Source organism: Microbacterium sp. NPDC056569, assembly GCF_042793475.1.
Taxonomy (GTDB): Bacteria; Actinomycetota; Actinomycetes; order Actinomycetales; family Microbacteriaceae; genus Microbacterium.
This window is the reverse complement of the sequence record NZ_JBHTUV010000002.1, coordinates 283,583-393,701: the sequence shown is the minus strand read 5'-3', so window position 1 is coordinate 393,701 and position 110,119 is coordinate 283,583. Positions and strand designations below refer to the sequence as shown.

112 protein-coding genes and 1 tRNA gene (2 of these 113 cut by a window edge) are annotated in these 110,119 nt (G+C 71.5%); 42 read left to right on the top strand and 71 right to left on the bottom strand.

Annotated features, from left to right (window positions below; translation table 11 throughout):
* The 6 genes from ACFQ7C_RS04200 to ACFQ7C_RS04175 form a co-directional block, all read right to left on the bottom strand.
* A protein-coding gene (locus ACFQ7C_RS04200; protein WP_378898230.1) for a MarP family serine protease crosses the window boundary here: on the bottom strand, window positions 1-803 show its 5' portion. 370 nt of this gene lie to the left of the window's left edge; the window shows 803 of its 1,173 coding nt (coding positions 1-803); the start codon lies at window positions 801-803; its stop codon lies off the left edge, out of view.
* 136 nt (window positions 804-939) lie between these two features.
* Window positions 940-1,806 carry an ABC transporter ATP-binding protein gene (locus ACFQ7C_RS04195; RefSeq protein ID WP_378898228.1) on the bottom strand — a complete coding sequence of 289 codons (867 nt, stop codon included), beginning with the start codon at window positions 1,804-1,806 and terminating at the stop codon, window positions 940-942.
* On the bottom strand, window positions 1,803-2,699 hold the full coding sequence (locus ACFQ7C_RS04190; RefSeq protein WP_378898226.1) for an ABC transporter ATP-binding protein: 897 nt from the start codon (window positions 2,697-2,699) through the stop codon (window positions 1,803-1,805). Before ACFQ7C_RS04190 ends, ACFQ7C_RS04195 begins: the two co-directional genes overlap by 4 nt.
* Window positions 2,696-3,676 (bottom strand): ABC transporter permease, encoded by a 981-nt coding sequence (locus ACFQ7C_RS04185; protein ID WP_378898287.1) that lies wholly within the window; start codon window positions 3,674-3,676, stop codon window positions 2,696-2,698. Before ACFQ7C_RS04185 ends, ACFQ7C_RS04190 begins: the two co-directional genes overlap by 4 nt.
* A 103-nt stretch (window positions 3,677-3,779) precedes the next feature.
* On the bottom strand, window positions 3,780-4,775 hold the full coding sequence (locus ACFQ7C_RS04180; RefSeq protein WP_378898224.1) for an ABC transporter permease: 996 nt from the start codon (window positions 4,773-4,775) through the stop codon (window positions 3,780-3,782).
* Window positions 4,776-4,818: 43 nt separating this feature from the next.
* A complete protein-coding gene (locus ACFQ7C_RS04175; RefSeq protein ID WP_378898222.1) occupies window positions 4,819-6,495 on the bottom strand; it encodes an ABC transporter substrate-binding protein in 1,677 nt (558 codons plus the stop codon).
* 260 nt (window positions 6,496-6,755) lie between these two features.
* Here ACFQ7C_RS04175 and ACFQ7C_RS04170 point away from each other — a divergent pair, with 260 nt between their 5' ends.
* The 6 genes from ACFQ7C_RS04170 (at window position 6,756) to ACFQ7C_RS04145 (ending at window position 13,646) form a co-directional block, all read left to right on the top strand.
* Window positions 6,756-7,493, top strand: a complete 738-nt coding sequence (locus tag ACFQ7C_RS04170) for an NUDIX domain-containing protein (RefSeq protein WP_378898220.1) — start codon at window positions 6,756-6,758, stop codon at window positions 7,491-7,493.
* Window positions 7,494-7,516: 23 nt separating this feature from the next.
* Window positions 7,517-8,869, top strand: a complete 1,353-nt coding sequence (nadA, locus tag ACFQ7C_RS04165) for a quinolinate synthase NadA (protein ID WP_378898218.1) — start codon at window positions 7,517-7,519, stop codon at window positions 8,867-8,869.
* Window positions 8,866-10,587, top strand: a complete 1,722-nt coding sequence (gene nadB / locus ACFQ7C_RS04160; RefSeq protein WP_378898216.1) for an L-aspartate oxidase — start codon at window positions 8,866-8,868, stop codon at window positions 10,585-10,587. Before nadA ends, nadB begins: the two co-directional genes overlap by 4 nt.
* A complete protein-coding gene (gene nadC / locus ACFQ7C_RS04155; RefSeq protein WP_378898214.1) occupies window positions 10,581-11,438 on the top strand; it encodes a carboxylating nicotinate-nucleotide diphosphorylase in 858 nt (285 codons plus the stop codon). The genes nadB and nadC overlap by 7 nt, the downstream gene beginning before the upstream one ends.
* A gap of 25 nt (window positions 11,439-11,463) precedes the next feature.
* A complete protein-coding gene (locus ACFQ7C_RS04150; protein ID WP_378898286.1) occupies window positions 11,464-12,618 on the top strand; it encodes a cysteine desulfurase family protein in 1,155 nt (384 codons plus the stop codon).
* Window positions 12,619-12,692: 74 nt separating this feature from the next.
* Window positions 12,693-13,646, top strand: a complete 954-nt coding sequence (locus ACFQ7C_RS04145; RefSeq protein WP_378898212.1) for a glycosyltransferase family 2 protein — start codon at window positions 12,693-12,695, stop codon at window positions 13,644-13,646.
* Between the two features lie 27 nt (window positions 13,647-13,673).
* Here the strand turns inward: ACFQ7C_RS04145 and ACFQ7C_RS04140 are convergent, their stop codons facing one another.
* A complete protein-coding gene (locus tag ACFQ7C_RS04140) occupies window positions 13,674-15,686 on the bottom strand; it encodes an ABC transporter ATP-binding protein (protein ID WP_378898285.1) in 2,013 nt (670 codons plus the stop codon).
* 47 nt (window positions 15,687-15,733) lie between these two features.
* Between ACFQ7C_RS04140 and ACFQ7C_RS04135 the strand changes: the two genes are divergently transcribed.
* The 3 genes from ACFQ7C_RS04135 (at window position 15,734) to ACFQ7C_RS04125 (ending at window position 18,296) form a co-directional block, all read left to right on the top strand.
* The gene (locus ACFQ7C_RS04135) at window positions 15,734-15,943 is read left to right on the top strand and encodes a hypothetical protein (protein WP_378898210.1); all 210 of its coding nucleotides are present in this window, start codon (window positions 15,734-15,736) and stop codon (window positions 15,941-15,943) included.
* 133 nt (window positions 15,944-16,076) lie between these two features.
* A complete protein-coding gene (locus ACFQ7C_RS04130) occupies window positions 16,077-17,606 on the top strand; it encodes a DHA2 family efflux MFS transporter permease subunit (protein WP_378898208.1) in 1,530 nt (509 codons plus the stop codon).
* A 90-nt stretch (window positions 17,607-17,696) separates the two neighbouring features.
* Window positions 17,697-18,296, top strand: coding sequence for a carboxymuconolactone decarboxylase family protein (locus ACFQ7C_RS04125; protein WP_378898206.1), 600 nt, complete (start codon window positions 17,697-17,699; stop codon window positions 18,294-18,296).
* Here ACFQ7C_RS04125 and ACFQ7C_RS04120 read toward each other — a convergent pair.
* From ACFQ7C_RS04120 to ACFQ7C_RS04110, 3 genes are all read right to left on the bottom strand, one after another.
* Window positions 18,283-18,792, bottom strand: coding sequence for a hypothetical protein (locus tag ACFQ7C_RS04120; protein ID WP_378898204.1), 510 nt, complete (start codon window positions 18,790-18,792; stop codon window positions 18,283-18,285). The genes ACFQ7C_RS04125 and ACFQ7C_RS04120 overlap by 14 nt on opposite strands.
* A gap of 34 nt (window positions 18,793-18,826) precedes the next feature.
* Complete coding sequence (locus ACFQ7C_RS04115) at window positions 18,827-18,949, bottom strand: hypothetical protein (protein WP_378898202.1); 123 nt, start codon at window positions 18,947-18,949, stop codon at window positions 18,827-18,829.
* 63 nt (window positions 18,950-19,012) lie between these two features.
* Window positions 19,013-19,852: a DNA-formamidopyrimidine glycosylase family protein gene (locus ACFQ7C_RS04110; RefSeq protein WP_378898200.1), complete on the bottom strand. Its 840-nt coding sequence runs from the start codon at window positions 19,850-19,852 to the stop codon at window positions 19,013-19,015.
* A gap of 133 nt (window positions 19,853-19,985) precedes the next feature.
* Between ACFQ7C_RS04110 and ACFQ7C_RS04105 the strand changes: the two genes are divergently transcribed.
* Complete coding sequence (locus ACFQ7C_RS04105) at window positions 19,986-20,399, top strand: CBS domain-containing protein (protein ID WP_378898198.1); 414 nt, start codon at window positions 19,986-19,988, stop codon at window positions 20,397-20,399.
* Window positions 20,400-20,423: 24 nt separating this feature from the next.
* Here the strand turns inward: ACFQ7C_RS04105 and ACFQ7C_RS04100 are convergent, their stop codons facing one another.
* Together ACFQ7C_RS04100 and ACFQ7C_RS04095 are read right to left on the bottom strand one after the other, a co-directional pair.
* Window positions 20,424-21,389, bottom strand: a complete 966-nt coding sequence (locus ACFQ7C_RS04100) for a TIGR03885 family FMN-dependent LLM class oxidoreductase (protein ID WP_378898196.1) — start codon at window positions 21,387-21,389, stop codon at window positions 20,424-20,426.
* A gap of 128 nt (window positions 21,390-21,517) precedes the next feature.
* Window positions 21,518-21,865 carry a hypothetical protein gene (locus ACFQ7C_RS04095; protein WP_378898194.1) on the bottom strand — a complete coding sequence of 116 codons (348 nt, stop codon included), beginning with the start codon at window positions 21,863-21,865 and terminating at the stop codon, window positions 21,518-21,520.
* 195 nt (window positions 21,866-22,060) lie between these two features.
* On the opposite strand from ACFQ7C_RS04095, the gene ACFQ7C_RS04090 reads away from it, so the two are divergent.
* Window positions 22,061-22,540 (top strand): MarR family winged helix-turn-helix transcriptional regulator, encoded by a 480-nt coding sequence (locus tag ACFQ7C_RS04090; RefSeq protein ID WP_378898192.1) that lies wholly within the window; start codon window positions 22,061-22,063, stop codon window positions 22,538-22,540.
* 8 nt (window positions 22,541-22,548) lie between these two features.
* Here the strand turns inward: ACFQ7C_RS04090 and ACFQ7C_RS04085 are convergent, their stop codons facing one another.
* On the bottom strand, window positions 22,549-22,845 hold the full coding sequence (locus ACFQ7C_RS04085) for a hypothetical protein (RefSeq protein ID WP_378898190.1): 297 nt from the start codon (window positions 22,843-22,845) through the stop codon (window positions 22,549-22,551).
* Window positions 22,846-22,944: 99 nt separating this feature from the next.
* On the opposite strand from ACFQ7C_RS04085, the gene ACFQ7C_RS04080 reads away from it, so the two are divergent.
* Window positions 22,945-23,697: an EI24 domain-containing protein gene (locus ACFQ7C_RS04080; RefSeq protein ID WP_378898188.1), complete on the top strand. Its 753-nt coding sequence runs from the start codon at window positions 22,945-22,947 to the stop codon at window positions 23,695-23,697.
* 28 nt (window positions 23,698-23,725) lie between these two features.
* On the opposite strand, the gene ACFQ7C_RS04075 is transcribed toward ACFQ7C_RS04080, so the two are convergent.
* Entirely contained in the window at window positions 23,726-24,910 is a 1,185-nt protein-coding gene (locus ACFQ7C_RS04075) for an aminotransferase class I/II-fold pyridoxal phosphate-dependent enzyme (RefSeq protein WP_378898186.1), read from the bottom strand.
* Window positions 24,911-25,066: 156 nt separating this feature from the next.
* Here ACFQ7C_RS04075 and ACFQ7C_RS04070 point away from each other — a divergent pair, with 156 nt between their 5' ends.
* Window positions 25,067-25,834 carry a patatin-like phospholipase family protein gene (locus ACFQ7C_RS04070; RefSeq protein ID WP_378898184.1) on the top strand — a complete coding sequence of 256 codons (768 nt, stop codon included), beginning with the start codon at window positions 25,067-25,069 and terminating at the stop codon, window positions 25,832-25,834.
* A 31-nt stretch (window positions 25,835-25,865) separates the two neighbouring features.
* Here ACFQ7C_RS04070 and ACFQ7C_RS04065 read toward each other — a convergent pair whose 3' ends face one another.
* Together ACFQ7C_RS04065 and ACFQ7C_RS04060 are read right to left on the bottom strand one after the other, a co-directional pair.
* Window positions 25,866-26,666: a DUF1206 domain-containing protein gene (locus tag ACFQ7C_RS04065; RefSeq protein ID WP_378898182.1), complete on the bottom strand. Its 801-nt coding sequence runs from the start codon at window positions 26,664-26,666 to the stop codon at window positions 25,866-25,868.
* 64 nt (window positions 26,667-26,730) lie between these two features.
* On the bottom strand, window positions 26,731-27,447 hold the full coding sequence (locus tag ACFQ7C_RS04060) for a phosphatase PAP2 family protein (RefSeq protein ID WP_378898180.1): 717 nt from the start codon (window positions 27,445-27,447) through the stop codon (window positions 26,731-26,733).
* Window positions 27,448-27,554: 107 nt separating this feature from the next.
* Here ACFQ7C_RS04060 and ACFQ7C_RS04055 point away from each other — a divergent pair, with 107 nt between their 5' ends.
* Window positions 27,555-28,931, top strand: a complete 1,377-nt coding sequence (locus ACFQ7C_RS04055) for a pyridine nucleotide-disulfide oxidoreductase (RefSeq protein ID WP_378898178.1) — start codon at window positions 27,555-27,557, stop codon at window positions 28,929-28,931.
* A gap of 69 nt (window positions 28,932-29,000) precedes the next feature.
* Here ACFQ7C_RS04055 and ACFQ7C_RS04050 read toward each other — a convergent pair whose 3' ends face one another.
* Window positions 29,001-29,567 carry an alpha/beta fold hydrolase gene (locus ACFQ7C_RS04050; RefSeq protein WP_378898176.1) on the bottom strand — a complete coding sequence of 189 codons (567 nt, stop codon included), beginning with the start codon at window positions 29,565-29,567 and terminating at the stop codon, window positions 29,001-29,003.
* A gap of 25 nt (window positions 29,568-29,592) precedes the next feature.
* Window positions 29,593-30,666: a redox-regulated ATPase YchF gene (gene ychF, locus ACFQ7C_RS04045; protein ID WP_378898174.1), complete on the bottom strand. Its 1,074-nt coding sequence runs from the start codon at window positions 30,664-30,666 to the stop codon at window positions 29,593-29,595.
* 59 nt (window positions 30,667-30,725) lie between these two features.
* On the opposite strand from ychF, the gene ACFQ7C_RS04040 reads away from it, so the two are divergent.
* Complete coding sequence (locus ACFQ7C_RS04040; RefSeq protein WP_378898172.1) at window positions 30,726-31,382, top strand: SAM-dependent methyltransferase; 657 nt, start codon at window positions 30,726-30,728, stop codon at window positions 31,380-31,382.
* Window positions 31,383-31,394: 12 nt separating this feature from the next.
* On the opposite strand, the gene ACFQ7C_RS04035 is transcribed toward ACFQ7C_RS04040, so the two are convergent.
* The gene (locus ACFQ7C_RS04035; RefSeq protein WP_378898170.1) at window positions 31,395-32,153 is read right to left on the bottom strand and encodes a class I SAM-dependent methyltransferase; all 759 of its coding nucleotides are present in this window, start codon (window positions 32,151-32,153) and stop codon (window positions 31,395-31,397) included.
* Between the two features lie 77 nt (window positions 32,154-32,230).
* Here ACFQ7C_RS04035 and ACFQ7C_RS04030 point away from each other — a divergent pair, with 77 nt between their 5' ends.
* On the top strand, window positions 32,231-32,833 hold the full coding sequence (locus tag ACFQ7C_RS04030) for a 3'-5' exonuclease (protein WP_378898168.1): 603 nt from the start codon (window positions 32,231-32,233) through the stop codon (window positions 32,831-32,833).
* A gap of 63 nt (window positions 32,834-32,896) precedes the next feature.
* On the top strand, window positions 32,897-34,240 hold the full coding sequence (locus tag ACFQ7C_RS04025; RefSeq protein WP_378898166.1) for a DNA recombination protein RmuC: 1,344 nt from the start codon (window positions 32,897-32,899) through the stop codon (window positions 34,238-34,240).
* A 3-nt stretch (window positions 34,241-34,243) separates the two neighbouring features.
* On the opposite strand, the gene ACFQ7C_RS04020 is transcribed toward ACFQ7C_RS04025, so the two are convergent.
* A complete protein-coding gene (locus ACFQ7C_RS04020; RefSeq protein WP_378898164.1) occupies window positions 34,244-34,456 on the bottom strand; it encodes a UDP-N-acetylmuramyl pentapeptide phosphotransferase in 213 nt (70 codons plus the stop codon).
* Between the two features lie 143 nt (window positions 34,457-34,599).
* A complete protein-coding gene (gene glpX, locus ACFQ7C_RS04015; protein ID WP_378898162.1) occupies window positions 34,600-35,589 on the bottom strand; it encodes a class II fructose-bisphosphatase in 990 nt (329 codons plus the stop codon).
* A 191-nt stretch (window positions 35,590-35,780) separates the two neighbouring features.
* On the opposite strand from glpX, the gene fbaA reads away from it, so the two are divergent.
* Complete coding sequence (fbaA, locus tag ACFQ7C_RS04010) at window positions 35,781-36,812, top strand: class II fructose-bisphosphate aldolase (protein WP_378898160.1); 1,032 nt, start codon at window positions 35,781-35,783, stop codon at window positions 36,810-36,812.
* Window positions 36,813-36,869: 57 nt separating this feature from the next.
* Here fbaA and ACFQ7C_RS04005 read toward each other — a convergent pair whose 3' ends face one another.
* The 5 genes from ACFQ7C_RS04005 to ACFQ7C_RS03985 form a co-directional block, all read right to left on the bottom strand.
* The gene (locus tag ACFQ7C_RS04005) at window positions 36,870-37,421 is read right to left on the bottom strand and encodes an MOSC domain-containing protein (protein ID WP_378898158.1); all 552 of its coding nucleotides are present in this window, start codon (window positions 37,419-37,421) and stop codon (window positions 36,870-36,872) included.
* A 35-nt stretch (window positions 37,422-37,456) separates the two neighbouring features.
* Entirely contained in the window at window positions 37,457-38,170 is a 714-nt protein-coding gene (locus ACFQ7C_RS04000) for a zf-HC2 domain-containing protein (RefSeq protein ID WP_378898156.1), read from the bottom strand.
* Window positions 38,167-38,706 carry a sigma-70 family RNA polymerase sigma factor gene (locus ACFQ7C_RS03995; RefSeq protein ID WP_378898154.1) on the bottom strand — a complete coding sequence of 180 codons (540 nt, stop codon included), beginning with the start codon at window positions 38,704-38,706 and terminating at the stop codon, window positions 38,167-38,169. Before ACFQ7C_RS03995 ends, ACFQ7C_RS04000 begins: the two co-directional genes overlap by 4 nt.
* A 137-nt stretch (window positions 38,707-38,843) precedes the next feature.
* A complete protein-coding gene (locus ACFQ7C_RS03990) occupies window positions 38,844-39,413 on the bottom strand; it encodes a DUF6264 family protein (RefSeq protein WP_378898152.1) in 570 nt (189 codons plus the stop codon).
* Entirely contained in the window at window positions 39,410-40,450 is a 1,041-nt protein-coding gene (locus ACFQ7C_RS03985) for a 4-hydroxy-3-methylbut-2-enyl diphosphate reductase (protein ID WP_378898284.1), read from the bottom strand. The genes ACFQ7C_RS03990 and ACFQ7C_RS03985 overlap by 4 nt, the downstream gene beginning before the upstream one ends.
* Before the next feature lie 158 nt (window positions 40,451-40,608).
* Between ACFQ7C_RS03985 and xseA the strand changes: the two genes are divergently transcribed.
* From xseA to ACFQ7C_RS03950, 7 genes are read left to right on the top strand one after another with little or no spacing between them, the layout of a single operon-like run.
* Window positions 40,609-41,970 (top strand): exodeoxyribonuclease VII large subunit, encoded by a 1,362-nt coding sequence (gene xseA / locus ACFQ7C_RS03980; RefSeq protein WP_378898150.1) that lies wholly within the window; start codon window positions 40,609-40,611, stop codon window positions 41,968-41,970.
* Between the two features lie 9 nt (window positions 41,971-41,979).
* Entirely contained in the window at window positions 41,980-42,222 is a 243-nt protein-coding gene (locus ACFQ7C_RS03975) for an exodeoxyribonuclease VII small subunit (protein ID WP_378898148.1), read from the top strand.
* On the top strand, window positions 42,222-42,869 hold the full coding sequence (locus tag ACFQ7C_RS03970; RefSeq protein ID WP_378898146.1) for a DUF4245 family protein: 648 nt from the start codon (window positions 42,222-42,224) through the stop codon (window positions 42,867-42,869). Before ACFQ7C_RS03975 ends, ACFQ7C_RS03970 begins: the two co-directional genes overlap by 1 nt.
* A gap of 35 nt (window positions 42,870-42,904) precedes the next feature.
* Window positions 42,905-43,516 (top strand): carbonic anhydrase, encoded by a 612-nt coding sequence (locus tag ACFQ7C_RS03965; protein WP_378898283.1) that lies wholly within the window; start codon window positions 42,905-42,907, stop codon window positions 43,514-43,516.
* 47 nt (window positions 43,517-43,563) lie between these two features.
* Window positions 43,564-44,958 carry a class II fumarate hydratase gene (locus ACFQ7C_RS03960; protein ID WP_378898144.1) on the top strand — a complete coding sequence of 465 codons (1,395 nt, stop codon included), beginning with the start codon at window positions 43,564-43,566 and terminating at the stop codon, window positions 44,956-44,958.
* Window positions 44,959-45,006: 48 nt separating this feature from the next.
* A complete protein-coding gene (locus ACFQ7C_RS03955; protein WP_378898142.1) occupies window positions 45,007-46,509 on the top strand; it encodes an ATP-binding protein in 1,503 nt (500 codons plus the stop codon).
* Complete coding sequence (locus ACFQ7C_RS03950) at window positions 46,506-47,162, top strand: response regulator transcription factor (RefSeq protein ID WP_378898140.1); 657 nt, start codon at window positions 46,506-46,508, stop codon at window positions 47,160-47,162. Before ACFQ7C_RS03955 ends, ACFQ7C_RS03950 begins: the two co-directional genes overlap by 4 nt.
* A 106-nt stretch (window positions 47,163-47,268) precedes the next feature.
* On the opposite strand, the gene ACFQ7C_RS03945 is transcribed toward ACFQ7C_RS03950, so the two are convergent.
* The 4 genes from ACFQ7C_RS03945 to ACFQ7C_RS03930 all read right to left on the bottom strand — a co-directional run bounded on the left by ACFQ7C_RS03945 (window position 47,269) and on the right by ACFQ7C_RS03930 (window position 51,718).
* Complete coding sequence (locus ACFQ7C_RS03945; RefSeq protein WP_378898138.1) at window positions 47,269-48,039, bottom strand: hypothetical protein; 771 nt, start codon at window positions 48,037-48,039, stop codon at window positions 47,269-47,271.
* 168 nt (window positions 48,040-48,207) lie between these two features.
* Window positions 48,208-49,563, bottom strand: coding sequence for a PhoH family protein (locus ACFQ7C_RS03940; RefSeq protein ID WP_378898136.1), 1,356 nt, complete (start codon window positions 49,561-49,563; stop codon window positions 48,208-48,210).
* Between the two features lie 202 nt (window positions 49,564-49,765).
* Window positions 49,766-50,896, bottom strand: coding sequence for an aminotransferase class V-fold PLP-dependent enzyme (locus ACFQ7C_RS03935; RefSeq protein WP_378898134.1), 1,131 nt, complete (start codon window positions 50,894-50,896; stop codon window positions 49,766-49,768).
* A gap of 36 nt (window positions 50,897-50,932) precedes the next feature.
* On the bottom strand, window positions 50,933-51,718 hold the full coding sequence (locus tag ACFQ7C_RS03930; RefSeq protein ID WP_378898132.1) for an isoprenyl transferase: 786 nt from the start codon (window positions 51,716-51,718) through the stop codon (window positions 50,933-50,935).
* A gap of 112 nt (window positions 51,719-51,830) precedes the next feature.
* Between ACFQ7C_RS03930 and ACFQ7C_RS03925 the strand changes: the two genes are divergently transcribed.
* On the top strand, window positions 51,831-52,574 hold the full coding sequence (locus tag ACFQ7C_RS03925) for a hemolysin III family protein (RefSeq protein WP_378898130.1): 744 nt from the start codon (window positions 51,831-51,833) through the stop codon (window positions 52,572-52,574).
* Window positions 52,575-52,628: 54 nt separating this feature from the next.
* On the opposite strand, the gene ACFQ7C_RS03920 is transcribed toward ACFQ7C_RS03925, so the two are convergent.
* Window positions 52,629-52,949 carry a hypothetical protein gene (locus ACFQ7C_RS03920; protein ID WP_378898128.1) on the bottom strand — a complete coding sequence of 107 codons (321 nt, stop codon included), beginning with the start codon at window positions 52,947-52,949 and terminating at the stop codon, window positions 52,629-52,631.
* A gap of 114 nt (window positions 52,950-53,063) precedes the next feature.
* Here ACFQ7C_RS03920 and ACFQ7C_RS03915 point away from each other — a divergent pair, with 114 nt between their 5' ends.
* Both ACFQ7C_RS03915 and greA read left to right on the top strand, forming a co-directional pair.
* Complete coding sequence (locus ACFQ7C_RS03915) at window positions 53,064-53,462, top strand: DUF4307 domain-containing protein (RefSeq protein ID WP_378898126.1); 399 nt, start codon at window positions 53,064-53,066, stop codon at window positions 53,460-53,462.
* Window positions 53,463-53,593: 131 nt separating this feature from the next.
* The gene (gene greA / locus ACFQ7C_RS03910) at window positions 53,594-54,085 is read left to right on the top strand and encodes a transcription elongation factor GreA (protein WP_341998276.1); all 492 of its coding nucleotides are present in this window, start codon (window positions 53,594-53,596) and stop codon (window positions 54,083-54,085) included.
* Window positions 54,086-54,133: 48 nt separating this feature from the next.
* Here greA and ilvA read toward each other — a convergent pair whose 3' ends face one another.
* Together ilvA and ACFQ7C_RS03900 are read right to left on the bottom strand one after the other, a co-directional pair.
* On the bottom strand, window positions 54,134-55,378 hold the full coding sequence (gene ilvA / locus ACFQ7C_RS03905; protein ID WP_378898282.1) for a threonine ammonia-lyase: 1,245 nt from the start codon (window positions 55,376-55,378) through the stop codon (window positions 54,134-54,136).
* A gap of 44 nt (window positions 55,379-55,422) precedes the next feature.
* Window positions 55,423-56,613 carry an AI-2E family transporter gene (locus tag ACFQ7C_RS03900; protein WP_378898123.1) on the bottom strand — a complete coding sequence of 397 codons (1,191 nt, stop codon included), beginning with the start codon at window positions 56,611-56,613 and terminating at the stop codon, window positions 55,423-55,425.
* Window positions 56,614-56,698: 85 nt separating this feature from the next.
* Here ACFQ7C_RS03900 and ACFQ7C_RS03895 point away from each other — a divergent pair, with 85 nt between their 5' ends.
* The gene (locus ACFQ7C_RS03895; RefSeq protein ID WP_378898121.1) at window positions 56,699-58,012 is read left to right on the top strand and encodes a winged helix-turn-helix domain-containing protein; all 1,314 of its coding nucleotides are present in this window, start codon (window positions 56,699-56,701) and stop codon (window positions 58,010-58,012) included.
* A gap of 16 nt (window positions 58,013-58,028) precedes the next feature.
* Here ACFQ7C_RS03895 and ACFQ7C_RS03890 read toward each other — a convergent pair whose 3' ends face one another.
* The 14 genes from ACFQ7C_RS03890 to ACFQ7C_RS03825 form a co-directional block, all read right to left on the bottom strand.
* Complete coding sequence (locus ACFQ7C_RS03890; protein WP_378898119.1) at window positions 58,029-59,123, bottom strand: DNA glycosylase AlkZ-like family protein; 1,095 nt, start codon at window positions 59,121-59,123, stop codon at window positions 58,029-58,031.
* A gap of 53 nt (window positions 59,124-59,176) precedes the next feature.
* Window positions 59,177-59,743, bottom strand: coding sequence for a LemA family protein (locus ACFQ7C_RS03885; RefSeq protein ID WP_378898117.1), 567 nt, complete (start codon window positions 59,741-59,743; stop codon window positions 59,177-59,179).
* Window positions 59,744-59,825: 82 nt separating this feature from the next.
* Window positions 59,826-61,139 carry a D-arabinono-1,4-lactone oxidase gene (locus ACFQ7C_RS03880; protein ID WP_378898115.1) on the bottom strand — a complete coding sequence of 438 codons (1,314 nt, stop codon included), beginning with the start codon at window positions 61,137-61,139 and terminating at the stop codon, window positions 59,826-59,828.
* Window positions 61,136-62,365: an alanine racemase gene (locus ACFQ7C_RS03875; protein WP_378898113.1), complete on the bottom strand. Its 1,230-nt coding sequence runs from the start codon at window positions 62,363-62,365 to the stop codon at window positions 61,136-61,138. The genes ACFQ7C_RS03880 and ACFQ7C_RS03875 overlap by 4 nt, the downstream gene beginning before the upstream one ends.
* A 112-nt stretch (window positions 62,366-62,477) precedes the next feature.
* Window positions 62,478-62,642, bottom strand: coding sequence for a hypothetical protein (locus ACFQ7C_RS03870; protein ID WP_378898111.1), 165 nt, complete (start codon window positions 62,640-62,642; stop codon window positions 62,478-62,480).
* 69 nt (window positions 62,643-62,711) lie between these two features.
* Window positions 62,712-62,784: transfer RNA gene (locus ACFQ7C_RS03865), tRNA-Leu, on the bottom strand.
* Window positions 62,785-62,856: 72 nt separating this feature from the next.
* The gene (locus tag ACFQ7C_RS03860) at window positions 62,857-64,299 is read right to left on the bottom strand and encodes an NAD(P)/FAD-dependent oxidoreductase (RefSeq protein ID WP_378898281.1); all 1,443 of its coding nucleotides are present in this window, start codon (window positions 64,297-64,299) and stop codon (window positions 62,857-62,859) included.
* Window positions 64,300-64,333: 34 nt separating this feature from the next.
* The gene (locus tag ACFQ7C_RS03855; protein WP_378898109.1) at window positions 64,334-65,611 is read right to left on the bottom strand and encodes a S8 family serine peptidase; all 1,278 of its coding nucleotides are present in this window, start codon (window positions 65,609-65,611) and stop codon (window positions 64,334-64,336) included.
* Window positions 65,608-66,126, bottom strand: coding sequence for a DUF501 domain-containing protein (locus ACFQ7C_RS03850; protein ID WP_378898107.1), 519 nt, complete (start codon window positions 66,124-66,126; stop codon window positions 65,608-65,610). Before ACFQ7C_RS03850 ends, ACFQ7C_RS03855 begins: the two co-directional genes overlap by 4 nt.
* Window positions 66,127-66,226: 100 nt before the next feature.
* A complete protein-coding gene (locus ACFQ7C_RS03845; protein ID WP_378898105.1) occupies window positions 66,227-66,715 on the bottom strand; it encodes a septum formation initiator family protein in 489 nt (162 codons plus the stop codon).
* A gap of 117 nt (window positions 66,716-66,832) precedes the next feature.
* Window positions 66,833-68,113 carry a phosphopyruvate hydratase gene (gene eno / locus ACFQ7C_RS03840; protein WP_378898103.1) on the bottom strand — a complete coding sequence of 427 codons (1,281 nt, stop codon included), beginning with the start codon at window positions 68,111-68,113 and terminating at the stop codon, window positions 66,833-66,835.
* Between the two features lie 96 nt (window positions 68,114-68,209).
* Window positions 68,210-68,878 carry an O-methyltransferase gene (locus ACFQ7C_RS03835; RefSeq protein ID WP_378898101.1) on the bottom strand — a complete coding sequence of 223 codons (669 nt, stop codon included), beginning with the start codon at window positions 68,876-68,878 and terminating at the stop codon, window positions 68,210-68,212.
* A gap of 31 nt (window positions 68,879-68,909) precedes the next feature.
* Window positions 68,910-69,941 carry a DUF1648 domain-containing protein gene (locus ACFQ7C_RS03830; RefSeq protein WP_378898099.1) on the bottom strand — a complete coding sequence of 344 codons (1,032 nt, stop codon included), beginning with the start codon at window positions 69,939-69,941 and terminating at the stop codon, window positions 68,910-68,912.
* Window positions 69,919-70,290: a GntR family transcriptional regulator gene (locus tag ACFQ7C_RS03825; protein ID WP_378898097.1), complete on the bottom strand. Its 372-nt coding sequence runs from the start codon at window positions 70,288-70,290 to the stop codon at window positions 69,919-69,921. Before ACFQ7C_RS03825 ends, ACFQ7C_RS03830 begins: the two co-directional genes overlap by 23 nt.
* 78 nt (window positions 70,291-70,368) lie before the next feature.
* On the opposite strand from ACFQ7C_RS03825, the gene ACFQ7C_RS03820 reads away from it, so the two are divergent.
* On the top strand, window positions 70,369-70,869 hold the full coding sequence (locus ACFQ7C_RS03820) for a DUF4442 domain-containing protein (protein ID WP_378898095.1): 501 nt from the start codon (window positions 70,369-70,371) through the stop codon (window positions 70,867-70,869).
* A 12-nt stretch (window positions 70,870-70,881) separates the two neighbouring features.
* On the opposite strand, the gene ACFQ7C_RS03815 is transcribed toward ACFQ7C_RS03820, so the two are convergent.
* Window positions 70,882-71,643, bottom strand: a complete 762-nt coding sequence (locus ACFQ7C_RS03815; protein ID WP_378898093.1) for a helix-turn-helix domain-containing protein — start codon at window positions 71,641-71,643, stop codon at window positions 70,882-70,884.
* Window positions 71,644-71,735: 92 nt separating this feature from the next.
* Between ACFQ7C_RS03815 and ACFQ7C_RS03810 the strand changes: the two genes are divergently transcribed.
* Entirely contained in the window at window positions 71,736-72,242 is a 507-nt protein-coding gene (locus ACFQ7C_RS03810) for a VOC family protein (RefSeq protein ID WP_378898091.1), read from the top strand.
* On the opposite strand, the gene ACFQ7C_RS03805 is transcribed toward ACFQ7C_RS03810, so the two are convergent.
* Both ACFQ7C_RS03805 and ACFQ7C_RS03800 read right to left on the bottom strand, forming a co-directional pair.
* Entirely contained in the window at window positions 72,229-73,056 is an 828-nt protein-coding gene (locus ACFQ7C_RS03805) for an SGNH/GDSL hydrolase family protein (protein ID WP_378898089.1), read from the bottom strand. The genes ACFQ7C_RS03810 and ACFQ7C_RS03805 overlap by 14 nt on opposite strands.
* Window positions 73,057-73,305: 249 nt before the next feature.
* Entirely contained in the window at window positions 73,306-73,749 is a 444-nt protein-coding gene (locus ACFQ7C_RS03800; RefSeq protein WP_378898087.1) for a YdeI/OmpD-associated family protein, read from the bottom strand.
* 77 nt (window positions 73,750-73,826) lie between these two features.
* On the opposite strand from ACFQ7C_RS03800, the gene ACFQ7C_RS03795 reads away from it, so the two are divergent.
* Window positions 73,827-75,080: an APC family permease gene (locus ACFQ7C_RS03795; RefSeq protein WP_378898085.1), complete on the top strand. Its 1,254-nt coding sequence runs from the start codon at window positions 73,827-73,829 to the stop codon at window positions 75,078-75,080.
* Window positions 75,081-75,211: 131 nt separating this feature from the next.
* Here ACFQ7C_RS03795 and hisS read toward each other — a convergent pair whose 3' ends face one another.
* Genes hisS through nhaA form a run of 3 tightly spaced genes read right to left on the bottom strand, consistent with a single transcriptional unit; the run spans window position 75,212 to window position 78,502 of the window.
* Window positions 75,212-76,477 carry a histidine--tRNA ligase gene (gene hisS, locus ACFQ7C_RS03790; protein ID WP_378898280.1) on the bottom strand — a complete coding sequence of 422 codons (1,266 nt, stop codon included), beginning with the start codon at window positions 76,475-76,477 and terminating at the stop codon, window positions 75,212-75,214.
* A 31-nt stretch (window positions 76,478-76,508) separates the two neighbouring features.
* The gene (locus tag ACFQ7C_RS03785; protein ID WP_378898279.1) at window positions 76,509-77,288 is read right to left on the bottom strand and encodes a MazG nucleotide pyrophosphohydrolase domain-containing protein; all 780 of its coding nucleotides are present in this window, start codon (window positions 77,286-77,288) and stop codon (window positions 76,509-76,511) included.
* Between the two features lie 53 nt (window positions 77,289-77,341).
* A complete protein-coding gene (gene nhaA, locus ACFQ7C_RS03780; RefSeq protein ID WP_378898083.1) occupies window positions 77,342-78,502 on the bottom strand; it encodes a Na+/H+ antiporter NhaA in 1,161 nt (386 codons plus the stop codon).
* Between the two features lie 173 nt (window positions 78,503-78,675).
* Between nhaA and ACFQ7C_RS03775 the strand changes: the two genes are divergently transcribed.
* Window positions 78,676-81,348, top strand: a complete 2,673-nt coding sequence (locus ACFQ7C_RS03775) for a phosphoenolpyruvate carboxylase (protein WP_378898081.1) — start codon at window positions 78,676-78,678, stop codon at window positions 81,346-81,348.
* Between the two features lie 59 nt (window positions 81,349-81,407).
* A complete protein-coding gene (locus ACFQ7C_RS03770; protein ID WP_378898079.1) occupies window positions 81,408-81,578 on the top strand; it encodes a hypothetical protein in 171 nt (56 codons plus the stop codon).
* 51 nt (window positions 81,579-81,629) lie between these two features.
* On the opposite strand, the gene ACFQ7C_RS03765 is transcribed toward ACFQ7C_RS03770, so the two are convergent.
* A complete protein-coding gene (locus ACFQ7C_RS03765) occupies window positions 81,630-82,229 on the bottom strand; it encodes a gamma carbonic anhydrase family protein (RefSeq protein WP_378898077.1) in 600 nt (199 codons plus the stop codon).
* Window positions 82,230-82,354: 125 nt separating this feature from the next.
* Between ACFQ7C_RS03765 and gdhA the strand changes: the two genes are divergently transcribed.
* Window positions 82,355-83,737: an NADP-specific glutamate dehydrogenase gene (gdhA, locus tag ACFQ7C_RS03760; RefSeq protein ID WP_378898075.1), complete on the top strand. Its 1,383-nt coding sequence runs from the start codon at window positions 82,355-82,357 to the stop codon at window positions 83,735-83,737.
* 112 nt (window positions 83,738-83,849) lie between these two features.
* On the opposite strand, the gene mfd is transcribed toward gdhA, so the two are convergent.
* On the bottom strand, window positions 83,850-87,482 hold the full coding sequence (gene mfd, locus ACFQ7C_RS03755; protein ID WP_378898073.1) for a transcription-repair coupling factor: 3,633 nt from the start codon (window positions 87,480-87,482) through the stop codon (window positions 83,850-83,852).
* A gap of 90 nt (window positions 87,483-87,572) precedes the next feature.
* On the opposite strand from mfd, the gene ACFQ7C_RS03750 reads away from it, so the two are divergent.
* Window positions 87,573-88,211, top strand: coding sequence for a hypothetical protein (locus tag ACFQ7C_RS03750; protein ID WP_378898071.1), 639 nt, complete (start codon window positions 87,573-87,575; stop codon window positions 88,209-88,211).
* Between the two features lie 67 nt (window positions 88,212-88,278).
* On the opposite strand, the gene pth is transcribed toward ACFQ7C_RS03750, so the two are convergent.
* Window positions 88,279-88,863, bottom strand: coding sequence for an aminoacyl-tRNA hydrolase (gene pth, locus ACFQ7C_RS03745; RefSeq protein WP_378898069.1), 585 nt, complete (start codon window positions 88,861-88,863; stop codon window positions 88,279-88,281).
* Between the two features lie 117 nt (window positions 88,864-88,980).
* Window positions 88,981-89,625 (bottom strand): 50S ribosomal protein L25/general stress protein Ctc, encoded by a 645-nt coding sequence (locus tag ACFQ7C_RS03740; protein ID WP_378898067.1) that lies wholly within the window; start codon window positions 89,623-89,625, stop codon window positions 88,981-88,983.
* A 160-nt stretch (window positions 89,626-89,785) separates the two neighbouring features.
* On the opposite strand from ACFQ7C_RS03740, the gene ACFQ7C_RS03735 reads away from it, so the two are divergent.
* Window positions 89,786-90,031: a hypothetical protein gene (locus tag ACFQ7C_RS03735; protein WP_378898065.1), complete on the top strand. Its 246-nt coding sequence runs from the start codon at window positions 89,786-89,788 to the stop codon at window positions 90,029-90,031.
* Here the strand turns inward: ACFQ7C_RS03735 and ACFQ7C_RS03730 are convergent.
* From ACFQ7C_RS03730 to ACFQ7C_RS03700, 7 genes are all read right to left on the bottom strand, one after another.
* The gene (locus ACFQ7C_RS03730; RefSeq protein WP_378898278.1) at window positions 90,016-90,498 is read right to left on the bottom strand and encodes a gluconokinase; all 483 of its coding nucleotides are present in this window, start codon (window positions 90,496-90,498) and stop codon (window positions 90,016-90,018) included. The two genes, ACFQ7C_RS03735 and ACFQ7C_RS03730, sit on opposite strands and share 16 nt — an antisense overlap.
* Window positions 90,499-90,529: 31 nt before the next feature.
* Complete coding sequence (locus ACFQ7C_RS03725) at window positions 90,530-91,624, bottom strand: alcohol dehydrogenase catalytic domain-containing protein (protein WP_378898063.1); 1,095 nt, start codon at window positions 91,622-91,624, stop codon at window positions 90,530-90,532.
* Window positions 91,625-91,673: 49 nt separating this feature from the next.
* The gene (locus ACFQ7C_RS03720) at window positions 91,674-92,420 is read right to left on the bottom strand and encodes a fumarylacetoacetate hydrolase family protein (RefSeq protein ID WP_378898061.1); all 747 of its coding nucleotides are present in this window, start codon (window positions 92,418-92,420) and stop codon (window positions 91,674-91,676) included.
* A complete protein-coding gene (locus tag ACFQ7C_RS03715) occupies window positions 92,420-93,232 on the bottom strand; it encodes an SDR family oxidoreductase (RefSeq protein ID WP_378898059.1) in 813 nt (270 codons plus the stop codon). Before ACFQ7C_RS03715 ends, ACFQ7C_RS03720 begins: the two co-directional genes overlap by 1 nt.
* Window positions 93,229-94,644: an MFS transporter gene (locus ACFQ7C_RS03710; protein ID WP_378898057.1), complete on the bottom strand. Its 1,416-nt coding sequence runs from the start codon at window positions 94,642-94,644 to the stop codon at window positions 93,229-93,231. Before ACFQ7C_RS03710 ends, ACFQ7C_RS03715 begins: the two co-directional genes overlap by 4 nt.
* Before the next feature lie 107 nt (window positions 94,645-94,751).
* A complete protein-coding gene (locus ACFQ7C_RS03705; protein WP_378898055.1) occupies window positions 94,752-95,546 on the bottom strand; it encodes an IclR family transcriptional regulator in 795 nt (264 codons plus the stop codon).
* A 35-nt stretch (window positions 95,547-95,581) separates the two neighbouring features.
* Complete coding sequence (locus ACFQ7C_RS03700) at window positions 95,582-96,700, bottom strand: D-2-hydroxyacid dehydrogenase (protein ID WP_378898053.1); 1,119 nt, start codon at window positions 96,698-96,700, stop codon at window positions 95,582-95,584.
* Window positions 96,701-96,815: 115 nt separating this feature from the next.
* On the opposite strand from ACFQ7C_RS03700, the gene ACFQ7C_RS03695 reads away from it, so the two are divergent.
* A complete protein-coding gene (locus ACFQ7C_RS03695) occupies window positions 96,816-97,739 on the top strand; it encodes an NAD(P)-dependent oxidoreductase (RefSeq protein ID WP_378898051.1) in 924 nt (307 codons plus the stop codon).
* A gap of 277 nt (window positions 97,740-98,016) precedes the next feature.
* Entirely contained in the window at window positions 98,017-99,504 is a 1,488-nt protein-coding gene (gene gndA / locus ACFQ7C_RS03690) for an NADP-dependent phosphogluconate dehydrogenase (protein WP_378898277.1), read from the top strand.
* 93 nt (window positions 99,505-99,597) lie between these two features.
* On the opposite strand, the gene ACFQ7C_RS03685 is transcribed toward gndA, so the two are convergent.
* On the bottom strand, window positions 99,598-100,941 hold the full coding sequence (locus ACFQ7C_RS03685) for an FAD-binding oxidoreductase (protein ID WP_378898049.1): 1,344 nt from the start codon (window positions 100,939-100,941) through the stop codon (window positions 99,598-99,600).
* Between the two features lie 145 nt (window positions 100,942-101,086).
* Between ACFQ7C_RS03685 and ACFQ7C_RS03680 the strand changes: the two genes are divergently transcribed.
* Window positions 101,087-102,076 carry an SDR family oxidoreductase gene (locus tag ACFQ7C_RS03680; RefSeq protein WP_378898047.1) on the top strand — a complete coding sequence of 330 codons (990 nt, stop codon included), beginning with the start codon at window positions 101,087-101,089 and terminating at the stop codon, window positions 102,074-102,076.
* A gap of 17 nt (window positions 102,077-102,093) precedes the next feature.
* On the opposite strand, the gene ACFQ7C_RS03675 is transcribed toward ACFQ7C_RS03680, so the two are convergent.
* Both ACFQ7C_RS03675 and ACFQ7C_RS03670 read right to left on the bottom strand, forming a co-directional pair.
* A complete protein-coding gene (locus tag ACFQ7C_RS03675) occupies window positions 102,094-102,819 on the bottom strand; it encodes an ABC transporter ATP-binding protein (protein ID WP_378898276.1) in 726 nt (241 codons plus the stop codon).
* Between the two features lie 65 nt (window positions 102,820-102,884).
* The gene (locus ACFQ7C_RS03670) at window positions 102,885-104,357 is read right to left on the bottom strand and encodes an ABC transporter permease (RefSeq protein ID WP_378898045.1); all 1,473 of its coding nucleotides are present in this window, start codon (window positions 104,355-104,357) and stop codon (window positions 102,885-102,887) included.
* Between the two features lie 194 nt (window positions 104,358-104,551).
* Between ACFQ7C_RS03670 and ACFQ7C_RS03665 the strand changes: the two genes are divergently transcribed.
* Together ACFQ7C_RS03665 and ACFQ7C_RS03660 are read left to right on the top strand one after the other, a co-directional pair.
* Window positions 104,552-105,280: a response regulator transcription factor gene (locus ACFQ7C_RS03665; RefSeq protein WP_378898043.1), complete on the top strand. Its 729-nt coding sequence runs from the start codon at window positions 104,552-104,554 to the stop codon at window positions 105,278-105,280.
* A 179-nt stretch (window positions 105,281-105,459) separates the two neighbouring features.
* Complete coding sequence (locus ACFQ7C_RS03660) at window positions 105,460-106,857, top strand: sensor histidine kinase (protein ID WP_378898275.1); 1,398 nt, start codon at window positions 105,460-105,462, stop codon at window positions 106,855-106,857.
* Between the two features lie 232 nt (window positions 106,858-107,089).
* Here the strand turns inward: ACFQ7C_RS03660 and ACFQ7C_RS03655 are convergent, their stop codons facing one another.
* The 4 genes in view from ACFQ7C_RS03655 to ACFQ7C_RS03640 are tightly spaced (at most 4 nt apart) and all read right to left on the bottom strand, a layout consistent with a single transcriptional unit that may run on beyond the window.
* Complete coding sequence (locus ACFQ7C_RS03655) at window positions 107,090-108,652, bottom strand: FAD-dependent oxidoreductase (protein WP_378898041.1); 1,563 nt, start codon at window positions 108,650-108,652, stop codon at window positions 107,090-107,092.
* A gap of 4 nt (window positions 108,653-108,656) precedes the next feature.
* Complete coding sequence (locus ACFQ7C_RS03650) at window positions 108,657-109,211, bottom strand: MOSC domain-containing protein (protein WP_378898039.1); 555 nt, start codon at window positions 109,209-109,211, stop codon at window positions 108,657-108,659.
* Window positions 109,208-110,104, bottom strand: coding sequence for an FAD:protein FMN transferase (locus ACFQ7C_RS03645; protein ID WP_378898037.1), 897 nt, complete (start codon window positions 110,102-110,104; stop codon window positions 109,208-109,210). Before ACFQ7C_RS03645 ends, ACFQ7C_RS03650 begins: the two co-directional genes overlap by 4 nt.
* A 2-nt stretch (window positions 110,105-110,106) precedes the next feature.
* Window positions 110,107-110,119: the end of a hypothetical protein gene (locus ACFQ7C_RS03640; RefSeq protein WP_378898035.1), read on the bottom strand. The gene runs 467 nt beyond the window's last position; 13 of the gene's 480 nt are visible here — the last part of the coding sequence; the start codon falls outside the window, past its right edge; its stop codon occupies window positions 110,107-110,109.

Here is a 110,119-nt window from a genome sequence, read left to right as displayed (position 1 = left end):
CCGAGGTCGTCGACGGCGATCACCGCGAGGTCGTCCACGGGATCGAAGTAGACGATGCGCCCCTCGCGCGCCGGCACGCCCGGGAGCTCCACGATCGGCGTGTCGACGCCCGCCACGACGTGCGCGTTCGTGACGACGCGGTCCTCGGCGACGACGAAGCCGGTGCCCGACGATCCTCGCCCGCAGGCGTACGCGTTGCCCGAGACGCGGGCGACGGATGCTGCGGCCCGCTGCAGCTCGGGATCGTCCAGGGCGACCGGGGGCGCGGGCTCGGCCGTCCCGGGTCCGAGCAGCAGCCCGAGCCCCGGCAGGCCGTCGTCGAGCACAGCGCCCCGGAGCTGCGCGAGGGCTGCGGCGACGGGGTCGGGGGTGGCGGCCTCGATGCCGCGCAGGATCGCCGAGGATGCCACGGCCGACGAGATGACGGGGATCCCGGCGCCCGCGATCGCCGGGGCGACCAGCGCGAGGGCGAGCAGGGCGGCGACGACCGAGGCGATGCCGCCGAGGAAGCGCTCGACGCCGCGGAGCTTGAGCCGATCGGCACCGGAGCGCAGGGCGGAGCCGATCGCCGAACCGACTGCGGCGCCCACGAACACCAGCCCGAGCGCGGTGAGGAGCACCGCGGGACCGCGCCAGACCGGCGAGGGCACCCAGGCACTCACCAGGGGCGTGAGCCAGAAGGCGGCGAAGGCACCGGCGGCGAGGCCCGCGAGCGTGCCGATGCCGGCGAAGAAGCCCCGCCGCACACCCGCCACGCAGGCGGCGATGAGGAGGAGGACGACGATCACGTCGACGACGATCATCCTCACCCCTTCCGCCCGTCGGGACCCGTCTCGTCAGGCTACGCATCGAGGCTGGGAGACGACCCCGACGGACCGCCCGGGCGTGTCGGAAGGACGCCCCGGCGGTCCGGGTGAAGGCACGCTCGGGCGATGCGGGTCAGCGCCGCTCGGCCGCGAGCTCCCGGCGCACCTCGTCGCGCAGCATCCCCTGGTTCTCGGGATCGGGCGCCGCCCCCAGCAGCGTGCGCGTGTACTCGTGCTGCGGGTCGAGGATGACGGTGTCGGCCGGCCCGCGCTCGACGATGTCGCCGCGGAACATCACCAGGATCTCGTCGGAGAAGTGCCGCGCCGTGGCGAGATCGTGCGTGATGTAGAGCACCCCGAGGTGGTCCTCGCGCTGCAGCTGCGCCAGCAGGTTCAGCACCCCGAGGCGGATCGACACGTCGAGCATCGACACGGGCTCGTCGGCGATGATGAACTGCGCGCCGGGGGCGAGCGCGCGGGCGATCGCGACGCGCTGGCGCTGGCCTCCTGACAGTTCGTGCGGCCGGCGCTCCGCCATCTTGTCGCTCGGCGTGAGCCTCACCCGGTCGAGCAGCTCGAGCACGCGTCTGCGCACCTCTGCCTTGCCCATCCCCGGGTTGTGGATCCGCAACGGGCGCTCGAGGTGGTGCTCGATCGAGTGGAACGGGTTCAGCGAGGCGAACGGATCCTGGAACACCATCTGCACGTCGCCGCGGTACGCCGCGACCTCGCGGCTGCGGCCGCCGGCGGCCTTGCCGTCGAGCAGGATCTGGCCGCTCGTGGGGGTCTCGAGCCGCGCGAGCATCCTCGCGATCGTGGACTTGCCCGATCCCGACTCCCCCACCAGCGCGATGGTGCGACCGGCTTCGAGCGTGAAGGACACGTCCTTCACGGCGTGCAGCGTCGAGAACTTCAGGCCGTTGCGCAGCCGGAAGTCTTTGAGCAGGTTCCGGGCCTCGAGCGTGCGGGGCCCGCCCGCGGTGGGACTCTGGGCGCTCATGCGGCCCCTCCTTCGAGCGTCATGCTCCCCGCCGGGCCCAGCGTCGCCGAGATCGGCTGGTGCCCGGTGCGCACGAAGTCGCCGCGGTCGCCGCGCAGGCTCGGGAAGCTGGAGAGCAGCTTCTTCGTGTACTCGTGCTGCGGCCGCCGGTAGATGTCGGTCGCGGTGCCGAGTTCGACGATCTCCCCCTGCAGCATCACCGCGATGCGGTCCGAGATCTCGATGAGCATCGGCAGGTCGTGCGTGATGAAGACCACCGCGAACCCGAGCCTCTCGCGCAGGCGCATGATCTCGCGGATGATGCCGCGCTGCACCACCACGTCGAGGGCCGTGGTCGGCTCGTCCATGATCATCACCTGCGGGTCGAGCGCCAGTGCCATCGCGATCATGACGCGCTGACGCATGCCGCCCGACAGCTCGTGGGGGAAGCTCGTCAGGCGCTTCGGGTCGACGCCCACGAGTTCGAGCAGCTCCTCGCTGCGCTGCTGCTTCTGACGCTTCGACATCTCCGGTCGATGCGTGGTGAACACGTCGAACAGCTGCGCGCGGACGTTGATGACCGGGTTCAGCGAGTTCATCGCCCCCTGGAACACCATCGAGACCTTGTCCCACCGGAAGCGCCGCAGGTCCTCGTCGGCCAGCCCGACCACGTCGATGTCCTCGCCGGAGCGGTCGTGGAACACGATGTCACCCGCGGTCATCAGGGCCGGCGGCTTGAGCAGCCGATTGATGCCGTAGGCCAGGGTCGACTTGCCGCAGCCCGACTCGCCGGCGAGGCCGAGGATCTCGCCGCGGTTGAGGGTGAGCGAGACGTCGCGCACCGCTCTCACCGGCGGCTCGACTTCGTACTCGATCGAGACGTTCCTCGCCGTGAGGACGGCTTCGCCGTTCATGCCTCGGCTCCGTTCGTGACGTGGCTCGACTCGACGCCCCGGCCGGCGCGCTCGGCCTTGCGCACGCGGCGGGCGTTCTCGGGCGCGAGCCGCAGCTTCGGGTTGATGATCTCGTCGATCGAGAAGTTGATGAGTGACAGCCCCGCCCCGAGCAGCGCGATCATGAGGCCCGGCGGGACGAACCACCACCAGGCGCCGGTGCCGAGCGCCTGACCGCTCTGCGCCTCGTTGAGCATCGTCCCCCACGTGATCGACCCGGTCGGGCCCAGGCCGAGGTACGACAGGCCGGCCTCGCCGAGGATGGCGAAGATGATGGCGAACAGGAACTGTGCGGCCAGCAGTGGCAGCAGGTTCGGCAGGATCTCGACGCGGATGATGCGCGCGGTCTTCTCCCCCGCGACGCGGCTCGCGGCGACGTAGTCCCGCGAGCGGAGCGATCGCGCCTGCGCCCGCAGCACCACGGCGGATCCTGCCCAACCGGTGATGCCAAGGACGACGGCGACCATGAGCCAGCTCCGCCCAGGGACGTACGCCGCGATCACCATGACCAGAGGAAGCCCGGGGATGACGAGCATGATGTTCGTGAAGAGCGACAGGATCTCGTCCCACCAGCCGGCCTTGTAGCCGGCGATGATGCCGAACACGATCGACAGCACCAGGGCGATGACGCCGGCGACGATGCCGACCATGAGCGACCCCCGGGCACCCCAGGCGAGCTGGGCGAGCACGTCGTAGCCGAGCTTGGTCGTGCCCAGGAGGTGCTCCGCGCTCGGCGGTGACAGGGCCGGGTTGTCGGAGTCGCGCGGATCCTGGGTGAGCAGCGGCGCGAGGATCGCGAAGAGCACGATCCCGCCCACGATGACGAGGCCCAGCACGAGCTTGAGCGACATCCTCGGGAGCAGCTGGCGGAATCCGCGTCGTGCGGCGCGGGCCTCGTCGCGCGCGGCCTCGACGTCGGCGTCGACGGGCGGCGTCATGATCGCGCCGGGCGCGATGATGGCCGGGTCGATCGTGCGATCGGACATCGTCTCGGGGACGGCGTCGTACTCGGTCAGCGACGCTTCGGTCACTTCGGCCCTCTCAGACATTGTGGCGCGCCCTCGGGTCGATGAATCCGTAGACGACGTCCATGATGAAGTTCGCCGCCAGCACCGCGACGGTGATCACGAGGAACACACCCTGCATGAGCGCGTAGTCGCTGTTGCCGATGGCCTGGATCATGAGCTTGCCGATGCCGGGGTACGTGAACACCTGCTCCATGACGATGGAGCCGGCCACGACGAATCCGAGCGCGATGCTGAAGCCCGCGATCGAGGGGATGGCGGCATTGCGCGTCGCGTAGGTGCGGAGGATCCGCAGCGGCTTGAGGCCCTTGGCCTCGGCGGTGACGATGTAGTCCTCCGACACCGTCGAGACCATCATGTTGCGCATGCCGAGGAGCCACCCGCCCACGGAGCTCAGCACGATCGTGAGGGCGGGCAGGAAGCCGTGGTAGACCGCGCTGCCGATGAATGCCCAGCTCCACTCCGGGCCGTCGGGGAACTCCCACACGTCGTACCCGCCGAAGATCGGGAACCATCCCAGCGCGACGGAGAAGATCGCGACGAGCACGAGCGCGAGCCAGAAGTAGGGGATGGACTGGAGCACCGTCGTGAACGGCACCAGGTGGTCGACCCAGGTCCCGCGGCGCCAGCCGACCCACGCGCCGATGCCGACGCCGAGGACGAACGAGATGACGGTGGAGAGGCCGACGAGGATCACCGTCCACGGCAGCGCCGCGGCGATGAGGTCGGTGACCGGGGCCGGGTACTTCGTGATGGAGACGCCGAGGTCTCCCTGGAGCATCCGGCCCCAGTACGCGATGTACTGCTCCCACATCGACGAATCGTCGCCGCCGAGGAGGGCCTTGATGTTGCGCACCGTGGTCTCGCTGAGCTCCCCGCCGGCGCGCTGCATCTTCGCGAGGAGGATGTCGGCGGGGTCGCCGGGCAGAAGCCTCGGCAGGAGGAAATTGAGGGAGATCGTCGCCCAGAGTGTCACCACATAGAACGCGATCCGCCGCGCATAGAACTTCATCGCAGCCTGCTCCTCCGTGCCGCGGCTTCTGCCCGGTTCCGCATTACTTCACCGGCTCCAGGTGCTGGAGGACGTAGCCGGCCGCCACCGAGCCCCACGCGGGCGGGAAGGCGTACAGGTCGTCCTCCGTCGGCCAGCCCGTGAAGTCCTTCGTGTTGAAGAACGTCTGGGTGGCGTTGATCACCAGCGGGATGTACGGCAGGTCGCGCACGATCTCGGTCTGCAGCGTGGCGTACGCCTGCTGCTTCGCGGCCTCGTCGTTCGTGGCGGCGGCCGCGGCAACGGCCTCGTTCACGATCGGGTTGTCGTAGCGGCTGAAGTTCCAGCGGCCCGCGGGGACCTCCTCGCCGACCTGCGAGGTGGACTCGCCGGCGAACCAGTCCTTGTAGATCTGGAACGGGTCGGCGACCGAGGTGCCGATGACGCCGCCCATGATCAGCTGGTACTCGCCGGTCTGGCGCGCGTCCGAGAACTCCTGCCACTGCACCGTCGAGGCGTTGACCTTGATGCCGGCCTCCGCGGCCTGCTCGCTGATGAGCTTGGCCGCGTCGTTGTAGTCGGTCCAGCCGTCGACCGAGATGAGGCTCAGCTCGATCGGGGCGCCGTCCTTGCCGTAGAAGCCGTCGCCGCCCTTGGCGTAGCCGGCGGCCTCCAGGATCGCGCCGGCGGCAGCGGCGTCGGGCGACTGCGGGCTGACCTCGTTGGCCGGGTCGGCGACCCACTTCTGGTCGCGCGGCAGCAGGGCGAAGGTCGGCGAGATGTCACCGGTCAGGCCGACGAACGCCTTCTCCTTGATGGTGCCGCGGTCGATCGCGACGTTGAGCGCCTGGCGCACGGCCAGGTCGGTCTGCGGCCCCTCGCAGCCCAGCTCCGCGTTCGAGCAGGTGTAGAGCACGGTCGGGTCCTGCGGGGTGTTCAGCATGCTGATGACGCCGTTCGACGTCACCGAGTCGGGGTTCGGCACGAACATGCCGGTCCAGTCGAGCTCGCCCGCGGTGAGCAGGTCCTGGGCGGACTGGTTCGCGTCGATGCCGATGTACTGCACCTTCTTGATGGCGGGGACGCCCTCGTCGCGGAAGTTCTCGTTCGCGACGACGGTGTACGAGGCATCCGTCACCTTGTCGACGGTGTACGGACCGGTGCCGACCGGCTCCTCGTCGGTGAATGTGGTGTAGTCGTCGACCTCCGACCAGATGTGCTCGGGGAGCATCCACGTGGTGCCGAGGATCTGGAACTCGTTCGTGAACTGCGGCGTCTCGTAGGTCAGCACCACCGTCGTGTCGTCGGTCGCCTCGGCGGAGATCAGACCGTCGCGGTGGTTGGGCTCGTAGTTGAACGTGAAGGCGGCGTCCTCGGCGGTGAAGTCCTCACCGTCGTTCCACTTCACGCCGTCCTTGAGCTTCACCGTGATGACGGTGCCGTCCTCGTTGTACTCGAAGCTCTCACCGAGCATCGGGGCGGGTGCGTCGTCCGCGGTCTTGTTGTAGAAGAACAGCGGCTCGTAGATCGGGCCGAGCGCAGCGTGCAGGACGCTCGGCGAGAAGGGGTTGAAGTTCGCCTCGATGGGGGTCTGGCTGCCGGCCCAGACCCGCAGCGTGCGGCCGTCGGAATCGCCGCTGTCGTCGCCACCGCCACTGGCGCAGCCCGACAGGCCGAGACCGAGGATCGCTGCCCCGGCGACGGCGATGAGCGCCCCTCGGCGCTTCGCGTTTCGAATCATCGTTGGTTCTTTCTCTCTCGTGCGGCATTGCAGGGAGGAGTGCGCGGGCACCCGGTGCATTCATTAAGTACTGAGCCTTAACAAATGTTTGAACGTAAACCTAACAAACATTCCCGTCCCTGCGCACCCTCAGAACGCGCTGCGCACGTCACGTCTTGGCAACGGTTCGCTCGTGCGGACGTCGCGAGGGCACGTGTTACGGCGGAGGTTTGGCTTCTGGTCAGAGTGACACTATGATCGAACCGACAGTTAGAGTCACTATGACCAGAACAGCACCTGACCCCCGCTCCCCCGGCACTCCGGCCGACACCGACGCGATCCGCGTGGCGGTGTCGACCGTGATCTTCTCGCTGCGCCGGCTCCCCGGCAGCGACGCCGTCCAGGTCGTGCTGCCTCTCGTGCGCCGCACGCGCGACCCTCACGAGGGCCAGTGGGCGCTTCCCGGCGGATGGCTCGACGCGAGGGAAGGACTGGATGCCGCAGCATCCCGCACCCTCGCGGAGACGACCGGGCTGGCACCGAGCTATCTCGAGCAGCTGTACGCGTTCGGCGCGGTGGACCGCTCGCCGACACGCGTCGTGTCGATCGTGTACTGGGCTCTGCTGCGCGCGGACGAGATCACCGCCGACGACTCCGAGCCCGATCTGGCTATAGAGAACGTCCAGTGGTTCGATGCGGCCGCCCTCCCCGAGCTCGCCTTCGATCACAACCAGATCGTCGACTACGCGCTGTGGCGCCTGCGCAACAAGGTCGGCTACAGCCGCATCGCGCACGGGCTCCTCGCCGACGAGTTCACGCTCGCCGACCTGCGCGAGGTGTACGAGGCGATCCTCGGCCGGCGCCTGGACCCCGCGAACTTCCGTCGCCAGGTCGAGAACTCCGGCACCCTCATCCCCACCGACCGCTTCCGCACCGGAAGCCACCGACCCGCGCGGCTCTACCGCTACAACCAGGACGTCGAGCTCGCCGACCGCGGCCCGCTCGACACCCGCCACTGAATCACCCGAACGGAGCGCCCGACATGCCTGCCGTCAACATCACCCTCCAGCCGCCGCCGGCGCTCGATGCGTCCGTCGACCACGCCATCCAGGCGATCGTCGCCGGCGCCGCGGTCGGCGAGACCTGCAACACCGACCTCGCCGCCGGCCCCTGGGACTTCGACACGCGTCCCGGCTACGGCCCCGGCTCGTCGATGGGCGACGTCATCCCGACCGGGGCGCCGCGTCAGGGCGAGCTGCCCCTCGAGTACCGCGACGCGTCCGAGGCCGAGCTCGACCGGCGCATCCGCGCTGCGAAGGCGAACCTCGGCGACCGCGTCGTCGTGCTCGGGCACTTCTACCAGCGCGAAGAGGTCGTCGTGCACGCCGACTACGTGGGCGACTCTTTCCAGCTCGCCAACGCCGCCCTCGAGCACCCCGACGCCGAGGCGATCGTGTTCTGCGGCGTGCACTTCATGGCCGAGACCGCGGACCTGCTGTCGCGTCCCGAGCAGGCCGTGATCCTCCCGAACCTCGCCGCCGGCTGCTCGATGGCCGACATGGCCGACATCGACCAGGTCGAGGAGTGCTGGGAGCAGCTCGCCGAGGTCTACGGCGACATGGACGAGACGGATGCTGACGGCCTCGTGCCCGTCATCCCCGTGACGTACATGAACTCCTCTGCCGCGATCAAGGGCTTCGTCGGCCGGCACGGCGGCATCGTCTGCACGTCGTCGAACGCGCGGACGGTGCTGGAGTGGGCGTTCCAGCGCGGACGCCGCGTGCTGTTCTTCCCCGACCAGCACCTCGGTCGCAACACGGCGAAGGCGATGGGCGTCCCGCTCGAGCAGATGCCGATGTGGAATCCGCGCAAGCCGCTGGGCGGGGCATCCGTCGACCAGCTCGCCGACGCCCGCGTCATCCTGTGGCACGGCTTCTGCTCCGTGCACCGCCGCTTCTCCGTCGACCAGATCGACAAGGCGCGCGCCGAGCACCCGGGCGTGCGGGTCATCGTGCACCCGGAGTGCCCGATGGAGGTCGTCGACGCCGCGGACGAGGCGGGCTCGACCGACTACATCCGCAAGGCGATCGAGGCCGCCACCGAGCCCACGACGTTCGCGATCGGCACGGAGGTGAATCTCGTGCAGCGTCTCGCCGCGGACCACCCGCAGCACACGATCTTCTGTCTCGACCCGGTCGTCTGCCCCTGCTCGACGATGTACCGCATCCACCCCGGCTACCTCGCGTGGGTGCTCGAGGGCCTCGTCGCGGGCGAGGTGCGCAACCGCATCACCGTGCCGGACTCGGTCGCGGCTCCGGCTCGCGTGGCCCTGGAACGGATGCTGGCGGCCAAGCCCCCGGCAGCTCCCGCGGCCGCGTGGGAGAACGCGTCATGACCCGCGCCGTCGTGATCGGCTCGGGCATCGCGGGGCTCCTCACCGCGCTGCACGCCGTCGAGCGCGGCTGCCGGGTGACCCTCGTCACCAAGGATGTGCTCGAGCACGCCAACACCCGGTTCGCCCAGGGCGGCATCGCCGGCGTCATGTTCGACGACGACCGCGCCGACGACCACCTGCGCGACACGCTGGTCGCGGGCGCCGGTCTCGGCGACCCGGCGGCGGTCCGGGTGCTGGTCGAGGAGGGGCCCGCACGCATCCGCGAGCTGATCGACCTCGGCGTCGCGTTCGACCGCGACGACACGGGCGGGTTCGTCAAGGGCCTCGAGGCCGCGCACTCGTACCCGCGCATCCTCCACGCCGGTGGCGACGCCACCGGCACCGCGATCGAGAAGGCGCTCGTCGCGCGCCTGCACGCGAGCGACGTCGCCGTCGTCGAGCACGCGTTCCTCATCGACCTCGTGGTGACGGACGGTCGCGTCACCGGGGTGGAACTGCTGGTCGGCGAAACGGATGCGGCGGCCGGCCGCCGCGAGATCATCGAGGCGGACGCGGTCGTGCTCGCCACCGGCGGCGCCGGCGAGCTCTACTCCCACTCGACGAACCCCGAGGTGGCGACCGGCGACGGAATCGCCGCGGGGATCCGGGCCGGAGCCGCGGTCGCCGACCTCGAGTTCTTCCAGTTCCACCCGACCGTGCTGGAAGGCAGGGCTGACGCCGCCGGCCTGGCGGTGCGTGACTCGTTCCTCGTGTCGGAGGCGGTGCGAGGCGAGGGTGCGACGCTGATCGACGAGCACGGGCGCCGGTTCGCGTTCGACGCGCATCCCGACGGCGAACTGGCTCCGCGCGACGTGGTCGCCCGAGCGATCGCCCAGCAGATGGAGCTCCAGGACGGGCGGCCGGTCTTCCTGGATGCGACGCGCATCCACTCGGACGACACCGAGGAGCGCGCGGCGTTCCTCGCCCGCCGATTCCCCACCATCGACCGCGCCGTGCGCGAGCGCGGCCTCGATTGGGCGCGCGCGCCGATCCCGGTGACCCCGGCCGCGCATTACCTCATGGGCGGCGTCCGCACCGACCTGTTCGGCCGGACCACCCTCCCCGGCCTCTACGCGGTGGGCGAGGTCGCCCGCACCGGCGTGCACGGCGCCAATCGTCTCGCCTCCAACTCGCTGCTCGAGGGCGCCGTGTTCGGCGCACGTGCGGGCGATGGCATCGCCGAGGACGCGGCATCCGGAATCTGGCCCGTCGCCGCCGGCGGCACCCCTGCCGGAGCGTCCGACCGCTCCCCTGTCACGGAGAGCCCTTCGCCCTGGCAGATCGTGACAGGGGAGCAGGAAGAGTCATGGTCCCCGGGGGCGCCGGCGCGCGTCGACGCGCCAGCGTTCTCCCGCGCAGCGCTGCAGCAGCTCCTCTGGGACGACGCCGGACTCGTGCGAGACGAGGCGGGCCTCGGGCACGCGGCATCCGTCATCGCTGCCTGGCGGGCGCAGCAGCGCACGCCGGTGACCGAGCACGAGCTCGAGGACGAGAACCTGCTGCTCGTCGCGGAGCACCTCGTCGCGGCCGCACTCGCCCGCCGCGAATCGGTCGGCGCGCACTTCCGCTCGGACGGGACGCCTGCGGAGGCTCCCGCCCTTCTCGCCGCAGCTCGCAGCGCTAGCGCTGCCGCGCGCGCCCACGCCACCGACCCCTCGAAGGAGCCCGTCGCATGCTGACCCGCGCCGTGATCGACCGGGCCGTCGCCGCCGCCCTCGAAGAGGACGCGCCGTGGGGCGACCTCACCAGCGAGGCGCTGATCCCCGAGAACGCCGTCGCCCGTGCCGAGCTGGTGGCGCGCGAGCGCGGCGTGTTCTCCGGCGGCGAGGTGTTCGAGGCGGCGTTCCGCCTCACCGACCCCACGATCGACGTCGAGCTCGTCGTCGAGGACGGCGAGTGGTTCGAACCGGGCGCCGTCCTCGCCGTCGTGACGGGTCCTGCGCGCGGCGTGCTCACGGCCGAGCGGATCGGCCTCAACTTCGTGCAGCGCATGTCGGGGATCGCGACGCTCACCGGCGCCTACGTCGCCGAGGTCGTGCACACCGGCGCCCGCATCGCCGACACGCGCAAGACGACGCCGGGGCTGCGGGCGTTCGAGCGCCAGGCCGTGCGCGACGGCGGCGGACGCAACCATCGCCACTCCCTGTCGGACGCGGTCATGGCCAAGGACAACCACCTCGCCGTGCTGGCGCAGAAGGGGGTTCCTCCCACCGCGGCGCTGCTCGCGGCCAAGGATCTCCTCCCCCACACGACGCACATCGAGGTCGAGGTCGACCGGCTCGAGCAGATCGAGCCGGTGCTCGCCGCCGGCATCGGCACGATCATGCTCGACAACTTCTCGCTCGACGACCTCCGTGCGGGCGTCGCCCAGGTGGCGGGCCGCGCGACGGTCGAGGCATCCGGCGGGGTCTCGCTCGAGACCGTGCGCGCGATCGCCGAGACCGGCGTCGACGTCATCTCGGTCGGCGCCCTCACGCACTCCGCCCGCGCCCTCGATCTGGGGCTCGACGTGCGGATCGACGCCGCCTGACCCGCCCAGGGAGCACCCGATGAGCATGCTCTACCTCGACAATGCCGCGACCACCCCGGTCCGTCCCGAGGTGCTCGAGGCGATGATGCCGTACCTCACCCGCTGGTACGGCAACGCGTCGAGCCATCACACGGTGGGCGAGGCGGCGGCCGACGCGCTCACCGACGCACGCTCACGCGTCGCCCGCGTGCTCGGCCTGCGCGCCGGCGACATCGTCTTCACCTCCGGCGGGACCGAGGCCGACAACCTCGCGATCAAGGGCATCGCGATCGCCGCGGCGCTGCGTCGCGAAGACCGTCGCGCACACGTCGTGACGACGCCCGTCGAGCACGAGTCGGTGCTCGAGTCGGTCGGCTACCTCGAGCGCGTGCACGGGTTCGCTGCGACCCGCGTGCCCGTCGACGAGCACGCGCGGGTGTCGGCGGATGCTGTCGCCCACAGCCTGCGCGACGACACGGCGCTCGTGAGCATCGGGTACGCCAACAACGAGGTCGGGACGGTCCAGGATGCTGCGGCCCTGGCCGCCGTCGTCCGCGAGCGGCGCGTCCCGCTCCATCTCGACGCGGTCCAGGCCGCGGGGTGGCTCACGCTGTCGGCCGACGAGCTCGGATACGACGCGATCTCCCTCGCCGGACACAAGCTGGGCGCGCCGAAGGGCACGGGCGTGCTCGGCATCCGCGGCCGCATCCCGATCGAGCCCCTGCTGCACGGCGGCGGGCAGGAACGCGGCCGCCGCAGCGGGACCGAGGACGTCGCGGGCGCCGTCGGGTTCGCCACGGCCCTGGAGCTCGCCGAAGCGGAGCGGGTCGAGGCATCCGCTCGCGTGTCGTCCATCCGCGACCGCTTCATCGCCCGCGTCCTCGAGCAGGTGCCGTCGGCCCGGCTGACGGGCGACCCGGTCCACCGCCTCGCGGGCACCGCCAGCTTCACGTTCGCGGGGACGAGCGGCGAAGCCGTGCTCCTCGAACTCGAGCGGCGCGGTGTCGTGTCGTCGAGCGGATCGGCGTGCGCCGCGGGCAGCGACGAGCCCTCGCACGTGCTGCTCGCCATGGGCATCGCCCCGGAGGTCGCGCAGACCGCGGTGCGGTTCACCTTCCCGCGATGGCTGAACGCACCGCTGGATGCGGTGGCCGACGCGATCGAGGCGTCGGTCGCCGCGGTGTGCGCGCCGGGCGGCTGACCTCGCCGCGAGACAGGGCGTCATACCCGTCCTCGCCGGAGCCGTGCCGTGCGGGGCGACCGTAGGATCGGGACGTGCCCCCCGCCGTGACCGTCATCGTCCCTGGCTACGACGTGGCCCTCTATGCCGCCGAGGCGCTCGACTCGCTGCGCGCGCAGACGCGTGATGACTGGGTCGCGATCCTCGTCGACGACGCCTCGACGGACGCGACCGGTGCCCTGTTCGACGCCGCGGCCGCCGCCGACGAGCGGTTCCAGGTGGTGCATCACGGCGAGCACAGCGGGCTGGGCGCAGCGCGCAACACCGCCCTCGACCTCGTCCGCACCCCGTTCGTCGGGTTCCTCGATGCCGACGACCGCCTCACGCCCACCGCCCTCGAGCGGCTCGTCGGCACGGTCGCCGCCAGCGGCAGCGACTTCGCGCTCGGCGCGTACGTGCGGCTGCGCCCGGACAGCGCCGGCGGCTACGAGGCCGGCAGCGTGCAGCCCTGGGTCGCCGCCGCGACCGACCCCGCGCGCATCGGCACCACCCTCGAGGAGCACCCTGAGGCCTCCGGCAACATCGTCGCGTGGTCGAAGGTGAGCCGCACCGATCTGTGGCGGCGCACCGGGCTGCGGTTCCCCGTCGGCAAGGCGTACGAGGACCAGATCGTGGCGCAGCAGATGTACACGCGCGCCCGCGCCTTCGATGTCATCCCCGACGTCGTCGTCGAGTGGCGCGAGCGCGCCGACGGTTCCTCGATCACCCAGCACAAGGGCGAGCTCCCCGTGCTCCGCGACTACCTCGAAGCGCTCAGCGGAGGCATCGCAGTGCTGGATGCCGCCGGCCGGCCACGGGCCGCGGCATCCCGCGTCCGCCTCATCCTGGCGATGGACCTGCCGCCGCTCGTCGACCTCGCGCGCGACCACACCGACCACGCCTATCGGCGCGAGCTCGGCGCGTTCGCGCGCACGCTGTGGTCGCGCGCCGACGGGGTCGCCCTGTCTGAGCCCGCCGCGACGGCGCTCGCCGCCGCGCGCCTGTGGTGACGCCGTCCGCACATCGCCCGGACGCGATCAGTCCTCGCGCCACTCCGGATCGCCGACGCTGCCGCGACCGGCCGCGAGGACTTCCTCGGCGGTGATGACGGCCGCATCCGGTGCGGTGTCGGCCCGGCGACCGGGGTGGTCGGCGGGCGGCTCGGAGTCCTCGGCCTCGAGGATCCGGGTCGTCGCGAGCTGCTGCGCGGCGAGCTCGGCGTAGAGCCCGCCTTCCGCGAGCAGCGAGGCGTGCGTACCCGACTCGACGATGCGCCCGGCTTCGACGACGTGGATGACGTCGGCCGCGATCACGGTCGACAGACGGTGCGCGATCGACAGTGTGGTGCGCCCGCGTGCCGCGGCATCCAGCGCCTCCTGCACGACCCGCTCCGACACGGTGTCGAGGGCCGACGTCGCCTCATCCAGCAGCAGCACCGGCGGGTCCTTGAGGAGCACGCGCGCGATCGCGATGCGCTGCTTCTCGCCGCCCGACAGCCGGTACCCGCGCTCGCCGACGACGGTGTCGTAGCCCTTCTCAAAGCGCTGGACCACGTGATGGATGTTCGCCGCGAGGCAGGCGGCCTCGATCTCGGCGTCGGTCGCATCGGGCTTCGCGTAGCGCAGGTTCTCGCGGATCGTGGCGTGGAAGAGGTACGTCTCCTGCGAGACGATGCCGACGTTGTCGACGATCGACTCCTGGCTGAGGCGGCGCACGTCCTCGCCGGCGAACAGCACGGAACCGCTGGACGCCTCGTACAGGCGGGGCGTCAGATACAGCACGGTCGTCTTGCCGGCGCCCGAAGGCCCGACGAACGCGACGTGCTGACCGGGCTCGGCGGTGAACGAGACGCCCTGGAGCGTCGCGCGGGCGTCTGCCGCGGCATCCGGGTAGCGGAACACCACGTCGCGGAACTCCACGCGGCCGAGCGGCCCTCGCGCATCCGCGACGTGGATCGCGTCCGGCGCGTCGCGGATGGCCGGCACGAGGTCGAGGTACTCGAAGATGCGGGCGAACAGCGCCGACGACGTCTGCAGGTCGAGCGAGACGCGCATGAGACCCATCAGCGGCATCAGCAGGCGCGCCTGCACCGTGGTGAAGGCGACGATCGTGCCCGCGGTGATGGCATCGGTGCCGCCGCCGATCAGGTAGCCCGACACCAGGTAGATGATCGCCGGCACGCTCGCCATGATCACCTGGACGACGGCGAAGAAGCCCTGGCCGCTCATGGCGCGCCGCACCTGCAGCCGCACCTGGTTGACGTTCTCGTCGGCGTACCGCGCGGACTCCGTGCGCTGGCGGTTGAAGGACTTCGACAGCAGGATGCCCGAGACGCTCAGCGTCTCCTGCGTGATGGCGGTGAGCTCCGACAGCGACTCCTGCGTCTCGCCGGCGATGCGCGCGCGCACCTGGCCCACACGGCGCTGCACCAGGATCAGGAACGGCATGAGAACGACGGCGATGATCGTGAGCCGCCAGTCGATGAGGATCATGGCGACGAGCGAGGCGACGACGGTCACCGTGTTGCCGAGGATGCTCGTCACGGTGTTCGTGAGCACCCCCGAGACACCGCCCACATCGTTCTGCAGGCGCGACTGGATGACGCCGGTCTTGGTGCGCGTGAAGAAGCCGAGCTCCATCGACTGCAGGTGGTCGAACAGCTTCACCCGCAGGTCGCCGGTCACCCGGTTGCCGACTGTCGACGTGAGCCACGTCTGCACCACGCCGAGCGCCGCCGAGAGCAGGAAGAGCGCGATCATCGCGAGCACGAGCTTCCACAGAAGGGAGAGATCGGGCGGCGATCCGTCGACGGGGAAGAGCGCGTCGTCGAAGACCCGCTGGACGAGCAGCGGCGGGATGACGGCGATGCCCGCGCCCGCGACCACGAGCACGCCGGTGATCAGGATGGACCATTTGTACGGCCGGAAGAGCGCGACCACACGCCGCCCGAGATTCGGGATCTCGGGCGCCTCGGCGTTCGCGCGCCGCTGCGCCTCTGTGTCCACCGGCCGGAAGCCCGGGTGTCCTCCCCCGCCCCCACCGCCGCGCATGCTCACGTGGCCAGCCTAATCAGCGCCGCCGACGCTAGGCTCGTGGCATGACCTCCACGCCCGACCTCCCCGAGCACGACGGCAGCGACCTCGCGGAGCTCCGCGCAGAGATCGACGCCCTGCAGGCGATCCCGCACGAGGAGATCGTGAACCCGCTCCCGAAGAACCTGGAGGAGCGCGAGCCCGAGGCGGAGCCGACCGACGCGATCGGCTCCGAGAAGTGGGACGACGAAGAGCCCGCGGGCTCCGGCCGCTGACCTCGCGGCTCCCCTGATCACCGGCATCCCGTTCCTGAAGCGGGAATGGGATGTCGGAACCTGTGGTTATCTTGAAGGCTTGCCATCCTCGGGTGGCACCTCGCTGTCCATCCGAGCCTCGAGGAGACGACCTATGGCCGCCATCGAAACGACACCCGGAACCGGCAGCGTCCCCGCTGTTCCGAAAATCGCCTCGGGCGCGGCGCCCAAGCTGCGCCCCGAAGAGAGCCGCGTCATCTGGCTGCTGCTCGCCGCCGCGTTCGTCGCCATCCTCAACGAGACCACGATGGGCGTCGCGATCCCGCACCTCATCACGGACCTCGGCATCACCGCGCTTGCGGCGCAGTGGCTGACGACGGCGTTCATGCTGACGATGGCCGTGATCATCCCGATCACCGGCTTCCTCCTGCGCCGTTTCACCACCCGCACGATGTTCGTCGCCGCGATGAGCCTGTTCTCGGCGGGAACGCTCATCGCGTTCCTGTCGCCCGGCTTCCCGATGCTGCTCGTCGCACGGGTCGTGCAGGCGTCAGGCACCGCGATCATGATGCCGCTGCTGATGACGACGCTCATGACCGTGGTCCCCGCGGCCATCCGCGGCCGCATGATGGGGCGCGTCAGCATCGTGATCTCGCTCGCCCCGGCGATCGGCCCGACTCTCGCGGGGGCGATCCTCAACAGCTTCGAGTGGCGCTGGATCTTCGGCATCGTCCTGCCGATCGCGATCGTGGCGCTGGTCGTCGGCGCGCGCTGGATCCACAACCTCGGCGAGACCACGCATGCCCCCATCGACGTGCCCTCGGTCATCCTGTCGGCACTCGGCTTCGGCGGCCTGGTGTTCGGCCTGAGCCAGCTGGGCGCGGGCGGGCACGGCGGCGGAGCAGAAGCGGCGGCCGCCGCCGCCGCTTCGACCACCACGCTCATCGTGTCGCTGGCGGTCGGCGTGGTGGCGCTCGGCGTGTTCGGCTGGCGCCAGGTCGTGCTGCAGCGCAAGGACGACGCGCTGCTCGACCTGCGCGTGTTCCGCAGCGCCAACTTCTCGCTGTCGATCGCGCAGATGGCCATCATGTCGATGGCGTTCTTCGGCGCGATCACGGTGGTGCCGCTCTACCTCCAGGATGTCGTCGGCGTCGACCCGCTCACCGCCGGGCTCGTCGTCCTGCCCGGCGCTCTGGCGATGGGTCTCGCAGGCCCCGTGATCGGCCGCATCTACGACCGCTGGGGCACCACGGTGCTGCTGATCCCGGGTGCGGTGATCACCAGCGCCATGCTGTGGTTCTACACGACCTTCGGCGCGGCGACGCCGGTGTGGCTCATCGCCGTGGCGCAGACGATCCTGTCGTTCGGCCTCGCGCTGTCGTTCACGCCGCTCTTCACGGCGTCGCTCGCCTCGCTCCAGCCGAAGTTCTACTCCTACGGCTCCGCGGTCGTCGGCACCGCCCAGCAGGTCGCCGGTGCCGCGGGCATCGCGCTCATGTTCGGCGTCATGGCCGCCGCATCCTCGGCCGCGACGTCATCGGGCGCCGACGCGACCGCCGCCGGCGCGGCCGGCACGCACGCCGCTTTCCTCACGGCCGCGGTCCTCTCGCTGCCCCTCCTGGTCGGCGCGTTCCTCATCCGCAAGCCGGCCGACGCACCGATCGGCGCGCCCGGCGGTCACTGACCCAGGTATCACCCGGATGCCCCGCCCCTCGACAAGGGGTGGGGCATCCGCGATTCTGGATGCGCCCAGGACCCGAGGGAAGGCGGCACCATGATCGTGAGCACTCCGGAGATCGACGGAGCCACCGGCCACGTCGCCGAGATGTACGACGACGACCTCCGCGGAGACGGCTTCGTCTTCGGGCACACGCGTGCGATGGCGATCAATCCCGAGGCGCACCAGGCCTTCGAGGCGCTGATCCGGACCATCGTGCCGTCGATCGGCCTGCGCAACTACGAGCTCGCAACGCTCGGCGCCGCGCGCGCGATCGGGTCGGACCACTGCCTGCTCGCCCACGGCCGCAAGAGCCTGCGAGCTGGGATCCTCGATGAGGACCAGCTGGCACGCCTCGCGCGCGACGGCGCGGGCGCCGGCCTCGACGAGACCGACATGGCGGTGGTCGCCTACTCCGAGAAGCTCTCGACGGATGCTGCGGCCATGACCGACGCCGACACCCAGCGCCTGCGCGACCTCGGGTTCAGTGATCGCCAGATCGTCGACATCACGCTCGCCGCCGCCGTGCGCAACTACTTCAGCCGCGCGCTGCTCGCCCTGGCGGTGCCGGTCGACGACGTGCCGGGCCTCAGCCCGGCACTGGTGTCGGCTCTGCTCGCGCCGGCCCAGGCCGCGCGCGGCATCAGTGGTGGATGACCGCTTTGAGGAGGATGAGCACCCCGCCGAACGCGGCCGTGATGACGGCGCTCAGGATGCGCGGGAACCAGTGGGTGCTCCAGCGCGCGACCGCGATCCAGCCCAGCGTCCCGAGCAGCACGGTGTTGACGATCAGAGCGACCCAGAGGGCGGTGCTGTCCTCGATGATGCGCGTCGTGCCGAGCAGCAGGATGGCGAGCGGCGGCACCGAGGCGAGGAGCATGCCTCCGGATTGACGAGCCGAGGCCCGCAGGCTCGCGCGCAGTCCCGCCTTGCCGTCGGTGGCCGCCAGGCGTCCCAGCGTCCCGGCGAAGACGTGGGCGGCGAAGAACACGATCACCGTCACCGAAACCGTGATGAGTGCGTCGACCGAGGTGCCGGTCGAGGAGCCGCTCACGACGATCATCCCCGAGACGAGGATCAGGCCGTAGATCGCCTCCTCCGACATGAGGATGCGGCCGACCCGCGGCGTGATGTGAAGCTGTTCGTCGGTCATCGCCGGCGCGTCGTGGTGCGAGCGGAGCGGCGGGTCAGTCGATGCTGCAGCTGCCGCCGCCGCAGCACGAACCGGCGGAGTCGACGACCGTGAGGAGGTTCTTCTCGTCGGGGACGGGTGCGAGGGTGATCGGGGCAGGCTGCTGCGAAGTCGTCATGGGGTCCATGCTACCCACGGGAAGGGCGACCACGGCGGCCTGAGCCTGCGGAGGCGCCGCCGTTCAGAGCGGCACTCCCCTGTTCTGGCAGGTCGGGCAGTACTGCGCAGACGTTCCCGAGAACGTCAGGTCGCGGACCGTGTCGCCGCACACCGGGCAGGCTTCACCCGTGCGTCCGTGCACGCGCATCGCGGCCACCTTCTGCGCCTTGAGCTGATCGATCGGCACCCCGAGCCGTGCCTCGATCGCCCCGCGCACCGTGGTCAGCGTCGCATCGAACAGCCGGTCGGCGGCGCCTGGGTCGAGCGCGGCGGCGTGGGTCACCGGCGACACCTTCGCGAGGTGCAGGATCTCGTCGGAGTACGCGTTGCCGATGCCGGCGAGCGACTCCTGCTCCTGCAGGATCGCCTTGATCTGCTTCCGACGCCCGCCCACAGCCGTGTCGAACTGCTCGCGGGTGAACGCGGGGTCGGCGGGATCGGGACCCAGCTTCGCGATCGCAGGCACGTCGCCGGCGCCTTCGACCACGAACAGCCCGAGCGAGACCCAGCTGCCGGCATCCGTCACCTGCAGGTCGTTGTCGCCCGACAGCTCGAACGTCGCGAGAGCCGGCGGTGTGTCGGCACCGAGCGCGACGTCCTCCTCACCCGGCGCGGCATCGAGCCACCGCATCCATCCGTGGCGACCGAGTGACACGACGAGGCTCGCCTCGTCCAGCACGATCTCCACGTGCTTGCCGTGGCGCCGTGCGCCGGTGATCGTGCGCCCGGCGATGCTCGCCGGGGGTGCTGCGCGCGTCTTGACGGCGCGGAATTCGAGCACATCGACTCCGCGGATCTCCCGGCCCGATGCCTCGTCAGCGAGGAACCGCGCGAGAGCCTCGACCTCCGGCGACTCAGGCATGGCCCCATCCTGCCACCGGCCGCCGGCACTCCGGTGTTGTCACGCGTGCGCGGGCGGGGTGTCAACCCCCTCGGTGGTCGGGGGTCTCGCGCGTACCGTCGCCGGCGACCGGGTAACCGGAAGGAGAGGACCGATGACCACTGCCAGGGACATCATGACCACTGCCCCGCGCTGCGTGGGCGAGAACGAGACCCTCGTGGACGCCGCTCGACTCATGGCGTCGCTCGACGTCGGAGCGCTGCCCATCTGCGGCGACGACAAGAAGCTGAAGGGGATGCTCACCGATCGCGACATCGTGCTGAAGTGCGTCGCCGAGGGCGGGGATCCCGCATCGACGACCGCAGGCAGCCTCGGCGAGGGCAAGCCCGTGACCGTGGGCGCCGAAGACGACATCGAGGCTGTGCTCGAGGTGATGAAGCGGCACCAGATCCGCCGTGTGCCCGTCATCGAGGACCACGAGCTGGTCGGGATCATCAGTCAGGCCGACGTGGCGCTGTCGCTCGCGCCGGCCGAGGCCGGAGAGGCCGTCGCACAGATCTCGTCCTGAGCGTGACGGCGCGAAGGCGGCTCGTCAGGCGAGCCGCCTCACCGCGTCGAGCAGTCCGCCGCGTGCCCGGCCCAGGAAGTCCTCCTGGTCCTGGCCGACCCCGTGGAGGAAGAGCTCGTCCGCACCGGCCTCCGCCACGGCCGCCAGTCGCGCCGCAGCCCCGTCGACGTCGGACGCGATGAGCACGCCGTGTTCGAGCGCCTCGACATCGCCGGGGTCGGCGAGGCGGTCGAAGTCCTCGGGTTGCATGAGATCCCACATGAGCTCCGCAGGCACGGTCGCCTGCCGCCACTGCTCGGCGGCGATGCGCCGGGCCTCGTGGTCCGAATCGGCGAGGCTCACGTGCACCTGCACCGCGCACGGGCCGCGGCCCCCGGCATCGCGGTAGGCCGCGATGATCGCGCGGATCTCGTCGGGATCGTGCCCCACCGTGATGAGGCCGTCGGCCCACGATGCGGCCCAGGCGGCCGTCGGCTCCGACGCCGCGGCCGCGCGGAGCCGCGGTGGATCGGCCGGACGCGACCAGAGCCGGGCGTCGTGCACCCTGACGAGCCCGTCGTGGTCGACGCGCTCACCCGCGTGCAGGCGGCGGATCACATCGACGACCTCCTCGAGGCGCTCCTCCCGCCGCGGCTTCGGCGGCCAGGCGTCGCCCGTCACGTGCTCGTTGAGCGCCTCGCCGCTGCCGAGCGCACACCAGAAACGCCCCGGGAACATTTCCGCGAGTGTCGCCATGGCCTGCGCCGAGATCGCCGGGTGGTAGCGCTGGCCGGGTGCCGTGACCACACCCATCGGGAAGCCGGTGGTCGCCATCGCCGCGCCGAGCCAGCTCCAGGCGTGCGCGGACTCCCCTTGTGCCAGTCCCCACGGCGCGAAGTGGTCGGAGCACATCGCACCGTCGAAGCCGGAGCGTTCGGCCTCCTGGACGGCGGCGAGCAGGCGCGAAGGCGGGAGCTGTTCGTGGGAGGCGTGATAGCCGAGGAAGACCATGCACCCCAGCCTGCGCGGCGGTCGGCGAACCGCCCATGTCGTTGCGGGCGCAGGATCGACGTGCTAGCGGGTGCGTTCCCGCGCGCGGCGTCGGGCGATGGGCAGGTTCACGCAGCGGGTCGCGCGTCCTACGCCGCCGACTCCTCGAGCGCGGGCGCCGAGGTCACGGGCGGAGCCAGCAGGTGGATGTCGTCGAGTTCGAGGATGAGGCCGGCGTTGGAGCTCGCCTCCGCAGCCAGCCGGGACAGCAGAGCGTGGTCGATCCGGGGCTCCTCGACGCTGTCGAACGTGAAGCGCAGCGGGATCGACGGTTCCAGCCAGACGGACGAGCGCCCTGAGCCGTCGGCGTGGCGCCACGACATCATGAAGCTCTCGTTGCGGCGCAGCTTCGTGGTGACGACCAGCTTGACGTGAACGAGGACGTGCTCCGGTATGGAGATGGGAGTGCCCTCGGGACCATAGACGAGTTCAGCCATGGGAATGCTCCTTTCGGAGGCGTGTTCCCATGATAGTTCACTCTCGAACTTTTCGATAATGAGAATTTCATTATTCTAATGTTCAGGCGATGAAGTTTCACGACCTGAAGGTTTCGCTCGCGAGAGTTTTGTGGTCGAATGAAACGAATCCCTCCGCCGTACCCTCGGGCGGGGGCCGGACGAGGGAGTGCACTCGTGGCGGACAGCACGATGCCGTCGACGCAGGCGACCGATGGACATCGACCCGACGTGGCAGGCGTCCTCGAACGACTCCGGCTCGCTGAGGTGAAGCTCGCCCGTCGGCGTGAGCAGCAGACCGGCATGAACGAGACGGACCGCGCCGCGATGCGCTACCTGCTCGAGCGGGTCGACACCCGGGACGTCACGCCTTCCATGATCGTGAGAGCGCTCCACCTCTCCCCCGCGTCGGGCACCGCACTCATCGACCGTCTGGTGGCGCGGGGACTCGTCGTCGTCGAGGGTCACCCGCACGACCGGCGGAAGAAGCTCATCCGGCCGTTCGACCGGAACATCGACCCCGATCATCTCGACCCGCTCACGATGCAGCTGCGGGGCCTCGCTTCGGAGCTGCCCACCGACGAAGCCCGCATCGTCGCCAGCTTCCTCGAGGACGTTCTCGCGATGGTCTCGGAGACCGCGATCCCCGCGAGGTGACGACGGGGTCAGATCGCTGCGGGCGCGAGTCGCTGCGCGATCTGCTCGAGCGCCTCGCTGATCGATTCGAATTCGCACACGCCGCCGCTGCCGGCGACCCACAGGACATAGACGCGGTCGTCCTTGCACTCGAGGTACGCGACGGCGCGGTGCGGATCCGTGGCATCGACCGAGGGGTCGCAGGCCACCCACGCTCCCGACCCCACCCATAGCAGCTCGGGGCGGCGGGTCCGGACTGCGGGAATCGATGTCTCGAGCATGACGACCTCCTCGGCGGGACCGCGCGCCTCATCGCGGGTCATCATTCAAGATCCTCGCCGCAGGACGCCGTGCAGAGGGGCTTGACGGCGGGCGAGCGATCTGCGTACACGACGCGGTGCCGAGGGCGTCCTAGGCTGAATCAGATGCGGGAGTTCATCGGAGGAGTCGGGATGCTCGGCCGCGGCTTCGCGCAATGGCGGCGAAGGCCGGGTCTCATGACGCTCGGCCTCGTTCCCGCCGCGATCGTCGGCCTGCTGTTCCTCGCAGGGCTCATCGCGCTGAGCGCATCCCTCCCGGCGCTCACCGATGCGATGACGCCGTTCGCCGACCGCTGGCCGGGCGTGTGGGCCACCGTCTTCCGCATCGCGGTGGGCACCGCGCTCCTCGGTGCTGCCCTCGTGCTCGTCGCCGTCTCGTTCACGGCGCTCACGCTGCTGGTGGGCGAGCCGTTCTACGAGCGGATCTGGAAGGCGGTCGAGACCGAAGCCGGCACCCCGCAGTTCGCGTCCGACTACGGGTTCTGGCGGTCCGTCGCCGACGGGCTCTCGCTCATCGCCCGCGGCGTGGGCGTCGCGCTGCTCGCGGCGCTGATCGGCCTGATCCCGGTGGTCGGCGGCGTGGCGAGCACCCTCTTCGCGGTGGTATTCACCGGGTGGCTGATCGCCGACGAGCTGAGCTCGCGCGCGCTGACCGCCCGAGGGCTCACGAGGCGCGCCCGCAAAGAGCTGCTGCGCCGCCGACGCGCACGCGTGCTCGGCTTCGGCGTCGCGACCCAGCTCTGCTTCCTGGTGCCGCTCGGGGCGGTCGCGACGATGCCGGCGGCGGTGGCGGGAGCCACGCTGCTCGCGCGGTCGCTGCTCGATCCTGCTCCGCCGGCGGCGCGGGCTCAGGCGTGATCTGAGGGCTCGGGGCGCAGCATCCGTGTCAGTCGGTCCTGACGCGGTCCGCGATGTACTCGACGAGGTGCGGGATCGCCCGCTCGATCGTCGTCATCGTCGCGGTCAGCGAGATCCGGAAGTGATGAGGCTGCTCGAACAGGGAGCCGGGCATCACGTACACGCCCCGATCCTCCAGGGCGTCGCAGAACGCCTGGGCGTCGCGTCCGGGTGCCTTCCCCCACAGGTAGAAGGTGCCCTCCGGCCGGGTGAGCTCATAGCCGGCGTCCGTGAGGGCGCCGTACATGCGGTCGCGCTTGCGCGTCAGCTCGGCCATGTCGATCGAGAGGGTCTCGAGCTCCGGCACGGAGTACTGCATGACCGCGTCGGGGAACCCCCACCCGATGGCGAGCCCGAGGGGGAAGAGAGCCGCGCGCAGTTCCTCCCGCTCCGCCGCCGGGAGCAGCGGGGACAGCGCGAGGTACCCCAGCCGCGCGCCCGGGGCGAGCAGCACCTTGCCGTAGCTGTAGTCGATCACCGTCCACGGATAGAACGCGGCGGGGCTCGTGAACTCGATCCCGTCGAACCGGATGCGGCGGTACGGCTCGTCCGACATGAGCCAGATGCGGCGGCCCTGGGCGCGTGACGCCTCCTCGAGCACCACCGCGAGCGCCTCCCACGTCGATCGCGGATAGACACGGCCGGTCGGGTTCGCCGGCGAGTTCACGACGACGAACCTCGTGCGGGGAGTGATCGCCCGCGCGATCGCGTCGACGTCGAGGTCGAAGGTCGCGGGGGCGAGTTCCACGCCGACCGGGACGAGGTCCGCCGCGTGCAGCATGGGCACGTAGCAGAACCAGCCGGGCACCGGGATCACGACCTCGTCGCCCGCATCTGCCAGGAGCGCGAACGCGAGCGAGATCGCACCGAACGCACCCTGCGTCATGGCGATGTCCTCGGGTGCGAAGTCCAGTCCCAGCTCGCCGGTCAGCCCCGCCGCCACGACCTCCTGCGCGGACCGCTCGCTGCTCTTGTACGCGAACCAGTCGACGGACCTCGGCTCCGCGTGCCTCCGGATGGCGGCCGGCAGGCCCGGCAGAGCCATCTCGTGCGGATTGCCGAACGCGAAGACGAGCGCCTCAGGGTCGGACGCGACGACCTGCATGCGCGAGAAGTAGGAGGCGACGACGTCCACTGCGGCCTTCGCCGCCGTCGCCCGTGTCGACATCGCCATGGCAGTCACCTCTCGCCCCCAGTGCCGATCCGTGATCCCGCCCAGGATCCCAACTGACGGGTGGCACGTCAATCACCCTCGCTGCCGCGCTCGTCCACAGTCGTTGCCCATCTGCGGGGTGCTACCGTCGCCGGGGCGCGACGAGCGGAGGACCACGTGATCGACGACCCTGAGCTGGGGCTCGTACTGGGCGGTGGCGGCGCATTCGGGGCCGCCCACGTCGGCGTGCTGCAGGTGCTGGCGGAGCGGGGCATCCGCCCCGGGATCGCGACCGGCACGAGCTCGGGAGCGCTCGTGGCCGCCGCATACGCCGCGGGGCTGGGGCCGCACGCCATCGAGCGCGCCGCACGATCCTTCCGCTGGAGCGCGATCGCGCAATGGTCGCTGACACCGCGCTGGGGACTGCTCGACACGACGCCCATCGTCGATGCCGTCCCGCGCGCCCTCGGCGAGGACCCGCACATCGAGCACCTCCCCCGGCGCTTCGCCGCCTACGCCACCGATCTGCGCACGCGGCGCGGGATCATCCTCGACGAAGGCCCGCTGAGCGCCGCGCTTCGCGCGACCGTCGCCGTGCCGGGCCTGCTTCCTCCGATCCGCCGTGGCGACGCGCTGCTCGCGGACGGCGGCATGATCGACAACGTGCCCGTCGCCGCGGCGCGCGCCCTCGGCGCCACGCGGGTGATCGTGGTGCGGCTGCATGCGAAGTGGGAGAACGTCCGCATGATGCGCACGGTCAGCCGCACGGCCGATCTCGTCGCCGACCCGTCGGTCGTGCTGATCCAGCCCGAGATGGAGGGCATGGCGCAGTGGCGGATGACCGACGTCCCGCGTCTCATCGCCGAGGGGCGGCGGGCGGCGACGGCGGCATTGGATGCTGCGCCCCCGCGCGAGCGGACCGCCGACGTCGTCGGGTCGAACTGACGCCGCCGCGTGATGTCCGCGTCGGCGTGACTCACATCCGCGCGTAGCGGGCGCGCGCGAAGCAGAAGACGCCGTAGATCATCAGTCCGGCGGCGACCACCCACAGGATGACCGACCCGAGCGGCAGTTCGGCAAGGGCGTGGAGGCCGGCATCCAGTCCGCCCGCCGCCTCCGGATCGTGCGTGAAGGCGGCCACGACGAAGAGCATGCCCGCCACGGCGACGGCGATCCCCTTCGCGACATAGCCCACCACGCCGAACGTCACGATGCCCTTGCGGGCGACACCCGAGGGCAGGTCGAGGCGCTTCTCGAAGGCGCGGGTGAAGCCGCGCACGACGAACGCGATGCCGATGGCGAGCACGATGAGCCCGACGAGGACGAGCACGAGCAGGCCGCCGGGACTGTCCATCAGCCGCGCGCTCAGGGACTGCGAGGACTGGGAGGAGTCCGAGCGCCCGCCGAGCGCATACACGAGCGCCGTGAACGCGATCGCGAGGTACGCGACGGCGGTGCCCGCGTACTTGAGGCGGTACCCCCACTTCTTCTTGGTGTCGGGGTCGCGCTCCAGAAAGGCCTCGGCGATCTGCCAGACGGCGAGCGCCGCGAGCCCCACGACGATCGCCCAGAGGAGGATCACTCCCGCGGGTGTGTCGCGGATCTTCTCCATGGCACCGCCCTGGTCCGCCTCGCCCGCGCCGCCGGTGGCGACCGATATCGCGATCGCTCCGATGACGATGTGCACGATGCCGAGCACGACATAGCCGACGCGGGCGATCGTCCGGAAGACGGGTGAGTCGGTCGCGGCCCGCGCCGCACTCTTCGCAGTGGTCATCCGCGAAGCGTATCTCCGGCGATCGCCGCAGGACCGGGGCTTGAAATCCATACGGGAACCGTGCTCAGGCGTCCGGCTCCGGAGCGGACGCCCGTGACGACATCGCCGTCCGGATGCGGCAGGCCTGCATGGCGCTCCACACCAGGCAGGCCACCGCGACGCCCTCCAGCAGCCCCGCGAGCACGTCGCTCGCCCAGTGGGCGTGGAGGTAGGTACGGCTCCACATCATCCAGACGATCCAGACCACTCCGAGCGTCCAGACGTACCAGCGGCGCAGCAGCAGTCCCAGGGTGACCGCGATGGTCGTCGCGACGGCGGTGTGACCTGACGGGAATGAGGTGGCCACGCTCTCGGCGAGCGACTCCGACGGCCGCACCCGCGCGATGACCGCGGCCATCGGGGCGCCGATCGCGGTCACAGTCACGATGGCGACCGCAAGGGTCGCAGCATCCCATCGTCGTCGCTGCCAGAGGAAGATCGCGATGATGAGGATCCCGACCACCGGCGCGCCGACCACGCCGCCGACGATGGCGGGTACCCAGGCGATCACCAGACCCACGTCGTTCAGGCCGGCGAGCATGACATCGTCCCACCAGACGTCGGCGGCGAGGGGATCGTGTCCGCCGAGCGCCACCGCGAAGCGCAGCAGCACGAACAGGACCGTGGCCACCACGCCGATCACCAGGACGGTCGCGCGGTGGGGATCGGGGTGTGGAAGCGGCTCGTCGGGCGTCGCAGCGAGCGGTGCGCGACTGCCCGGGGGTTCTTCGTTCTCGCCCACGCGACCATTGTCGACGCGGACGAGCCGTGCGCGCGTCCCCTTGCCCTCGGCGGTCCCGGTGTCGTAGGGGCATTGACGGGCGGCACGCGCACTGCTCTGATGAGCGCATGGAGGCGATGGTCGACGTCGACTACCTGGTCGTCGGGGCGGGGGCGATGGGGATGGCGTTCGTCGACGCCCTCACCACCGCGGCCGACGACGTGTCGGTGGCGATCGTCGACCGGCGTCACGGCGCCGGCGGCCACTGGCTCGACGCGTACGGGTTCGTGCGGCTGCACCAGGCGTCCGCCTTCTACGGCGTCGCCTCGACGCTGCTCGGCGGCGGACGCCTCCAGGACGACGGCCCGGAGCGCGGGCTCCACGAGCGCGCGAGCGCCGCGGAGGTGATGGAGTACTACGCCCGCGTGCTGGCACGACTCGTCCGGTCGGGCCGCGTCGCCTTCCACGGTCGCAGCGAGTACCTGGGCGATCGCCGGTTCGTGTCGCTCCTCAGCGGCACCCGGTTCCACGCGCCGCGCGCCCGCGTGGTGGACGCGCGATACCTCTCGCCCGACATCCCCCTGCTCACTCCCCCGCCGTTCGCCGTCGAGGACGGGGCGCACGTCGTGGCCGTCAACGACCTCGTGCGCATCACCGAGGCTCCTGGCCATTACGTCATCGTGGGAGCCGGCAAGACCGCGACCGACACGTGCGTGTGGCTCTTGCAGAACGGCGTCGCGCCCGACGCGATCACGTGGGTGCGCCCCCGCGACCCGTGGCTGCTCAACCGCGCCGTCGTGCAGCCCGATCCGGCGATCTTCCTCGGAATGGCCGCCGACACGATGGCCGCCGCGGCCGCCGCAGCCGATCCCGACGACGTCTTCTTCCGCATGGAGGACGCCGGGATCATGCTGCGCTTCGACCCCGCGGTCACGCCCACGATGGCCAAGACGCCGACGCTCGCCACGTGGGAGCTCGACCTCGTCCGCTCGATCGACGACGTGATCCGCCGCGGGCACGTGCAGTCCGCCGGCCGAGGACGCCTGTCCTTCGCGGACGGCGACGTGCGGGTCCCGTCCGACGCGCTCGTGGTGCACTGTGCGGCCGAGGGCCTGAAGTACCCGGGCCTCAAGCCGATCTGGACCCCGGAGGCGATCACCCCGCAGCCGGTGCGGGTGGGCTTCCCCTGCTACGGCGCGGCGCTCGCCGGCTACGTCGAGGCGACGCGCGACGACGACGCCGAGAAGAACCGCGTGTGCCGTCCGTCGCCGTACTCCGACACGCCCGCGGACTGGGCGACGATGCAGGCGATCGGCGGCGACGCGTCGCTGGCGATGTCCAGGGAGACCGACCTGCGCGCGTGGTCCAACACCACCAGCCTGAACCCCGCGCGGGTCCCGCCGGATCGGACCGACGACGCGGCGGTGCTCGCGGCCGCCGCGCGCTTCAAGGACAACATCGCCGCGGGGCGGGCGCGTCTGGCGGAGTTCGCGGGCATCGCATAGCCGGTGCGGGCATTCACCATCGCCGCGGTCGTCGCCTACCTGATCCCGGTCGGCTGACCCGACCCGGGCTCAGTCCCAGTCGAGGTACTCCTCGACGATGACCGCCGTCTCGATCGGGTGCGTGAGCGGGAAGAGGTGACCGGCTGCGTCGAGGGTCTTGACGCTCGCCCGCTCGGGCGCCGTCGCCTGGAGGCGGTCGCCGTTCGCGGGCGGGGTCACGTCGTCGTCGGCGCCCTGGACGATCAGCACAGGGATCACGGGGGCGAGAGCGATGTCTTCGTCCTCCACGCCCAGCAGCAGCAGTCCGTTGACGCGCTCCGGGTGCGCGGCGACCAGCGCACGTGCGACGGTGCCGCCGCGGCCGTGCCCGCCGACCCAGGTGCGCTCGAGGCCCAGCGCGTCGACGATCGAGACGACGTCGTCGGCCTGATCATCCGTCGTGGCGGCGTCGACGTTCGTACGGTAGCCGACGCGGATGATGTGGAACCCCGCCTCCTCGGCGAGGTAATGCCCCACGACGCCCAGGGCGTCCTGCCCGGGTTCGGCGATCAGCACCAGGCCGATGGGCCCGTCGCCTTCGACGATGTAGGGGATCGCGCGTCCGTCGGGCTCGAAGATCTGCGTGGTGTCGGTCATGGGAAGCCTTTCCAGGGAGCGGACGTCAGACGTTGAAGCGGAACTCGACGACGTCGCCGTCCTGCATGACGTAGTCCTTGCCCTCGAGGCGGGCCTTGCCCTTCGAGCGGGCCTCGACCACCGAGCCCGTCTCGACGAGATCGTCGAACGAGATGACCTCGGCCTTGATGAAGCCCTTCTCGAAGTCGGTGTGGATCACGCCCGCGGCCTGCGGGGCCTTCCAGCCCTTCCCGATGGTCCAGGCGCGGGCCTCCTTCGGTCCGGCCGTGAGATAGGTCTGGAGCCCGAGCGTGTCGAAGCCGATCCGCGCGAGCTGGTCGAGACCCGACTCGTCCTGACCCGTCGACGCGAGCAGCTCTGCCGCGTCCTCGGGGTCGAGGTCGATGAGCTCGGACTCGATCTTCGCGTCGAGGAACACCGCCTTGGCCGGCGCGACCAGCGCCTCGAGCGATGCCTTCTTCGCAGCATCCGTCAGCACCGCCTCGTCGACGTTGAAGACGAAGATGAACGGCTTCGCGGTCAACAGGCCCAGCTCCTTGATCGGCGTGAGGTCGATGCCGGAGGCCGACAGCAGCACGCCGCGCTCGAGGGCGTCCTTCGCCTCGACCGCCGCGGCGAGCACGGAGGGATCGAGCTTCTTGCCCTTGACCTCCTTCTCGTACCGCGTGATCGCCTTCTCGAGGGTCTCGAGGTCGGCGAGCTGCAGCTCGGCGTTGATGGTCTCCATGTCGCCCTGCGGGTTGACCGCGCCGTCGACGTGCACGACGTCGTCGTCGTCGAAGCCGCGCACGACCTGGGCGATCGCGTCGGCCTCGCGGATGTTCGCGAGGAACTTGTTGCCGAGGCCCTCGCCCTCGCTCGCGCCGCGCACGATGCCCGCGATGTCGACGAACGACACCGCGGCGGGCAGGATCCGCTCGGAGTGGAAGATCTCGGCGAGCTTGTCGAGTCGCGGGTCGGGCAGGTTGACCACGCCGATGTTGGGCTCGATCGTCGCGAACGGGTAGTTCGCCGCGAGCACCTGGTTCTTGGTCAGGGCGTTGAAGAGGGTCGACTTGCCGACGTTCGGGAGACCGACGATTCCGATGGTGAGAGCCACGGGCATCCAGTCTAGATGGCGTCGTTGCCCGGCCTGCGGCGCGGGGCGATACTGGGCGCGTGGACGAGTGCTGCGCACCTCATGCACCGGACGGCTACGACCGCGAGTTCAACGCGCGGTTCGCGCACCGGCTCGCGCGCCAGTACCGACGCGACGGCCTCACGCCGAGCGCGCGGCTGGTGCTCGACTTCGCCGGCGCGGTCGGGTTGGAGGGCGCCTCGCTCCTCGAGATCGGCGGCGGGATCGGCGACATCCAGCTCGAGGCGCTCAAGCGGGGCGCCTCGCACACCACGAACGTGGAGCTGTCCTCCGCGTACGAGCCCGAGGCGACGCGGCTGCTCGACGAAGCCGGCTTGCGCGATCGGGTGACACGGATGCTGGGTGTCGACCTCGCCGGAACGCCCGAGGCCGTCGAGCGAGCCGACATCGTCGTGCTGCACCGGGTGGTGTGCTGCTATCCGGACTACGAGCGCCTGCTCGGCGCGGCCGCCGGGCGCGCCAAGCACGCCGTCGTGTTCAGCCACCCGCCGCGTACGCTGTTCGCCCGCTTCGCGGCGCGGGCCATCAACGTGTGGTACGCCCTGACGGGCAACCCGTACCGTGCGTACGCCCATACGCCCGACGCGATGATCGCGGTGCTCAGCGGGCGCGGGCTCGAGCCGCGCTACCGCGACGTCAGCGGGCCGTGGCATGTCGTGGGCGCCGTCCGCGCGTAGCCCGCCGGCGCGTCAGGGACGGAGTGCGCGGTACGCGTGCGTGACGTACGGCAGGTCGACGACCTCGGCGCCGTCGGCCTCGCTGACGCGACGCTCTTCGAACAGGGCGCCCACGGAGGCCAGGATCGCGGCGCGGTCGGCGTCGGACGCGGTGATGACGTAGCTCCGCGAGGCGACCATGTCGAGCAGCGCCGCCCGGGTGATCGAGCGGGTCCAGGTCCACGACCGCGCCTCGAGTCCGCCGAACGGATCCGCCACCCGCGGTCCGTCGCCCGCGAGCATCTGCTCGGCGTGGCTGCCGTGCATCGCCCCGGTGAGGCGCGCAACCCACGGGTCGGACTCGTCGCGGATGTTCCAGACGAGCCCGAGCACCCCGCCCCGGCGCAGCACGCGCCCGACCTCGGCGGAGGCGGCGACCGGGTCGAGCCAGTGCCACGCCTGGCCGAGGAGCACGGCGTCGACCGAGGCGTCGGGAAGCGGCATCCGTTCTCCCGTGCCCACGAAGGTGGGAACCCCGTGGACGTGCTCGCGGAGGGCGGCGAGCATCTCGGCGTCGGGATCGATCGCGACGACCTCGGCGCCGGCCTCGACGACGGTGCGCGTGAGCTTGCCGGTGCCTGCTCCGACGTCGGCGACGCGCACCGCCCGGCCGGGCTCGCGGACGGGGGCGAGCATCCAGTCCACGGCCTCTCGCGGATAGTCGGGCCGGCCCGACTCGTACGCGCCCGCGGCGGCCCCGAACGACAGCGACATCTCTTCGCGACTGGCCATGCCTCCGACCCTATGACGAGGCGGCGCGCTCGGCGCGCCTTGCGTCCGCGCCGCCGGGCCGGGGTGAGTCTGGGGGTGTGCCCCTGGACTTCACCGCGATCGACTTCGAAACGGCGAACTCCAGCAACGCCTCGGCGTGCGCGGTCGGACTCGTGCGCGTGCGCGACGGCGAGATCGTCGAGCGGACGGGCTGGCTGATCCGCCCGCCGGCGGGCCACGACGTGTTCTTCGAGCTGAACGTGCGCATCCACGGCATCCGGCCGGAGGACGTCGTCGACGCAGCCCCCTGGAGCCGCCAGCTCGCCGACATCGTCGCGTTCGCGGGCTCCGACATCCTCGTCGCCCACAACGCCGGCTTCGACATGGCCGTGCTCAAGCGCGCGTGCGACGCGACCGGCGACGAGTGCCCGCCCTACCGGTACGCGTGCAGCCTGCAGGTGGCGCGCCGGGTCTACCGCCTCGAGTCCTACCGGCTGCCGTTCGTCGCCGCGGAGGCCGGCTTCGCCGAGTTCCCGCACCACAACGCGACCGCCGACGCGATGGCGTGCGCCCACGTCATGATCGACGCGGCGCGCCGCGTCGGCGCCGACGACATCGGGGCCCTCACCGCAGCGGTCGGTGTGCGGGTGTCGCAGATCGCGGTCGCCGACGCGCCCGCGGTCCGCTTCGCCGTCGCATAGCGGACACCGGATGCTGCGGCCCGCCGCCGCAGCGATGTCCGAGGCATCCGGCACCCTGGTGCCATGGACGCAGTCGTGATCAGTGTGGTGGTGATCGTCTCGCTGCTCGTCGGCGCGATGGCCGGTTGGGCGGCAGGGCTCGCCCGCGGCGCTGCGCGCACCGCGCGGGAGCACGCCGACCTCAGCGCGCGCCTGGCCGCGTCCGAGGCCGCGCGGCAGGGCGTGCAGGCGCAGCTCGAGCACCAGCAGCTTCTCTACCGCGAGCTGGCGAGCCAGGCGCGCCACGACCAGGCCGCACGCGAGGAGCGCGAGCGGCGGGAGCAGTCGGTGCTGCGCGCGCTCGCCCCGGTGCAGGAGACGCTGGCGGCGATGCACACGAAGGTCGACGACCTCGAGCGGGACCGCCATCTCCAGTTCGGCACGCTCGCCGAGCAGCTGCGCCGCGCGCACGAGTCCGACGAGGCGCTGCGCGCGACCACCGAGTCGCTGGCGAGCGCCCTGCGCTCGGGCAGCACTCGTGGCGTGTGGGGCGAGACCCAGCTGCGCCGCGTGGTCGAGGCCGCCGGGCTCACGCGGCACGTCGACTTCGACCTGCAGGCGTCGATCACGTCCGACGCGGGCGCCGGCCGCCCCGACATGGTCATCCGCCTCCCCGGCGACAAGGCGATCGCCGTCGACGCCAAGGTCCCGCTCGACGCGTTCCTCGAGGCGAGCGCGATCCCGCTGACGGCGCAGGGCGCGGAGGCGGCCCGGCGGCGAGGCCTGCTCGACAAGCATGTCAAGGCGGTGCGGGCACACGTCGACGCGCTCGCCCGCAAGACCTACTGGGCCGGCCTGTCGTCGAGCCCCGAGTTCGTGGTCTGCTTCGTGCCGAGCGAGTCGCTGCTCGCGGCCGCCCTCGAGGAGGATCCGTCACTGCTCGACTACGCCTTCGGCAAGCGTGTCGCGCTGGCGTCGCCGGTGAACCTCTGGGCGGTGCTCAAGACCGTCGCGTACACGTGGACCCAGCAGGACGTGTCGCAAGAGGCCCGCGCGCTCTTCGACCTCGGCAACCAGCTCTACGAGAGGCTCGGCTCCCTGGCGTCGCACGCCGACGACCTGCGCCGGGCGATCGAGCGCACGGTCGACAGCTACAACCGGTTCGCCGGCTCGCTCGAGACGCGCGTGCTGGTGAGCGCGCGCAAGTTCCCCGGCATCGATGCGACCAAGCTCGACGCGGTGAACGAGCCCGCGGCGATCGAGAAGAGCCCGCGCCGCCTCACGGCACCCGAGCTGCTCGATGAGACGCTCCCCGGACTGGAGGAGTCCCACGTCGCCGGCGCCGGAAGCGACACCGCGGCGACGCCGCTCGCCGCCACCGCGGAGCTCGGCGAGGTGCGCGCGCGCATCGCGTCGCCGGACGAGTGAGGCTCAGGCGCCGCCGGGGACGAAGCTCAGCAGCACGATGACCGCGGCGGAGACGCCGACGAACGCGCCGATCATCCACCACGCGCTGACCTCGTGACCTTCGTCACGGCGGACGCGCAGCAGCACGTCGGGCCGGCGGGCCGGATCGATCGCGTTGGCGACCACGGCCTGCGCGCCCGTCTGGGGCGACGACGGATCGGCTGAGTGCGCGGACATCGTCAACTCCTCGAGTAGGAAACACCAACGTGTCTCCATCGACACCACTCAAGATTCTGCCAGAGTTCCCGCGGAGGGCGGTCACGAAAGGGTCACGGCAGCATCACGTGTCGCGCCCGCCACGCGCGTCCCGCGTCAGGTGCTCAGAGCCATTTCGAGACGAGGTGCTCCGACGAGATCCGCCTCAGCGTGCCCGACGCGCCGCGCAGCACGACGCTCTCCGTGTAGACGTACCCGCCCTCGCGCCGGACGCCGGCGACGAGCGCGCCATCGGTCACGCCGGTCGCGACGAAGATCGTGTTGCTGCCCGTGACGAGATCGTCCGCCTCGTACACGAATCCGTCGAGTTTGAGTCCCGCGTCGATGCCGCGCTGCTTCTCGTCGTCGTCGCGGGGCCAGAGACGGCCCTGGATGTGGCCTCCGAGCGCCTTGATCGCGCAGGCCGTGACGATGCCCTCGGGACTGCCGCCGACACCGACGCACATGTCGGTGCGGGCGTTGTGACGCGCGGCGTTGATGCCGCCGGCGACGTCGCCGTCGCTCATGAGGCGGGTGCCGGCGCCGGCCTCGCGGATCTCCTCGATGAGGCGCTCGTGACGCGGACGGTGGAGCACCGAGACGACCAGCTCGTCGACGGGCTTGTCGAGCGCCTTGGCGAGCCGGCGGATGTTCTCTCCGATCGGAAGCCGGATGTCGACCACGCCCACGCCCGCCGGCCCTGTGACGAGCTTGTCCATGTAGAACACGCTCGACGCGTCGAGCATCGTGCCGTGGTCGGAGACGGCGATCACCGACAGCGCGTTGTTGCGGCCGGCGGCGGTGAGCGAGGTGCCGTCGATCGGGTCGACCGCCACGTCGGCCTGCGGGCCGCGGCCGTTGCCGACGCGCTCGCCGTTGTAGAGCATCGGCGCCTCGTCCTTCTCGCCCTCCCCGATGACGATCGTGCCGTCGAAGTTGACGGTGGTGAAGAAGGCTCGCATCGCGTCGACCGCGGCCCCGTCGGCCGCTTCCTTGGCGCCGCGGCCGATGAACGGCACCGCGCGGATCGCCGCCGCTTCGGTCGCTCGCACGAGCTCGAGTGCGAGGTTGCGGTCGGGGTGGAGGGGACTCATGTCCGCGGTCAGGCTCACCATGCGGTCAGCCTATGCCAGCCTGGCGGCCGATTCACGGGAATTTCACGCAATCGCCGACGAAGGAATCGTCTTTCTTTCCGATGGCGCAGGGACGTGGTTTTCCCCGACGAGGGCGGGCGGCAGCATCCGTTCGCCCTTCCGGCGCTTGGGTAGAGTTTGCGGTGACGCCCACTCGATCAAAGGGAGCACTCATGCCCGTCGCCACCCCGGAGCAGTACGCCGACATGCTGGACCGCGCGAAGGCCGGTGGCTTCGCGTATCCCGCCATCAACGTCGCCAGCTCGCAGTCGGTCAACGCGGTCCTCCAGGGACTCACCGAAGCAGGCTCGGACGGAATCATCCAGGTCACGACGGGCGGCGCCGACTACTTCGCCGGCCACACCGTGAAGAACCGCGCCGCTGGTGCGATCGCGTTCGCGAAGTTCGCCACCGAGGTCGCCAAGAGCTACCCCATCACCGTCGCCCTCCACACCGACCACTGCCCGAAGCCGGCGCTCGCGGACTTCGTGCTGCCGCTCATCGAGGCATCGGAGGAAGAGGTCAAGGCCGGCCGCAACCCGATCTTCCAGTCCCACATGTGGGACGGCTCCGCCGTGCCGCTCGACGAGAACATCGAGATCGCGAAGGACCTGCTCCCCCGCCTCAAGAACATCAACGCGATCCTCGAGGTCGAGATCGGCGTCGTCGGCGGCGAAGAGGACGGCGTTCAGCACGAGGGCTCGAACGAGGCGCTCTACACGACGGTCGCCGACGTGACCAAGGCCGTCGAGGCGCTCGGCCTCGGCGAGAACGGCCGCTACATCTCGGCCCTCACCTTCGGCAACGTGCACGGCGTGTACAAGCCCGGCAACGTCAAGCTCCGCCCCGAGCTCCTCGGCGAGATCCAGGAAGGGATCGCGTCGCAGTTCGGCACCGGCCCGAAGCCCCTCGACCTCGTCTTCCACGGCGGCAGCGGCTCGACCGACGAGGAGATCGCGCTGGCGGTCGCCAACGGCGTGGTGAAGATGAACATCGACACCGACACGCAGTACGCGTTCACGCGCGCGGTCGCCGGCTTCATGTTCTCGAACTACGACGGCGTCCTGAAGGTCGACGGCGAGGTGGGCAACAAGAAGGCCTACGACCCACGCGCGTGGGGCAAGATCGCGGAGTCGGCGATGGCGGCCCGAGTGGTCGAAGCCACCCAGCAGCTCGGTTCGGCCGGCAAGAGCCTCGGCGCGTAAGCAGCGGATTCGACGGATGCCTCGGCGCCGGCCCTGCGCCGGCCCCGGGGCATTCGTCTATTCGGGGTCGGTGTAGCGGTCGAGCAGCCCCGGCGCGCCGTCGGGGCGGTGGACGACGACGATCTCGTCGCCGGCCTGCACGCGTCCGCCCTGGACGACCCGCAGGTAGGGTCCGAGGCGGCGTTCGTCCGAGAACCGCTTGACCCAGCCGCGCGCGTCCTCGCCGCCGACCCAGCGCGCGAACGTCTGGCACGGTGTGCGCGGCATGGTCACCTCGACCTCGACGCGGTCGCCGATGCGCCACCGTTCGCCGATGAGCGCCGCGTTCACGTCGAGGCCCTCGACCCGGAGGTTCTCGCCGAACCATCCGGGCGGAAGCTCGCGGCCGAGCTCCGACTCCCAGAACGCGGCGTCCTCCTCGGCATAGGCATAGAGCGCCTTGTCGAAGCCGCCGTGGTGCTTGCGGTCGGCCTGCACGTCGGCGTACACCCCGTACGGCCCGACCCGCACGGAACCGTCGACCGGGCCTTTGTCGATCGCGGTCACACCGACCGAGCCGGCATCGGGACGCAGCTGTCGGACGGCGCAGACGGCGACAAGGCGGGGCATCCGCTCATCCTAGCCAGGGGGCTCTGCCCGCTGGCTCAGCCTCCCGCGGGCGCCGCGGGCTCGCCGCGCAGCAGCACGCGGCCGTCCGAGACGGCCCTCACCTCGATCGAGGCGATGTCGTCGCGGTCCAACGCCGTGCCGGCGTCGAGCTGGGCGGTCGTCCCCGGACCGGCCCGCCACGACGAGAGCTCGCTCGTGATGCCGTCGGTCGACGTGACGACGAGCACGTACGGCCATTCCTGGTCGCCCGCGTACGGATCGCGGCTGGGCGGGTAATGGCACACCATCGCGATGCGGGTGCCCCACGCCACATCGGTCAGCTCGACCTCCGCGGTCAGCGCCACATCCGTCACGGCCTCCAGCGCCACGACCTCTTCAGCACCGCCCGTCGGCGCGACCGCCGTCGTCACGGCGAAGGCGACCACGACGGCGACCGCCGCCGCGGCGGCGAGGCCGCTGCCCCAGGCGATCATCCGACGCCGGCGCGCGTCGCGCGTGCCGCGGACCACCATGCGCTCCCGCGCCGCGGGATCGGGGCCGTCCCCCTCCGACGGCTCGAGCAGCGCCTCGGCGCGCTCGGGCGCGACCCGTGCGAGCAGGCCCATCGTCGGCGCGAGGTCGCCGATCGCACTGCGGCACACGGGGCAGCGGTCGAGGTGCTCCTCGTAGCGGACGCGATCCGCCGCGCTCAGCGCGCGCACGACGTATGCGGCGTCCCAGTCGGCGAAGCGGGCGTGATCCGGGGTCATCGCGTCACCCCCTTCTCCTGCAGGGTGAGCCGGAGGGCGCGCAGGCCGTAGTGAAGGCGCGACTTGACCGTGCCCTCCGGAATGTCCAGCTCGTCGGCCATCTCGGCGACCGACAGGCCGCGATAGTACGCGCGCACGACGACGGCGCGATGGTCGGCCGTGAGGGCGGCCAGCGCCTCCTCGACGATGATCGCCTCGAACAGCGCGTCGGTGGCATCCGGCGCCGTCCGCTCGGGGACCTCGGCCACGTCGATCTCGCGGCGCCGGCGAGCGCTGCGCGCCTCGTCGATCACCAGGTGGCGCGCCACGGTGAACATCCACGAGCGCGTGGTCGAGGGATCCTGCTCGAGGATCCTGGGCGTGCGCCACGCCCGCAGCAGCGTCTCCTGCACGATGTCGTCGGCACCGGCTCGGTCGCCGGTGAGATGCACGACGTAGCGCCAGACGGGCGCGGCGTGTGCGTCGTACAGGGCGGCCAGTCGCGTGGCATCGCGTCCGGCGGCGCTGTCTCGGCGCTCCACGCTGTCGTGCGGCATCCATCACCTCCCGCAGGAGACACGAGACACGCTCCCCGCGGGTTCACGAGAATCCGCGCGCGCCCGCGCCGTCTCCTTGCGAGTATGGCCCCGCATCCCGAATCCCGCACGGGGCCCTCGGTCACGTGCCGCAGAGGTCAGATGCGGGTGCTCTCGAGGAGCGCCTGCCACACCGCCGGGTCGTTCATCAGCGGCACGACCATCAGCGCACCCGCGGTCAGTGAGAAGACGATGCCGCCCACCAGCGGGATCCACCACGTCACCCGGGAGCGGCGCATGTTCCAGACCGAGAGGGCCGCCGTGGCGCACCAGCCGATCGCGAGCACGACGACCGCGGCGATCGCCCACGCCCTTCCGGCCGACGGGTCCGAGATCTCGACGTCCACGCCCATCACCCCGAGCATCGTCTCGGCATAGGCGCCGTAGTCGAGGAACGCCGGCACGGATGTGATCACGTTGACCAGGCCGTACGCGAGCAGCGCGAACGTCACGATGCGATCGACGGGGTGCTGACGCTTCTCGGCGACGGCAGGAGCCGCGGGGATGCCGTCGGCCGGGACATCCGTCATGATCGGCGCGACCGGCTCCAGCTGCCAAGGCGCCGGCTGCTGGATGCGCGAGCGCTGCTCCTCAGGCGTCGCGTACTCGCCGTACTGCGGACGAGGACGCGCGCGCGGATCGCGCCCGGCGTCCGCGGCGTCGCTCACGATCGGCTCCGGCCGCCCAGGGCGCGGTCGTCGCGCTTGCCGGCGGCATCCGTCCGGAGCTCCTTCGGGAGGGAGAACTGCAGGTCCTCCTCGGCCGTGCGCACCTCTTCGACGTCGCTGTAGCCGGCCGCGGCGAGGTCGTCGAGCACCTGCTGGACGAGCACCTCCGGCACGGATGCGCCGCTGGTGACGCCGACCGTCTCGACGCCTTCGAGCCACGCCTGCTCGACCTCGTCGGCGTAATCGACGCGATAGGCGGCCTTCGCCCCGTGCTCGAGCGCGACCTCGACGAGCCGCACGCTGTTGGACGAGTTCGCCGAGCCGACGACGATCACGAGGTCGGCGTCCTTCGCGAGCTTCTTGATCGCGACCTGGCGGTTCTGGGTGGCGTAGCAGATGTCGTCCGACGGCGGGTCCTGCAGCTCCGGGAACCGCGCCCGCAGGCGCCTGACCGTCTCCATGGTCTCGTCGACCGAGAGCGTGGTCTGCGACAGCCACACGACCTTCGACGGGTCGCGCACCTCGATCGTGTCGGCCTCGTCGGGCGAGTTCACGATCGTGACGTGGTCGGGCGCCTCACCGGCCGTGCCCTCGACCTCTTCATGGCCGACGTGGCCGATGAGAAGGATCTCGTAGTCGTCGCGCGCGAAGCGCACGGCCTCGCGGTGCACCTTCGTCACGAGGGGGCACGTCGCGTCGATGGCGCGCAGACCGCGATCGGATGCTGCGTTCACGACTGCGGGCGACACCCCGTGCGCGCTGAACACGACGTGCGCGCCGGCGGGGACCTCGTCGACCTCTTCGACGAAGATCGCGCCCTGCTTCTCGAGCTCGGTCACGACGTGGATGTTGTGCACGATCTGCTTGCGCACGTACACCGGCGCGCCGTAGCGCTCGAGCGCCTTCTCGACGGCGATGACGGCGCGGTCCACGCCCGCGCAGTAGCCGCGCGGGGACGCCAGCAGCACCCGCTTCTGTCCGGTCCCGGAGATATCCTTGAGCGGTTCGCGCCGCCGCGGGATCCGCGGGACGGGCATGCTCACAGGGGCCTGACTCGCTCGGGTCTGTCCCGCGGTGCTGGTGCTCACCCCACGATTCTACGGGCGGGCTCCTGAGCGAGGCCCCGGTGCGGAGCCCGCGGCGCCCACCTGTTCGCCGAAGGGGATCAGCCCGCGCACGGGCACGAGAGGACCGCATGACGAGTTTCCAGCCCGCCACGGTGCCCGGCGAGCCGCCGCCGCCCGACTCGGTGCCGCCGCGCGATTCGACGGCGCAGGCGCCGACGTCCGTCGCGCGCCTCAACGACACGATCCGCGGATTCGTGCAGACGTGGGGCTCGGTCTGGGTCGAGGGCGAGATCACCGGGTGGAACCAGCGGGGCGGCAACGTGTTCGGCCGCCTCAAGGACCTGGTGACCGACGCCACGATCTCGTTCCGCATCTGGTCGTCGACCCGCGACCGGCTGCCGGGCGACCTCAAGGTCGGCGACCACGTCATCGCCTGCGTCAAGGCCGACTACTTCGTGAAGAACGGCGACTTCGGCTTCAGCGTCTCGGCCATGCGTCACGTCGGCCTCGGCGACCAGCTCGAGCGGCTGGAGCGCCTGCGCGTGCAGCTGCGGTCCGAAGGGCTCTTCGATCCGTCCCGCAAGAAGCCCCTCCCCTTCCTCCCGCACCTGATCGGGCTCATCACCGGCGAGAACTCGGATGCCGAGAAGGACGTCCACCGCAACGCCGAGCTGCGGTGGCCCCAGGTGCGGTTCCAGACGAAGTACGCGGCGGTGCAAGGAGACCGCTGCGTGCCCGAGACGATCGCGGCACTGAAAGCCCTCGACGCCGCACCCGACGTCGACGTGATCATCATCGCCCGTGGCGGCGGTGACCCGCAGACACTGCTCGGCTTCAGCGACGAGCGCCTGATCCGCGCGGTGGCGGCGGCATCCACCCCCATCGTGAGCGCCATCGGCCACGAGAACGACCACCCCCTCCTCGACGACGTCGCCGATCTGCGGGCATCGACCCCGACCGACGCGGCGAAGCGCGTCGTGCCCGACGTCGCCGAGCAGCGCGCCCTCGTCGGGCAGCTGCGAGCCCGGATGAACATGCGCCTCACGCAGCGCATCTCGCACGACATCGCCCAGCTCGAGCAGCTGCGCTCGCGCCCGGTCCTGCGCACCCCCGAGACGCTGCTGACCACCCGCTCGCACGAGATCGAACTGCTGGCGGCGCGCGGACGGGACCGGATCGACCGGTCGCTGCGCGTCCAGGAGCAGCGCACGGCGGAGCTCCGTGCGACGCTGCGGGCGCTCTCCCCGGCGTCGACCCTCGCCCGGGGCTACGCCATCGCGCACCTGGCCGACGGCGTCATCGTCCGCGACGCGGCCCAGGCTCCGGCATCCACTCCCGTCGTCGTCACGGTGGGGCGCGGGTCGTTCGCCGCCCGCTCGGACGGCGAGATCGCCGAGGAGCGTCGGGCGGTCGCGCAGCCCGGCACAGCCGCCGCCGACCTCGTCGAGCCGGACCCGACCGGGAACGGGGCGGGCCCCGCACGCGAATAGACTGTGTGCATGACTGAGTCGAGCGGCGCCCCCACGGACGTCGCGACCCTCTCGTTCGAGCAGGCGCGGGACGAACTCGTGCGCGTCGTGGCCGAACTCGAGCAGGGCGCCCCCACCCTCGAGCACTCCCTGGCGCTGTGGGAACGCGGAGAAGCACTCGCGGCGCGCTGCGAGGAGTGGCTGATCGGCGCCAAGCGCCGCCTCGAGGCCGCGCGCGCCACCGCCGACCGCGGCGAAGGCGGGCCCGGCTGATGTCGCGCGAGCCCCGCATCGTCGCCGAGCTCGGTCGACCCGAGACGCCGGAGGAGACGGCCGACCGCAAGGCGGAGTCCTCGCGCATCTACCGCTCGAGCCAGAACGTCCGCAATCTCGTCGCGGCGCTGATCGCGACGCTCGCCGTCGTGGTGGTCATCATCGTCGCGGTTCCCCGCGGCACGCCCCCGGAGCGCGAGCCGATCGACGTCGCCGCCGTCGCCCAGAGCATCGCGGAGTCAGAGGGGCGCACCATCGTGGCTCCGGACATGTCGGACGACTGGATCGTGAACCGGGCCGGCATCGAGGGCAGCGGCTCGGTCCGGGCCTTCACCGTCGTGTACGCCCCCGCCGGCGAAGACGAGCGCGGCTTCCTGCGCGTCGCGCAGGGCCTCGACGCCGACGCGGCATGGCCGGCTCGCGTGCTCTCCGGCTCCGCCCCGCAGGACACCGTCACGATCGACGGCATCACGTGGGAGCGCTACGAGCTCGACCCCGATCGCACCGGGAACATCTCGGTCGCGCTCGCCACCGACGCGGGCACCGACACGGTGCTCATCTACGGCGCCGCGAGCGCCGACGCACTCGAAGAGACGGCGCGCTCCGTCACCGATCAGATCACCGCACTGCGCGAGGAGGCCGAGTGACCGACCAGCCCACACCCGCGAAGGCCTGGCAGGAGATGCAGCGCGGCAACGCGCGCTTCGTCGCCGGCGAACCCCGGCATCCCCGCCAGGACGTCGACACCCGGCACGAGCTCGCGGGAGGGCAGCGGCCGCGTGCGGCGCTCTTCGGCTGCGCGGACTCTCGCCTCGCCGCGGAGATCATCTTCGACAAGGGCCTCGGCGACCTCTTCGTCGTGCGCAACGCGGGTCAGGTCGTCTCGGAGTCCGTCGTCGGCAGCCTCGAGTACGCCGTGGCGGTGCTCGAGGTCCCGCTCATCGTCGTGCTCGGTCATGACGCGTGCGGCGCCGTGCGCGCCGCCATCGACAGCACGGATGCGGATGCCGACCCGCTCCCTCCGCACATCTGGAGGCTGATCTCGCCGATCGTGCCCGCGGTGCGCCGCGTGCAGCGCGCGTCAGCGGTCGACGGCGTCTACCCCGCCGAGATCGATGCCGAAGAGGTCGGCCGCGAGCATCTCCGCGACACCGTCGGAGAGCTGCTGCACTCGTCCGAGCTCATCAGCGCCGCCGTCGCCGAAGGGCGCCTCGCCATCGTCGGCGCCAACTACCGCCTCAGCGAGGGCACCGCGGTGCCCGACGTGATGGTCGGCATCACCGACGCCGCCTGAGCACCGCTTCCCCCAGACCCCTGTACCGACACGTGAGGAACAACGACGTGACCGACACCGAGTACCGCATCGAGCACGACACCATGGGCGAGGTGCGCGTTCCGAAGAACGCGCTCTACGCCGCGCAGACCCAGCGCGCGGTGGAGAACTTCCCGATCTCGGGCGACCGCCTGGAACCGGCCCAGATCGTGGCGCTCGCCCGCATCAAGAAGGCGGCGGCCCTCGCGAACAAGGAGCTCGGCACGCTCGACGGCGCCATCGCGGATGCCATCGCGGGTGCCGCCGACCGCATCATCGCCGGCGAGTTCGCCGACCAGTTCCCCATCGACGTCTACCAGACCGGCAGCGGCACGTCGTCGAACATGAACATGAACGAGGTGCTCGCGACCCTCGCCACGCAGGCGCTCGGCGCGACCGTGCACCCGAACGACCACGTCAACGCCTCGCAGTCGTCGAACGACGTGTTCCCGACCTCCGTGCACATCGCCGTCACGCAGGAGCTCATTGACGACCTGATCCCGGCGCTCGACCACCTCGCGGTCGCGCTCGAAGCCAAGGCCGACCTCTGGAAGAGCGTCGTGAAGTCCGGACGCACCCACCTCATGGACGCGACGCCCGTCACGCTCGGCCAGGAGTTCGGCGGCTACGCGCGCCAGATCCGCCTCGGCATCGAGCGTGTGCAGTCGGTGCTCCCCCGCGTCGCCGAGGTGCCGCTCGGCGGCACGGCCGTCGGCACGGGCATCAACACCCCCCTCGGCTTCCCGCAGCGCGTGATCGAGCTCATCGTCGCCGACACCGAGCTGCCCGTCACCGAGGCCAAGGACCACTTCGAGGCCCAGGCGAACCGCGATGCCCTGGTCGAGGCATCCGGCGCCCTCCGCACCATCGCGGTCTCGCTGACCAAGATCAACAACGATCTGCGCTGGATGGGCTCGGGGCCGAACACCGGCCTCGGCGAGCTCCACATCCCCGACCTGCAGCCCGGGTCGTCGATCATGCCGGGCAAGGTCAACCCCGTCATCCCCGAGGCGACGCTCATGGTGTGCGCCCGCGTGATCGGCAACGACGCGACCGTCGCGTGGGCCGGTGCCTCCGGCGCGTTCGAGCTCAACGTGGCGATCCCGATCATGGGCAGCGCCGTGCTCGAGTCGATCGAGCTGCTCGCGAACACCTCCCGCGTCCTCGCCGACAAGACCATCGACGGCCTCGAGGCGAACGTCGAGCGCGCCGCGGCGTACGCCGGCATGTCGCCGTCGATCGTCACGCCGCTCAACAAGCTCATCGGCTACGAGGCCGCCGCCAAGATCGCCAAGCACTCCGTCGCGAAGGGCATCACGGTGCGCGAGGCCGTGATCGACCTCGGCTACGTGGAGCGTGGCGAGCTCACGCTCGAGCAGCTCGACGAGAAGCTCGACCTTCTCTCGATGACGCACCCGGGCTGATCCGCCCGCCCCATGCCGCCAGCCGTGCGTCGGCGGGATAATCAGGACATGGCCCGAACGCCCCGCCCGGTTCCCGCGCGCGTCAGGATCCTCGCCGCGATCCTGGCGGTCGCGTGCGTGGGTCTCGCGATCGTGGGCAGCGTGACGTTCCTGGTGCAGCGCGAGCAGGCGCTGAACAGCGTCAACGAGCGCTTGAAGAACCAGGTCAAGGTCCTGGAATCCGTCGCGGACGGCACCACCGTCGACGCACCAGGCGGCGCGGCGGCCGCGACCGAGGATCTCGACAAGAACCAGTTCGAGAGCGTCGACGACTACCTGAAGGCGGTCGTCGCACGGCTGGTGCCGGCGCGGAACGAAGGCTCGATGGCGCTGATCGACGGGAGACCGAGATGGGTGCCGACGACACTCTCGGGCAACGACATCTCGACGAACGAGCAGCTCATCGACCGCGTCGTCGCCGAGACCGCCGGGGGCGATACGAAGTGGGGCACCGCGGTGACCGACCAGGGCTCCCTGCGCTACATCGCGATCCCGGTGCGGATGGACGGCGATCCCCGGCAAGGCCTCTACGTGCGCGCCGTCGACCTCGGCGCAGAGCTGCAGCCGGTGACCTTCGCCATGACGACCTACGTGATCGCAGCGGTTGCCGTCCTGATCGCCATCGGCGTCGTGGGCTGGTTCGTCACCGGCCGGCTGCTGTCGCCGATCCGCCACATGCGCGAGACGGCCGACGCGATCTCGATCTCGGATCTCTCCCACCGGCTGGAGCCCCAGGGCAACGACGACATCGCCGACCTGTCACGCACGGTCAACTCGATGCTCGACCGCATCGAGGACTCCGTCGACGGCCAGCGGCAGCTGCTGGACGACGTGCGCCACGAGCTGAAGACGCCGATCACGATCGTGCGCGGTCACCTCGAGCTCATGAACCCGCAGGACGCCGCGGACGTGGCGTCCGCGCGCGACATCGGCATCGCCGAGCTCGACCGTCTGACACGCCTCGTCGAAGACATCGACCTGCTCGCCACCGCCGAAGCCGACTCGTACACGCTCGATGAGGTCGACCTCGCGGCGCTCACGGAGCGCGTCGGCGAGCTCGTCGCCGTGATCCCGGGTCATGCCTGGACGGTTCAGGCCCGCGCCGAGGGCGAGACGATCGGCGATCAGGACCGGCTGCTGCAGGCCTGGCTGCAGCTCGCCGACAATGCCGCAAAGTACACGCCCGAGGGCAGCCCCATCGAGATCGGCAGCGCGCACACCGACGACGGCGCGCGCCTCTGGGTGCGCGACCACGGCCCCGGCATCCCACCGGGTGCGCGCGCGCGGATCTTCCGCCGCTTCGACCGCGCGCACGTGAAGCGCTCGGTCGGCGGCTCCGGTCTCGGTCTCGCGATCGTCGACGCCATCGCGAAGGGCCACGGCGGCCACTGCGTCGTCACCGACACTCCGGGCGGCGGCGCCACATTCACGATCCACCTGCCTCCGACGGAGGCCGAACTGCCGGCGCCGGTGCGTGCCGGAGACGTGCTGCAACGGGAGGCCGCCGGATGACCAGGATCCTCATCGTCGAGGACGAACCGCGGATCGCGGCTTTCGTGAGCCGCGGCCTCGAGGCGGCCGGCTACGAGACCCTCGTGTTCGAGGACGGCCCCGAGGGGCTCGAGGCTGCGCTCCGGGGTGACGGCGACCTCGTCCTCCTCGACGTCGGGCTGCCCACGATGGACGGGTTCGAAGTGCTGCGCGAGCTGCGCTCACGGGGCTCCGCGGTGCCGGTGATCATGCTCACGGCGCGGTCCAGCACGCGCGACACCGTCACGGGACTGGATGCCGGGGCCAACGACTACGTGCCCAAGCCGTTCACGTTCGAGGAGCTGCTCGCACGCGTCCGCTCGCGTCTGCGCGAGAGCGTGCCGCAAGCCGGGGTGTCGATCTCGCACGGTGATGTCGTGCTCGACATCCTGGCGCGCCGCGCCACGGTCGGCGGTCGCGAGATCGACCTGTCCGCGCGGGAGTTCTCGCTCGCCGAGCAGTTCCTGCGCAATCCCGGTCGCGTGCTCAGCCGCGAGCAGCTCCTGAGCCGGGTGTGGGGTCTCGATTTCGACCCCGGCTCGAACGTGGTCGACGTGTACGTGCGCTACCTGCGCGGAAAGCTCGGAGCCGACCACATCGTCACCGTCCGCGGCGCCGGCTACCGCTGGGAGTGAGCCGTCGGGCACCCGCGTCCCACGGGTGCCCGACGGCAAGAAGAAGCCCCCGGTGCTGGGGGACACCGGGGGCTGTGAAAGGCCGGACTGGGGGATCCGACCGTTGTCAGTCGCGCTTGTCTGGGGAATTGCGCGACTGGTCTTTCTTCTCGCCGTTTCCGGCGCCGTTGCCGTTGCCGACGTTCGAGCCCGCGTGAGCGGGACGCTGGGGGCCGGTCGATTGCCGACCGGAGTGCTTCTGCTCCTCCACGGGGGCCTGGCCGCCGACCTGACGCTGGGCAGGAGCAGGAGCAGGAGCAGGGGCTGGGGGCACAGGCGCCTGGACGAGGCCCTTGCGCTGCGTGTCCGCATCGCTGGACTCGAGGGAGCTGTTCGAGTCGCGCTGCCCGTTCCGTTCGTCGACCTCGCGCTGCAGGCGTGCCACGAGCGCATCGATGCGTCCGCTCGACCAGCCGTGCGCGACAGCCCAGTTGCGGACGGCATCCCAGCTCCCCGCGGCCTCGGCCGCGGCGATGGCGGAGTCGATGTCGTCGGATGCTGGCGGGACCTCGGGCCGCGCGGCCGCCGGGGGCGTCACCGGCGCGGGGGGCGTGCGCGTCGTGGTCGACTCGGACGGGGCCACGACGACCGGAGAGGGCGCCTCGACGACCTCCGGCGCGACCGCCGGGGTCAAGGCGTCCGGCGTCGCGGCCGGTGCAGGCCGCGCGGTCGCCGACGGGGAGGCTGCGGAGGGGACGACGACGTGCTTGGAGGCGACGGTCGTGCCCGCCGACTCGGCCAGTGCAGCGGTGTTCGCGAGGGCGACGGCGGTCACGACGGCGATGCTCGCAGCGACGGCGGTCATGCCGCCGATCACGAGCCCCGTGCGTGCTTCCACGTCTCGCCTGCCTTCCGTATGCGCGAAATCGTCTCCCCTCATCCATGGTGGCAGACCGATCGCGCCGCATGCGCCGCGGGCGATGAGACTTTCCTCATGCGCCGATGCCGCAGCGGGCCGGGATCCGCCATCCTGGCCCGCTGCGTCTTCAGCTGACTCCCGCGCCCGTCAGGCGAGCTCGCCTGCCTCGAGGAGGTCCGTGACGAGGGCCGCGATCGCCGAGCGCTCCGACCGCACCAGCGTGACGTGGCCGAACAGCGCGTGCCCCTTGAGCGTCTCGATGACCGACGCGACGCCGTCGTGGCGGCCGACCCGCAGGTTGTCGCGCTGGCCGACATCGTGGGTGAGCACGACGCGCGAGTTCTGCCCGATGCGGCTGAGCACCGTCAGCAGCACGTTGCGCTCGAGCGACTGCGCCTCGTCGACGATGACGAACGCGTCGTGCAGCGACCGGCCGCGGATGTGCGTGAGCGGCAGCACCTCGAGCAGTCCGCGCTCGACCACCTCGTCGAGCACGTTCGTCGAGACCACCGAGCCGAGGGTGTCGAACACCGCCTGACCCCAGGGGTTCATCTTCTCCTGCTGGTCGCCCGGGAGGTAGCCGAGTTCCTGCCCGCCGACGGCGAACAGGGGCCGGAACACGATGATCTTGCGCTGCTGCTGCCGTTCGAGCACCGCCTCCAGTGCCGCGCACAGGGCGAGCGCCGACTTGCCGGTGCCGGCGCGGCCGCCGAGCGAGACGATGCCCACCTCGGGGTCGAGCAGAAGATCGATGGCGATGCGCTGCTCGGCCGAACGCCCGTGCAGGCCGAACACCTCGCGGTCGCCCCGGACCAGACGGTACTCGCCGTCGCCCACGACGCGCCCGAGAGCCGACCCGCGTTCGGAGTGGATGATGAGCCCGGTGTTCACCGGGAGCCCCCGCACGTCTTCGCTCGCCGCCACCTCGCTCTCGTAGAGATCGCTGATGTCATCGCCCGACACGTCGATCTCGGAGATGCCGGTCCAGCCGGAGTCGACCGCCTGCTCGGCGAGGTACTCCTCCGCGGTGATGCCGAGGGACGCCGCCTTCACCCGCATGGGCAGGTCCTTCGAGACGACGGTGACCTCCTGCCCGTCCTGCGCGAGGTTCATCGCGATCGCGAGGATGCGGCTGTCGTTGTCGCCCAGCCGCATGCCCGAGGGCAGCACCGTCGCGTCGGTGTTGTTCAGCTCGACGCGCAGCGTGCCGCCCTGACCGACCGGAACGGGGAAATCGAGTCGTCCGTGCTCGACGCGCAGCTCGTCGAGGTGACGCAGCGCCTGCCGGGCGAAGTAGCCGATCTCGGGATCGTGCCGCTTGCCTTCGAGCTCCGTGATCACCACGACGGGGATCACGACGCTGTGCTCGGCGAAACGGAAGAACGCCCGCGGATCGCTGAGCAGCACTGACGTGTCGAGCACATAGGTGCGCAGATCCTGATCGGATGCTGCGACCTGCTCGAGGTCCTGACTGCGCTGCTCGTGTGGTGCTCGTGTGGTCACAACCCACTCCCGCCCCGGGTGGTTCACCCGGCAGTCACGAGTCGACCATGGGTCACGAGTCGCGATCCGGAAGGCCGACTCGACCGGGCTCCTTGCCCGATGCGCTCACGCTACGTCCGCCCCGCGACTTCGGACGCGCCGACACGCACGAACCTCGTTACGTGTTCGTGAACGGATGCTGCACGCCCGGCGTCCCCGCTCGTCACCAGACGCGCGACGACGAGAAGGCGGCGAGCGCGTCGCCGAACAGCCGCAGCGTGTCGGCGCCGGTGCCGACGTGCGGGGCGACGCGGAGGCGACCGGCACGCGTCGTGACCGTGAGCCCGTGGTTCGCGAGGGAGGCTGCGAGGGGGGCCGCGTCCTGCGGGGCCGGCTCCAGCGTCACGATGCCCGCGCGGCGCCCGGGCTCGCGGGGCGTGACCACCGGAACCTCGTAGCGATCCGCGAAGAACATGACGTCGGCCGCCCGCGCGGACAGCACCGACTCGATGTCGGCGACGCCGACGTCCACCACTTCGCGGAGCGCCGTCGCGAGACGCGCAGCGGCGAGGGTGTCGGGCTCGGAGACCGAGAACGCCTGGGCCGAGGGCGCCGGGGCGGGCACCGCGTCGACGGGCAGATCGCCCTCGACGCCGGCGAACCCCGAGAGCACCGGCGCGATCCGCTCGAGGGCTCGCTCGCCGAACCATGCGAACCCCGTGCCGCGGCCGGCGCGCAGCCACTTGTAGCCGTGCCCGCACACGACGTCGGCGGAGAGGTAGTCGGCGTCGACCATGCCGAAGCCCTGGATGGCGTCGACGATGAGGAGCCGGTCGCCGATCACCTCGCGGATCGCGGAGAGGTCGGCGCGGTAGCCGGTGCGGAAGTCGACGAGGCTCACGGCCACGGCGCGGGTGTCGCCCTGCAGCGCCGAACGGATCGCGTCCGGCGTCATGAATCCGTCGGCCGGCTCCACCCACTCCAGCTGCACCGAGCCGAACGCCTCCGAAGCGCGTGTCGCGGCGACCGTGAGGCTCGGGAACTCGCCGCGCGAGAGCATCAGCCCGCCCGCGAGCCCGTAGATCGCGTGCATGAGGCCGTACGTGGTGGACGGCTGCAGCGCCACCTGCGCAGCATCCGTGCCGATCAGCTCCGCGACCAGTTCGCGCGCCTCGCGCACGTGGTCGGCGACGAGCTCGATGCTCGTGCGTCGCCCCGAGCCGAGGAGTTCGGTGTCCCCCTGCGCCTCGCTGCGCACCGCAGGCGAGAGCGGCCCGAACGCCGCCCAGTCCAGATACCCCGGTTCCCCATCGAACGACGCCAGATACGCGTCCAGATCCGTCACGCGGATCATTCTGGCAGAGGTGCGAACACCCGTGCGAGCAGGCGGCTACCCGCCGTATCGGCGGTCCCGCGAGGCGAAGTCGCGGATCGCGCGCAGGAAGTCCACCTCGCGGAGATCCGGGCCGAGCGCCTCGACGAAGTAGAACTCCGAGTGAGCCGACTGCCACAGCAGGAAGTCGCTCAGGCGCTGCTCCCCCGACGTGCGGATGACGAGGTCGGGATCGGGCTGACCGCCGGTGTAGAGGTGCTCGCCGATCTGCTCGGGCGTGAGGCTCGCCGCGAGCTCCTCGAGCGAGCCGCCGCGCTCGTCGTGCTGCGCGATGATGCTGCGCACGGCGTCGACGATCTCGCCGCGACCGCCGTAGCCGACCGCGAGGTTGACGTGCATGCCCGCGTTGTCCTTCGTGCGGTCCTCGACGTCGGCGAGGACGCGCGCCAGGTCCGCCGGGAGCGCGTCGGCGCGGCCCACGTGCTTCACGCGCCAGTCGCGCTCGTGCGAGAGCTCGTCGGCGAGCTCGGCGATGATCTCGATGAGGTCGGAGAGCTCGCGCGAGTCGCGCTTGCGGAGGTTGTCGTTGGACAGCAGGTACAGCGATACGACGCGGATGCCCACGTCGTCGCACCAGCGCAGGAACTCCTTCATCTTGGCGGCGCCGGCCCGATGGCCGTGCGCGGCCGAGTCGTAGCCGAGCTGCTTGGCCCACCGCCGGTTGCCGTCGATCATCATCGCGAGGTGACGTGGCACGGAGGCCGGATCCAGGCGGCGCCGCAGGCGGGTGATGTAGAGCCGGTAGAGGGGCCCTCTGCCCTCGTTCGTCTCGCCGCGCGCCACACGCCTACGCTACCCCGCGCGCGACCCCGCCCCTAGCCTGAGACTCAGTGCCATGGACAGCGGCACTCAGTATGTTCCGCTCCCGGCATGCGGCCCCCTCTACGCTTAGGACATGAGCCGCCGTCGCAGTCTCCCCCGGGTCCCCGAGGTCCCCGTGCTGCCGTTGATGGACGCCGCGGCCGTCGACGCCGCGACGCCCGACATCAAACCGAGTTGGCGCGGCTGGATCCACGCGGCGACCTTCCCCATCGCGATCGCCGCCGGAATCGTGCTCATCGTGCTCGCGCAGGGGGCGCCGGCCAAGTGGGCCGCCGCGGTCTTCATGGCCACGTCGCTCCTCCTCTTCGGCAACTCCGCGCTGTATCACCGCTTCAACTGGAAGCCGAAGACCAAGGCGATCCTCAAGCGCATCGACCACGCGAACATCCTGCTGCTGATCGCGGGGACCTACACGCCCGTCGCGGTGCTCGCGCTTCCGCCGGAGCAAGGAGCCCTGCTGCTGATCCTCGTCTGGAGCGGCGCCCTCCTGGGCATCCTGTTCCGCGTCTTCTGGATCAACGCGCCCCGCTGGCTCTACGTCGCGCTCTATCTCCTGCTGGGGTGGGCGGCGGTCATGTACATCGTGCCGCTGTTCCAGGCCAGCGCGGCCATGATGGTCCTCATCGCCGTCGGCGGCCTGCTCTACACGGGCGGCGCCGTCGTCTACGCGCTCAAGCGCCCCAACCCGTGGCCCGGCCACTTCGGCTTCCACGAGATCTTCCACGTCTGCACGGTGCTGGCCTTCCTCTGCCACTGGACCGCGTGCCTGCTCATCGCGCTGGACCCGTACTCCCCATCGCTGGGGCTCCCGGGCTGATGACTTCGCGGATGCTGCGGCCGCAGCATCCGTCTCCGTCATCGTCCGCCGCGATCAGGCCTTCGGGGGCGCGCCCGCGTCGCCGCGGTCCTCGTCGGCCTCGGGGTCGATGCTCTCGTCGTCGACCTCGGTCGCCGCTGCGGCCTGCGCACCCTGCTCCTCGGCCTCCAGCTCCTCGCGGATGTCGGCGCGCACGCGGCCGCGGCGGATGCGCCGCATCATGTCCCACACCAGGAAGATGACCGCGACGGCGATCAGTGCCGTGACGAGGAAGCCCACGACGCCGGGAGTCACGAGATCGGGGTCGACCTCGGGCGTCGGAGTCGGCGTCGGAGTCGGCGCGGCGCTGAGGATTCCGGCGATCGCGTGCTGCATGGGGTCCTCGCTCTGCCCGCGGGGCGGGCGTTGTCGTCGGGGGTGCGCGCGAGCGCATAGCCTGGAGTTCCAGCCTAATCTTCCGATCCGGCACCCCGAGACCCCAGGAGCGGCGTGACCACCCAGGACATGCTCGACGAGCGCTACGGCCGTCGCCGTTCCCCGCTGCGCGGCTGGATCATCGGCGCGGGCATCCTCGTCGCGATCGCCGTCGTCGTCCTGTTCGGCTGGTTCACGGTGCAGGGCTCGCTGAACGCGGTCGACTCCGACACGACGTCGTTCGCCGTCACGGACGAGCACTCCGTCATGCTCGGATTCCAGATCACCGCTCCCCCGGGCGCGGCTGTCGCGTGCGCGATCGAAGCACAGGACGAGGAGCACGGCGTGGTGGGCTGGCGGGTTGTGGAGCTCCCCGCGTCCGAGCTCCACGCGCGCGCCTTCCGCGAGGCGATCCCGACGACCGCGCTCGCCACCACGGGCTTCGTCAACTCGTGCTGGGTGATGCCCGGATGAGTTTGTCCGAAAAGGCCCCGTGACGTAGTCTGGCGGGACATCAGCAGAATCGCGCCCTGGCCGTGAGCCGGGGCGTTCGGTTTATGCCCGCACCGCTCCGGCCGGACGCGGGCCCTACGAAGGAGTCAGCCGTGTCCACCGACGCCCCCGTGACCTTCCTCACCCAGGACGCCTACGATCGCCTGGCCGCCGAGCTCGAGCACCTCTCGACCACCGGCCGCGAGGAGATCGCCAAGCGCATCGAGGCCGCGCGCGAGGAAGGCGACCTCAAGGAGAACGGCGGCTACCACGCCGCCAAGGACGAGCAGGGCAAGCAGGAGGCGCGCATCCGCACGCTTCAGCACCTGCTCAAGACCGCGACCGTCAGTGAGGCTCCCCAGAGCAGCGGAGTCGTCGAACCCGGCACCGTCATCACCGCGATCGTCGCGGGCGGCGAAGAGGTCTTCCTCCTCGGCAACCGCGAGATCGCCGTCGGGTCCGAGCTCGACGTGTACAGCGAGGCCTCGCCGCTGGGCGTCGCGATCCTCGGCCGCAAAGAGGGCGAGAAGACCTCCTACACCGCTCCCAACGGCCGTGAGATCGCGGTCGAGATCGTCAAGGTCGAGACCTACAACGGTCAGTGAACCCCGGGCGGCCTCGGAGACGTCTCCGGGGTCGCCGGGTGCGGCCCGCTAGTCCTGAACGACCGTGGGCGCGTAGCCCGCGTCCTCGAGCACCGAGATGACGTGCGCGCGGTGCTCCTCGCCGCGCGTCTCCACGCTCAGCTGCAGGATCACCTCGCTGATCTGGATCCCCTGCCCGTGGCGGGTGTGCAGCACCTCGATGACGTTCGCGCCGGCGATGGCCAGCAGTTCCGAGACCCGCGCGAGCTGGCCGGGACGATCCGGCAGCGGGATGCGCAGCGTCATGTACCGACCGGATGCCGCGAGCCCGTGCGCGACGACGCGCTGCAGCAGCAGCGGGTCGATGTTGCCGCCCGAGAGCACCGTCACGGTCGGGCCGGTCGCGACGACCTTGCCCGCCAGGATCGCCGCCACGCCGACGGCGCCCGCCGGCTCGACCACCTGCTTAGCGCGCTCGAGGAGCACCAGCAGGGCGCGGGCGATGTCGTCCTCGCTCACCGTGACGACCTCGTCGACGAGGTCGCGGATGATCTCGAACGGCAGGTCCCCCGGCCGGGCGACCGCGATGCCGTCGGCGATCGTGGGCGAGGTCGGGACCTCGAGCGGATGCCCCGCACGCAGCGACGGCGGATACGCGGCGGAGTTCTCCGCCTGCACGCCGATCACGCGCACCGTGCGACCTTCGGCGGCGGCACGCGCCTTGACGGCGGCCGCGACGCCGGCGACGAGGCCGCCCCCGCCGATCCCGAGGACGACCGTGTCGAGGTCGGGCAGTTCGTCCATGAGCTCGAGGCCCAAAGTGCCCTGACCGGCGATGACATCGTGGTGGTCGAAGGGGTGGATGAACACCGCGCCGGTGCGGTCGGCGAACTCCGCCGCCAGGCGCAGCGGCGTCTCGACGGTCGCTCCCTCGAGCACCACGTCGGCGCCGTACCCGCGGGTGGCGAGGAGCTTCGGCACCGGCACGCCGAGCGGCATGAAGATCGTGGCGTGGATGCCGAGCGCCTTGGCCGCCAGCGCCACGCCCTGGGCGTGGTTCCCGGCGGAGGCCGCCACGACGCCGCGGGCGCGCTCCTCGGCGGTGAGCCGCGAGAGGCGGTACGTCGCGCCGCGGATCTTGAACGAACCCGTGCGCTGCAGATTCTCGAGCTTGAGGTGCACCGGCACGCCGAGGACGTCCGAGAGGTGCTGCGAGGCGTCGAGCGGCGTGCGCGCGATGACGCCCTCGAGCGTGGCCGCGGCATCCTCGAAGTCCGCGAGCGTGGGAACGGCGGACGCGAGGGAGGGCGCGATCGGCACCGCGTCGGAGGCCTGGTCGGCGGAAGATGTGGCGGTGGTCACGAACGGACCCTCCTCTGCCGGGGAACGGTGCTCCAGATGAGATCCCCGGTGGGTCTGGCGCCGGTCTCCCATGCGCGTTCGGCGAGGTAGACCGCGACGACGTTGACGAACGCGGCGAGGGGCACGGCGAAGAGCGCACCCGGGATGCCGGCGATCATCGCACCGCCGGCCACGACGAGCACCACCGCGAGCGGGTGGACCTTGACGGCCGAGCCCATGAGCAGCGGCTGGAGCACATGACCCTCGAGCTGCTGCACGCCGAGGACGACGACAAGCATCCACAGCGCGATCCACGGGCCGTTGTAGACGAGCGCGAGGAAGACGGCGACCGTTCCCGTGACGACGGCACCGACGATCGGGACGAACGCGCCGAGGAAGACGAGCACGGCGACGGGGATGGCGAGCGGCACCCCGAGGAGCGCGGCACCGAGGCCGATCCCGATGGCGTCGATCGTCGCGACCAGCAGCTGCGTGCGCGCGTAGTTGACGACGGTGATCCAGCCGGCGCGGCCGGCTCCGTCCGCGGCGGGGCGGGCCTTCTTGGGGAACAGCCGGAGCGTCCAGCGCCAGATGCCCGCGCCGTCGGCGAGGAGACAGAGCAGGATGAAGAACGCGAGCACGGCGCCGGTGACGACGTGGCCGATGGTGGAGCCGATGGCAAGGGCGCCCGACCACAGCAGCTCGGCCTGCTGCTGCAGGAAGGCCCAGCCCTGGGCGAGCAGATCATCGATCTGGTCCTCGCTCAGGTGCAGCGGGCCGTCGATGAGGTACTGCCGGAACTGCCCGACCGCCGCGACGGTGCTCGCCTGCACCGAGTCCCATTGCCGCACGATCTGCCACACGACGAGCCAGAGCAGTCCGGTGACGATCGCGAGAGTGCCGACCACCGAGATGACGATGGCCAGCCACCGCGGGACCCGGCGCCGCAGCATCCAGGCGAAGGCGGGCCACAGCAGGGCGGTGATGAGGATGGCGATCAGCAGCGGGATCACCAGCAGCTTCAGCTGGATCACGAGCCACACGCCGACGCCGATCGCCGCGGCGACGACGATGAGCCGCCAGGAGTAGGCGGTCGCGACCCGCAGGCCGCGCGGCACCGCGGAAGACGTCTCGGTGGAGACGACCCTGCTGCGGTCGCGGACGGCGTCGAAGATGGAGCCGCGGGCCTTTTCGTCGGAGCCGCTCATTGGGCCAGTCTAGGCGCGTCGCATTCCGCGCCGGTCATGAACGGGAGGCGGTGGGATGTCGGAGCCTCGGGCTACGCTGGCGCGCGTGAAGTCCTCCCTCAGCGCCGCAGAGGCGCGTCGCGTGGCCCTCGCCGCTCAAGGTCTCGGGCGGCCGCGCCCCGCCACCGCCGGCACGCGGCAGCTGAACGGCGCGCTCGCCCGCATGGCGACGCTGCAGATCGACTCGGTCAACGTCTTCGCCCGCTCCCACTACATGCCGCTCTTCTCGCGGGTCGGCGCCTACGACACCGCGGCGCTCGACCGCCTGCTCTTCGCGCGGCGCTCCCCGTACGTGGAGTACTGGGCGCACGTCGCGGCGTTCATCCCCGCCGACGACTGGGGACTGTTCGACTTCCGCATGCAGGCGCTGCGCGCGAAGTACGGCAGCAAGCCCGGCGGCTGGTTCGACTCGAACCGCGACATCGTCGACTGGGTGCGCGCGGAGCTCGCCGACCGCGGTCCGCTCCGCCCTGCGCAGATCGAGCACGACGCCAAGGAGAGCGCTCGAGGCCCCTGGTGGGACTGGGACGTCGTCAAGCAGGCCCTCGAGTACCTCTGGATGTTCGGTGAGGTGGCGATCGCGGGCCGGCGGGGCTTCGAGCGGCGCTACGGCCTCGCGGAGCACGTGATTCCGCGCAACGTGCTCGAGGCTCCGGTCCCCCGCGACGACGCGGTGCGCGAACTCGTGCGACGGGCGGCGCGCGCCTACGGCGTCGCGACCGCCGCCGACATCGCCGACTACTGGCGCATCGCCGACCGCAAGGCCGTGACGACCGCCCTCGACGACCTCGTCGACGCCGGCGAGCTGCACCCGGTCACCGTCGAGGGGTGGACCACTGCGGGGCGCCCGGCGAAGGCGTGGCTGCAGAACGACGCCGTCGTGCCCCGCAAGGTCGACGCCGCCGCCATCCTGACGCCCTTCGACCCGGTCGTGTGGTTCCGCGACCGCGCCGAACGGCTCTTCGACTTCGAGTACCGCATCGAGATCTACACGCCGGCGCCGCGGCGGCGCTACGGCTACTACTCGCTGCCCGTGCTCATCGGCGACGACATCGTCGGCCGCGTCGATCTCAAGGCCGACCGCGCAGCGTCCACGCTGCTCGTCCAGTCGGCGTGGTGGGAGCACGGCAGACCGGCGGATGCCGCGCCCCGCCTCGCGGACGAGCTCCGGCTCGCCGCCGCCTGGCAGGGGCTCGAGTCGATCTCGATCTCGCGCTGGGGGGATGCCACCGACGACCTCGCGCGGGTCATGCCCGAGGCGGCCCGCCACGAGGCCGGTCCCGCCGCGCCGGTGCCGCTCGCGGCAGACGAACCCGGGGCCGATCCACGCGATCTCGCGGCCCAGGAGCTCGCGAGCTGACCCGCCGGCACGGGGGTCAGGCGCCCGGCCCGACCACGTCGAGCCCGAGCCAGCGGGCGAGGTCCTGGATCTCGGCATCCACCGACTCCCGGATCCGGTCGGTGAACGGCTCGTCCTCGTGCACGGCGTGCACGCGGAGCACACCGGCTTTGCGGTCCGCCTTGGCGTCGAGCTTGCCGATGAAGCGGTCGCCGTGGAGGATCGGCAGCGCGAAGTAGCCCCATCGCCGCTTCGCGGCGGGCTTGTACATCTCGAGCAGGTACTCGTAGCCGAAGAGCTCCTCGAGCCGCCGCCGATCGAACACCAGGCGGTCGAAGGGCGACAGCAGCGCCGTGCGTCCGGCGAACCCGTCGAGGGCGGCGACGCCGTCGGGATCGACGCGCCAGAGGCCGTCGACGCCGTCGACGATCGCCTCCTCGCCGATCTCGCCGACGTCTATCGGCTCGAAGGCCTGTGCGACGCCCTTCGCCCGCGCGATCCCGAGCGACGCCAGCCGGCGCGCGGCGCGCTCGCGCGCCGCGGCATCTTCCGTCAGCGAGGGCAGGTCGGCCGGGTAGACGCGTTCGGCGATGTCGAACAGGCGGCCCGCCGCATCCCGCGAGGAGATCGCGACGTCACCGCAGAGCACGAGCATCTCGAGGAGCTGCATCGAGTTGCGATTGTTCGTCCAGCCCGACGAGCGCCAGGACACCTGGGCGGCGTCGGGGATGTCGGCGGCGCGCAGCGGCCCCTCGGCGCGGAGGCGGGCGAGCACCTCGCGGCGGAACACGTCGTTGGCCGCCAGCCAGTCCCGCGCCTGCGCCGACTGCGGCCGACGTCGCATCTCGGGGATGAGAAGGGCGAGATCGGTCATCGCGCGGTAGAAGCCGCCCCACTCGAACACCGCACGGTCCTCCTCGAACAGGCGCACGAGATCCGAGGGCTGGTAGGGCCAGCCGAGCCGGCTCCACAGGATGAGGTCGGCGCTCGGAGCGATCGCCGCGGTCGGCTCGATGTTCACCACCGTGAGTGCATCGATCGTCTCGACGATGCCGGCCGGCCGCGCGGCCTGCAGCAGCTGCCCGCTCACCGCGATGCGGCGCGCCTGCTCACGCGTCAGCCGATGGACCATTCCCCGACGCTACCGCCGGCGGACGACACGATGCCGTCGGAGTCGGAGTCGGGTCAGAATTGCACGCGCGGCGGCTCGGAGATGGCGGCGCCGTCGATCACCTCGAAGAACTCGCGCTCGTGGAAGCCCAGATTGCGCGCGAACAGGTTGTTCGGGAACACCTTGATCTTCGTGTTGAGCTCACGCACGCCGCCGTTGTAGAACCGGCGAGAGGCCTGGATCTTGTCTTCGGTGTCGACGATCGACTGCTGCAGCTGCAGGAAGTTCTGGCTCGCCTGCAGCTGCGGGTAGGCCTCGGCGACGGCGAACAGCGACTTCAGCGCCTGCTGCAGGTGTCCTTCGGCGATGCCCGCCTCCGCGGGGCCCGATGCCGACAGCGTCTCGGCCCTGGCGCGCGTGACGTTCTCGAACACGGCCTTCTCGTGCGCAGCGTACCCCTTCACGGCCTCGATGAGGTTCGGCAGCAGATCGGCTCGACGCTTGAGCTGCACGGTGATGTCGCTCCACGCCTCATCCACCCGCACATTCAGCTGGACGAGCGAGTTGTACGTCGCCCAGAGATAGATGCCGACGATGACGACGAGCGCCACCACGATGAGGACTGGGATCAGCCATTCCATTGCCGAGGCTCCGTTCGATAGTGACCTCATCCTACCGACGCGAAACCCCCTCGCATGTGGGGTATTCCCCGACTCTCAGCCGTTACCCACCGAGCACCCGATCGAGGTACGCGTTGCGGAAGAGCCTCTCCGGGTCGAGGCGGTCGCGCAGTGCGACGAAGTCGTCGAAGCGCGGGTAGCGGGTCCGCAGCACGTCGGCGCCGAGGGAGTGCATCTTGCCCCAGTGCGGGCGCCCGTCGAAGCTCAGCATGATCTCCTCGACCGCCTCGAAGTACTCCGTCGGGTCCTCGCGCCAGTAGCGGTGCACCGCGATGTACCCGGAGTCGCGTCCGTGGGCCGTCGACAGCCAGCGGTCGTCGCCGGCCGCCACGCGCACCTCGATGGGAAACCCGATCCTCCAGCCGCGATCGTCGATGACAGCGCGCATGGCCTCGAACGCGGGCCGCAGGTTCTCGACCGGGACCGCGTACTCCATCTCACGGAATCGCACGGACCGGCTCGTCGCGAAGACGCGGGCCGAGGCATCCGTGAACTCCCGGTTGCCCCAGATCTTCGCCGACAGGCGGTTGATGGGCGGCACGAGGGCCGGGATGATCGCGCCGGCCGCGCAGGCGATCCGATGGGCACCGGTGCCGACGAGCGTGTCGTCGATCCACTTGCCGACGATGGGGAGCGGATGCCGCGGCGCCGCCTCGGGGAGCCGCGTGTTGGTCTTCGTCATCGCGCGGTCCGTGTGCGGGAACCAGTAGAACTCGAAGTGGTCGGCCGCCGCGGCGCGCTCGTCGAGAGCACCCAGGACCCGTTCCAGGTCCTCCGACTGCTCGACCGCGTGCAGCACGAACGCCGGCACGCACTGCAGCGTGACCTCGACCAGGATGCCGAGCGCGCCGAGCCCGAGCGCGACCGCGGGGACCAGCTCGGGATTCTCCTCCTCGCTGACCGTGAACAGGTCACCGGAAGCCGTCACCAGGGTCGCTCCGACGACCTGGCCGGCGATGCCCGTGAAGCGCTCCCCCGTACCGTGCGTGCCGGTCGAGATCGCGCCCGCGATGGACTGGCGGTCGATGTCGCCGAGGTTCTCCATCGCGAGGCCGAACGGCGCGAGGAGCGCCGGGATCTCGTGCAGACGCGTGCCCGCGAGAAGGGTCACCCTGGCACGTTCGACGTCGACCGCGACGAGCCCGGACAGGTCGCGGAGCTCGAGCAGAGCGCCCGGCGCCACCGCGATCCCGGTGAAGCTGTGGCCCGCGCCGACCGCCTTGATCGGCATGTGCTGCGCGGCCGCCGCGACGACCGCGCGCTGCACCGCAGCGACGGTCCGCGGGAACTCCACCCGCTGCGGGCGCACCGACTCCGTGCGCCCCCAGTTGCGCCAGACGCCACCCGGCCGCGTCACAGGAATGCCTGTGCTTCGCCGCGGTAGGTCGCCACCTCCCCCACGCGGGCGTCGCCGTCGACGAGGTGATATCGATCGACGCGCTCGGCGAGTTCGCCGCTCTTGGAGTGGCGGAACCACACGCGGTCGCCCACCCGCAGGTCGCGGGCCGCATCGCCCCGCAGCGGCGTCTGCACCTCGCCGGCTCCCTCGCGGGGTGCCATGCGGAGTCCCGCCGGCGAGACCGCGCGAGGCTGACGGGACTCGAGCGCGGGACCGGAGGCGATCCACCCGCCGCCGAGCACGGTCGCGACGTCGGCGGCCGGCTTGCGCACGACCTCGAGCGCGAACGCGGCGGCCGGCGCCGGGTCGAACATGCGGTAGCCGTCGAAGAGATGCCCGGCGAGCAGACCGCTTCCGGCGGTGACCTCGGTGACGGACTGGTCGGATGCCGTGAGCTCCAGCGATCCCGTCCCGCCGCCGTTGACGAACTCGAGGGGGGCGATGTCGCGAAGGCCGGCCACGATGGCAGCGCGGCGATCGATGAGCTCTGCGGCCGAGCGGCGCTGCATCCACCGGACGGCGGCATCGCCGGAGCCGGTGGCGTCGCCCTGTCCTGCGATCTGCGCCTCGTACATCATGAGGCCCACGAGGCGGAAACCGGGGCGTGCGGCGATCGAGCGGGCGAGCGCGGCGACCTCGGCGGCCTCGTGCACCGGGGAGCGGAGCACGCCGATGTGACCGAGCCCCGGCGCCCGCCAGGAGGCGTCGGCATCGATGGCGACGCGGATCTCGGGCCGCGTGCCGGGTGCGGCCACCGCGTCGACGAGATCGAGCTGCGCGACGTCGTCGAGCATCAGCGTGATGCGCGACGCCGCGGTCGCGTCGGCGGCCAGTGCCGCGATCGCCGCACGGTCGACCGTCGGATAGCCGAGGACGATGTCATCCGTGGTTCCGGACAGCCAGAGCGCCTCGGGCAGAGTGAAGGCGAGGATTCCCCGGTACCCGGGCAGCGCCAGCACGGCGTCGAGCACCTCGCGCACGCGGACCGACTTGCTCGCGACCCGAATGGGCACGCCTCCGGCACGGACGACGAGGTCGAGGGCGTTGTAGCGCAGCGCCTCGACGTTGATGGCGGCGGCCGGCCCGCTGACATCCGCGATGGCATGGCTCATGGCGCCCCAGTAGGACGCGGGGCGGTCCCAGGGCTTCGTCGCCGTGGGCGTGGACAGCAGATCGAGACTCATACGGCTCGCTTCGGGTGCGTGCGCATCGCCCCAGCCTAAGGCGCCGTGCGCGCCCTCGATGACCGGCTGTGGAGGGCCGTTCGCACCCGCTCGGGCCGGCGTGGACCTGCAATCAGTCCTTGCGCCTCGCGGCCCGCTCCTGCTCGACCTCCTCCTCGGCGCCGTACACCGCGATCGGCGGCGCACCGAAGAGGAGAGCCGTGATCTTCCACCACCAGCCGCTGCGCGGCGGAGGCGGGTGCGCCTCGCCCCGACGGTCTGCGCTGTTCTCGCTCATGCCTGCACCCCTCACCGGGTTTTTCCCAGGCTAGCGCCTCTTCTCGGCGATCGCGAGAGGTGGTCGGAGTACCCCCGCTGGGACTCGAACCCAGACTGAAGCGATTTTAAGTCGCCTGCCTCTGCCATTGGGCTACGGGGGCGCGCCGCGCTCCGGAGAACGCGAATGCCGCAGGCTCATCTTCTCAGACGAGCCTGCGGCATCTCGGTCGCTATCAGTTGGCGGCGACCTTGTCGGCGTCGGCCGCGGCCTTGGCCGGGGCCTTGCGCGCCGGCGCCTTCTTGGCCGGTGCCGCCGCCGCCGCCGGCTTCGCGGCGCGCGCCTCGACCGGCTGCGGCGGGCGGGGGCGCGCGGCGAACTCTTCGAAGACGTAGCGGGGGTTCTGGACGGTCGACAGGTTCACCATGTCGCGACCGAGCCAGAAGTTGTTCCACCAGCCCCACAGCACGCGCCACTTGCGCTCCCACGACGGCATCGCCAGGCCGTGGTAGCCGCGGTGTGCGAGCCAGGCGATCCAGCCCTTGAGGGCGATGTTGCCGGACTGGAAGACGCCGACCCAGAGGCCCAGGCCCGCCACGGCACCCAGGTTCTTGTGGATGTACTCTCGGGGCACCTCGCCGCGGAGCACCGCCACGAGGTTCTTCGCGAGGAGCTTCGCCTGACGCACCGCGTGCTGGGCGTTGGGGACACAGTAGCCGCCCACGCCGCCGCCGGTGAGGTCGGGCACGGCCGAGACGTCGCCGGCCGCCCAGGCGCCCTCGACGACCTCGTCCTCGGTGCCGACGCGCAGGTCGGCGCGGGTGCGGATGCGGCCGCGCTCCTCCACAGGCAGGTCGCCACCGCGCACCACCGTCGGGTTCGCCATGACGCCGGCGGTCCAGATGATGAGGTCGCTGGGGATGGTCTCACCGGTCGACAGCTCGATGTTGCCGCCGACGGCGCCGGTGACCTGCGTGTCGAGGTGCACGAAGGCACCGCGCTTCGCGAGGTTCTTGAGCACCCACTCGCTCGTCTTCAGCGACACCTCGGGCATGATGCGGCCCATCGCCTCGATGAGGTGGAAGTGCGTGTCGTCGAAGGTGAGCTGCGGGTAGCTCTTGACCAGCGAGGAGGCGAGCGAGCGGAGCTCGGCGAAGACCTCGATGCCGGCGAAGCCGCCGCCGACGACCACGACGGTGAGCAGGCGGTCACGCTCGGGGCCGGCGGGCAGCGTCGAGGCCTTGTCGAAGTTCGACATCAGCTTGTCGCGGATCGCGACCGCCTCTTCGATCGTCTTCAGGCCGATCGCGTTGTCGGCGATACCGGGGATGGGGAAGGTGCGCGAGACGGCTCCTGCGGTCACCACGATCTGGTCGTAGGCGAACTCGTACGGCTCTCCCGCGATCGGGGTGATCGTCGCGACCTTCTGAGCGTGGTTGATCCCGGTCACCTTCGCGGCGACGACGTTCGTCTTCTTGAGGTGACGGCGCAGCGCCACGACGGAGTGGCGGGCCTCGATGGAACCGGCGGCCACCTCGGGGAGGAACGGCTGGTACGTCATGTAGGGCAGCGGGTCGACGATCGTCACATCCGCCTCGCCCTTGCGAAGATGCTTCTCGAGCTTCCAGGCCGTGTAGAAGCCTGCGTATCCGCCACCGACGATGAGGATCTTGGGCACGGTGTTGGTCACGGTTTGGAGTACTCCTCCTGTGTCAGCGGCTCGGCGCGCGGGACGCCAATCGGATGCGTCGGACAGCAGCGGTGACGCCGAGCGCCACCAGTATAGCCGTCGCGGTGACCAGCAGGAGCGGGAGTGTGCCGTAGATGACGGTGTCCCGATCCGGCAGGAGCGGTGTGGCGACCCCCGTCGCCGGGTCCGCTTCCGGCAGTGGCGGAACCTCCGCGGGCGCCGCCGGCTCCTCCGGGAGCGGCGCCACGGGCGCCCGCCGGTACAGGCGCACCCAGTCGTCGAGACTGCCCATCGGGTTGGCGCTCACGACCGGGACGCTCGCGGCGACGGCGGCGGCAGCATCCACCAATCCGTAGCCGTACAGCACGTCCGGCAGGTCCGTCGCCCCCGCCGCAGGGTGGGCGGTCTTGATGATCCGGTTGATGACGTTGTCCGCATCGAGGTCGGGGTGCGCCGCCCGCACGAGCGCCGCGACGCCGGCGACGATGGGCGCAGCACCGCTCGTGCCGTCCCACGAGACGAGCGTCGAATCGGCGGAGACCCCGACGAGCTCTTCGCTGGGGGCGGTGACGCCGATCGTGATGCCCTGCGTCGACGCGTCGACGCTGGCCCTGCCGGACCGATCGACGCCGCCGACCGTCAGCACACCCGGGATCGTCGCGGGAGCGCCGACGCGCGTCGTCCCGCTGCCCCGGTTCCCGGCGGCCACGACGATCACGACATCGTGCTCGAACGCGTAGAGGAAGGCGTCGTCCCAGCTCTCGGGCCAGTCCGGCACGTTCGTCGTCAGCGACATGTTGATGACATCGGCGCCGTTGTCGACCGACCACCGGATGGCGTCGGCGATCTGATCGGAGAAGGGGCGCGGGGCCGACGAGCCGAATGCGACCGAGACCGACAGCAGCTGCGCCTCGGGCGCCACGCCGATCATGCCCGCGTCCGGGCCGGTGCCTCGGCCGGCGGCGAGCGAGGCCACCCAGCTGCCGTGGTCCTTGTCGACGGCGCCCACGGGCGTGCGGCCGTCGGGCGAACCGGCGCCCGAGACATCCGTGCCGGCGGCGACCGCACCGTCGAACTCGACGGGTCCGCGTCCGATCCCGGTGTCGATGACCGCGATCTTCACGCCGGCGCCGCGCGTGGTCTCCCACGCCTTCTCGATGCCGTAATCGGTCAGCCAGTACTCGGCGGCGCGCACCGGGTCTTCGCCGGCGGGCGCGGCCTGGGCCGCGGCGGGAGCCGCCACGACGAGGGTCGTCGCGACGGCCGTCGCGGCGACGACGGCGAGGAACCGCCGGATCATCCGCCCGATCCCGGCTGCGCGCAGACGCAGCGCTCGGGCGACCACGACGACATCGCCAGCGCGCGGTCGCCGATCGGGTTGACACCGGGGCCGGCCGCGAGCGCGTGCCCGGCCAAGGCGTGCAGGCACTTCACGCGGGTCGGCATGCCGCCCGCGGAGATGCCGGCGATCTCTTCGACGTCGCCGAACTCGGCACGGTCGCGCAGGTACGCCTCGTGCGCGTGTCGGTAGGCGGCGGCGACCTCTTCGTCGGAGGCCAGCTCGCCCTGGAGCTCGCGCATCACGTGGTCGGCTTCGAGCACCGACATCGCGGCGGTCGCGGCGGGATGCGTGAGGTAGTAGAACGTGGGGAACGGGGTGCCGTCGGGAAGACGCGGCGATGTCGCGACGACGGTGGGGTTGCCGCACACGCAGCGCGCGGCGATGCCGACGACGCCGCGCGCCGGACGACCGAGCTGTTCGCGGAGCACGGCGAGGTCGGCGTCGCTGACAGGGGGGTACGGCGGGGTCGTCACAGAGCTGCTCCTTGGTCGGGCCCAGGGTACCGGCGCCACCTGGGATGGTCCTGGGCCGCGACGCGTCCGCACGCGGCGCCCCTCCTCCCGCGGCGGCGGGTCACGGGGTCGGCGCGGTCGTGGGTTCGGAATCGGGCACGCCCACGGTCACGGGCGCCACGGTCTGGGCGAGCCCGGCTTCGGTGACGGAGCGTACGAGCTTCGACATCCAGTCCGCGTCGGCGGCCTGCAGCTCGTCGCTCACCGGGTCCTGCTCCTGCGGCGCGAGCTCGGGCGGGAGGTCGTCGTCGACGAGGTACACGACCTCGCCGGGCTTGACGTAGTACAGCCGTTCGCGCGCCTGCGTGGTGATGTACGCGGGGTCCTGCCAGCGCTCGCGCTGCGACTCCAGCTCGGCGACGTCGTCGCGGCTGACCTGCACCGCGGACTCCAGCGCCGCGATCTGCTGCCGCTGGTCGACGTACGTGCCGATCGTCGGCACGAGCACGAAGGCCGCCAGCACGACCAGGCCCATCATGATCACCATGAAGCCCGACAGGCGGATGCCGCCGAGCCACTCCCGGACGTCGACAGGGCGCCGTGCGCTCACCGGCCGGCGCCGCGGCGCGGTGGCACCCGTGGTCCGAGAAGGACCGGGGGTACGCGAAGGGGGAGCCGTCTTCTTGGCCACGGCTCCCCCTTCCGTCGAGATCACGCTGTCAGCGCATCAGCCCTTGAAGCGCGGGAAGGCTCCGCGGCCCGCGAACACCGCGGCCTCGCCGAGCTCCTCTTCGATGCGCAGAAGCTGATTGTATTTCGCGACGCGCTCGCTGCGGGCGGGCGCGCCGGTCTTGATCTGACCTGCGTTCACCGCGACCGCGAGGTCGGCGATCGTGGTGTCCTCGGTCTCGCCCGAGCGGTGCGACAGCATCGAGCGGTAGCCGTTCTGCGTCGCCAGCGCGATGGCGTCGAGCGTCTCCGACAGCGTGCCGATCTGGTTCACCTTGACCAGCAGGGCGTTGCCGACACCGAGGTCGATGCCGCGCTGCAGGCGCTCCGGGTTGGTGACGAAGAGGTCGTCGCCGACCAGCTGCACCTTCTTGCCGATCTTGTCGGTGAGAGCCTTCCACGCGTCCCAGTCGTCCTCGGCGAGCGCGTCCTCGATCGTGACGATCGGGTAGTTGTCGACGAGATCCGCGAAGTAGTCGGTGAGCTGCTCGGCCGACCAGGGCTTGCCCTCGACGGTGTAGACGCCGTCCTTGAAGAACTCGGTCGCGGCGACGTCGAGGCCGACGGCGATGTCCGTGCCGGGGGTGAAGCCGGCCTTCTCGATCGCCTGGATCAGGAAGTCGAGACCCTCGCGGTTGCTGGGGAGGTCGGGCGCGAAGCCGCCCTCGTCGCCGAGCCCGGTCGCGAAGCCGGCGGCCTTCAGCTCACCCTTGAGGACGTGGTAGACCTCGGTGCCCCAGCGCAGCGACTCGGCGTACGTGTCGGCGCCGATCGGGGCGAGGAAGAACTCCTGGAAGTCGATGCCGTTGTCGGCGTGCTCGCCGCCGTTGATGACGTTGAACAGCGGCACGGGCAGGACGTGCGCGTTGGGGCCGCCGAGGTAGCGGAACAGCGGCAGGTCGGCCGAATCGGCGGCGGCCTTGGCGACGGCGAGGGAGACGCCGAGGATCGCGTTCGCACCGGTGCGCGACTTGTTCTCGGTGCCGTCCGTCGCGATGAGGATCTCGTCGACGAGACGCTGCTCGCTCGCCTCGACGCCCTCGATCGCGGGGCCGAGCTCGTCGATGACGGCCGCGACCGCCTTCAGCACGCCCTTGCCGCCGTAGCGGCTCTTGTCGCCGTCGCGCAGCTCGTACGCCTCGAACGCGCCGGTCGACGCGCCGGAGGGGACGGCCGCGCGCTGGACGATCCCGTCGTCGAGCAGCACCTCCACCTCGACGGTCGGGTTTCCGCGCGAGTCGAGGATCTCACGGGCGCCTACAGCCTCGATCTGTGCCACAGGGGGTCTCCTTGCTTGGTGGAGGGTGGTTCGTCGGAGCGTCGTCGGTCCGCCCACGAGTCTAGTGATGACGGATGCCGCGGCCAGAGGCATCCGTCATACGACGAGTGCGATCGCGATGCCGTCGTAGCCCTTGGCGTCGAGCGTCTGGATCGCGGTCGCGTCGAAGCGCGGGTCGCGGCCGAGCATCTCGAGGCCGCGCTGGACGCCGATGATCTGGGGATTCTCGGTCGCCGGGTTGGCCACCTCGCCGCCGCGGACGGTGTTGTCGACCATCACCACGGTGCCGGGGCGACCGAGCCGCGCGGCCCAGTCGAGGTAGATCGTGTTCGACTCCTTGTCGGCGTCGATGAAGACGAGGTCGAACGGCTCGCCGCCCTCGAGGGTGGGCAGCACGTCGGCGCCGCGCCCCAGCCGGATCTCGACCTTGTCGCCGACGCCGGCGCGCTCGAGGTTCGCGCGCGCGAGTTCGGCATTGACGGGCTCGGCCTCGATCGTCACGACACGCCCGTCGCCGGGGATCCCGCGCGCCAGCCAGATCGTCGAGTACGCCCCGAGCGTGCCGATCTCGAGCACGCGGCGCGCGCCGGAGATACGGGCCATCAGGTGCAGCAGCTTGCCGTTGACGGGTGCGACCTCGATGGCGGGGAGTCCGGCCTCGTTCTGCTCGGCGACCGCCTGCTCGAGGCCGGGATCGTGTCCGACGAGCAGCTCCGTGAGGTACGCGTCGACGCGACGCCAGGTGTCGGGTGTGGGATCGGCCATGCGCTCAGCCAATCCGCACACCCGTCGGACGTCAAGACCTGGTGGCCGCCCGCTCGACGAGCGCCTCGAGGAGCGCGGCGCCGGTCCCGGCATCGTCGACCGTCACCACGAAGCGCTTGCCGCTCCGGCGCAGCACCTCGATCGCCTCGCCGGTGCGCAGCACCACTCCGAACCGGCGTCCGGTGCTCAGGCGCAGACCCCAGCCGCCGAACTCTCCCACGGGGTTCACATCCACGCGCGCCGCCGAGGTCACCTCCGCGAGGGGCACGTGGAACCTCGGGAAGCCGAGCAGCGAGTCCACGTGGAGTCCGGTGTCATCCACGCGGACGTGGAACGCGAGCGTCGTCTCCGCGAACACGAGGAGCAGCAGCGCGACACCGGTCAGCAGCCAGGCCAGCACCGGGTCGGCGCCGGTCACCCAGGCGACGACGGCGGAAGCGGCGACGAGGATGACCGCGGCGACGATCAGGATCGCGGCACCACGGCTCATCCCGACGGCGCGCATCCAGAGCACACGTTCGTTCGCAGCGAGCGCGAGAGGCATCGCGGGCGTGGCCGCAGCATCCGTCCCCGCCTCGCGCGGCTGGAGGAACCACGCCGCCACGCCGACCGCTGCGGCCGCGAGGAACGAGGCGGCGAGCGCAGCCCACACCGTGGGCGCGTCCGCCGAGCTGTCGAGCCCCGCCTGCATGACGAAGGTCCAGGTGAGCGCGACCGTGACCAGTGCCGACAGCGCCGCAGCCGTCGCTCCCATCAGGCGATACGTCATGCCGCGGTCGCCCCGGCGCAGGCCCGGAAGCGACGTGAGGGCGATGAGGAGCGGGAGACCGAGCCCGAAGGCGATGGTCGCGAGGGGCTGGGTCCAGGCGGGCGCGAAGCCGTCCGCCTCACCCGCCGCGTTCCAGTGCACGGCGATCGTCGCCGGCACTTGCGGCAGCAGCACCAGCTGAACGGCGACGCCGACGGCGACGAGCACGATCGGCAGCCACACGGCGACCAGCACGAAGCGGCGGAGCGCGAGCCGGGAGAGGGTGGTCGGGTCAGCGGGTCGTGCGGTCGTCATGAGCGGCGATCTCCTTCACAAGGGCGGCGAGTGCGTCGGATGCAAGTCCCGCCGCGCGCGCCCGCGCGACGAGGTCGTGGATGTCGTGATGAAGGCTCTCGAGCGTCGATGCCTGCTCGGTGACGACCGCCCCGCGGCCCCTCCGAAGTTCGACGAGCCCCTCGTCGCGGAGGTCCTGGTACGCGTGCAGCACGGTGTGCACGTTGACGCCGAGCGCCGCGGCGATGTCGCGGGCTGCCGGAAGCCGGTCGCCCGGCCTCACACGGCCGGCCGCGGCATCCGCTCTCACGGATGCGGCGATCTGCGCGAACAGCGGGGCATCGCTCTCGGGATTGATTCGGACTAGCACCCTTTAATTCTAGTACCACTAGAACAAGTAAGGTAGCCAGTTGTCGGAATCCCCCAAGCGAATACGCGGGCGCCGACGATGTCCACCAAGCTGGGGCGCATGCGCATGACCCCTCGACGCCTCGCCGTCGGCATGAGCCTGTGGATCCCCAACCTGTTCAGCGGCATCCGCGTGCGGAGGTTCGCCGACGACTGGACCAGCGCCACCGTCGAGCTGCACGTCAACGTCTTCACCCGCAACTACGTCAAGACGGCCTTCGGCGGCTCGATGTCGGCGATGACCGACCCGTACTACTTCATGCTCGTGATGCACCAGCTCGGCCGCGACTACGTCGTGTGGGACACGCGCGGCGAGATCGAATTCCGCAAGCCCGGCCGCGGCGTGCTCACGGCGCACTTCGCGGTGCCGCGCGCGAAGGCCGACGAGCTCCGCGAGCGCGCGCGTGGCGGGGCGAAGGTGCTCGAGTGGTTCGAGACCGACATCACGGATGCCGCGGGCGAGGTCGTCGCCCGCGTACGCCGCGAAGTGTACGTGCGCGAGAAGAAGCGGGTGACCGCGGCCTCGGCGGGCGGCGCATAGCGCCGTCGGACATCACCGGGCGGCCCGGTAGTCCGTCGCGGTGAAGCCGAGCACCGTGCGGAAGTCGTTCGCGAGGTGCGCCTGGTCGGCGTACCCGAGCTCGGCGGCGACATCGGCGAGCGGGACATCCGGATCCTCGCGCACGCGCTGCGCCGCCTCCTGCAGTCGCCGACGCCGGATCATCGCGGCGGGCGGCAGACCCACCGTGCGGTGCGCGAGCCGCTGCAGCGTCCGCACCGACACCCGCAGGCGCTCGGCCGCGTCGTCGAGCCGGAGGATCCCGCTGTCGTTCATCAGCAGGTCCGCCATCGCGTTCGCGAGACGCCCGTCCGACGTGGGCGCTCCGATCCGCTCCACGAGCCACGCGGATGCCGTGACGCGGGCGGCATCGAGGTCCGGCATCGCCGCCGACACCGCGTGCTGCAGCTCCGGCTCGTCGAGCACGATGTGCGCGTCGACGAGGTCGCTCGGCGCGTCGTGCAGGCGGGCGTACGCGGCAGGCCTCAGCAGGGCGCCCACCGCCCAGCCGCTCCCCCGCAGCTCGCGCTCGGACGCCCGCGTCGTGGCGCCCCACAGCGTGACGCCGTCCGGCTCGATCGCGAGGTTCGCCGCCGGATAGCCGAGGATCGGCTGTCGCGAGACGACGCCGTCGGGAAGGTCCCATTCCGGGATCCAGAACCACTCGACGAGATCGGATGCTGCGCCCTCCGCCGCGAGCCGTGTGAAGCGCGGCAGGCGCTCCGGGTAGAGCACGCCGCGCGTCGGATCGGTCACCCCGTCACGGTAGTGCGCGGGTCGGACAGGCGGAACCGAGGGTGTCGCGAATCTTCAAGACCGCAGCATCCGTCCGCCGCGAGCATGGGAGCATGACCACTCAGCACACGACCGGCGTGACCGGTGCGCACACGACCGACGGCCGCCCGAACGGCGCGACCAGCCTCACCCCCTTCCTCGCGATCCGCGGGGCGAAGGAGGCGCTCGAGTTCTACCGCGACGTGTTCGGCGCCCGCGTGACCGACGTCACCGAGTTCGACGGACTCGTCGTGCACGCCGGGCTCGACTTCGGGCTCGGAATCCTGCAGATCGGCGAGCCGTCCCCCGCCTACGGACTCGTGCCCGCGCCGGAGGGCGACGACGACTGCTACTCGATCGGCATCTACGTGCCCGACGCCGACGCGGCGACGGCACGTGCCGTCGCCGCCGGGGCGACCGTGCGCGAGGAGCCCTCGACCTTCGTCTCGGGCGACCGCTACGCGAGCGTGCGCGACCCGTTCGGCGTGCGGTGGTCGATCATGACGCGCGTCGAGGATCTGTCCGAGGAGGAGAGCGCGGACCGCGTCGCGGAATGGGCCGCGTCGGTCAGCGCGGGCTGACCGCGTCGTCCCGCGCGGCGGCGAGCTCGCCGACGAGCGCGGGCAGCAGCGCCTCGGCGGTGCGGCGATAGCCGAGCGCGCTGGGGTGGAACCGGTCGAGGCTGAACATCTCGTCCGGCTGGGTCACGAAGAACGGGCCGACGGCTCGGCCGAGCGACACGGCGCGCGCACCGGTGCGACCGGCGGCGACGGCCTGGGCGTCGGCGAGCTGTCGCGACAGGCGCGAGCCGAGCGCGCGCAGCGGCTGCGGCACCGGCCGCAGCGCCCCGAGGTCGGGACAGGTCCCCACCACGACCACGGCGCCACGCGCGCGCAGTCGCACGATCGCCTCCTCGAGGTGGGCGACCGACGCGGACACCGGCACGCGATGCGTGATGTCGTTGCCGCCCACGACGATGACGGCGGCGTCGGGGCGGTAGCCGGCGGGCAGCGCGTCGACCTGGGCGGCGAGCACCGACGACTCGGACCCGACGATGGCCGCCGTGCGCAGGCGCACCGGCCGGCGCTCGGCACGCGCCAGTCCCTTCGCGAGGCGGGCGCCGAGGGTGTCCTTCCGCCGCTCCGCGCCGAGCCCCGCGGCGATGGAGTCACCCAGCACGACGAACTCGAGCGGCGGCCCGTCGAAGCGCCGCGCCCACACCCGGTCGGCGTCGAGCGCCTCCTCGCCGAGCGGTTTGCCGATCCGGCGTCGCGCGACCGCCGCCTGGCGCTTCAGCACCGCCCCGCCGCCGAGGAGCACGAGCCCCGCGCCCAGAACGACGCCGGCCGCGCCGACGACGACCGAGCGCGGCACCACGTCACGAGAGGACGACATGCCGCCCATGCCACCGCACGCGGGTGAACGGATGCCGTCACCCCGGTGACGCGCCGGGTGCGGGCTGCCCGCATGGCTCGCCGGGGCGATTTTGGCGGCTCGCCGCAGTCGCCCGGCAGAACTGTGCTTCTTGGCGACTCGCCGTAAGGGTGGCTTCGCACACGCACCGGGGCCCGGGCGAGTCGCCAGAACTGGTCGACGATGCGCGCCGACCGTGGCGAGTCGCCAGAATCGGCGGGCGCCGCTGCGTCAGAACGCGCCGGACGCCTCGTCCACCGCGGCGGCCACGCGGCGCTCGCGGGTCTCGGGTCGCTTGGCCTCCGTGACGCCGCGGGCGAGCTCCTTGCGGCGGCTGAACGTCAGGGCGTCGAACGCGGCGCGCGCACCCGCGGCGTCGAGCGCCGCGACGAGGTCGTCCGGCACCTCGACGACGCGCTCCGCGGTGTCGAGGTCGATCATGGCGTCGATCTCGTCGCCGATCTCGACGCCGAGCTGGGCGCGCACGGCTTTCGAGAGGCCGATCACGTTGCGGCCGTCCATCACCGCGAGCCGCACGCGGGCGGTCCTGCCTCCGACCGCGACGACGACGGCGGCGCGCTTGCCTCCGCCGAGGTCGGCGACCTGCTCGTCGGTGAGCTCGATGGCGGTGGCCGGGCCGAACGGCGCGAGCACGGTGTGGATCTGCAGCGTCATCGCCCCATCCTGGCGGGTGCGGGTGTCGGGCGGGAACCCCGAACCACCCGTTCTCCCCCGCGGGCTAGAGTTCGCCCGTGGCTTCCCCTTCGCTGCAGCGCCGCCTCGGGCTCGGCGACGCCGTCTTCATCGGTCTCGGCTCGATGGTCGGCGCCGGAGTCTTCGCGGTGTGGGCGCCGGCGGCGGATGCTGCGGGCACGGGCCTGCTCGTAGGCCTCGCGATCGCCGCGGTCGTGGCCTTCGGCAATGCGACCTCGTCGGCGCAGCTGGCCGCGGCGCACCCGACGTCGGGCGGAACGTACGCGTACGGGCGAGCGGAGCTCGGCCCGTGGTGGGGGTTCGTCGCGGGCTGGGGCTTCGTCGTCGGCAAGATCGCCAGCTGCGCGGCGATGGCGCTCACGTTCGCCGCCTACGCCGCGCCCGCAGGATGGGAGCGACCCGTCGCCATAGCGGCGGTCGTGGCCCTGACCGCCGTCAACTGGTTCGGCGTCACCCGGACCGCCGGCGCCGCGCGCGTGATCGTGGTGATCTCGCTCGGCGCTCTCGCCGCGGCCATCACGGCCGCCTTCTCTGCGGGGGCGTCGCCGGACTGGTTCACGGCCGAGACCGTGTGGGCGGGCGGCGCCTACGGCATCCTGCAGTCCGCGGGCCTGCTGTTCTTCGCGTTCGCCGGGTACGCGCGCATCGCCACGATGGGCGAGGAGGTCCGCGAGCCCCGCCGCGTGATCCCGCGGGCGATCGTGATCGCGTTCGCCATCGCGCTCGTGGTGTACGCCGTGGTGGGGGTCGCGGTGCTGAGCGCGCTCGGCCCCGACGCGGTGGCCTCGTCGACGGAGCCCGTCGCGGACGCCGCGGCGCGCTCGGGCTGGGGGTGGATCGACGTGGTCGTGCGCATCGGCGCCGCCGCCGCGTCGCTCGGCGCCCTGCTCGCCCTCATCGCCGGGGTGAGCCGCACCGCCTTCGCGATGTCGCGCGAGAGCGACCTTCCGCGCTTCATCGACGCCGTGCACCCGCGCTGGCACGTCCCCCACCGCGCCGAGCTTGCAGCGGCCGCGATCGTCGTGCTGCTCGTGGCCCTCGTCGACCTCCGCGGCGCCATCGGCTTCTCCTCGTTCGGCGTGCTGCTGTACTACTTCGTCGCGAACGTCGCCGCCTTCCGCCAGCGCGGCGACGCGCGGCGGTACCCGGTCGCGCTGCAGGTCGTCGGCGGGATCGGATGCCTCATCCTCGCGGTCACGCTGCCCTGGCAGTCGGTCGTGGCCGGCGTCATCGTTGTGGCCGTCGGTGTCCTTCACCGCGCGCTGCGCCTCCACCGTGCCGCCCGCCGCTGACCCGCCTCGCGCCCCTCCCTGCCCGCCACCTCGACGCGAGACTCCACTGGAGTGCCGAGACTTCCGTCGCAGCATGCAGTCTCGGCGCCCCGGTGGAGTCTCGGGAGAACAGCGGGCCGGAGGGGCTCGGCTCAGGCGAGGGACTTGACCTCGAGAGCCTCCGCGGTCGTGCCGGGGGCGACGGTCGCGAAGGCCGTGTAGCCGTCGGATGCTGCGCGCTCGAGGAGCGCCTTGAGGTTCTTGGTCCGCTGCTCCAGGCGCACGCGCGAGCCTTGACCGACGAGCACGGCCTTGAGCGCGAGGAGCTCACCCTCGGACACGTCGCGGTCGTGGACGAGGACGACGGCCGGGGCCGCAGCATCCGTCCGCTCCGGTACCAGGTCGACGATGCGCTCGAAGCCGATCGAGAACCCGACAGCGGGCACGTCCTGACCCAGGAAGCGGCCGATCATGCCGTCGTAGCGTCCGCCGCCGCCCAGGGAGTAGTCGACCGAGGGGTGCGCGAGCTCGAAGATGGTGCCGGTGTAGTAGCCCATGCCGCGCACGAGGAACGGGTCGAACACGAGCGGGATGTCGCCCTCGATGCCCGAGGCGCGGGCCGCCGCCACCGCTGCGCCGATACCGGCGAGGTGCGCGACGATCTCGTCGGGGGCGCCCTCGGGGAGCGCCTTGCGAATCTGCCGCTCGCCGTACGGGTTGTACTCGAGGGTCATCGGGCGGCGGAGGAACGCCGCGAACGCGTCGACCGCGGCCGCGGTCGCGCCGCGCTCGCGCAGCTCGGCGACGATGCCGTCCGGGCCGAGCTTGTCGAGCTTGTCGATGGTGATGAGGACGCCCGGGCGCTCATCGGACGTGAAGCCGAAGCTGTCGAGCATCCAGTCGAGAACCCGCCGGTCGTTGATGCGGATGCTGCCGCCCTCGAGTCCCAGCGCGTCGAGCGTGTCGAGCGTCGCGACCGCGAGCTCGGCCTCGGCGCGCGCGGAGGCATCGCCGATGATGTCGATGTCGCACTGCACGAACTGGCGGTAGCGGCCCTTCTGCGGGCGCTCGGCGCGCCAGACCGGCGCGATCTGGATCGCGCGGAACACCGACGGCAGCTGGCCGCGGTTGGTCGCGTAGAACCGGGCGAGCGGCACGGTGAGGTCGTACCGGAGGCCGAGGTCGGTGAGGCCCGCCGGGTCGTCGGCCGCGCCGCGGATGGCGCCGGCGTCGAGGCCGCGCTTGAGCACGTTGTAGGCGAGCTTCTCGTTGTCGCCGCCGATGCCCGCGTGCAGCCGCGAGTACTCCTCCATGACCGGCGTCTCGATCTCGTCGAACCCGTGCGCGCGGTAGCGCTCTCGGATGACGGCGAGCACGCTCTCGCGACGGGCCTTTTCAGCGGGGAGGAAGTCGCGCATGCCGCGCGGCGGATTGACGGATGCCACGCCCCTATCTTTCCAGGTCGGGCCCGGGCTCCTCGTCTTCGGCGGTTCCCGCCGCCCGATCCTCCGGCTCCGAGGCACCCTCTGCGGCGCGGATCTCGCGCTCGAGGCCGCGCAGGCGCTCGCGGACCGCGCGCTCCGCGTCCCACCCGTTGGCTCGGGCCATGGCCACGAGTCCGAGGAGGGCGTCTCCGAGCTCGGCCTCGGTCGCCGGCCCGTCGGCGTCAGTCCCGCGAGAGTGCAGCCGGTCGCCGAGAGGTAGGGAACCACCCGCACTCTCGTCCACCCGCTGCACCCTCGCGGATTCTGGGCCGGACGCAGGCGCGGGCGCGGGCGCGGGTGCAGGGGCGGCGGGAACCCCGACCTGGGATGCCTTCGACAGGAGCTTCTGGGCGAGCGCGAGGCTCGGCATCCGCTCGCTCACGCCGTCGAGAACCGAGCGGCGCTGGTGCTTCTCGGCCGCCTTCGCGGCGTTCCAGTGGATGAGCACCTCCTCCGGGGTCGTCGCGACCGCGTCGCCGAAGACATGCGGATGCCGCCGCACCATCTTGTCGGTGAGCCCGCGGGCGACGTCGTCGATGTCGAACGGGTCGTCCTCGTCGCGCGACGCGATCTCGGAGTGGAACAGCACCTGCCACAGCAGGTCGCCGAGCTCTTCGCGGAGCTCTGCGCGCGAGCCGTCCTCGACGGCGTCGATGAGCTCGGCGCTCTCCTCCACGAGGTACGGGACGAGCGCACGATGGTCGATCTGCTGCGTCCACACGCAGCGGTCGCGCACGGTGCGCATGACGTCGGCCGCCTCGCGGAGCGGGTCGGGGGCGCCGGGTGTGTTCGCGCCGTTCACGTCGTCACGGATGCTGCCGCCGTCCGGCGTCGATAGTGCCATGCCCGCCACGATACGAGCCCTCCGGCCAGGAGGAGCGAAATCACGGATCCCGCGAGCACGCCGAGCGTCGCCTGGTCGCGGAGGGCGGCCGCGTCGGAGAACGCGAGCTCCGACAGCAGGAGCGACACCGTGAACCCGATGCCGCCGAGCGCGCCTGCGGCCAGGAGGTCTGCGAAGGCGAGCGGCGGCGCGCTCCCCCGGTGCCCGATGCGCAGCGAGATCCAGCCGAACAGCGAGATCCCGACCACCTTGCCGACCGGGAGCGCCACGAGCACGCCCCAGAACGCGGGCGACAGCTCCGACAGCGGCACGGACGGGATCGGAACGAGCGCCGCCGAGAACGCGAACACCGGGAGCACGATGACGTTGACCCACGGCTCGAGGGCATGTCGCACCCGCAGCGCGGGACGCTGCGCCATCGCGAGCCCGAGCACGACGCCCGCGATCGTGGCGTGAACGCCCGAGAGGTACACGAGCACCCAGGTGGCGATCGCGAGCAGGACGAGCACGACGGCGATCGGCACGCGGGCGCGTGTGTCGAGCTGCCGGCTCAGGATGCCGAAGGCGACGACCGCGATCGCTGCCCCGGCGAGCGCCGTGAAGTCCACGCCGCTCGTGAAGAGCACCGCGATGAACACGATGCCGACGATGTCGTCGAGGATCGCGAGCGCGAGCAGGAACACCCGGAGGGCGGACGGGAGCCCACGGCCGAAGACCGCGAGCACCCCGAGCGCGAACGCGATGTCGGTCGCGGTCGGGATCGGCCAGCCCGCAGTGGCGTCGGAGCCCCACGCCATCGCGGCGTAGATCGCGATCGGCACGACGACGCCGCCGGCCGCGGCGATCGCGGGCTGGAGCGCCTTGCGCGCCGAGTTCAGCTGGCCGACGGTGAGCTCGTACTGCAGCTCCACGGCGACGACGAAGAAGAAGACCGCGAGCAGTCCGTCCTTGATCCAGTGCGACAGACTGAGCTCGAACACGCCCGGGATGCCCAGGTGAGCGTGCATCGCGTCGTCGACGGCGGAGCCCCACGCCGAGTTGGCGACGAACAGGCCGAGTCCCGCCGCGATGAGCAGGATGATCGCGGGGAAGCGGGCGGAGCGGAGAAGCGACATCTGGCCTCCGGAGGGAATCGCGGGTCGACGAGGACGTGCCGACCAGACTTCCCGGCGCTCCACGGGCCAGTGTAGCCAGCGGGCGCACCGGCGCCACGGACGCCTCCCGCGCGCGATCGTCACACAGCGTCCACCGACACGTCGGGGAAACACCGCGCCGTTAGCCTGGAGAGATGCGTGAACTCACCCACACCGAAGCGATCGACCTCGTCGGGCGGTACGAGGCGGAGCAGGCGATCCCCGAGCAGATGCGCGGCGACGTGCGCATGCTCGGGACGCTCCTCGGTCAGGTGCTGCGGGAGAGCGGATCGCCGGGACTGTACGAGGACGTCGAGCGCCTGCGCACCGCGACGATCCAGGCCTACACCGACGAGACGCCCGAGGCCTTCGCGCGCGCCGCCGCGATCGCCGACTCGTTCACCATCGCCCGCGCCGACGAGGTCGCACGGGCCTTCACCGCCTACTTCCACCTCGTGAACCTCGCCGAGGAGCACCAGCGCGTGCGCGTCCTGCGCGAGCGCGACGGCCGGCCCGACCGCGAGCAGGCCACCGACTCGGTCGCCGCCGCCTTCGTGCGCCTGGCCGCCGAGGTCGGCGACGACACGGCCCTGAAGCGCCTGCAGGGCATGCGGTTCCACCCGGTGTTCACCGCCCACCCCACCGAGGCGCGCCGCCGGGCGGTGTCGACCAGCATCCGCCGGCTCGCGACGCTCCTGGAGGAGCACGACGCGTCCCTGCGGGGCGGAGCCGACGAGCGCCGCGCCGAGCGCCGCATGCTCGAGGAGATCGACACCCTGTGGCGCACCGCGCCGCTGCGTCCCGAGAAGCCGGCGCCCACCGACGAGGTGCGCGCCGTGATGGCCGTGTTCGACGACACGCTGTACACCGCGGTCCCCCACGTGTACCGCCGCGTCGACGACGCCCTGCAAGGACCCGCCGCCGGCGGCCGCGCGCCGGTCGTGCGCCCGTTCGTGCGCATCGGCTCATGGGTCGGCGGCGACCGCGACGGGAACCCCTTCGTGACGGCATCCGTCACGCGCAAGGCCTCCGCGATCGCGAGCGAGCACGTGCTGATCGGGCTGGCGCGCACGACCAGCCGCATCGGTCGCACGATGACCCTCGACGCCTCGACCACACCGCCGAGCGATGCGCTGCTCGCCCTGTGGCGGCGACTCAAGGCCGCCGACGAGGATGCCGCGAAGGACATCGCCAAGCGCTCGCCCGACGAGCCGCACCGACGCATCCTGCTGCTGATCGCACGCAAGATCGAGGCCACCCGCGCCCGCGACGCCGACCTCGCGTACCGCGATCCGGAGCACCTGATCGCCGACCTCCGGGTCGTGCAGGATTCGCTCGTGCAGGCCGGCGCGCCGCGTCAGGCGTTCGGCCACCTGCAGCAGCTGCTGTGGCAGGTCGAGACCTACGGCTTCCACCTGACCGAGCTCGAGGTGCGCCAGCACTCGGCCGTGCACGCCAAGGTGCTCGCCGAACTCGAGTCGGGCGCCCCCCGCAGCGAGCTCGCCGAAGAGGTGCTCGACGTCGTGCGCACCATCGGCTTCCTGCAGGAGCGCTACGGCCCGCGCGCGGCCGGACGCTACATCGTGTCATTCACGCAGTCCGCCCAGGATCTCGCGAACGTCCACAAGCTCGCCGCGTTCGCCGCCGGGCCCGACGGCACACCGCCCGTGCTGGACGTCATCCCGCTGTTCGAGACGTTCGCCGACCTGCAGGCCGCGCCCCGCATCCTCGCCGAGATCGTCGAGCACCCCGAGTTCGCCGCGCGCCTGGAGGCGACGGGCCGTCGCCTCGAGGTCATGCTCGGCTACTCGGACTCCTCGAAGGACGTGGGCCCCGTCGCCGCCAACCTCGCGCTCTACGAGGCGCAGGCGAAGATCGCCGCGTGGGCCGACGAGAACGGCATCGAGCTCACCCTGTTCCACGGCCGCGGCGGGGCTCTCGGCCGCGGCGGCGGCCCCGCGAACTCCGCGATCATGGCGCAGCCCCCGCACTCGGTCGACGGCCGGTTCAAGCTCACCGAGCAGGGCGAGGTCATCTTCGCCCGCTACGGCGACCCCGCCATCGCGATGCGTCACATCGACCAGGTCGCCGCGGCGATCCTGCTCGCGTCGTCGCCCTCCAACGAGGAGCGCAACCGCGCCGCGGCGGAGACGTACGCGGGTGTCGCGGCGACGATGGACGCGGCATCGCGCGAACGCTTCTTCTCGCTCGTGAAGGCGCCCGGCTTCGCACCGTGGTTCGCGCGCGTGACGCCGATGGAGGAGATCGGTCTGCTGGCCCTCGGCTCGCGACCGGCGCGCCGCGGCCTGTCCGTCGAGTCCCTGGAAGACCTCCGCGCCATTCCGTGGGTGTTCGCGTGGACGCAGGCGCGCATCAACCTCGCGGGCTGGTTCGGCCTCGGCACCGCGCTCGAGGCCGTCGGCGACGAGCCGCTGCTGCAGCAGGCCTACCTGGAGTGGCCGCTCTTCCGCACGCTCATCGACAACGTCGCCATGAGCCTCGCCAAGACCGACGACCGCATCGCGCTGCACTACCTCGAGCTCGGCGACCGCGACGACCTCGCGACGCTGGTGCGCGACGAGATGCGCCTCACGCGCGACTGGGTGATCCGCATCACCGGCGGCACCGAGCTGCTCGGCAACAAGCCGGTGCTGCAGCGCGCCGTCAAGATGCGCAGCCCGTACGTCGACGCCCTCTCGCTGCTCCAGCTGCGCGCGCTCCGCGCACTCCGCGAAGCGCCCGAGGGTGCGCCCGTCGACCCCGAGCTGCAGCGCCTGCTGCTGCTGTCGGTGTCGGGCGTCGCCGCGGGCCTGCAGAACACGGGCTGAGTCCCGCGCGCCGCGCGTCGCAACCGGGATCGCTCCGGCCCCGGCGTACCGTGGCGGCCATGGCACGGATCGTCGTCGCCGAAGTCTGCCCCTGGTGCGGGTCGCTCGATGTGCGGGCGAACGAGCCGCGATGGTTCCGGATCGAGTGGGAGCGTCGGGGTCACCTCGACGACGGCTGGGTCGACCACCTCGAGTTCCGCTGCCGCGACTGCGGCCTCGCCTGGGACTGACGTCGGAGATTCACGGATGCTGCGGCCCGCAGCATCCGTGATCCTCATCGTTCAATCGGCCCGGCGGTCGTCGGCATGGCGCGCGAGGCTGCGGCCGTAGCGCTCGGTGAGCTGCACCATGAGGTCGGGCGTCTCACGGTCGAGACCGAAGACGTAGCCGGGGAAGTCGAGCTCGCGCTGCGCGGCCCAGATCTCCTCGTGGCGATCGGGGGGCAGGATCTGCAGCGGATCGCCCACCGCGACCCAGCCGATCGGCACCGTCGACTCGGGTGGGAGCGTCGTGCGCAGATGCACGACCGCGTTGATGCGCACCTCGCTGCGCGCCCCGATGTGCGCGCCGTTGAAGACGCGCGTGCCGGTCGCGAGGAAGACCTCCTCGTCGACGACGGCGCCCGAGATGCTCGCCATCGGACCGACGAGCACGTGGTCGGCGATGTGCACCGGGTTCGTCGCGGTCGCGCGGATGAGCGCGTTCTCCATCACGATGACGTTCTCGCCGAGGGTGATCGCGCCGCCTTCGGCCGTGATCACGGCGCCGTGGAGGATCTGGCAGTCCGCGCCGATCTCGACATCACCGCTGATCACCGCGGTCGCCGCCACGACCGCGTCGGGATGGATGCGGGGCTGTGCCCCGAGGTGCTCGAACCGCATCGTTCCTGCCTCCCGTCGTGGATGGGCCCAGCGTAGCGCCGTCACACGTGCGGGCGACGCCGCCGGCCGTGGGTAGTGTGAAGGAGCGCCGCCCCCGCGCACCGCTCCACCTCGAAAGCTCCACCATGCCCTCTGCGCCCTCGACCACGTCCGCCACCGGATCCCTCACCTCGGCCGAATCCATCCGGCTCGTCCTCGACACCGTCGAAGCCCGCAACCAGAACGAACCCGAGTTCCTGCAGGCCGTGCACGAGGTGCTCGAGTCGATCTCGCCCGTGCTCGAGGCGCACCCCGAATTCGTCGACGGCGGGATCCTGGAGCGGCTCGTCGAACCCGAGCGGCAGATCCTCTTCCGCGTTCCCTGGGTCGACGACGCCGGACGCCTGCAGGTCAACCGCGGCTTCCGAGTGCAGTTCTCGTCGGTGCTCGGCCCCTACAAGGGCGGCCTCCGGTTCCACCCGTCGGTGAACCTGTCGATCATCAAGTTCCTGGGCTTCGAGCAGATCTTCAAGAACGCGCTCACGGGCCAGGGCATCGGCGGAGCCAAGGGCGGCAGCGACTTCGACCCGCACGGCCGCTCGAACGCCGAGATCATGCGCTTCTGCCAGTCCTTCATGAACGAGCTCTACCGCCACCTCGGCGAGCACACCGACGTGCCCGCAGGAGACATCGGTGTGGGCGCGCGCGAGATCGGATACCTGTTCGGCCAGTACCGCAAGGTCACGAACCGCCACGAGTCGGGCATGTTCACCGGCAAGGGCGTGCAGTGGGGCGGCGCCGAGGTGCGCACCGAGGCGACCGGCTACGGCGCCGTCTTCTTCGTCGAGGAGATGCTCGGCGTGCACGGCGAGACCCTCCACGGCAAGCGCGTGGGCGTCTCGGGATCGGGCAACGTCGCGATCTACGCCATCGACAAGGCCCGCCAGCTCGGCGCGGTCGCGGTGACCGCGTCCGACTCGTCGGGCTACGTCGTCGACGATGCCGGCATCGACGTCGACCTCCTCCGCCAGATCAAGGAGGTCGAGCGCGCCCGCATCTCGGAGTACGCCGCGCGCCGCCCCGGCGCGCGCTATGTCGAGGGCGCGCGCCCGTGGGAGGTGCCGGTCGACGTCGCCATCCCTTCCGCGACGCAGAACGAGCTCGACGCCGATGACGCCCGGGCGCTGATCGCGAACGGTGTGCGCGCCGTGGCCGAGGGTGCCAACATGCCCTCGACGCCCGAGGCGATCGAGCTGTTCCAGTCCGCGGGGGTGCTGTTCGGGCCGGGCAAGGCCGCGAACGCCGGCGGCGTCGCGACCTCGGCGCTCGAGATGAGCCAGAACGCCGCGCGTCAGCGCTGGAGCTTCGACGACAGCGAGGCGAAGCTGCGCGCGATCATGGCCGACGTGCACGACGCCGCGTTCCAGGCCGCCGAGCGCTACGGCCGCCCGGGCGACTACGTCGTCGGCGCCAACTCCGCGGGCTTCGAGCGCGTCGCGCACGCGATGCTCGCGCAGGGCGTCATCTGACGGTCTCCGCCGTCCCCCGCGGTCTCCGAGATCAGGAGATCTGACGCGCGCAGGACGATCGCGGGCGAATCGTCTTGTCTCCGCCAGATCTCCTGATCTCGAGAAGAGGGTGTCAGGCGCTCGCCGCGGGCGGGGCCGCAGCATCCGTCTCCGGCTTCTTCTCGGGCCACAGCTGCTCGATGAGCTGCGCCACCCAGGCGATGAGCTCGTCGTCGCCGAGCGGCTCTCCACCGGCCGACGGCAGGGGCACGACCATCGCCTCTCCCCCGGCGACGAGCTTGGCCTTGGGGTGCAGCCGCTGCAGGCGCACGCGCATCGAGTCCGGCAGGTTCGCCGGCGCGACGCGGAGGTTCGGCCCCATCGCGACGACGTCGGCGAGGCCCGCCTGCCCCGCGCGACGGCGCAGGCGGGCGACGGCGAGCAGGCCCTCGACCTCGGCCGGCGGTTCGCCGTACCGGTCGGTGAGCTCCTCGATGACGAGGTCGATCGCGCCGGGGTGGGCGGTGACGGATGCCGCGGCCGAGAGCTTCTGGTAGGCCTCGAGGCGCAGCCGCTCGCTGTCGATGTACGACTCGGGGATGCGCGCCTGCACCGGCAGCTCGAGGCGGAGCTCGGTCGGCCCCTCGGTCTCCTCGCCGCGGAACGTGGCGACGGCCTCGCCGATCATGCGGAGGTACAGGTCGAATCCGACCCCGGCGATGTGGCCGGCCTGCTCGGCCCCGAGGAGGTTGCCGGCGCCGCGGATCTCGAGGTCCTTGAGGGCCACCTGCATGCCCGAGCCGAGGTCGTTGTTGACGGCGATCGTCTCGAGGCGGTCGGCCGCGGTCTCGCTGAGCGGCTTCATGTCGTCGTAGAGGAAGTACGCGTAGGCGCGCTCGCGGGCGCGGCCGACGCGACCGCGCAGCTGGTGGAGCTGGCTGAGGCCGTACTTGTCGGCGCGATCGATGATGATCGTGTTGGCGTTGGAGATGTCGAGGCCGGTCTCGATGATGGTCGTCGAGACGAGCACGTCGGCCTTGCGCTCCCAGAAGTCGTCGACGACCTGCTCGAGCTGATGCTCGCCCATCTGCCCGTGGGCGACCGCGATGCGCGCCTCGGGCACGAGCTCGGCGAGCTCGGACGCGACGCGCTGGATCGACTGCACGCGGTTGTGGACATAGAAGACCTGTCCTTCGCGCAGCAGCTCGCGGCGGATCGCGGCGGCGATCTGCTTGTCGTTGCGGGCGCCGACGTAGGACAGGATCGGATGCCTGTCTTCCGGGGGGGTCTGCAGCGTCGACATCTCGCGGATGCCCGTCACCGCCATCTCGAGCGTGCGCGGGATGGGCGTCGCGCTCATCGCCAGGATGTCGACGTTGGTCTTGAGCTTCTTCAGCTGGTCCTTGTGCTCGACGCCGAAGCGCTGCTCCTCGTCGATGATCATGAGGCCGAGGTCTTTGAACAGCACCTTCTCGGTGAGGATGCGGTGCGTGCCGATGACCATGTCGATGGTGCCGTCGGCGAGTCCCGCGATCGTGTCGCGCGCCTGCTTGTCGGTCTGGAAGCGCGACAGCGGCCTCACCTTGACCGGGAAGCCCGCGAAGCGCTCGGTGAACGTCTCGAAGTGCTGCTTGACCAGGAGCGTCGTCGGCACGAGCATCGCGACCTGCTTGCCGTCCTGGATCGCCTTGAACGCGGCGCGCACGGCGACCTCGGTCTTTCCGAAGCCGACGTCGCCCGACAGGAGCCGGTCCATCGGGATCGGCTTCTCCATGTCCGCCTTGATCTCGTCGATCGTCTGCAGCTGGTCGGGCGTCTCGGCGAACGGGAACGCCTCTTCGAGCTCCCGCTGCCAGGGAGTGTCGGGACCGAACGCGTACCCCTTCGCTGCCATGCGCGCCGAGTAGAGCTTGACGAGCTCGACCGCGATGTCGCGCACGGCGCGGCGCGCCTTGCTCTTGGCCTGCGCCCAGTCGCTGCCGCCCATCTTCGACAGGCTCGGCGCCTCCCCGCCGACGTAGCGCGAGAGCAGGTCGAGCTGGTCTGTGGGCACGAACAGCTTGTCGCCCGGGTAGCCGCGCTTGGAGGGCGCGTACTCGAGCACCAGATACTCGCGCATGCTCTTCACGGCGTTGCGGCCGCCGCTGGACACCTCGCGCTGCGTCAGCTCGACGAACTTGCCGATGCCGTGCGTCGCGTGCACCACGTAGTCGCCCGCCGTGAGCTTGAGCGGGTCGACGACGGCCTTGCGACGCGACGCGAGCTTCTTGACGACGCGCGTGTCACCACCGATCGTGCGGCCGTAGAACTCGGACTCGGTGAGCACCGCGAGCTTGGCGTCGGGGGCTTCGAACCCGCGCTCGAGCACGCTCACGACGACGTGCGCGATGCCGGGCTCTGGCGCGTGCACGACCTCGTCGACCTTGCGCGCCGCGATGCCGCGCTCGGCGAGCACGTCGCGGGCGCGCTCCACGAGTCCGGCTCCGGATGCTGCGACCACGACGCGCCAGCCGTCCGCCAGCAGTGCGCCCACGTGGTCGGTCGCGCCCTCGACGTTGCCCTGGAACGACGGCACCGCCGAACCCGGCACGCGGATCGCGGCAGCGGCCTCGAGCGCGACGTCGATGTCGTCGTCGATGAGGCCCTCGGCGGCAGCATCCGCGTGTCCCGAGTCGAACGCGCTGAGCGTCCACCAGACACCGCTGCGCTCGCGCGCGGCGTCACGGAGCTCGGGAAGCGTGAGGAAGTCGCCGGCGCCCAGATCGATGGGCGTGCTCGCGCCGGCGGTCGCGGCGCTCCACGCCGCGTCGAGGAATTCGCGGTTGGTCTCGCCGAGGGTGATCGCACGCGTCACGGCGCGCTCGGGGTCGACGAGCGCGACCGCGGCGCCCTCGGGCAGGTAGTCGACGAGCGTGACCAGGCGGTCGACGACGGCAGGCAGCAGGGACTCCATGCCCTCGACCGGGATGCCCTCGGACATCTTCTCGAGCATGCCCGCGAGGCCGGGGAATTCGTCCTTGAGCTGGCGTGCGCGGCCGCGCACGGCCTCGGTCAGCAGCAGCTCGCGGCTGGGCAGCAGCGTGACCTCGCGCACCTCGCCCGCCAGCGACCGCTGGTCCGCGACCGAGAAGGCCCGCATCTCGTCGACCTCGTCGCCGAAGAACTCGACGCGGAAGGGGTGAGGTGCGGTCGGCGGGAAGACGTCGAGGATGCCGCCGCGCACGGCGAACTCGCCGCGCCGCGACACCATGTCGACGCGGTGGTATGCGAGTCCGACGAGGCGCGTCGACACGTCGCCCAGATCGTGGCCACGGCCGCCCACGACGAGTTCGATCGGCTCGACCTCGGTGAGTCCTGCGGCAAGAGGCTGGATCGCGCCGCGCACCGAGGCCGTGATCACGAGCGGCGTCGCGGCGTCCCAGCGGGCGATGCGCGTGAGGATGTCGAGTCGCGCGCCGACCGTCTCGGCGCTCGGGCTGAGGCGCTCGTGCGGCAGCGTCTCCCACGCCGGGAAGTGCAGCACCTCCGCGCCCGGCAGCACCGCACCCAGCGCGGGACCGAGCGACTCGGCGCGGCGCCCCGTCGGAGCCACGAGCAGCACGACCGGCGGCTTTCCCGCAGCGCGGCGACGCTCCAGCAGCGCGGCGAGGAGCGGGGCGTCGAGTCCTTCGACGAGCGAGAAGTCGGCATCGACGGATGCTGCAGCCAGTGCGTCCCGGAACGGCTCAGCCTGTTCGAGGGCGCGCACGATCCCGGGAACTGTCACCGCACGAGTCTACGGCCAGGCCCGGACACCGGGCTCCGCCGGCGAACCGATCCGGACGGGCGGCGGGCAGGCGGCTCCTAGGATGAGGCTGTGAGCCAGCCCGACGCGCCCCACGACCCACCCGCTCAGCCCGCGGTCTGGGCACCGCCCTCGACGGCGCCGTTCGGGACGCCGACGAGCGAAGCTCCCGTACCGGGGCATCCGGCGGGGATTCCACAGGGGTGGTCCGCTCCCCCGGCCGGCGCGTATGCGCCCCCGCCGGGGTACGCGCCGCCCGCGGGCTATCCGGCGGTGGCGGCGGCCGCGCCGGGCGCCGGGTACGGCTCGCCGGCGCCCGCGAAGCGCGGCGCCGCGCTGGGGTTCACCGCCCTCGCGCTCGCCCTCGTCGCGACCGTCGGTGCGAGCCTCGTCGCCGCGATCGCCGGCTTCAACGTCGGGCTGGGCGCCGGTCGTGAGATCACGTCGCGGCCGTTCACCGGCGAGTTCGACTGGGGCGTCCTCGCGCCGGTGCGCGACTGGGTGCTCCTGGGCGAGGTCTCGTTCTGGGCGGGCACCGCGCTCGGCGTGTGGGCGCTCGTGCAGGGCATCGTCGCGATCGTGACCGGCCGCGGGCGCGGCGCCGGCATCGCCGCCGTCGTCGTGGCCGCGCTCGGCCCCATCGCCTTCGGCGCCGTCGTGCAGGGCTTCCTCACCGCGGGTCTCGCCGCAGGAACCGGGATCGGCGGCTGATCCGCCGCAGCGCCAGACGGCAGCATCCGTCTCCCGTGCGCGCCTCGTGCGAGAACGCCCGATCCCCTCAGGCGCGGGGGGCGTGGTGCTTCTGCTGCGTGGCGAGCAGGCCCTCGGCGACGAGCTGCTCCACAGCGTCAGCGGCGTCGCCGACGAGGATGGGCAGGTTCTTGCGCTCGGTCGCGCCGAAGGGGTCGAGCACCCAGTCTGCGGCGTCCTGGCGTCCTGGCGGGCGGCCGATGCCGACGCGCACGCGCGGGAACTCCGCGGTGTCGAGGGCCTTCGCGACGTCGCGCACGCCGTTGTGGCCGCCATGGCCACCGCCGATCTTCAGCTTGATGGTGTCGAAGGGGATGTCGAGCTCGTCGTGCACGACCACGACGTGGTCGGCGTCGATGCCGTAGAACTTCGCGAGGCCCGCGACCGGCCCGCCCGAGACGTTCATGAAGGTGTTCGGCTTCGCGAGGATGAGCTTCGGTCCGCCGGGGCGCAGCCACGTCTCGACCACGCGCGCGTTGGCCTTGTGCGTCTTGAACGACTCGCTGCGGCGACCCGCGAGCTCGTCGACGACGAGCTGCCCGACGTTGTGCCGGGTGAGTTCGTAGCGGGGACCGGGGTTGCCCAGTCCCACGATCAGCCACGTTTCTGCCATGTCATCCATCCTGCCCGAGGCCCCGACGCATCGACGGCGCAGGCCCTCCTGGAAACGCGGTGAGGGGGTGCGGCAGCCGCACCCCCTCACCGGAAAGCGTTCCGATCGCTCGTCGGATTACTCGGCGGCGGCCTCCGCGGCCTCCTCCGACGCCTCCGACTGCTCGGCGGCGACCTCGGCGTCGGCCTCGGCGATCTCCTCCTCGGCGGCGATCGCGGCAGCCGGGATCGCGATGGCGACGACGAGCAGCTCGGGCTCGGCAGCCAGGGTGGCGCCCTTCGGGAGCTTCAGCTCGGCGGCGGTGACGTGGGTGCCCTCTTCGAGACCCTCGACGTCGACCTCGATGTGCTCGGGGATGTGGGTCGCCTCGACCTCGAGCGTCACCGTCTGGGCGTCGAGGTTGACGATGGTGCCGGCGACGGGCTCGCCCAGGACCACCACGGGGACGTCGACCTGGATCTTCTCGCCCTTCTTCACGACGAGGAGGTCGATGTGCTCGATGATCTGGTGCACCGGGTCCTTCTGGACGTCCTTGACGAGCGTCAGCTGCTCCTTGCCGTCCAGGTCGAGCTCGAGCACCGCGTTGGCGCGGCGGACCAGCAGCGAGACCTGGTGGCCCGGGAGGGCGACGTGCACGGGGTCGGTGCCGTGACCGTAGATGACGGCGGGGATCTTGCCGGCGGCGCGGAGGCGGCGGGCGAAGCCCTTGCCGAAGCTCTCGCGGAACTCGGCGTGGACCTTGGTGTCGGGCTCGTTCGACATGACGTTCTCCTTGCGGGCGCGATGGCCCTTTTCTGAGGCGGCGCGGGGCCGTTCCGAATCGGCCTGCACGATGGCGGGCCCGGGTATTGGGGATGTCTTCGACTCGAACGCGCACGCGTGAGGAAAGCCCGTGAGGCCGGCATCACCGCGTCGATCACGGATGCCGCAGCCCGCCGCGATCGGCGGGCGCGAGGCATCCCTCGCCGAAGTTCGGACAAGAGTCTACCAGCGCCCCCGCTACGATGAGGAACGCCCCTGCTTCGCGCTTCCCACGGAGGACCCCATGGACTACGGCTTCTGGAGCCACGCTCTTCTCTGGCTCATCGGCGCGATGGCCGCGGTCGGCGCCCTCGGCACGGTCCTCGCGTTCTGGAGCCTCGGCCGCCAGGGCTACCGCAAGGACTGACCCCGCTGCAGCGCCGCCACCGCCGCATCGACCACCTCGACGAGCGGCGGGTCCCCCTCGACGATCACCCCCGGCTCGTCGGGCTCGAGGTGCTCGAGGGTGCGCAGCTGCGAGTCCAGCAGCGACGACGGCATGAAGTGCTCGCGAGCGTCCATGCGTCGCGCGAGCTCGCTCTGCGGCACCCGCAGCTCCACGAACACAGCGTCCGGCGCTCCCCGGAGGATGCGGTCGCGGTACCGGCGCGCGAGCGCGGAACAGGCGATCACCGCGCCCTCCGGCGCATCCGTCAACGTCGCCGCGACGACATCGAGCCACGGCATCCGGTCGCCGTCGTCGAGCGGCGTGCCCGCCGCCATCTTCGCGACGTTCGCCGGCGGGTGCAGGTCGTCGGCGTCGACGAAGGGCAGGCCCAGCCGCACGGCTGTGGCGGCGCCGACGGCCGACTTTCCGGAGCCGCTCGGGCCCATCACCACGATCCGGGAAGGCGTCAACACGGGATCACGCTAGTGCATCTCCGGCGGTGGCCTGGGCGCGTGCGGCCTGTGCGGCTCCCGCCTCCTCGTGCCCGCCGAACGAGAGCAGCACCTTCGAAGAGGCGGCAGGATCGGCCGCGATCGCGAAGGCGTCGAGGGCGCCGGCGGCGGGCAGAACATGCGTGACGATCCCGTCGACCTCGAGTGACCCGTCGCCGAGCGCGGCGATCACGGCATCGAACTCGTCGCCGAAGCGGAAGGACCCGACGAGCGTCAGCTCCCGGGTGATCGCCGTCGCGAGCGGAGCCGCGACGTCGCCGCTGCGCTGCAGCCCCAGCAGGACGACGGTGCCGCCCCGCCGCGCGGCCGAGATCGCGGCCGCGAGCCCCGGAACGGTCCCGCTGGACTCGACGACCACGTCGGCATGGAGCGAGGCGATCTCGGCGGTGTCGGCCGCGTCGACCGCGCGGGCGCCGAGCGAGGCTGCGAGGTCGCGCGGAAGCTGCGCGAGGTCGGTCGCGACCACCTCGGCGGCGCCGTGATGACGCGCGACCGCCGCCACGAGCAGTCCGATCGGCCCCGAGCCGATCACCGCGACGTGCGCGCCGCGCACGTCGCCGGCGCGCTCGAGCCCGTGCCACGCGACGGCCGCCGGCTCGGCCAGGGCGGCGCGTTCGAGCGACAGTGCGTCGGGGATCGCGTGGAGCATGCGCGCGGGTAGCGCCACCCGCTCCGCGAACGCGCCCTGGGTGTGCGGCAGGCGCATCGCGGACCCGAGATACGTGGAGCCCGGCGCGAGGTTCGGCCGGTCGTGCGGCCAGGGCGTGTCGCCGTCGGCGAGCGGGGTCAGCGGGTGCACCGCGACACGGGTGCCGACAGCGGGACCCGTGCCGTCGGCCGCCGCGGCGGTCACCGTGCCCGAGGCCTCGTGCCCGAGGACCATCGGCTCGCGCAGCACCGAGAGTCCGGCGGCGCCGTGGCGCCAGTAGTGCAGGTCGGACCCGCACACTCCCCCGTACGCGACCTCGACGACAGCCTCGTCGGCGGCGGGGACGGGTTCGCCGAGGGCGGCGATGCGCAGGTCTCCGGCGCCGTGGGCGACGATTGCGAGGTTGGTCATGGGGTTCCTTCTGCCGGGTCGTGCGCGGTCGACTTCGTGCCGTGCACGGTCACCGCGTGGGAGTGACGAGGATGACGTCGCCGACCTGCACCTCGACGACCGCGCCGGGGGCGATGGGCACGTTGGTGAACGGCGCACCGGTCATCACGACGTCGCCCGGGCCGAGCGGCGCCCACGAGGCCAGGTAGGCGAGGCAGTCGCGAATGGGGACCGGGAGGGCGGCAGCATCCGTCTCGGCGACCGTGAGGCCGTCGATCCGCAGCGTGAGGGCGACGGTGTCGATGTCGGCGTCGGTGTCGATCCACGGGCCGAGAGGTGTGTAGCCCTCGCCGGCCTTGGACTCGAAGTTGCGCGGGTCGACGCCGACGCGGTCGGGGCTCGACAGGTCGTCGACAGCCGTCACGCCGAGAACGTACTCGTGCGCGGTCGCTGCGGTGAGGCCCGTGGTGCCGCGGCCGATCACGACCGCGATCTCGCCCTCCGCCACCGTCGTGCCGGCGTCGCGGCGCAGCGTCACGGGGACGCCGCTGCCCACGACGCCCCGCGGCGACTTCAGCCACGCCTGCACGGGCGACGGGTGCGCGGGTCCGTTCTGGGCGATTCCCACCACGACGAGGGGCGCGCTGGGCGGCACGAGTTCTCCCTGCACCCGGGTGCCGAGGTCCGCCGGCTCGCGGCCGTCGGCGAGAGCGGCGTACGGGTCCTCGATCGCGATCCAGCCGACGCCAGGATCGCCGGTGCCGGGGTCTCGCACCCAGACGGGGGTGTCGCCGTCGAGGGCGCGTCCGATGCGCATCACACCACCGCCGTCATGCCGCCGTCGACGTACAGCGTCTGCCCGTTGACGAAGTCGCTCGCGGGGCTCGCGAGGAACACGAGCGCGCCCACGAGGTCGGCCGTGTCGCCCCAGCGTCCGGCGGGCGTACGGCCGCGCACCCACGCGGAGAACTGCTCGTCGGCCACCAGCGGCGCGGTCAGCTCGGTGGCGAAGTAGCCGGGCGCGATCGCATTCGCCTGGACGCCGTGCGGTGCGAGGTCGGCGCAGAGGCCCTTGGTGAGCATCACGATCGCGCCCTTCGTCGCCGAGTACGGGGCGATGCCCGGGCGCGCCAGCTGCGACTGCACGCTGCCGATCTGCACGATCTTGCCGGAGCCGCGCGACACCATGCCGCGCGCGACGCGTCGAGAGAGGTAGAACGCGCTCGACAGGTTCGTGCGCACGAGGTCGGCCCAGTCGTCGTCGGTGAACTCCGTGATGGGCGCGCGGCGCTGGATCCCCGCGTTGTTGACGAGGATGTCGAGCACCCCGTGCTCCGCCTCGATCGCGGCGATGCCGGCGTCCACCGCGGCCGGGTCGGTCACGTCGAACAACGCGGTGAAGGCCTCGCGGCCGGATGCCTCGGCCACCTCCTGCGCCGCACGTGCGGCCTTCGCCGCATCTCTGCCGTGCACGATCACCGTGGCGCCGGCGTGGGCGAGCCCTTCGGCGAGCGCTCGCCCGATGCCCTGGCTCGAACCGGTGACGAGCGCCGTCAGCCCGGTGAGGTCGAATGCGGCGGTGCCGGTGCGGCGCACCGCACCGGCCCCGCCCAGGGTGGCGCCCGTCACCACTCGACGGTCCGGATGGTGACGGTCGTCGCGCTGACGTCGTCGCCGACCTCGTCGCGCGAGACCTTGACGGCGTCGTCGAGCCGGGTGAGGTCGCGGCGCAGCGTCTCGGGCACGAGGAACGTCGAGGCCGTCGTGATCACCGCGAGCGTCGCCATGTACAGCGCCAGTACGAGCCAGTTGCCCCCGGTCACGGCGATCAGGTACGCGCCGAGCACACCGGCCAGGCCGCCGGCGAGCACCGCCGAGAGCTCGCGGGCCATCGCGACCCCGAGGTAGCGGTGTCGGTTGCCGAAGAGCTCGGGGAGCATGGCGCACTGCGGTCCGAGCATCGAGTTCACCGCGATGCCGATGCCCACGCCGATGACGGCGATGGAGATGACGTAGTTGCCGAGCGACAGCAGCCACCAGGCGGGGAACGCGTAGAGCAGCATGAACACGGCGCCGAAGCGGTACACGGTGCGCCGGCCGAACCGATCGGACAGCGCGCCGGTCAGCGGAACGGAGAAGATGCCGATCAGCGAGCCGATCGTCACGCCCCACGTCAGCAGGCTGCGGTCGGCCTCCTGGCCGACGATCGAGACGAAGAACGCGAGGGCGAGGGTGTTGAACATGTACGAGCCGCCGTTCTCGGCCATGCGCAGGCCGATGCCGACGATGACGCCCGGAAGGCCCCGTGTGAAGATCTCGCGGATGGGGTGCTCGGCGATCTGCTCGTGCTTCTCGAGCTCGATGAACGTGGGGGTCTCGCGAAGGCGCATGCGGATGAACATCGCGACGAGGATCAGCACGAACGAAGCCAGGAACGGGACCCGCCATCCCCACGACAGCAGGGCGTCTTCGGGGAGGAGCGTGATCAAGCTGAACACGACCGCGGCCAGCAGCGTTCCCGCCTGGATGCCGATGAACGGCAGTGCCGAGAAGAATCCGCGGCGACGCACCGGAGCGTACTCGGCCATGAGGACCGTCGCACCCGCCTGCTCGGCCCCCGCACCGAAGCCCTGCAGGAGGCGCATCGTCACGAGGAGGATCGGAGCCCAGATGCCGATCGCCGCGTACGTCGGCAGCAGGCCGATCGCCGTGGACGCCCCGCCCATGAGCAGGATCGTGATGACGAGCACCCATTTGCGGCCGAGCCGGTCGCCCAGGGTTCCGAAGAACAGGCCGCCGAACGGACGAGCGAGGAACCCCACGCCGTAGGTGGCGAAGGCTGCGACGGTCGCCATCGCCGGGTCGTCCTGCGGGAAGAACAGCACGTTGAAGATCAGTGCGGTCGACAGGCCGTAGAGCGCGAAGTCGAAGTACTCGAGTGCGCTGCCGACACTCGAGGCGAGTGTCGCGCGCCGCAGATTCGCGGCGTACTCCGGGTCTTCGGAAGCGGCCTCGGCCTGAACGGTGGTCGGGGTGCTCATGCCATCTCCTTCGATCGGCTTACCTTATGGCGCACCCATCGTATCAACCCGTTGTACGCAGTTCAATATGTTGAACTGTTTGTTTCCGCGCGAGTCTGTCCCCGGCACTACGCCCTTCGCGCCGCCGCGCTGAACGGGTTCGTCAGTCGCGCGGCGGCATCCGCCAGTGCCGCCGCGACGCGTTCGATGCGCGCCGTGTCGGTCGCGGCGGCCGCCATCCCCACCCCGAGCGCGAGCTGCGGGTCGCCCGGCGCCCACGGCTCCAGCGGCACGGCCACGCCGACGATGCCCGGATACGACTCCTCGGCGTCGAGCGCCCAGCCTCGCTGCCGTGACTCGGCCAGCCGCTCCAGCAGCGACGCCATGTCGGTCGGGGAGTTGTCCGTGAGCTTCGGGAACGGCACCCGGTCGGCCAGCAGCTCGCTCACGCGCGCGTCGTCGAACGCCATCAGCAGAGCACGGCCCGTCGCCGACAGCGCCGCTGGAAGCCGCGAGCCGAGCGGGGTCCCGAGCCGCACGCGCGCACTGCCCTCGTGCCGCGCGAGGTACAGCGCGTCGGGCCCGTCGAGCATCGCCACCTGCACCAGCTCGTGGCGCAGCACCGGAGAGGCGTCGCACACCGTGTAGAACTCTCGCACCTGCTGGAACTGGGCGGCGTACGCGCCCCCGAGCTCGGCCGTGCGGCGGCCCAGCCGGTAGCCTTCGGCGACGCGCTCGACCATGTCGGCCCCCTCGAGCGCCAGGCACAGGTTCGCCGTCGACGACTTGGCGAGCCCCAGCCCGCTCGCGAGCTCGGTCAGAGTGAGCGGGGCGCGCTGGGCGAGCAGATCGAGCAGACGGATGCTGCGCGTCACCGCGGGCGCGGGATCCCGGCCGGTGCGGTCCTCCTGGTCGTCGGACATGGCTTCCCTTCCTCGGGGAGGCCGGCCTCCCACTGTCAGTAGAACTCGACCGTATCGACCACCGCGTGGAGCGCGCGACCGTCGAGGAACCGTGTCGCGTCCGCGGCGAAACGCCGTGCGATGCGCTCCTCCTCCTTGCTGCTGAGCGCGGCGGTGTGCGGGCTCACCAGCACACGGGGGTGGCGCCACAGCGGCGAGGCCGCGGGAAGCGGCTCGACCTCGAAGACGTCGAGTGCCGCGAACGCCACGCGACCGTCGTCGAGGGCTGTCAGGAGCGCCGCCTCGTCGACCACGGTGCCACGGCCCACGCTGGCGAGGATGGCGCCGGGCTTGACGGCCGAGAGCACCCGCTCGCCGACGAGGTGATGCGTCTGCTCGGTGCCGGGCAGGGTCACCACGATGGCGTCGACCTCCGCGACGGCCGACTCCAGCTCGTCGAGCGGCACGAGCTGGTCGACGCCGTCGACGGGCTCGCCCGACCTCGTCGTACCCCACACCTGCGCGCCGAGGGCGCTGAAGCGGCGAGCGCACTCGGCGCCGATCCCACCGAGCCCGACGACGAGCACCGTCATCTCGTCGATCTGGCGCATCTCCCAGCGCTCGGGCCACGCGCGCTCACGCTGGTCGGCCCGCAGGCGCGGCAGGTCCTTGGCGCCCGCGAGCACGCCGAAGACCGCGAACTCCGCGAGCGTGCCGCCGTGGACGCCCGCACTCGTGGTGAAGAGGACGCGATCGAGCACATCGCGGTCGAGGCCGGCCGCCTTGATCTGGCTTCCGCCGCCGGCGGCCGTCGTCATCACCCAGCGGAGGCGCGGGTTGGCCGCGGCCGTGCGGGCCAGGGCGGCGGGATCGACGTCGGGGATGCCGAACAGCGCGTCCGCGGAGTCCACCAGCGCCTCGAATGCGGCCTGCTCCTCGGGCGTGCGCACATGCTCGGGGTCGCCCGACCAGTCCGCCGGACCACGCATCGGCCGCAGGAGCGAGTGGTCGCGCACGACCTCCACGCGCGGCTCGAGGGTCTCGATGAGACGGCACAGCTCCTCGCGGAGCGGCACGGCGACCACGACACGGAAGTCGGCGACGGGACGGGCCCCGTTCACGGCGGGGCGCGCGTCGGCTGCGGCAGGGCGAGCGGGGGCGAGCGATTCGGTCATCCGGATTCCCTTCGTCGGGCCTGCGGGCACGTGGCTGCAGCGCCGACTCGATTGTCTCACATGTTCAACTCATTGAACAGTGTTCGCCTGGCTGAACACTCGCTACACTCAACCCATGAGCATCAGCGACGACCTCGATGACGAGACCGCAGTCCCTGCCACCACCACCATCGGCTGCATCGGGCTGGGCGCCATGGGCGCGCCGATGGCGCGTCGACTGATCGCCGCCGGCCGCCGGGTGGTGTTCCACGGGCGACGGCGCTCCTCCGAGCTCCAAGCCGCCGGCGCGGAATGGACGGACACTCCCCGCGCTCTCGCGGAGCGCGCCGGCGCCGTACTCGTCATGCTCCCTGATCTCCCCGAGCTCGAGGCGATGCTGGACGGACCGGATGGACTCCTGGCGGGGGCGACCGACCTCCTTGTCATGATCGGCTCCACCTCGTCGGCCACCGCGGTGCGCGAACTCGCCGGACGCCTGCGCGCCGAGACCGGCGGCCGCGTGCGGGTCGTGGACTGCCCGGTCTCCGGTGGCGTCGACGGCGCGACGGCCGGCACCTTGTCGATCATGCTCGGCGGCGACCCGGACGACACCGCGCGCGCGGCGAAGCTGCTCGCGCCATGCGGCCGGCCGGTTGTTCTCGGGCCTCTCGGCGCTGGAGAGGTCGCCAAGGCGTGCAACCAACTCGTGGTCGCAGCGACGATCCTCGCGCTCGGCGAGGCCACGGTGCTGGCAGAGCGATCGGGGATCGATCCGCGCGCGCTGTGGGACCTCCTCGGAGGCGGCTACGCGGGCTCGAACCTCCTCGCGAGCCGCAAGGAGAAGCTGATCACAGGTGATGACGAGCCGAGTGGCCTGGCGAAGTACATGGTCAAGGACCTGAGGTTCGCGACCGCGGTCGCCGAGGCGACCGGCACCAACGCCGTCGTGCTTCCCGTGGTCAGATCGGCGTTCGACGAGATCGTCGCCGCCGGGCTCGGAGATCGCGACATCGCGGTCACCCGCAGGTTCGTGGCCGCGCGCGGCTCCGACGCACCCTAGGCGGCACCGGGCTAGGCTCGTTCCGTCAGCCGCGAGCAACAACGCCCGGTACCTGCTCACATCCGGCACCCGCGCTGCGTGAGCACTCGGCCATGCCGTGTAACACGGACGCGCCAGACTTTAGGCTGAAACGACGACTTTAACCCCAGGAGTGCGTGTGTCTTCCCACAATCCTTCAGCGACCGGCAACCCGAGTCAGACCGACATCTCGACGGATCAGGACCAGGCGCCTGACGAGGCGACGAAGGCGCACGAGGCGGCGCCCGCGCCCGAGGACGTGCCCCGGCCGACTCCGGAGCCCGAGGGCCCGGAGGGTGTCGCGGTCGCGACGGCGAACATCGGTGTGGTGGGCCTTGCGGTGATGGGATCGAACCTGGCCCGCAACCTCGCCTCTCGTAAGGGCAACACCGTCGCGGTGTACAACCGGTCCCGGTCCAAGACCGACGAGCTGACCGAGGCGCACCCCGAGGCCGAGTTCGTGCCCGCGTTCTCGTACGAGGAGTTCGCCGCGTCGCTGCAGAAGCCCCGCGCCGCGATCATCATGGTCAAGGCCGGCCGCCCCACCGACGCGGTCATCGACTCGCTGGTCGAGGTGTTCGAGCCCGGCGACATCATCGTCGACGGCGGCAACGCGCTGTTCACCGACACCATCCGCCGCGAGAAGGCGGTCCGCGAGACCGGCATCAACTTCGTCGGCGCCGGCATCTCCGGTGGCGAGGAGGGCGCCCTCAACGGCCCCTCGATCATGCCGGGCGGCTCGGACGAGTCGTGGGTGACCCTCGGCCCGATCCTGAAGTCCATCGCCGCGGTCGCCGAGGGCGAGCCGTGCGTCACGCACGTCGGCCACGACGGCGCCGGCCACTTCGTGAAGATGGTGCACAACGGCATCGAGTACGCCGACATGCAGCTCATCGCCGAGGCCTACGACCTGATCCGCCGCGGCACCGGCAAGACCCCCGCCGAGATCGCCGACGTGTTCGCCGAGTGGAACCGCGGCGAGCTCGAGTCCTACCTCATCGAGATCACCGCCGAGGTGCTCCGCCAGACCGACGCCGCCACCGGCCAGCCGCTCGTGGACGTCATCCTCGATCAGGCCGGCGCGAAGGGCACCGGCGCCTGGACCGTGCAGACCGCACTGTCGCTCGGCGTCCCCGTCTCCGGCATCGCCGAGGCTACCTTCGCCCGCTCGCTGTCCTCGCACCCGGAGCAGCGCGAGGTCTCCCGCGACCTGCCCGGACCCGCCGAGGGCCTGAAGGTCGACGACGCCGACGCGTTCATCGAGGACGTGCGACTCGCGCTGTACGCGTCGAAGATCGTCGCGTACTCGCAGGGCTTCGACGAGATCCGCGCCGGCGCCGCCGAGTACGACTGGACCATCGACCTCGGCGCCGTGTCGAAGATCTGGCGCGCCGGCTGCATCATCCGCGCCCAGTTCCTCAACCGCATCGCCGACGCCTACAACGCCCAGCCCGAACTGCCCGTGCTGCTCACCGCACCGTACTTCGTCGAGGCCCTCGGCCGCGCGCAGGGCGCGTGGCGCCGCATCGTGTCGGCGGCCGCCGGCGCCGGCATCCCCGCCCCCGCGTTCTCGTCGTCGCTGTCGTACTACGACGGCCTGCGCGCCGAGCGACTGCCCGCCGCCCTCATCCAGGGCCAGCGCGACTTCTTCGGCGCCCACACCTACAAGCGCATCGACAAGGACGGCACCTTCCACACCCTGTGGTCCGGCGACCGCACCGAGATCGAAGCCGAAGACACCCACTGACGCATCGCGCAGACGGTCCGAGGGCGGATCCCCATCGCGGGGATCCGCCCTCGGCGTCTCAGCCGGCGTGCATTCGCGGGCGGCGGCCCAGCCTCAGCCGCCCTGGCCGTTCGGTCCGGGCTTCACGTTGTGATTGCGGCAGAAGACGTTGCCCGGGTCCCACTCGCGCTTGACGGCGGCGAGACGCGCCATGGTCGCGGGCGGGTACATGCGCTCGGCGAACGACGCCTCGGTCGAGACGGTGAAGTTGCCGTACACGCCCGAGCCCTTCGCCTCGATGGCGTCCCACTCGGCGACCACCTTCGCGCGGGCCGCCTCGTCGAGCATGCCCGGCACGTCGAAGGCGCCAGCCATCGCGAACCACGTCGCGTCGCGCGCCGGGAACGCCGAGTCGTCCTGCGTGACGTCGCCGTATGCTCCGCCGAGCGAGCGCAGGAAGGCGACGGATGCCGGATGCTGCTCGCGGAACGAGACCAAGCGGTCGATCGCGTCGTCGTCGAGCACGGGCAGCAGCGTGTTGCCGCCGACGAACCCCGGCATGGGCTGCTCGGGATCGAACTCGGGCGCCTCGAGCAGCACGTCGGGGTAGTCCTGCACTCCGAACTCGCGCTCGGTGACGCCCGGCGCGCCCGCCAACGGCGCCAGCACGCGACGCGCCGCCTCTTCGTCGGTGCCGATCCACACCGCGGTGATCGACGCGCCCGCCGGCGCGCTCGGATCCATGGCAGGCACGTCCATGTAGGTGAGGGTGAGGTCGCGCGGGGCGCCTGTCATCAGGTCGCGCAGCACGCGGATGACCGGGCGGGCGTCGCCCTCGATCCCGTACACCGCGTGCACCACGCCGTCGAGCGGATGGGCCTCGAAGTCGAACCGGGTGACGACGCCGAAGTTGCCCCCGCCGCCGCGGAGCGCCCACAGCAGCTCGGGGTGCGAGGCATCCGTCGCCTCCACCACGTCGCCGCGCGCCGTGACGAGCTGCGCGCCCACGAGCTGGTCGGACGCGAGGCCCCACGCCCGCACCATCCAGCCGATGCCGCCGCCGAGGGTGAGTCCGCCCACCCCGACCGACGCGGTGTCGCCCGAGCTGATGCCCAGCCCGCGCTCTGCGAGCACGTGCGCGACGGAGCCCCACTGCGCTCCCCCGCCGACACGGACGCGGGTGCCCTCGACCTCGATCTCGTCGAGAGCGGAGATGTCGAGGGTGAGGCCGCCCGGCACCCCGCCCCATGCGCTGTGACCGCCGCCGCGGATCATGATGTCGAGCCGCTCGGCCGACGCGTAGCGGAGGGCGCCGCGCACGTCGTCGACGGAGGCGGCGCGGATGACGGCAGCAGGCGAGCCGATGCCGGAGTGGAAGCGACGGGCGGATTCCCATTCGGAATCGCCCGGACGGATGACGGTGCCGACGGAGCCGGCGCTGAGGTCGTCGTTGCTCATGACGGCCACGCTAGGGGGCATCGCCGACATCGACCAGGGTGTTCGCAGTCAGCGAGCCCCCGCGCCGACGGCGAGACGCCCGCGCGCCGACGGCGAGCCGCCCGCCCGCCGCGGGGCGTCGCCGGTCGGGCGTAGGCTCGCGAGGGTGACGAGCATCCTGTACATCGGCGGCACCGGAACCATCAGCGCGGCGTGCGTGCGCCGCTCCGTCGCGCTCGGGCACGACGTCGCGGTCCTCAACCGCGGCAGCGCCCGGCGCCCCCTCCCGCCGGAGGTCGAGCTCATGGAGGCCGACATCCGCGACCCCGCGGCCGTACGCGCCGCGATCGGCGATCGGCGGTTCGACGTGGTCGCAGAGTTCCTCGCGTTCACGCCCGAGCACATCGCCACGGACCTCGCCCTGTTCGAGGGCCGCACCGGCCAGTACGTGTTCATCAGCTCGGCCTCCGCGTACGAGAAGCCGCCACGCCGCCTCCCGGTGACCGAGTCCACTCCGCTGCGCAACCCGTACTGGCAGTACTCGCGCGACAAGATCGCCTGCGAGGACGTACTCGTCGGCGCCTTCCGCGAGCGGGGCCTGCCGGTGACGATCATCCGCCCCTCGCACACGTATGACGAACGGATGCTGCCCACCCTGGGTCGTTGGAACGACATCGCCCGCATGCGCTCGGGTCGTCCGGTGATCGTGCACGGCGACGGCACGAGCCTCTGGACGATCACGCACGCCGACGACTTCGCCGTCGCGTTCACCGGCCTGCTCGGCAACCCCGCCGCGATCGGCGAGGCCTTCACCATCACGGGCACGCACGCGCCGACGTGGAACCAGATCTACGGCTGGCTGGCCGAGGCCGCGGGTGTCGCCTCGCCGGATCTCGTGCACGTCGCGTCCGACACCATCGCCGCCTTCGACCCCGAGCTCGGGCCGACCCTCGTCGGCGACAAGGCCCACTCCGTGGTGTTCGACGTGTCGAAGGTGACGCAGCTCGTGCCCGAGTTCCGGACGACGGTGACGTTCGACGAGGGCGCGCGCCGCATCCTCGCTTACTACGACGCGAACCCCGAGGCCCAGGTGATCGACGAGGGCCGCGACGCGCTGTTCGATCGCATCGCGGCCCACGCCCGCTCGGCGGGCTGACCGGCGGAGAGCGCCGGTCAGCGGGTGATGTCGCGCACCGTGCCCTTGTCCAGGCGCAGGCGGCGGCGCGCGCGTCGCGCGACGGCGGAGTCGTGCGTCACGACGATGAGCGTGAGCCCCTCGTCGTTCAGCGACTCGAGCACCGCCAGGATCTCGTCGCGCATGCTCTCGTCGAGGTTGCCCGTCGGCTCGTCCGCCAGGAGGACGCGCGGGCGCTTGACGATCGCCCGCGCGATCGCGACACGCTGCTGCTGACCGCCCGACAGTTCGCCGGGACGGTGGTCGGCGCGCTCGACGAGTCCGACGTGCGTGAGCGCCTCCGTCACCCTGGCGGCGCGCTCGTCCTTCGACAGCCCCAGCGGCTCGAGCGCCATGTCGACGTTCTCGTGCGCGGTGAGCGTCGGGATGAGGTTGAAGCCCTGGAACACGAAGCCGATCTCGTGCGCGCGGATGCGTCCGAGCTCGCGGTTGTCCGCGGTCGCGATGTCGATCTCGCCGAGGTGAACCGACCCGGCGGTGGGACGGTCGAGCGCGCCCAGCAGCTGCAGGAGCGTCGACTTGCCGCCGCCGGTGGGTCCCTGAATCGTGACGAAGTCGCCCGCCTCGATCGTGAGGTCGACGCCCGCGAGCGCCTTCACGACCCTGCCTTTCTGGGTGTAGGTGCGCGTGACGCCCTCGAGGCGGTACTGCGCCGGCGGCGCAGCATCCGGAACCGCGTGGGGCTCGGTGTCGATCATGGTCATGACGTGCTCTCCCGTCGGTGAGGTGGGGTCGGGTGCGGTGGGGGTGGTGTCGGACATGGGATGCCTCAGCCGACCGATCGGAGTGCTTCGGCAGGGCTGAGCCGTGCCGCGCGCCAGCCGCCGAACGCGCCGGCGACGAGGCCGCCGAGCACCGCGATGCCGACCGCCGCGACGATGACCCACGGGGTGACCGGCGCCGAGAGCACGATGTCGGTGCCTGCGGGCTGCAGCATCGCGTCGCCGAACGACCCGCCGCCACCTCCCATCGGGCCGCCCTGTGCGCCCGGGCCGAAGCTCTGCACCGACGGCGCGGTCGAGATCGTCGGCGAGAGGAGGTTGATCGCCAGGATGCCGGCGAAGCCGATGACGAGACCGATGACGCCGCCGATCGCGCCCTGCACGACGGACTCCCCCGCCACCTGGCCGACGACGCGGCCGTTCGACCAGCCGATGGCCTTGAGCGTGCCGAACTCGCGTGTACGGCGCGAGACGCCCGAGATCGTGAAGAGCACCGCGAGCACCAGTGCGACCGCGAGCACGATGAGCGAGAGCCACGTGCCCAGGTTCGTGACGAGTGCCGAGGCGCTCGAGAGCGACCCCGACACGGTCGACGCCAGGTCGGCCTGCGAGCTCACCGTGGCGTCCGGAAGCTCCTCCTGCAGCGCGGTCTGCACCGACGCGATGGCGTCTGACGACTCGGCCTGCACGTAGACCGTGGAGACCACATCACCGGCGCCCGAGAGCTCCTGCGCCACGCCCAGCGGGATGTAGACGTTCGAGGCGGTGTCGGCCTCGTCCGAGGTCGAGGCGACGATGCCGACGACCTCGAAATCCTGGCCGCCGACGTCGATCGTGTCGCCCACCGCGAGTTCCGTGGTCGAAGCGTAGGTCGCGTCGAGGACGGCGACGTACTCGCCCTCGTCGGACGCCTCGAGCCCGCGCCCGTCGGAGAGCTCGACCGCCGAGAGCGGACCGACGGCGTCCACCGAGGGGTCGATGCCGAGCACGGTGAACGAGTCGACGCCGAACGAGCCGCCGCCGAAGCCGCCGCCTTCGCCCTGCTGCGGCGGCTGCCCCTGCGTGCCCGTGCCGGAGTCCGTCGAGTCATCCGGACGCTGCGGCAGCTCCCCCGAGAACGTCATGTTCGTGAGGCTGAGGGCGGCGGATGCGGCCTGCACGCCGTCGACGCCCGCCACGGTGTCGAGGGTCGCGGCGTCGAGCGTCGAGCGCATCGGCTCGGTGATCAGGCGCGATTGGCTCAGCTCCGTGGTGCCGTCGTCGGTGGTGGATCCGCCGTCCTCGCCGAAGTCGAATCGCGCGGGGCCGCCCTCGCCCGGCTCCGCCTGCGCGCCGGTCACGGTGAGGTCGGTGCCGATGCCGTACACGGACTCGAGCGCCTGCGCCTGCGCCGCGCTGACCCCCGCGGCGAGCGAGTTCACGATCATCACGAGCGCGATGGCGATCGCGAGACCGGCGGCCACAATGATCGTCTGCTTCTTGCGGCCGGCCAGCTCCCGCCGCAGATAGGTCACGTACATGGGTCTCCTCTTGGGCGGGCGGAATGCCGGCCGTCGAGGGGACGCTACGGAGCGCCCTGATGCGCCCCGCCAGTGGGAGCTATGAGGAAGTTATGGAACGCCGCATCCGTGTCACTCCAGACCGTCGCGGATTTCACAGCCGGCGCATAGCGGGCTCCATAGGAATCGCATAGGAAGCACCACACAATGGACGCATGACCAACCCCGCACCCGCCCTGCTGCGTCCCGACGGCTCGAACCTCCGCGTCCTCGTGGTCGACGACGAGCAGATGCTCACCGACCTGCTGTCGATGGCGCTGCGCATGGAGGGATGGGAGGTGCGCACGGCGGGCTCCGGCTTCGAGGCCCTGCAGTCGGCGCGCGAGTTCGAACCCGACGCCATGGTGCTCGACGTCATGATGCCCGACCTCGACGGGATGGCCGTGCTGCAACGGCTGCGTCAGGCAGGCGACGACGTGCCCGTGCTGTTCCTCACGGCGAAGGATGCCGTGAGCGACCGCGTCGCCGGCCTCACCGCGGGCGGCGACGACTACGTCACCAAGCCCTTCAGCCTCGAAGAGGTCGTCGCGCGGCTTCGCGGACTCATGCGTCGCGCCGGCACCGCCCACGCCGCGGGCGCCGAGCCGATCCTCCGCGTCGGCGACCTCACCCTCAACGAGGACAGCCACGAGGTCGAGCGCGCGGGCACCGAGATCGAGCTCACCGCCACGGAGTTCGAGCTGCTGCGGTACCTCATGCGCAACCAGCGCCGCGTGGTCTCGAAGGCGCAGATCCTCGATCGCGTCTGGAACTACGACTTCGGCGGCCGCTCGAGCGTCGTCGAGCTCTACATCTCGTACCTCCGCAAGAAGATCGACGCCGGCCACGAGCCGCTCATCCACACCGTGCGCGGCGTCGGCTACATGATCAAGGCGCCGCAGTGACGGACGAGAAGACCCCCACCCCTACGGCGGAGGGGACGGATGCCTCGACCGACGCGACCGCGCCGGCCGAGGCATCCGAGTCCGCCGTCGAGGACCCGCACGACGCGCTCCCCCGCCGGGCGCCCTGGACGCTGCAGCGCAAGCTGATCGTCACGGTCGTGAGCATCACGTCGCTGATCATGGTGCTCGTCGGCGTCGCGACCAGCGCCATTCTGGGCACCGTCCTCGAGGACGGGCTCGCGAGGGATCTCAAGTCGCAGGTCGCCCGCACGGCGAACGGCGTGCACGGCTACGTCATGGCCGGCATGACGGCGGAGGAGATCCTCACCGAGCAGCCGCTGCCCCCGGGGACGCTGCTGGTGGTCGAGACGTCGCCGGAGCCGCCCTCCGCCGCCTACATCGACGATGACAGCTCCGTCGTCGCCCTCACCGACGCGCAGATCGAGCAGCTCATCGAGAGCATCCCGCAGGAGGGGCCGCTCGTCGTGACGGTGGACGGCGTCGGCACGTTCCGGGTGGAGGGCGAGCGCGTCGGCCCATCGTCCATCGTCGTCGTCGGGCTCTCGCGCGACGACGTCGCATCGACGATCGGACGGATGCTGACGACCATCGGCCTGCTCACTGCGGGCGGCCTCATCCTGCTGGCGGTCGCCACCGCGTGGACGATCCGCCGCGGGCTCGCGCCGTTGCGCGCCGTCGCCGACACCGCCGCGCGCGTGTCGACGCAGCAGCTCGACCAGGGCGAGGTGTCGATCGCCGAAAGGGTGCCGGTGCGTCAGGCCGACCCGCGCACCGAGGTGGGCCGCGTGGGCGCCGCGCTGAACACGCTGCTCGACCACGTCGACGAGTCGCTCACCGCGCGCCAGCGGAACGAGGAGCGCATGCGCAGCTTCGTCGCCGACGCCAGCCACGAGCTGCGGACGCCTCTCGCCTCCATCCGCGGCTACTCGGAGCTCTCGCTCACGGCGCTCAGCCGCGGCCAGGGAACGGCGCTCGAGACCACCGAGGCGTCGCTCGAGCGCATCCAGGCGCAGTCGCTGCGCATGACCTCGCTCGTCGAGGACCTGCTCCTGCTCGCCCGCCTCGACGAGGGCCAGGAGCTCGTGTACGGCACCGTCGACCTCACCCGGCTCGCGATCGACGAGGTCGGCGACGTCACGCCGACGGGTCCCGATCACGAGTGGGTGCTCGACGTCGGCGATGAGCCGGTGCTCATCGCGGGCGACACCGGGCGGCTCCACCAGGTCGCCGCGAACCTGCTCGCGAACGCCCGCACGCACACGCCGGCCGGCACGACGGTCACCGTCGGCGTCTCGCGCAACGGTCGCGACGCGATCCTCCGCGTGCATGACGACGGGCCGGGCATCGACCCGTCCATCACGGACGAGCTGTTCGAGCGCTTCTCCCGCGCCGACCGCTCCCGCGCCCGCCAGACCGGCGGCACCGGCCTCGGCCTCTCCATCGCCAAGGCCATCGTCGATGCGCATGGCGGCAGCATCCGTGTCACCAGTGAGCCGGGCGACACGACCTTCGAGGTGCGGCTGCCGGCCCGGCCGGCCGACCCCGTCGCCCCCTGACCGCCGACCCCACCCCCGCCCGTGTTTCGCGAGACTCCAACGGGGTGCCGAGACTGCAGGCGGCGGATGAAGTCTCGGCCCTCCGATGGAGTCTCGCCGAAGGACGGGCGGGCGGGCGGACACCGGCCGGCGGACGACGGACGGGTGGACGGGCCGACGGACGGCGGACGGGCCGACCGACGGCGGGCGGACCGCAGACGGACGACGGGGCAGCGATCGGGCGCGGGACCGGTCAGTAGCCGCTGAAGGCGTCGGTCGTGATAGAGCGGGCCTTCTCGAGCGCCGGGGCCAGTTCGGCGATCAGGCCGGCGGGCCCGGAGATGTAGGCGTGGCGCGAGGCGATGTCGGGGACCACGCGCACGAGGCCCTCGGCATCGAGGCGCACGCCCTGTGCCCAGACCCAGTGGGCGGGAAGATCCGCGGGCCGGTCGCGCGTGAACACGACGACGCGGGCTCCGGATGCCTCGATCTCGTCGCGGTACGCCAGCTCCGAGGCATCCGACGCCACGTAGACCAGGACCACGTCGCGGTCGAGCCCCTTCGCCGCCGCCTGGCCGAGCTGCGATACGAACGGCGTCACGCCGATGCCGGCGGCGACCATCAGGATCGGCGCGGCATCGCGCTTGGGGAGCAGGAAGTCGCCCCACACGCCGGTGATCGCGAGCTCGTCGCCGGGCTCGACCAGTGCGAGGGCCTTCTTGTAGGAGCTCACCGGCTTGGTGGTCTTGCCCTCCTTGAACGCGACCTTGACGAACGGGAGGTCCGCCGGTGCGGACGCGATGCTGAACTCGCGGCGCGTGCCGCGCGCGTCGGGGTGCCGGTGCGGCACCTCGAGCTCGAGATACTGTCCGGGCAGGAACGCGAGGCGGTCGTGCACGCGGAAGGTGAGCTCCTGCACGGTCGGGGTGGGCTCGGAGCGCGACACCAGCGTGAGCCGCACGGCGGTGCGGACGGCGAACGCGAAGGCCACGAGGTTGCCCACGAGGAGAGCACGCTCCTGGCCGAGGGTGATGTCGCCGATCGCGATCGGCCACCCCGCGAGCACGCCGACGACGCCCGCGACGACGAACTGCTGCCAGCGGCGGGGAGGCAGCGTCAGCGGCTCGGACAGCATGAACGCGCCGAGGAAGAGGAAGGGCGACGACCACAGCACCGGCCACAGGAGGTCGAGCGCCTCGATCTCCAGGCCCGCAGCCTGGTACTGCACCGAGGTGCGGATGACGGCGACCGCCACCGCGACCACGAGGAACACGGCGATGACGCGCACCTTCTCGGTGCGCACGAGCACGGCGAGGCCCAGCAGGATCACGGGCGCGGCGAGCGCGGGCGTGCCCACCCACCAGGCCGAGGCTCCGAGGTCGGCCCACATCAGGCTGAGCAGCGTCAGCACCGTCGCGCCGACCGCGGCGGGGTTGAAGATATGGCGTCCCCGCCAGGCCAGCACGTACTTCGACAGCGAGGCGACGGCCGCGGCGATCGCGATCCCGACGAGGGGGACGAGCTCGTACGTCGGACGCAGCACGAACAGCAGGATGTGCGCCGTGATGAGCGACGACTCGAGGCGCCACGGGAGGTTCAGCACGCGCTGGGCGGCGGCATCCACCCCCACGCACACCGCCGAGAGCACGGCGAGGGTCGCGATCAGCTGGAGCGGGTCGGGTCCGACCAGATCGAACAGCGACAGCAGCAGCGCCACGACGGCGAGCGCCGCCAGCGCGAAGTAGACGAGGCGGTACATCGACATGCGGCCGAGCACCGCGAAGACGCGGTTCCAGAGGGCTGTGAGGTTCGTCATCGGGTCACACCGGCTGCAGCGGCTCGAGACGACCCGCAGGCGGGATGACACGGATGCTGTCGCCCGGGCGCACGACGCCGCCCGCGAGCACGACCGACATGACGCCCGCCAGGCGCACCGTGGCACCGGCGTCGTCGACGTAGACCAGTTCTTTCATGAGCCCTTCCGAGAGTCCGTTGATCTGCGTGCAGGGGTTGCGGAGGCCGGTGATCTCGATCACCGCGTACTCGCCGAGCTCGAGCCGCGTGCCGCGTGCGAGGCCGAGCAGGTCGACACCGGCCGTCGTGATGTTCTCGCCCAGGGCGCCCGGTGTCACGTGGTGCCCGCGCGCGGCCACGGCGTCGAACAGCTCGGCGTGGATGAGGTGCACCTGCCGCAGGTTGGGCGTGGACGGGTCTCGCCGGATCCGCGAGAGGTGCTGCACGGTGGCGCCGGCGTGGGCGTCGCCCTCGACGCCGATCCCGGCGATCAGGGTGATGCTCTCGCGCGACGGCTTGCTGAAGCGATGCGCGTCGTCGCGGGAGACGGCGACGACGTGTCCGGAGGGAGACTCGGTCACCGTCCTACGCTATCCGTTCGGACGAACAGGTCGGCGCGGCAGCCGGGCGACCACTCGACGCGGCCGTCGGTGGTCATGCGCACCCATTCGACGCCCCAGTCGTGTGCGAGCCGCGGGCCGCCGTCGAAGAACAGCGCGGTCGCGGCCGCGTCGGCCGTCATCGCCTCGGGCGCCACCGTCCACGTCGCCGCGATCGTCCGCACGGGCTGCCCGGTGCGCGCGTCGAGCACGTGGTGCAGCGTCGCGCCCGTCGCCGAGGGCCACGCACGCCGGTTGATCGCCGACGCGCAGAGCGCGGCATCCGTCACCTCCCAGACGCCGATCGCGCGACGCGGATCGAACGGATGCTCCAGCCCGATGCGCTGCGGGCGTCCCCGTACCGCGAGGTCGCCGCCGGCGTCGACGGTGATGTCGCCCGCCTCGGTGCGGGCGAGGGTGTCGAGCACGAGGTCGACGAGGCGACCCTTGCCGAGGGCGCCTACGTCGATCGTCGCCGGCCCGGCGAGCGCGAGGCGGCCGTTCTGCCAGCTGAGGCGCTCGCGCCAGTCGCCCGGCGCGGCGACCGGCCCGCGATCGCGCAGCGAATAGCCGGCGTCGTAGCCGAGCGCGTCGAGCGAGGCGCCGACGAGCGGGTTGACCGCTCCCCCGGTCGCATCCGACACGGCGGCGAGCGCCTCGAGCATGGCGGCCGCGTCCGGCGGCGCCGGCATCGATCCGCCGCCGTGCGCCAGGGCGCTCACGACGGAATCCGGCCGGAACCGCGACCACGCCCGGTCGAACGCGTCGATCCGCGCCGTCACCTCGTCGCGCACCGGCGCCGGCAGCTCACGCTCCGTGACGATCTCCCACGACGTGCCGATGGCGTCGAAGCGCCACGGCGCCGGCGCCGGCATGGCTAGCTCGCTGCT

Excerpts from the sequence above, each read along its gene's own strand:
- ACFQ7C_RS04195 (WP_378898228.1), bottom strand. The coding sequence starts at position 1,806 with ATGAGCGCCCAGAGTCCCACCGCGGGCGGGCCCCGCACGCTCGAGGCC.
- ACFQ7C_RS04190 (WP_378898226.1), bottom strand. The coding sequence starts at position 2,699 with ATGAACGGCGAAGCCGTCCTCACGGCGAGGAACGTCTCGATCGAGTAC.
- ACFQ7C_RS04185 (WP_378898287.1), bottom strand. The coding sequence starts at position 3,676 with ATGACGCCGCCCGTCGACGCCGACGTCGAGGCCGCGCGCGACGAGGCC.
- ACFQ7C_RS04180 (WP_378898224.1), bottom strand. The coding sequence starts at position 4,775 with ATGAAGTTCTATGCGCGGCGGATCGCGTTCTATGTGGTGACACTCTGG.
- ACFQ7C_RS04175 (WP_378898222.1), bottom strand. The coding sequence starts at position 6,495 with ATGATTCGAAACGCGAAGCGCCGAGGGGCGCTCATCGCCGTCGCCGGG.
- ACFQ7C_RS04170 (WP_378898220.1), top strand. The coding sequence starts at position 6,756 with ATGACCAGAACAGCACCTGACCCCCGCTCCCCCGGCACTCCGGCCGAC.
- nadA (WP_378898218.1), top strand. The coding sequence starts at position 7,517 with ATGCCTGCCGTCAACATCACCCTCCAGCCGCCGCCGGCGCTCGATGCG.
- nadB (WP_378898216.1), top strand. The coding sequence starts at position 8,866 with ATGACCCGCGCCGTCGTGATCGGCTCGGGCATCGCGGGGCTCCTCACC.
- nadC (WP_378898214.1), top strand. The coding sequence starts at position 10,581 with ATGCTGACCCGCGCCGTGATCGACCGGGCCGTCGCCGCCGCCCTCGAA.
- ACFQ7C_RS04150 (WP_378898286.1), top strand. The coding sequence starts at position 11,464 with ATGCTCTACCTCGACAATGCCGCGACCACCCCGGTCCGTCCCGAGGTG.
- ACFQ7C_RS04140 (WP_378898285.1), bottom strand. The coding sequence starts at position 15,686 with ATGCGCGGCGGTGGGGGCGGGGGAGGACACCCGGGCTTCCGGCCGGTG.
- ACFQ7C_RS04135 (WP_378898210.1), top strand. The coding sequence starts at position 15,734 with ATGACCTCCACGCCCGACCTCCCCGAGCACGACGGCAGCGACCTCGCG.
- ACFQ7C_RS04130 (WP_378898208.1), top strand. The coding sequence starts at position 16,077 with ATGGCCGCCATCGAAACGACACCCGGAACCGGCAGCGTCCCCGCTGTT.
- ACFQ7C_RS04125 (WP_378898206.1), top strand. The coding sequence starts at position 17,697 with ATGATCGTGAGCACTCCGGAGATCGACGGAGCCACCGGCCACGTCGCC.
- ACFQ7C_RS04120 (WP_378898204.1), bottom strand. The coding sequence starts at position 18,792 with ATGACCGACGAACAGCTTCACATCACGCCGCGGGTCGGCCGCATCCTC.
- ACFQ7C_RS04115 (WP_378898202.1), bottom strand. The coding sequence starts at position 18,949 with ATGACGACTTCGCAGCAGCCTGCCCCGATCACCCTCGCACCCGTCCCC.
- ACFQ7C_RS04110 (WP_378898200.1), bottom strand. The coding sequence starts at position 19,852 with ATGCCTGAGTCGCCGGAGGTCGAGGCTCTCGCGCGGTTCCTCGCTGAC.
- ACFQ7C_RS04105 (WP_378898198.1), top strand. The coding sequence starts at position 19,986 with ATGACCACTGCCAGGGACATCATGACCACTGCCCCGCGCTGCGTGGGC.
- ACFQ7C_RS04100 (WP_378898196.1), bottom strand. The coding sequence starts at position 21,389 with ATGGTCTTCCTCGGCTATCACGCCTCCCACGAACAGCTCCCGCCTTCG.
- ACFQ7C_RS04095 (WP_378898194.1), bottom strand. The coding sequence starts at position 21,865 with ATGGCTGAACTCGTCTATGGTCCCGAGGGCACTCCCATCTCCATACCG.
- ACFQ7C_RS04085 (WP_378898190.1), bottom strand. The coding sequence starts at position 22,845 with ATGATGACCCGCGATGAGGCGCGCGGTCCCGCCGAGGAGGTCGTCATG.
- ACFQ7C_RS04080 (WP_378898188.1), top strand. The coding sequence starts at position 22,945 with ATGCGGGAGTTCATCGGAGGAGTCGGGATGCTCGGCCGCGGCTTCGCG.
- ACFQ7C_RS04075 (WP_378898186.1), bottom strand. The coding sequence starts at position 24,910 with ATGGCGATGTCGACACGGGCGACGGCGGCGAAGGCCGCAGTGGACGTC.
- ACFQ7C_RS04065 (WP_378898182.1), bottom strand. The coding sequence starts at position 26,666 with ATGACCACTGCGAAGAGTGCGGCGCGGGCCGCGACCGACTCACCCGTC.
- ACFQ7C_RS04055 (WP_378898178.1), top strand. The coding sequence starts at position 27,555 with ATGGAGGCGATGGTCGACGTCGACTACCTGGTCGTCGGGGCGGGGGCG.
- ACFQ7C_RS04050 (WP_378898176.1), bottom strand. The coding sequence starts at position 29,567 with ATGACCGACACCACGCAGATCTTCGAGCCCGACGGACGCGCGATCCCC.
- ACFQ7C_RS04035 (WP_378898170.1), bottom strand. The coding sequence starts at position 32,153 with ATGGCCAGTCGCGAAGAGATGTCGCTGTCGTTCGGGGCCGCCGCGGGC.
- ACFQ7C_RS04025 (WP_378898166.1), top strand. The coding sequence starts at position 32,897 with ATGGACGCAGTCGTGATCAGTGTGGTGGTGATCGTCTCGCTGCTCGTC.
- ACFQ7C_RS04020 (WP_378898164.1), bottom strand. The coding sequence starts at position 34,456 with ATGTCCGCGCACTCAGCCGATCCGTCGTCGCCCCAGACGGGCGCGCAG.
- glpX (WP_378898162.1), bottom strand. The coding sequence starts at position 35,589 with ATGGTGAGCCTGACCGCGGACATGAGTCCCCTCCACCCCGACCGCAAC.
- fbaA (WP_378898160.1), top strand. The coding sequence starts at position 35,781 with ATGCCCGTCGCCACCCCGGAGCAGTACGCCGACATGCTGGACCGCGCG.
- ACFQ7C_RS04005 (WP_378898158.1), bottom strand. The coding sequence starts at position 37,421 with ATGCCCCGCCTTGTCGCCGTCTGCGCCGTCCGACAGCTGCGTCCCGAT.
- ACFQ7C_RS04000 (WP_378898156.1), bottom strand. The coding sequence starts at position 38,170 with ATGACCCCGGATCACGCCCGCTTCGCCGACTGGGACGCCGCATACGTC.
- ACFQ7C_RS03995 (WP_378898154.1), bottom strand. The coding sequence starts at position 38,706 with ATGCCGCACGACAGCGTGGAGCGCCGAGACAGCGCCGCCGGACGCGAT.
- ACFQ7C_RS03985 (WP_378898284.1), bottom strand. The coding sequence starts at position 40,450 with ATGCCCGTCCCGCGGATCCCGCGGCGGCGCGAACCGCTCAAGGATATC.
- xseA (WP_378898150.1), top strand. The coding sequence starts at position 40,609 with ATGACGAGTTTCCAGCCCGCCACGGTGCCCGGCGAGCCGCCGCCGCCC.
- ACFQ7C_RS03975 (WP_378898148.1), top strand. The coding sequence starts at position 41,980 with ATGACTGAGTCGAGCGGCGCCCCCACGGACGTCGCGACCCTCTCGTTC.
- ACFQ7C_RS03970 (WP_378898146.1), top strand. The coding sequence starts at position 42,222 with ATGTCGCGCGAGCCCCGCATCGTCGCCGAGCTCGGTCGACCCGAGACG.
- ACFQ7C_RS03965 (WP_378898283.1), top strand. The coding sequence starts at position 42,905 with ATGCAGCGCGGCAACGCGCGCTTCGTCGCCGGCGAACCCCGGCATCCC.
- ACFQ7C_RS03955 (WP_378898142.1), top strand. The coding sequence starts at position 45,007 with ATGGCCCGAACGCCCCGCCCGGTTCCCGCGCGCGTCAGGATCCTCGCC.
- ACFQ7C_RS03950 (WP_378898140.1), top strand. The coding sequence starts at position 46,506 with ATGACCAGGATCCTCATCGTCGAGGACGAACCGCGGATCGCGGCTTTC.
- ACFQ7C_RS03935 (WP_378898134.1), bottom strand. The coding sequence starts at position 50,896 with ATGATCCGCGTGACGGATCTGGACGCGTATCTGGCGTCGTTCGATGGG.
- ACFQ7C_RS03925 (WP_378898130.1), top strand. The coding sequence starts at position 51,831 with ATGAGCCGCCGTCGCAGTCTCCCCCGGGTCCCCGAGGTCCCCGTGCTG.
- ACFQ7C_RS03920 (WP_378898128.1), bottom strand. The coding sequence starts at position 52,949 with ATGCAGCACGCGATCGCCGGAATCCTCAGCGCCGCGCCGACTCCGACG.
- ACFQ7C_RS03900 (WP_378898123.1), bottom strand. The coding sequence starts at position 56,613 with ATGAGCGGCTCCGACGAAAAGGCCCGCGGCTCCATCTTCGACGCCGTC.
- ACFQ7C_RS03890 (WP_378898119.1), bottom strand. The coding sequence starts at position 59,123 with ATGGTCCATCGGCTGACGCGTGAGCAGGCGCGCCGCATCGCGGTGAGC.
- ACFQ7C_RS03885 (WP_378898117.1), bottom strand. The coding sequence starts at position 59,743 with ATGGAATGGCTGATCCCAGTCCTCATCGTGGTGGCGCTCGTCGTCATC.
- ACFQ7C_RS03875 (WP_378898113.1), bottom strand. The coding sequence starts at position 62,365 with ATGAGTCTCGATCTGCTGTCCACGCCCACGGCGACGAAGCCCTGGGAC.
- ACFQ7C_RS03870 (WP_378898111.1), bottom strand. The coding sequence starts at position 62,642 with ATGAGCGAGAACAGCGCAGACCGTCGGGGCGAGGCGCACCCGCCTCCG.
- ACFQ7C_RS03855 (WP_378898109.1), bottom strand. The coding sequence starts at position 65,611 with ATGATCCGGCGGTTCCTCGCCGTCGTCGCCGCGACGGCCGTCGCGACG.
- ACFQ7C_RS03835 (WP_378898101.1), bottom strand. The coding sequence starts at position 68,878 with ATGGCCGATCCCACACCCGACACCTGGCGTCGCGTCGACGCGTACCTC.
- ACFQ7C_RS03830 (WP_378898099.1), bottom strand. The coding sequence starts at position 69,941 with ATGACGACCGCACGACCCGCTGACCCGACCACCCTCTCCCGGCTCGCG.
- ACFQ7C_RS03820 (WP_378898095.1), top strand. The coding sequence starts at position 70,369 with ATGTCCACCAAGCTGGGGCGCATGCGCATGACCCCTCGACGCCTCGCC.
- ACFQ7C_RS03810 (WP_378898091.1), top strand. The coding sequence starts at position 71,736 with ATGACCACTCAGCACACGACCGGCGTGACCGGTGCGCACACGACCGAC.
- ACFQ7C_RS03805 (WP_378898089.1), bottom strand. The coding sequence starts at position 73,056 with ATGTCGTCCTCTCGTGACGTGGTGCCGCGCTCGGTCGTCGTCGGCGCG.
- ACFQ7C_RS03800 (WP_378898087.1), bottom strand. The coding sequence starts at position 73,749 with ATGACGCTGCAGATCCACACCGTGCTCGCGCCGTTCGGCCCGGCCACC.
- hisS (WP_378898280.1), bottom strand. The coding sequence starts at position 76,477 with ATGCGCGACTTCCTCCCCGCTGAAAAGGCCCGTCGCGAGAGCGTGCTC.
- ACFQ7C_RS03785 (WP_378898279.1), bottom strand. The coding sequence starts at position 77,288 with ATGCGCACCGTGCGCGACCGCTGCGTGTGGACGCAGCAGATCGACCAT.
- nhaA (WP_378898083.1), bottom strand. The coding sequence starts at position 78,502 with ATGTCGCTTCTCCGCTCCGCCCGCTTCCCCGCGATCATCCTGCTCATC.
- ACFQ7C_RS03775 (WP_378898081.1), top strand. The coding sequence starts at position 78,676 with ATGCGTGAACTCACCCACACCGAAGCGATCGACCTCGTCGGGCGGTAC.
- ACFQ7C_RS03770 (WP_378898079.1), top strand. The coding sequence starts at position 81,408 with ATGGCACGGATCGTCGTCGCCGAAGTCTGCCCCTGGTGCGGGTCGCTC.
- ACFQ7C_RS03765 (WP_378898077.1), bottom strand. The coding sequence starts at position 82,229 with ATGCGGTTCGAGCACCTCGGGGCACAGCCCCGCATCCATCCCGACGCG.
- gdhA (WP_378898075.1), top strand. The coding sequence starts at position 82,355 with ATGCCCTCTGCGCCCTCGACCACGTCCGCCACCGGATCCCTCACCTCG.
- pth (WP_378898069.1), bottom strand. The coding sequence starts at position 88,863 with ATGGCAGAAACGTGGCTGATCGTGGGACTGGGCAACCCCGGTCCCCGC.
- ACFQ7C_RS03740 (WP_378898067.1), bottom strand. The coding sequence starts at position 89,625 with ATGTCGAACGAGCCCGACACCAAGGTCCACGCCGAGTTCCGCGAGAGC.
- ACFQ7C_RS03735 (WP_378898065.1), top strand. The coding sequence starts at position 89,786 with ATGCCGCAGCCCGCCGCGATCGGCGGGCGCGAGGCATCCCTCGCCGAA.
- ACFQ7C_RS03730 (WP_378898278.1), bottom strand. The coding sequence starts at position 90,498 with ATGGGCCCGAGCGGCTCCGGAAAGTCGGCCGTCGGCGCCGCCACAGCC.
- ACFQ7C_RS03725 (WP_378898063.1), bottom strand. The coding sequence starts at position 91,624 with ATGACCAACCTCGCAATCGTCGCCCACGGCGCCGGAGACCTGCGCATC.
- ACFQ7C_RS03720 (WP_378898061.1), bottom strand. The coding sequence starts at position 92,420 with ATGCGCATCGGACGCGCCCTCGACGGCGACACCCCCGTCTGGGTGCGA.
- ACFQ7C_RS03710 (WP_378898057.1), bottom strand. The coding sequence starts at position 94,644 with ATGAGCACCCCGACCACCGTTCAGGCCGAGGCCGCTTCCGAAGACCCG.
- ACFQ7C_RS03705 (WP_378898055.1), bottom strand. The coding sequence starts at position 95,546 with ATGTCCGACGACCAGGAGGACCGCACCGGCCGGGATCCCGCGCCCGCG.
- ACFQ7C_RS03700 (WP_378898053.1), bottom strand. The coding sequence starts at position 96,700 with ATGACCGAATCGCTCGCCCCCGCTCGCCCTGCCGCAGCCGACGCGCGC.
- ACFQ7C_RS03695 (WP_378898051.1), top strand. The coding sequence starts at position 96,816 with ATGAGCATCAGCGACGACCTCGATGACGAGACCGCAGTCCCTGCCACC.
- ACFQ7C_RS03685 (WP_378898049.1), bottom strand. The coding sequence starts at position 100,941 with ATGAGCAACGACGACCTCAGCGCCGGCTCCGTCGGCACCGTCATCCGT.
- ACFQ7C_RS03675 (WP_378898276.1), bottom strand. The coding sequence starts at position 102,819 with ATGACCATGATCGACACCGAGCCCCACGCGGTTCCGGATGCTGCGCCG.
- ACFQ7C_RS03670 (WP_378898045.1), bottom strand. The coding sequence starts at position 104,357 with ATGTACGTGACCTATCTGCGGCGGGAGCTGGCCGGCCGCAAGAAGCAG.
- ACFQ7C_RS03665 (WP_378898043.1), top strand. The coding sequence starts at position 104,552 with ATGACCAACCCCGCACCCGCCCTGCTGCGTCCCGACGGCTCGAACCTC.
- ACFQ7C_RS03660 (WP_378898275.1), top strand. The coding sequence starts at position 105,460 with ATGGTGCTCGTCGGCGTCGCGACCAGCGCCATTCTGGGCACCGTCCTC.
- ACFQ7C_RS03655 (WP_378898041.1), bottom strand. The coding sequence starts at position 108,652 with ATGACGAACCTCACAGCCCTCTGGAACCGCGTCTTCGCGGTGCTCGGC.
- ACFQ7C_RS03645 (WP_378898037.1), bottom strand. The coding sequence starts at position 110,104 with ATGCCGGCGCCGGCGCCGTGGCGCTTCGACGCCATCGGCACGTCGTGG.